The organism is Microcoleus sp. F4-D5 (genome assembly GCF_036704885.1).
Taxonomy (GTDB): domain Bacteria; phylum Cyanobacteriota; class Cyanobacteriia; order Cyanobacteriales; family Microcoleaceae; genus Microcoleus.
On record NZ_JAUBSX010000029.1, the window covers coordinates 1 to 83,112 of the forward strand.

An 83,112-nucleotide genomic window follows, 5' to 3' on the forward strand; every position below is an offset into this window, starting at 1 on the left:
AATGTCATTGGTTTTCTCACAGGATGGTCTTGGATCTTACATTCTTTATCTCTAGCACATCTTTAGAAAAATGGTATGAACCAAAATCCGTAAGTGCGTAAGTTTGGTGGGTTTTAAGGGCAGTTGGGGGTTCAAAAGCGTAAGCTCCGAAAGAGCAAGGGTCAGCGATCCGGATCGGGTGCGATCGCCTGCCCTTTTGAAAGCGGTGGTTGATGTCTTGGAGCGTGTTGACTGTACCGGGATGCTAGATCGCTACCCCCTTGGGTTGACCAGTAGAACCGGATGTGAAAATTACATAAGCTAAGTTATCCGGTGTCACCTCAGTGTATAGCGAGCGATACTTTCTATAGAGTCGGGAGTTTCAGATTTATCCATTTTTATTCTTTCCTTGCATTCGTTGCTTTTGGCGATTGATTGCTTCTTTTTGTTTATTGATGCGATCGCGATTTTTCCCAACAGAGGATTTTTCCTCTGGCTCCTCACTTAAATATTGTGCCAAAGAGCTGATGGTTGGATATTTAAACATCTCAATCATTGAAACATCTCTGTCCATAACTTCTCTCAGTTTACTATGAGCCTGAGCCATCAGTAATGAATGACCGCCTAAATCGAAGAAATTATCATCGACACCTACTTTTTCTAAGTGTAATACTTGTTGCCAAACGGTAGCGATCGCTTGCTCGATATCCGTCTGCGGTGCAACATAAGTTGTTTCTAACTCTATGTTAAAAGCATCTGGAAGTGGTAGCGCCAGAGAGTCTACTTTACCATTAGATATCAGCGGCAAAGCATTCAAGAACACAAAGCTCGAGGGCATCATATAGTTGGGCAGCTTCTGCTTGAGAACATTGCGTAAACTCCTCACCGCTGTGCGCTGCAAAACTTTCGAGAAACCCTGAGTTTCCAGAAGATACTCTATGCTGTGTTGAAAAATATCTTGTTCGATCGCACCTAGCACCAACTCAATCCCTGCTTGGTTTGTCCGACACCAAGCGACTCTTCCCGCCAACCAACGCTCTTCACCGGAACCGGGCATACGCAAGCGCAGGCGGACGGTTTGACCGGACCCACAAATATCTGGCACATCCGCTAAGCCGACGCCACCGATGGAAATGTCTTCCGTGCGAAGTTCCACCGCAGGATGACCGTCAAATTCTGCCAGACATTCACTCTTGAAGGGAATACGTTCTGGTGTGAGGTTGGAAACGATATAGGCTACGAGGCGCTGATTGCCGGAGGCATCTTCCCGCTTGATAACTAAAGACTCTCGTACATCCGGGTGTTGGCTCAATATCGCCTCGATCTCGCCCAGTTCGATGTCCAATAAATTATTATCGACACCTACTTTTTCTGGGTGCAATACTTGTTCCCAAGCTGTAGCGATCGCATCTTCGATCTCAGTCTGGGGTGGAATATAATCCAACTGTGGGTTAAAAGTATCTGGCTCTGGCAGGGCCTTGCGGTCTATTTTGCCGTTGGGTGTCAGCGGCAAAGCATTCAAAAACACAAAGTTGGAGGGCATCATATAGTTGGGCAGCTTCTGCTTGAGAACATTGCGTAAACTGCCGACTGCCGTGCGTTGCAAAACTTTCCAGAAACCCTGACTTTCCAGAAGATACTCGATGCTTTTTTGAAAAATATCTTGTTCGATCGCGCTCAAAGCCAGCTCAATCCCAGCTTGGTTTCTCCGACACCAAGCCACACTTCCCTCCAACCATAGCTCCCGATCTAATCCGGGCAGATGCAGGCGCAGGCGGACGGTTTGACCGGGCCCACAAGTATCTGGTACGCCCAGTATGCCGACGCCACCTAAAGAGATGTCTTCTGTACGAAGTTTCACTGCCGGATTCCCGTCAAATTCCGCCAGACATTCACTGTTGAAAGGAGTACGTTCTGGTCTGAGGTGGGAAACAATATAAGCTACCAGGCGCTGGTTGCCGGAGGCATCTTCCCGCTTGATAACTACAGACTCTCGTACATCGGGGTGTTGGCTCAATACCGCATCGATCTCTCCGAGTTCGATGCGGAAGCCGCGAATTTTCACCTGCTGGTCGATGCGACCGAGGAATTCGATATTGCCGTCGGGTAGGTAGCGGGCTAAGTCACCTGTTTTGTAGAGGCGATCGCCTTGTTCGTGGCTAAAAGGGTTGAGGATAAAGCGATCGGCAGTTAGTTCGGGTCGGTTGAGGTAGCCCCGCGCTAAACCAGCACCGCCAATATACAATTCTCCCGGAATGCCGATCGGGACAGGTTGTTTTTGGGCATCTAGAATATAGACCTGCGTATTGGCAATAGGCCGACCGATGGGCGGTGGCTCGCTGCTATCGGTACATTCGGCAATGGTGGCACAGACGGTGGATTCGGTCGGCCCATAAGCATTAAAGAACCGACGCCCTGATGACCATTTGGCTATGAGGTCGGGGGAGCAGGCTTCTCCCCCAACAATGATTGTCCCCAAGGTAGGAAGCTCTTCAAAGCGAAGAACTGCCAAGACTGCTGCTGGCAATTCAATGTGGGTAATAGCTCGATCGCGCAACACCTCAGTCAGACCAGAACCTGCCAAAACAGCATCATTCGTTGGGATACACAGAGTTGCTCCCGAACACAATGCAATCACCAAATCGGAAGTTGCAACATCAAAGCTCAACGAAGCAAACTGGAGGACACGGCTGTTTGGTTGCACATTGAATATCTTAATCTGTGCTGCAGCCAGGTTGCATAGTCCTCGGTGCCCCACCAGTACGCCTTTTGGTCTGCCTGTAGACCCCGAAGTGTAAATCAAATAAGCCAGGTTCTCAGGGGTTAAGCTGCATCCAGGGTTTTCCTCACTCTGTCGCTCTATGACTTCCCAGTCTGTGTCTAGGCAAACGATACGCGCTTGATTTTGGGGAAGAGATTCAACTAACCGCGCCTGAGTCAGCAGCACTGGTACAGAGGCATCTTCTAGCATGAAAGCTAAACGGTCTGGGGGATAAGCTGGGTCTAGCGGCACATAAGCCCCCCCAGCTTTGAGAATGCCTAGCAGTCCTACTACCATTTCTAAAGAACGCTCTACACAGATACCCACCAATACCTCTGGCCCTACACCCAAATTGCGGAGATGATGTGCTAACTGATTCGATCGTTGGTTCAGCTCTTGATAAGTAAGTTGCTCATCTTCAAAGATTAATGCGATCGCATCTGGCGCGAGCTCTACCTGCTGTTCAAATAACTGGTGTATGCACGCATCTTTGGGGTCATCGGTTTCGGTATCATTCCACGCCGCCAACTGCTGCCGCTCAAATTCAGTTAAAAGAGGCAACTCCAAGATTTTCTGCTCTGGATTGGCAACGATTCCTTCCAGCAGAGTTTGGAAATGTCCGATCGTTCGGGAAATCGTGCTAGCTTCAAACAAATCCGTGTTGTACTCAATACGACCAATGATGCCCTCCGGCCTTTCCTCTACATCCAAAATCAGATCGAACTTCGCCGTATCGGTCTGGATATCCAGATAACTCACATTCCAACCCTCACTCAAAGATGGTATTAGAGGTTGAGGAGCAAACGCCACTTGGAACAAGGGGTTTTGGCTGAAGTTTCGGTCTGGTTGCAGTGTTTCTACCAGTTGTTCAAACGGCACATCTTCATGAGCATAAGCTGCCAAAGTTACTTCCCGCACCCTGGATAGTAGGTCTTGGAAACTAGGGTTTCCCGACAGATCGGTACGCAACACTAGAGTATTAATAAAAAATCCGATTAACTTGTCTATCTCCGGTCTGTTGCGACCTGCACTGAAAGTTCCCAGCACGATATCTTCTTGTCCAGAGTAGCGATAGAGCAAGGTCTTGAATGCCGCCAGCAGAGTCATGTAGAGCGTGACTCCCTCCTGTCGAGAAAGAGCCTTGAGTGCTTCTGTCACGTTTTTGGATAGGCTAAAACGTTGCCTTCTACCTTGGAAGGTGGGAATAGCGGGTCGGGGGTGATCTAATGGCAGTTGTAGGATGGGTAAATCGGCTAGCTGTTGCTTCCAGTAGTCTAACTGACTTGCCAGAATTTCTCCTGTAAACGACTGCCGCTGCCAAACAGCAAAATCGGCATATTGTAAGGCTAATTCTGGCAATACTAGCGTTTTGTCATTACCAAAAGCTTCGTAGAGTGCCGCTAGTTCGGGAAGAAATACATTATATATAGAAACACCGTCCATGACGATGTGATGGAATGTCAGGAATAACCTGTATTCTTCATCTGATAGCTGCATCAAAGTAGCCCGCAGCAATGGGGCCGAAGTTAAATCAAATGGTTGTTTTGTCTCTCTAGTTGCTAACCGCAAAGCTTCTGCTTCCCGTTGGCTGACAGGTAATTGCCTCAAATCTACAAACGCTAGATTGAAAGTATCGGCAGGTGGATCTATAACTTGAATCGGCTGTCCATCGACTGTAATAAAGCGCGTTCTCAAACTTTCGTGACGTTTGATAATTTCGGTGAGAGCTTTTGAAAGGACATTTACGTCAATAGCACCGGGAAAACGAATCGTGCAGGGTTCGTTATAAACAGGGGTATCGGATGCCAATTGTGTGAGGAACCACAATTGTTGCTGGTTCCATGAAAGAGGTAAGTTTTGGTTTCTAGAAACTGCTTGGATGGGAGTAGCTTGCAAGTGAACTTTTTCTGAATCGCTTTCTGAAATGCGCTGCGCTAGTGAGGCTATGGTGGGAGATGCAAACAAGCTGCCCACAGGCAATTCTACTTTTAATGTTTTGCGTAATCGGCTGTCGATCTGGATCGCCAGTAAGGAATGTCCGCCCAACTCCAAAAAATTGTCGTAAATGCCAACTCGTTCTATTCCCAGCACTTCAGCCCAAATCCCTGCTATCATTTCTTCGATCGGGGTGCGAGGTGCTACATAATTTTCTTGCAAATCGGGTCTGGAAGTGTCTGGTGCAGGTAGAGAACGGCGATCGATTTTGCCGTTGGGGGTCAGCGGTAGTGACTCCAACATGACAAAGCGATCGGGCATCATATAATCTGGCAGTTTTTCTTGCAGGAAATTGCGGAGATGCGGTATCAACTTTTGGGCAATATTTCTCTGTAACGGGCGATTGGCGTAGTGATGCCAAGGTTTGACGTTAATAGTATTTTTTTCGGTAAATACAATCTCTTGACTTTCTGCTACTTCTGTTGTGGAACGGTGTCGAAAAATTACGTCATAACTACCAGAATCACTTGCTTCTAACCAGCTAATGTCGATTTGATAAGGTAATTCTTGAGCTAATAACCAAAGTTCTTCTGGATCTATTCCAAGTGGGGATTGTTTTTGTAAACTCTCACGCCATTCTCTGACAGTTTCTAGCCCTGAGTTAGTGTTGAGCCATTGGATAGTTTTAATTTCTGTGTCTAGACGTGCGTTGGGGACTTGTCGCCAGCCGAGTATTTCTGGGGAAGTTGTTTGCAGCAATTGGCGGATGGATGCGATTGTCCAATCGGCTTGCCAGTCTAACCATTTGATATATTTGCTAGAAAAAACTCCTTCTCCTATATGCAGAATTACATCGTAGCGAAATCGAGTTAATTCATTGTGTTGAATGCCACGCTTGGGCAGAATTTCGACATAACCGATTTGTGGTAGATGTTCTTTTAAAGCGGTGAAGAAAGCTGGATCGATGACTAATTCTTCTTCTTGTGCCATTAGCGATCGCACTGTGGAAAGTAATTGCGTTCGCTCCATTTCTGGGGAGGCCCGATATAATTGCACGGAGGCATGATAAGCTTCCAGGAGCGGCAGACTCCGCAGATCTCCTAAGAAAATGTTGCCGCCATTACGGACTGCATTCACTGCGCCTTCTAGGACTTTCAACAAATACTCTATGCTGGGGAAATGCTGAATTACTGAGTTGATTACGATCGTATCGAGGCTGTCTGCTTCTATACCTTCAAAGTTGTCTGCCGTCCTTTCTAAAAGTGTGACATTCTCTAATCCCGGCACCGACATCTTCATCTGTTCGATATAGCGCAGTGCTTGTGGGGACAAGTCCGCAGCCCGGTATTGAGTGCAGTGAGGAGCAATTCGAGATAGTAATAAACCTGTTCCGCAACCGATTTCTAGAACGGATTGGGGTTGCAACTGGAGAATGCGAGCGACTGTATGCTCTACCCAGGAGCGCATCTCGTTTTCTGGGATAGGTTCGCCTGTGTAGCTACTGTTCCAACCGATAATATTAAAGGTTTGGTTTTGATGGGTAGGGGTTTGGCTGTAGGTATTGTCGTATAGCGATCGCCACTGCGAAATGAGTTCGGTATAGCTGTCTAACTCTGGCTCAGACGATGAAGAATCTTGTGGCTTTCCAACCACATAAGCCACGAGGCGTTTGTTACCAGGTACATCTTCTCTGACTGTGACAACAGCATCTCCCACTTCAGGATTTTGCCTCAGTGCCGCTTCAATCTCGCCCAGTTCGATGCGGAAGCCGCGAATTTTTACTTGGTTGTCGATGCGACCGATAAACTCGATGTTTCCATCGGGCAGATAGCGACCGAGATCGCCAGTACAGTATAGGCGATCGCCTGTATGAGGATGAGTAATGAAGCGCTGGCTAGTTTTTTCGGGATCTCGCCAATAGCACCTAGCTAAACCGATACCTCCGATGTAGAGTTGCCCCAGTTCCCCCTCCTGACATGACTCCATTGCTTCGTTCAGCACGTAGAAATGCTGGTTGGTCATGGCCCGACCGTAAGGAATGCTTTTCCATTCCGGGTCAACCTTGGCGATCGGATATAGGATAGACCAGATGGAAGCCTCGGTTGCACCTCCTAAGCTGATGACAGCAGGGGTTGAAGGTTGGTCTATAGTTTTATTTTCTTGTAGGGGCAATTCCCCTGCGATCGCCCCGTCAGGGTTTGGGGCAAGCACGGGGGCGCTGCCCCTACAGATGACCAAATCTTTGATTCGATCTGGCAAAGTCGGAGGTATCCAATCGCCGCTGAGAAGGACTAATCGCAGAGATGATGGAAGGGTTTTGCTATTACCAGCAGCATAATCCACAAGCATCTGCATCAATGGCGGTGCTGAGTCCCAGAGGGTGACTCGTTCTTGCATCATCAGATCGAGCCAGTCAGACGGGTCTGGCGTTGCGGTCGCTTTGGGGATAACAACAGTTCCTCCCGCAGCAAATAGACCGAAAATGTCATATACTGACAGGTCGAAGCTGAGGGAAGATACTGCTAAGACGCGATCGACTGCTTTGACTTCAAAACGTTGGTTAATATCGAGAAGCGTGTTGACGGCACCGCGATGCTCGATCGCTACTCCCTTAGGTTGACCAGTAGAGCCGGATGTGTAAATTACATAAGCTAAATTATCCGGTGTCACTACTGTTTCAGGGTTTTCTTCGCTGAAGCGATCTAATGTTTCTGAATTGCCATCCAAACAGATGATCTGCGCTTGATGTTCGGGAAGAGACTCGACTAAATGCCGTTGTGTTAGTAATACTGGCGTTTGGGAATGTTCCAACATAAATGCCAGTCTATTTTGGGGATAATTCGGATCTAGTGGTACATAAGCTCCCCCTGCTTTGAGAATACCTAATAGACCCACAACCATTTCTAGCGATCGCTCCACACAGGCTGCGACCAATACCTCTGGCCCGACACCGAGAGTCTTCAGATAATTCGCCAATTGGTTAGCTTGGGAGTTTAACTCCTGATAAGTTAGCTGCTTCCCTTCAAAAATTACTGCAATAGCGTCAGGCGATCGCTTTACTTGAAACTCAAATAGCTGGTGGATGCACGTATCTTTAAAATTACCTAGCATTTTATTCTTCCTTCAAGCAAGCAATACTGAGTTTTTTGCTCCGTGCCCATAAGCGTTGCGGAGTTAAGAGCGAACCATAGCCAAAAGACTTAAATTATTTCAGTAAGTTTGCCCTCATCTTGGGGTGATAGTGGCAAACAACGACCCAATAAAGCTAGCTTCGGTAGACTTTTGCTGCGATCGCCTAATCATCTTATTTTATATCTTAAGGCGGCTACTTTTGTGATCTAGGTCACTATTTCATCTACATTTTGAAGCGAGGGATAAAAATCTTTACCCTCCACCCCATCGCTTTTCTAATGGCACAAGCCAAGTAAATTCCTAACAGCAAGCACAAGCTAAATCAATCTCACTTTTGCTGAGTTCCCTGTTTGAGAGGAATCTGAATCACGAACTCTGCTCCCTGTCCAGGAGCGGAAATACAAGTCAGCATACCATTATGTTTTTCTACTACAATTTGGTAGCTAATAGCCAAACCCAAACCAGTGCCAGAGCCGACACGTTTTGTAGTAAAGAAAGGGTCAAAAATCTTCTGCCTTACTTCTTCTGTCATCCCGGCTCCATTGTCGGCAATCCGAATCTCTACTTGGTTACTATTTATAACACTGGTACGAATACGAACTTGTGATTTTTTATTAGCCCTTGATTCTATAGGAGAAGTCGCTAATGATTCCTCTATAGCATCAATTGCATTGCTGAGTATATTCATAAATGCTTGGTTCAGGAAGCCGGCGTAACATTCTATTTCAGATATCTGACCGTACTCTTTAATAATTTCAATTCCAGGATGGTCGGGCTTACCTTTTAGCTGATTTTGCAACAATAGCAGAGTGCTATCTAGCCCTTCATGGATATCTACTCGTTTCATTCCCGCCTCATCCAATCGCGAGAAATTCCGCAGCGACAAGACAATCTGGCGGATGCGTTCTGCCCCTTGCTGCATCGACTCAAGCAGCCTAGGAAAATCGGAAATTAAGAATTCCAGATCGATACTTTCTGCAAAATTCAGAATTTCAGGAGTTGCATTAGGCAATTGATCCTGATAGAGATTCAGCAACCCCAGCAAGTCATGAAAATAGTCCTTAGCAGGGGTAAGATTGCCGTATATAAAGTTAATTGGGTTGTTAATTTCGTGAGCGATACCAGCAACCATTTGCCCCAGACTTGACATTTTTTCAGTTTGAATTAGCTGAGTCTGTGTCGCTTGCAATTCTTTTAGGGTAAGTTCAAGTTGAATTGCTTGTTCTCTCAGCAGGCTATTTTTTTGTTTTAACTGCTGAGTCCTCTCTTCTACTTTTTGTTCGAGCGTTTGGTTGTAATCCTCTAATTGTTCATTAGCTGTTTTCAAGTTTTGAGTAGCGGTTTCCAATCTCCCATAGAGCATCGCATTTTTAAGGGATATAGCTATCTGTGAAGAAAGTATTTTTAATAATTCCAGCCTCTCCATTGTAAAGGCACCAGTTGTTATGTTATTTTCCAAATAAAGAATACCTATCAGCTTGCCTTGATTAATAATAGGCATAGATAATATTGACTTGGGTTTTGTTTTTAGGAGGTAAGGATCGTTTATGAATCTTTGTGACACTGAGGCATCATTTAAAACCACATTTGCTTTAGTTATGCCTACATAATTAATTATGGTGAGCGGCAGATTCTCACTGTTTTCGACTGCTAATTCTGAACACAATACAACCACATCTCTATCCACAACACCTGTAGCTTCTATCACTAATTTCCCATCTTTTTCTAAGATCAAGCACCCTGTTGTAGCTCCAGCATTTTCCATCACAATTTTAAGTAACTTATCTAGCAACTTATCAAGAACTATTTCTTCAGCCAAGGCTAGATATGCTTTGTTCACAGTGGACAAATCCAAAACCGCCGAACTTCCTCCCGTGGTCAATGTTGTTGTTCTATTAATCTCTATGCCTGTGGATTCTCGCATCAGCATCTCGGAAAATACCAAAGGATATCTAGACTCTAAATCTTTAACTTTAGTTTTAGCTCCCCAACGAATATACCCGTAGTAAGCTTGTGTTAGATAAATTTGAGCAAACTTGTTTCTGCCGAGGGAGAAATAAAACTGTGCTGCTAGTTCCGATGCTAGTGCTTCTTCCTGAATATATCCTTGTTCTTTTGCTCCCGTTATAGCTAGGTCATAATATTCCATTGCTTCTGCAATTTGCCCTAAAACACGAGATTTTTCTGCCTCCACAAGCTCGTACTTATGCTTGAAGTTTGATGGAGCATCAAATGCCCATTTATGCATTTTTTGTTGATTTTTATCTACAATCACCAGATATTCTTGTTGCTCCGAGCTTGAAACTTGGGGATAGTGTAAAAGGAGAGCCAGCGAATAGTAGAAGTTGTGAGCAGCAGAAACTAGCATACCCATGACACTGACTGCGTGTTCTGCGGCTAAACTGGCGCTGGCAACAGCTTGCTGAGGTTCTTTAAACAAATAAAATAGCATCGTCTTGGCGAAATAGGTAAGAAACAACAAAATTCGATTATTAGTTTCTATAAAAATAGGTAATATTTGTGTTTCCTTAAAACTATCGCCAATCAATTGACATTTATCTTCAGTTTGTTTTTGAAGATTTAACGTCAGTTGGTGAAATATTTTAATGTAATAGATAGAATAGTCTTGTTTGAGTTTCAGTGCTAAATCAAGATATTGCCTTTGTTGCTGCTCTACAATGTCTAATTGCTCCCCAGTCAAAAACACGCTAGTGCAATAAATACTAGCATTATAGCTAACAAATTCTATATCTCCGGTTTCCAGCCCACTTTGCAGCCCCTCTCGTAGAGATACTAATGTTTCCTTAACATGAACTTTCCAAGGTTTTATCACACCATGAAATAAATTGCATACTTTACATTGAAGTTCTCTAGCGTTAAATTTATCCAAGAGCTTTAAAGCTAGCTCACCTGCATGATATCCGGCATCTATATCTCCGGTTATCGAATAAATGAAATTGCCATAAAAAACATACACAAAAGCCGCCATTGCTGAATGACCGTGTTCAACACAGAGCTTAGTTTGGGTAAGGACAAGCAGGGGCACAATATCTGGCTTCACTGTGTAAGCAGGAGAAATAACGCTCATCATTATCCGCAAGGCTGCTAATTGATATGGATCTGTCATTTCTGGGATGTTTTCCAAATTCTCAAGAGAAGGCAACTCAACGACAAAACCACCCTCACCCGCTTCATTTGACAAGGACACACCCAGCATGTCCAGCACTTGCAGCCCAGTATCAATGGCTTTTAACATCTGATTTTGAGCCATATAAAACTGGATTTGTAGCTCGTATACTTTCACTCTTTCGAGCAGAGTGTTAGCTTGTTGCAGAACTACTTCAGCAAGAGTTGCCGAGCTTTCGTAGTTGGTATTGAGGTATTCAGCCTCCACCGCTTCTACATAGAGTCCGAGCGTCAGGTCATAGTTACTCTGCCAACTGTTTTCTGGTAAAAGTTCTAAGCCTACTTTTAATAGCGTGACAGCAGCTTCATAAGCTGTTGCTGCTTTGGCTTTTCGACCAGCTATTAAATTTAATTGAGCAAGCTGGTATTTTTCTTCTTGCTTTGTAATGAATTCTACTCCCACATTGAGCTGGTTAACAATATCAAAGACATTTTCTTCTAGATCGTCTTGATTTGTATTGTGCAACAGTAGTTGGCCGATTTTCAGGTGGGTAGTTTTTTGCTGTTCGGTAGGAATCAGAGAATAAGCCGCTTGCTGCACGCGATCGTGCAAAAATTTGTAGGATACTTTGTAAGTATTAATTTCTGATTGGGTTCCTTGACCACTATCCATTACCAATGACTCATCAATATTGAAGAGTAAAGGAAGTTTATAGGCACTTTCCCCGATGGGTAAAATTAGGGCTTCCTGAAGCCCCTCCCACAAAGCAGATGCCGTTTCAGATATAGACTTTTCACTTACTATTGCTAAAACTTCTAAATTAAATCGGTTGCCAATGCAAGCTGCTAACTTTAAAACTTTCTGGGTATCTGGAGGCAGTTTTTGAATGTTTCTGGCTATGAGTTCAACGACATTAGAATCTGCGATCTCAACACTTTGAATTTGCCCCATATCCCACTGCCATCTGCCAATGCTGAAGTCAAATGTTAACAGTTTTTCTGCGTAAAGAGAGGTAAGAAATTGAGTTATAAAAAACGGATTACCTTGAGTTTTATTGTAAACTAACTCAGCTAATAACTTGCACTTTTCTATTTCATGGTTATTGTTTTTAGCAAGCAAACTTTCTCGATCAATTTCTCCGTGTTGCTCGGAAAAACAAGTAACAGGGGGGGCTGGTGATGAGCAGTTGTCACCCAACGTGTCAGCAACTAATTGATTTACTGTACTAAGTGTCAAAGGTTGGAGGACGATCTTATTTATTATTGCTCCGCATGAATAAATACTATCTAAAGTCTGCATTAAAGGATGAGTTGGGCTGACTTCGTTATCTCGATAGGCTCCAATTACCAATAAATATTGGCTATCTCGGTCAGTTAGCAGCACATGAAGCAATTTCAAAGAAGCAGAATCTGCCCACTGCAAATCATCTAAAAATAAAACTAGCGGATGTGCTTTTTCGGTAAAAATATGAATAAATTGTTTAAAGGCCAGATTGAAACGATTTTGTGATTCACTTGCTCCTAATTTAGAAACTTCAGGTTGCTCACCAACGATCAATTCCAATTCGGGAATAACGTCAATTATAACTCTAGTATTTTTGCCTAAATCATTTAAAATCTTCTGTTTCCAAAAGTGGATTTTTTCCGGGCTTTCTGTTAATACTTGGCGAATGAGCTCTTCAAAAGCTTCAATTAAGGCTCCATAGGGAATATTTCGTTTAAATTGGTCAAACTTACCTGCGATAAAATAACCCCTTGCTCCGACAATGGGTTTGTGAATTTCATAAACTAAGCAAGATTTACCTATTCCTGAGTAACCGGAAACTAGAACGATTTCGGCTGTTCCAGCGCTAACTCTGTCAAAAGCATCCATTAGATTGGCTACTTGTGTTTCTCGTCCGTACAATTTTTGTGGGATCAGAAATTGACCGGACTTATCACGCTCACCCGGAATGAAGTTAGAATTTTGGCCAGTTTGTTGTAATTTATTTAGACATTGTTCTAGATCGGCTTTGAGACCATAACCACTTTGATATCTATCCTCAGCAGTCTTGGCTAATAATTTCATCACTATGTAAGAAATTGCTTTGATAATCTTATCATTTTGAAGTTTAGATGTGGGATTATCGCTTGTAGTTTCAAGTGTGATGTTTGGCTTTTTTGCCATAATTTCCCAGAGGGGTATCGGCTGTTTCGCGATGTGGCAGTGAACTAATTCCATCGGATCTGTAGCCTTAAATGGTAATTCACCGCACAGCATTTCATAGAATGTGATACCTAAAGAGTAGAAGTCTGTCCGATAGTCAATTGAGCGATTCATCCGCCCTGTTTGCTCTGGCGAGATATAGGCGATTGTGCCTTCTAGTAAAGTGGGATGGCTGAGTGTTTGGGTTTCTCTAGACAAGCGCGTGGCAATGCTAAAGTCAGTAATTTTTACTTCTAGCGTAGCAGGAGTGATGATGATATTTGTCGGCTTAATATCTTTATGAATAATTTTGCGATCGTGCAACTTACCCAGAGTATCTGCTAACTGAATAGCAATTTTTAAAAACTTTTTTAGTTCGAGTTGGCGACCATTCAAAAACTTTTTGAGGGCTTCTCCTCTTGAATCTTCCAATATCAGTGCTAGACCATGATGATGATTTTCCAATCCATAGGGCTTGACAATACCTTCTATATTGAGATGTCGGGATATTTCATATTCATGTCTCAATTGCATAATCTCTTCGAGAGTAGGATAGTCTGCGATCAGGGCTTTGATAATCACAGCAGTCTGATCTTCCCTCCTCTCTGCGCGATAAACTACTGTCTTTGAACCCTCATTAATTTTTTCTATTAGTTTATAATTTGCCTTGATATTCATAAATATGGAACCTATCTTAACAATATAGTATTTGACGCTGTGCGAAAGTAAATTGTTGGGGTAGTTTCGCTAAAACTATCATTCTTTGTTTAAGATTTAACCAGGATTTTTTTAATTTTCGTTATTTAGATAAAAACTACCAGAATTACTCTAAAATATATGACCACTTTTATCTAAGTTTTATATTTTTGATGATACCACACCCTGCGGCTAATTAGATAGGCGCAAAAAAAATATAAATGTACCAACTTCGCTGTTGCGGTACAGGAGTTTGGCAATAAAATATGAGTCTTCGTCCCCGTATACTTGCAGCGGGTACTCTGACGCCTAGCAATGGCGAACAATCATCCGATCGCTGTTTTTCGATGAACTGTCCAACGTCATTGATTTTTAGAGTACCCGATCACAATTGCCCCTCACCGAATCGGTAGTCCTGAATAGTCAAAACTACCTATTATAATTTACTTATTCAATCTACTTTAAATTTTAGCTGATGAAATCTCCCAGGTGCAACTCTCAATATATTGTCAAAATTTGACTCTCGGATCGATGTTTTTCTATCTATCCCTGGAGTTGGTTCATATTTTCTGATGGTAAAATTACATGATAATTTAACCGATCGCCCTAAATTATTTATTTTTGAAAAAAGTCTATTATGAGCATGGAAAGTTAATGAAGTTATGAATTTATTTAAACACCTGAAAAAAAATCAAATATTTTGCAATTATTTAGAACCAGAAGCCAATATTTGACTACCAATACTATTAAGAAAAATCCCTTATTTCACTCTTCTGAAACTGTTAATCAACGCTAAAAGGATTGGGATCTGCTGGGTAAAACTATCGCGATCTCAGTGCAATCAGGAGTCTTTAATCTATGCTTTCACTACTTCGGTGTGCCGAGCTCACAGGTCAAATTTCTACTTGATTTATTTGCCAAACAGGGATGGCGCAAGGGATATTCATTTATTCTGAAATACAGAACATTCTGGCGAGAGTAACCTTGACAATTTTCGCTATTAGATTGCTCATATGGACGCCGATCTAAACAAAAATTGTACTCGCTTCACCACAGAAGGTACACTAATATTCAGGCGTTGTTTTGATGTTTTTCGCACTCGATTTTTGTAACTTCGTGGCGATAGCGAAACATATCTGTTAACCGCATTTCTACCCACCAACCTAACAGCAAATCGACAATCGGGCCGCCCGGAATCGAAAATGCGATCGCATCTGTCAATCTAGTCTTGCCATTTTCTGAGGTAAACTCGTGTCGGTGACTCCAACTTGCCATCGGCCCCTCCGTTTGTTCGTCAACAAACAAGCGATATTGTTCGCACTCAGTGTGAGTCGCCACCCATTTTACAGGAATCGGCCCCAATAACAGACGAAATTCTGATACAGCACCCACATCGAGTCCCCCTTCGCGGCGAATGATTTTCACCGGTTGCCAAGGCGGAGTCAAAAGTTGCAGAATGTCGGGCCTTTCGTGAAAGTTCCAGACTGCTTCTACGGTGGCATTAATCAGGGATGAATATCGAAACTTAGGCATTTTCTAGATTAAGTTAAACAGTTATTTCCGATCGCGTTTCAGCATTTGCAGTATTATCCTCTGTATCAGTACAAACAGCAACAGTTAGTTTCAATCCCAAAGCCTTCAGCCAAGTTCCCAGATTATAAATCACATCACTTCCTTGCTGCGACAGGAATTCATCCAGTTTTTTTAAGTGTACTTCATATTGTTCAGGAGTCATTTTTGGTTGACCTAGAGCTTCTGCTACATTGTTAAGTACCATTTTTAGCAGTTCTGCCTCGGGTTTTTCTTCTTCAAAAAAAGCCTCTAGATACATAGCAGAATCTATTGGTTTTTTGAGAAATTGTATTAGTGAGGGATGGTAAGGTAAACTTTTAGGCATTATCTTCACTCCTGTAATCAGTCCAGTATTTGATAGCTTGCTGTATGTCTCGGTCTTGAGTGCTTTTATCCCCGCCTATTAAAAGCAGGATAATAGTTGTGCCGACTTGTCCGAAATAGATTCGGTATCCAGGGCCATAATCTATTTTTAATTTATAGACTCCTTCTCCAACAAATCGATAATCTCCGAGATTGCCGAGTTGAACTCTGTCTAATCTCAACCTAATTCTAGCTTTAGCTTTGCCATCTCGGAGAACATTAAACCATTCCTCGAAAGGCACTCTGTTGTCTGGCGTAGTATAACGCTGAATTTATTTCGGTTGGACTTCGGGCATAATTGTATTATAGTACGTCGCTCCTTATTTCATCTTGTTAAGTTAGCTTTCGAGCTACTTACTTCCAAAGATGCGATCGCACTTTCGCCTCCCGTCATTTCCTAACTCGTCAACTGCAAATCCTCCATCTTAAAATAACTCCTAGCCTCAGCCAAATGCTTCTTTAAAGTCGCTTCCGGTAGCGGCCCTTTTAAATGACTCCAAGGCAAAACCTGCTCCAATTCCCACTCTTGAAAAACATAAAAATCCATCTCCGGCAACTGTCCCCGCAACTCCTTAAACGCCCGCCGATAACTGCCCAAAGTATCGCCGTAATGCCGCACTAATTCCAACAGCCGAGACAACCGCCGATCGCCCCTGGAGAGCAAGCCCTGAATCACCGACCAGTTATAGCTTTCAGGTCTAAATTCTAAACCCAGCTTACGCAATTCTTTATCTAAAAACTTCAGCCTCTTCTCCGCATCTTTATTCACTCCAAACCACTGAAAAGGAGTGTGAGATTTCGGGACAAAAGTGCTGCATCCCAGAGTCAACCGCAAACCGGGAACAGCTTTTTTAATCGCCCGCATCATCGCCACCGTCTCTTCTAAATCCTCTATTTCTTCGCCGGGAATTCCCGCCATGCCGTAAAGTTTAATTCCCTTTAAGCCGCCAGCTTTAGCATTGCTCGCAGCTTGGATAATCTCGTCATTGGTAAGTTTTTTATTGACTATTTTGCGGAGGCGATCGCTCCCGCTTTCCACCGCAATCGTCACAGATTTGCTGTCTCTGTTTGTCAATATTTCTGCCAATTTAACTGTCACCGTATTCGTCCGTACCGAAGAAAGACTCAACCGCACGCCGTCGTACTTCGGATAATTCAAACGATCCAGCAACTCTTCAAATTCCGGGTGCTGAGTGACAGAAGCACCCAACAAACCCAAACGATTAGTCACAGCTAAACCGCGATCGATCGCCGGAATTAGCGAACCCTCCAAACTCGCAGTTCTAAACGGCAAAGTCAGATAACTTGCCAAACAAAAACGGCACATTTCTGGACAACTCCGAACCACTTCCACCATGTAAATATTTTCCCAAGCCGCTTTTTCTGTCACCACAGTGGAAGCAGATAAAGTATTGCCGCGATAAGTCTGTTTTTCAACCATACTGGGAATTCCCGCATCGACAGGCTGAATCGATTTAATCCCCTCAGTCGCATCCAGATAAGTTACTTCGTACAAACTGGGGACATAAACTCCCGGAACTCGGGCTAAATGCCGCAATTTAGTTTGTCTGTCGGCGGTACGGACTTGTTTACAAGCATCAATAAAATTGTCTATGAGATGTTCGCCATCTCCCAGCAAAATCACATCAAAAAAATCGGCAAAAGGTTCTGGATTAGCAGTAAAAACCGGGCCGCCGCCGAAGACGATCGGATGATTATCAGTTCGTTTTGACGCCCAAATCGGAATTTCTAGAGATTCCAATAAATTGAGAATATTTACATAGTCTAGTTCCCAAGAAAGCGAAAATCCCAGTAATTCTGGATGTCGGGGAAGTTGTTCGCGGATATCAGTAAATAAACGGCCCACTTCAATATCCGATCGCACAGCCAAAGTTGCCCACACTATCTGATAGCCGAGACTGGTAATACCAACAGTGTACTCGTTGGGAAAAGCAAAAATAGTCGGGATAGCATCAGCATCGGGGGTTGCTGGGGCAAATAGTAAGCGTTCTCGAGCAAAGGGATTAGGAGTCATCCGATTTTAGATTTTAGATTTTAGATTTTAGATTTTAGATTATGGAATTTATCCCATAGATAAATCCGGGGGTTTGTGACCAAATTGCTTTCGATCGCGCGCAAGTTTAGCCTTAGCAATAAAGAATCTAATTATAGCTCATAAATGACTCTAATCTTAAGTTGACACCTAGATATTCAGGTAACAGATAACTGACAAATGACCGAAAGTAGTGGGTTGCCAGGCCGCCGGATTCATCAGCGGATAAGCAAAAAAAGCTCCGCATCCGATAAACCTGAGAACGGTACAGCCCGTGGGTGGTTAATCTCAAATCTCAAATCGCAAATCTCAAATTTCAAATCTCAAATCGATTGAACGGTACAGCCCGTGGGTGGTTAATCTCAAATCTCAAATCTCAAATCTCAAATCTCAAATCGATTGATTTATTAAAAGTTACTCTGAAATAGAATTGCGATCGTCCTGATTTTTCGGAGTCGGCGGTGCACTGTGAAAAGTTGCAATCAGCAAACAGACAATCCCAGCATTAATAAACACATCGGCCAGATTAAACACCGGGAACCGAATCAGCCGAAAATCGATAAAATCTACAACATGGCCCGAAATAAATCGATCGATCCCGTTCCCCAGTGCTCCCCCCAAAATCAAACCGTAGCCAGCTTGTTCCCAGCGGTTAATTCGCGGCCCGAACCAAGCCAGCACTATCAATCCGACACTAACGCCCAAAGACAGCCAGCGCAACCAAATCGCCCCGCCATTGCTGAACAAACTAAAAGCCGCACCGGTATTAACAACATAAGTGAAGTGAAACACTCCGGGTAACAGCGGCTGCGTCTGCGGAGGAACCGTCAAGTCAAAATTTTGCACCACCCAAAACTTAGCCAGGTGGTCTAAAACTAAACTGATAACAGCAGCCACCCAGAACAAGGGATTTCTTTTAAAACGCATGAATTAAGCAATAGAAAATGGGGCATCGGGCATGGGATAATTTACTCAAATTTCGCTGGTGATTGCCAGCAGAATGCCGTGCAGCAAAGCAATCCCAGCCGCAGCGAGATGACTCTCCCGTTGGGCAATGACAGTATAACCTTATTTTGCACAATTACCACTTACCTCTTCCTTCCTTCTTCCTCCTTCCTTCTTCCTCCTTCCTCCTTCCTCCTTCCTTCTTCCTTCTTCCTTCTTCCTTCGCACTTAATAAAACATCAAGCGGCGTAAAGTAAATGACAGCACTGCGATCGCACAAACTACCGCCAATTGTCCCGGCAGAGGATAAACCGAATATTTAAGAATCTCATCGAATAAAGGTGTTTTTTTTGCCGGAGGCAGCCAGTAAGTAAAAATCAGATAAATTAAGCCGATCGCGTGTACTGTGAACAAACCGCACAAACAGCTAAAAGCCATAGATTCCAGCCGCGAAGCCACCTTAAAAGCCACCCAGCCGCACACCCAAGCACCGGGGACAAAACCCAGCAAATACCCAAAACTCGCTTCTTTCAGATAGCCGATGCCGCCGCCTTGAGAAAAAACTGGCCACAAAGTTAATCCTAATGCCAAATAGGCAATTTGCGAGAGAGCCGCAGCATTTTTTCCCCCCATGCAGCCTACTAGCAAAACGGCTCCAATTTGATAGGTAACACCTAAAGAGTACGCCTGAAGTCCTCGATCGTCCCACAACCCAATCGGAATTGTGACAGATGCAGGCAAAAAAGTGCCTCCTATCGTCAGGAGCAAACCAATAAAAGCCCAGATTAATTCAATAGGAGCAGGCATTATCATCAAACGGCATTCGTCAAAAGGTTGAAGGCAGAAGGGATTCGTCAGATGCAAGCTTGAATGCCTGCGGCTTTTAAATTCTTAATACTAGCACTACTGTCAAAACAACCACCATTGTATGGTTTTCTGGTTTTTAAACCAGCATATTGTGATAATTTAATGGGGAATTTTGCGCGATCGGGCGATCGACTGCTGGTTTCCTTACAAATCTATCCCCCCTATACCTTATAAAGTCACTACTGTCAAGCTCATAAATCACATTAATAATATTAATTAATATTAAATTGCGATTGAGTGTAAAGATTCTTAACCTAACCTTTACTTTTGCGCGCTATGCTGATGCGGGACACCCATATAACGATCGCAGATTTTTTATACCTATGCTTTTTCGTCTCAACTTGATTAATCCAAACCGTCTGACTACAGCAATTTCCGCTATGGCGATCGCCCTGAGTTTAGCAGCTTGCGGCAGCGGCAGCACAACCACAAGCAGCCCCAGCCCCGGCGGCGACACCGCAGCATCCCCCGGCGCTTCCCCTGTTGCAGCCACTGGCACAGCAGCAAACACCAAACTCGCCCTAGCCTCAGACGTAGCCCTGACGGGGGCCGGCGCGTCATTCCCAGCACCCCTGTACCAGCGCTGGTTTCAAGATTTCAACACAGCCAATCCCAAATTACAGATCAACTATCAGTCAGTGGGCAGCGGTGCCGGAGTCGAACAGTTTACCAAAGGTACGGTAGACTTTGGAGCCAGCGACACCGCAATGAAAGACGAGGAAATTGGGAAGGTGCCAGCCGACAAAGGCGTGCTCTTGCTGCCGATGTCGGCTGGTAGCATCGTGCTCGCCTACAACCTGCCTGACGTACCCGAACTGAAGTTGCCAAGAGACGTTTACACAAATATCTTCTTGGGGAACATCACCAAGTGGAACGACCCCAAAATTGTTGCTGCTAACCCGGGCGCTAAACTGCCAGACCAAAATATCACAGTTGTACACCGTTCTGACGGCAGCGGTACGACAGACGTATTCACAAAACACCTCAGCGCCATCAGTCCAGAATGGAAAGAAAAAGTAGGGGAAGGCAAGACAGTAGAGTGGCCTTCTGCCGGTAAGGTTGGCGGCAAGGGGAATGAAGGTGTCACGGCTTCTATTCAACAAACCGTTGGCGCTATAGGCTACATTGAGTACGGCTACGCCAAGAACAACAATATCAAGTTTGCTGCCCTGGAGAATAAAGCCGGCAATTTTGTAGTGTACACCGACGCAGTGGGGGCAAAAACCCTTGAAGCAGTGGTACTACCGGAAAATCTCCGGGCGTTCATTCCCGATCCCGAAGGGGCAGAGTCCTATCCTATTGTTAGCTACACTTGGATGCTCGTCCCCAAAACAGTTGCTGAACCCAACAAAGCCAAAGCAATCGAGGCCATGATTGAATACGGCTTGAATGAAGGTCAAAAGGTCAGCCCTGAATTGGGCTACGTTCCTCTGCCCCAAAACGTTAAAGAAAAAGTAGCCGCAGCCGCTGACGGCATCAGCCCAGACTACAAGATTGAGGTTGCCAAATAGTAATTGTTGACTGTTGACTGTTGACTGTTGTCCGTTGTCAGAGGGAAAAAAACCCTTCGGCATTGGGCGTGCGGGTAAAAATCGCGAAGAACGAAGAGAGATATTTCTGTGGGGCGGGTTTTACCAGAAATATTTGTTAAAAAGTCAGGGGATTAATCAATCCGCCCCTCTTCTATGTAACAATCGGTGCATCTGTGTAGGGGCGGGTTTCACAAACCATAATTGCCTAAAATCAATAATCCGATAAACCCGCCCCACCCAACGGTAAATCGCCTTCTACCTCTTTCAAAATACAACGGGCGGGTTTTACCAGAAATATTTGTTGAAAAGTCAGGGGATTAATCAACCCGCCCCTCTGTGATTTTATTTATCGTCTTTCTTTCTGCTTCCTTCTAGCTTTTTCCGAAACAGGCTATTTTCCGCTACTATATATTTGGTTTTTTTTTCTATGATTTCAGATACTAACAGCGCTCAATCACAGAGCCGATCGCGCTCTGGGGCAGAAAAATCCTTAGACCAAGGCTTTATCTGGCTCACGCGGATTTTGGGCATAGGAGTTGGTGTAATTTTGCTGGTAATCGCCCTCACCGTTGCTTACAGGGCTGTACCGGCGATTCAACAGTACGGTTTGGGCTTTCTATTTGGCAGTAGCTGGAATCCGGTTAAAGAAGAGTACGGTGCGCTGCCGATGATTTACGGGACGATCGTCAGTTCGGCGATCGCGCTCCTAATTGCAGTACCATTAGGAGTAGGGACTGCAATCTTCTTGAGCGAAGATTTTTTGCCGCTGCCAGTCCGCACAGCTTTGGTTTTTTTAGTAGAACTTTTAGCTGCCATTCCCAGCGTAGTCTACGGTTTGTGGGGAATTGCTGTACTGATTCCCCTGATTACCACTCTCGGCAAGTTTCTCAACGGCACTTTCGGATGGCTGCCGATTTTTAGCACTCCGCCAGTCGGCCCGGGAATGTTGCCAGCCGGAGTAATTTTGGGAATCATGACTTTGCCCATTATTACTGCTATCTCCCGCGACTCTTTGGCAAGTCTCCCGCCCGAATTGCGGCAAGCATCTCTCGGTTTGGGAGCAACTCGCTGGACAACAATTTTTAGAGTGCTCGTACCGGCGGCTTTTTCCGGCATTGTCGGCGGAATTATGCTCGGGCTCGGTCGCGCTATGGGAGAAACAATGGCTGCAACTCTGTTAATTGGCAATTCCAATCAGTTAAGTCTTTCTGTGCTAGCTCCTGCAAATACTATTGCTTCTCTGATGGCAAATCAGTTTGCGGAAGCATCGGGGTTGCAAGTAGCAGCTCTGATGTACACTGGGCTGATTCTGTTTATTCTGACGCTGATTGTTAATATTTTGGCAGAGTGGATTGTTTCTCAAGTAAGAGCAAAATACAACTAGAAGTTTGCCGCCATTTCCTACACAGTTTTAGTTTATGTCAAATAGCGTCTCCGACGAGAATCCTTTGGTATCGAAAACAGGCAGTTTGAAAAAGGTTAAAAACAGCCCGCAAGCGCTGTTTAATCTGGCGATGACTGTACTGGCTGGAGCTAGTCTGGCAATCACTCTGCTGCCTTTGTTTGCAGTGCTTTCCTACGTCACGGTACAAGGTTTCAATCGCCTGAATTTAGACTTGTTTACCAAGCTGCCACCGCCGCCCGGACTGTCGGGAGGCGGGATTGCTAATGCAATTCTCGGTACATTGATGACGGTGGGAATAGCTTCTTTAATTGCTGTTCCTTTTGGTGTATTGGCCGCCGTTTATTTGTCGGAGTTCAGCAGCGGCGAAGTAGCTCGCTGGGTGCGCTTTGCTACTAATGTCCTCAGCGGCGTTCCTTCGATCATTGCTGGGGTATTTGCCTACGGTTTGTTCGTGGTAAATATGGGAGGTTTTTCGGCAATTGCAGGGGGTGCGGCGCTGGCGGTGCTGATGTTGCCCACGATTGTGCGGACTACTGACGAAGCTCTACAAATCGTCCCGCAAGATATTAGATGGGCGTCGGTTGGTGTGGGTGCTTCTAATTATCAGACTGTGTTGCAGGTGGTTTTGCCTGCGGCAATTCCGGCTATTTTAACGGGTGTGACCCTGGCAATTGCTCGCGCTGCTGGAGAAACTGCTCCTTTGATTTTCACGGCGCTGAATTCGCCTTTTTGGCCGGCAGGATTTGATAAGCCAACTCCGAGTCTTTCGGTTTTGGTGTACAACTTTGCAACGGTTCCTTTTAAGGCACAGAAAGAATTGGCTTGGGCTGCATCTTTGATTTTGGTGTTTATGGTTTTGCTGACGAGTATTCTTTCTCGCTGGGCTACTAACAAAAAAGTGTATTAAAGGGTGAGTTTTAAAAAGACATTCATGCACTTATGGTGAAGGTCGAATGTAACCCAGGTTTTGAGTAAAAATTCAGAGGATTGTTACCTGTATGATGATGGATTTAGACAAGCAAACGGAAACTGTTTTGCGGACTGAGAATATCAATATTTTTTACGGCGCTTTTCACGCAGTTAAAAATGTTTGTATGGAGATTCCTAAAAATCGGATTACTGCCTTGATCGGGCCGTCTGGCTGCGGTAAAAGTACAATTCTGCGATGTTTTAACCGCCTCAACGATTTAGTTAGCGGTTTTCGTTTAGAGGGTAGAATTGATTACTACGGTCAAAATCTTTACGATCCTGATGTTGATGCTGTGGAGGTGCGCCGCAAGATTGGGATGGTGTTTCAAAAGCCGAATCCTTTCCCGAAGTCGATTTATGACAATATTGCTTACGGTGCGAGGGTGAACAATTACAAGGGGGATATGGATGAGCTGGTGGAAAAGTCGCTCCGCCAAGCTTATTTGTGGGATGAGGTGAAGGATAAGCTGAAGCAAAGCGGTTTTTCTCTTTCGGGCGGCCAGCAGCAGCGTTTGTGTATTGCTAGGGCGATCGCGATTAATCCTGATGTAGTGTTAATGGATGAACCTTGCGCTTCTCTTGACCCGATTTCTACGATTAAGATTGAGGAGTTGATGCGGGAACTCAAGGAGAAGTATACGATCGTGATCGTTACTCACAATATGCAGCAGGCTTCTCGGGTTTCTGACCTAACTGCTTTTTTCAATGCTAAACTTTCTGACGATGGGAAGCGGTTTGGCTATCTTGTGGAGTGTGACAAGACTGAGGTAATTTTCCAAAGTCCGAAGGAAGAGTCTACTTTAGATTATGTCAGCGGCCGTTTTGGTTGATGCCCCGACAGCTTGAAACAATCGCGCTACACAAACTGTCGTCCCTCTCTAAAGACTAAAAACATTTAATTTGCTGAGTATGGTAGCGACAAAAAAAACTGCGTAAAACTTTTCTGAATTGAGAATCCCGTTTTCTTGGAGAAAGCGGGATTCTGGATTTTATGATTAAAAGCTCGATCGTACTTTTTGCAGATACAAGCCACTGATTTTTGTCAAGAAATGCTGAAGAGTTCACATATTCTTCATCCAATGTTTTAACAGGTTTTCTTTGACCATGTTTTGCCGCATAACTTCGAGCAAGTATTCCTGAGCTTGGTCTTGGCTTAAGCTTTTGACTTGTTCGCGTAGCACTTGCAGTTTGAACTGCTGCTCCATACTGAGACTGGTTGTAGGCATATCCATAATAGCTCCTCCAGTTTGCTGATATCGATGCGAGACGGATCGGGATGACGTTTTGCAGGATTTGTTGTGTCTCCTACATTGTAAACTATCATAACATTCGCTTGACAATATGTCCAAAGTAGACATTTTGAGACTAATTTGTGTAGCAAAAGTACATCTAAGTGGGGGGAGCTCTATCATAAAAAGGCGTAAAGACCGCGAAGCCTAAGCCAAAGGAGATAGTTTGTATGGATGCAATGGAGTTTTTTCAGAGCAGTGCTGGGGAGTGGCGATCGCAGCGCAGCACTCACCACCTGGCTTTTCGTCAAGCGGAGATTGGGGATTCAAATATTCAGGTAACGGCGCTGGGTGCGGATGACGCGCGCATCGCCGAGATTTGCCAGATGCACGAAGTCGATCCGAGCCGGGCTGCTGGGGGGGCTTTTGTGACTTGGCACGGCTCGATGGCGTGGGATAAGGATGATGAGAATCACAAGGGCTCTACGGTGTTCGCGATCGTCCCCGATCCTGAAAATCCGCGGCAGGGTTTAATGTTGCGGGAACGCGGCTATGCGGAAATTGTGCCGGTAGCTGGCCGTTTTGAGATGGATGACGAGGATGGGCTGCTGCTGATTACCGAATACGAGACGATGAGTTCGATCGAGCGTTTTTGGTTTGCTAATCCGAACGTGCGGATGCGCACAAGTACGGTAAAGCGCTTTGGGGGTTTCAGCACTTCGACTTTTTGCACCGAAATTCGCGTCAAACCAGACTCAGATGCAGCAAAGCAAGCACCAGAGGATCAGGCCGTCTCCACCGAGTTTTACTCAGCTTTGGGTTGGTAATTTGGCAGTTGGCAGTCAGCGCTTGGCAGATATTGCCGTGTTCCCTCTTCTTGCTTGTGATGGGACTTACGCACGATTGTTGAGAAACCGGGTTTTTTTACGAAAAGACGGGTTGTAGACCGCACGCGGGCGTAAAAAACCCGGTTTCGCACCGGCCCAGACGCGCAAGTCCTGTTGTTACCTGCTTGCGAAGCCGAAGAGCCCTTTACTTGCTTCGCTCTACCCGCTCAGCTTCGCCGCTGTAGCCTTCTTCCTTTTCCAAAATCAACAAATGTTACAGATTGTTGCAAAAATTCAGGAAAATCAGATTTAGATTGCGGGAATCCCCTAATCTGTATGTTGGTTAGTTGTATCATCACGCTGACCGATCGCAGTGTCAACTATTTCTGAAATTTGAGATAACGGAGATTTTAACGTGGCGCTACCTTTGATAAACTACGCCCCCAAGAGCCAAAACCAGCGCGTAGCTGGTTATGAAGTGGGGAGCGACGAGCAAGCTAGAATTTTCACAACTGAAAATGTGCTCTCGTCCGGGGACATGGAAAATTTGATTTGGGCTGGATATCGCCAGATTTACAGCGAACACCAAATCCTCAAGAGTAACCGCCAAAAGTTTTTGGAGTCGCAACTAAAGTTCGGCCAAATTACGGTGCGGGATTTTATTCGCGGTTTGGCGACTTCGGCTCCTTTCTTGGAGCGGAATTACCAAACTAACAGCAACTACCGATTTGTGGAAATGTGCGTGCAGCGCATTTTGGGTCGGGATGTTTATAGCGAGCGCGAAAAGATTGCTTGGTCGATCGTAGTAGCCACTAAGGGGCCTCAAGGCTTTATTGACGAGTTGCTCAATAGCGATGAGTACCTGGAAAAGTTCGGCTACGATACAGTGCCTTACCAGCAGCGGCGGGTGTTGCCTCAGCGAGTTGGAGGCGAAACGCCTTTCAACTTGAAGACACCTCGCTACGGTGAGTACCACCGCTCGCAGCTAGGCTTCCCTCAAATGATTTGGCAGACAACCGTGCGCCGTTTTGTTCCTCAAGAGCAGCAAGCGAAGGCTGGCGATCCGGCAAATTATCTGGGTATGGCGCGCAATATATCTACGCCTGCTACTCCGCCGCAGCGCGTGCCTTTGGCAAATATCAACATTGAGACGATGGTTCCTTACCGCCGCCGGTAATTGATTCTGTCCTGACACGATTATTTGTGTCGGGCGATCGACTGAATCGATCGGCTTTTAGGCTGAGAGAGTTTTGAGTCTTGAGTTTTGAGGTTTGAGTTTTTTGCTAAACTTGGAATCCAAAACTTAGGACTCATACTTTTTGGAAAAGAAGTTCGGCAACGAGCAATGTACCGGATTTAACGGGTAAATACTAGACTTGAATGGAAGCCCTTGTTCGCTCTCCTATCTTTAAATGTATCTGCGTTCATCTGCGTTGCTCTGCTTTCATCTGCGGTTTCCCTCTTGCATCAAAGATTTAGGCAAGAAGTTGAATGAAGAAAAAAGGAAGGGCAAAAAATTTTTATAGAAATAACTTTAGTGACTAAAAATGTACAGGATCTGGTTCTGACGGTAACAGACTTACACCCGTAAAAGCTGATTTGAGTGTATCAAAAATGTATTCATAAGCTTCTTCAAAGTGTCTGAGTTCATCGACGAGAATCTTGAAGTCGTGACCCCAAGGATAAACAGTCACAATGAAATTGTCAATAACTTTGTTAAGGCTCAAATATATTGTGACTGTTTCGCGCTCGCCCTTTTCGGGATTTTCGGGATTTTCACAGATATTTATAATACCATTAAAATGCAGTACGCCATCTCCGTCAAACTTCTGATTTTGTTTTTCAATTTGGCATTCCAAATAATCGCTCATTTGCTTGATAAAAATTTCACTAAAATCCTGACAAGCTTCGCAGGATTCGCGGTATGCTTGCCGGGATGCGGCATAAGCTTTGCAAAGTTCCTCAAATTTCGACATAGAAATTACCAGTGTTAACTGCCCAAAATATCAAATATTAGCTCGCAACCGCAATATTTTTAGCAGCGTGTTGAATTGATCGGGTAAAGGTGCGATCGCCTCTATTAATTCTCCTGTTACGGGATGCTGCAATGTCAGCCGCCATGCGTGGAGGGCTTGTCCGGTTAAATTGACGCCGATGGAACGGTTGGAACTGTACATCGGGTCGCCGACAATGGGATGTTTTATTTCCGCTGTATGCACGCGAATTTGATGGGTGCGGCCGGTTTCTAATTGATAGTGCATTAAGCAATAGTTGCCGATTCTTTCTTTGATTGTCCAGTGAGTAACTGCGGGGCGGCCGCCTTTTTCTACTGGTACTACCGCCATTTTTTTGCGGTCTGTGGGATGCCGCCCGATGGGTAGGTCTATGGTGCCTGTTTCGGTGCTGGGAGTGCCGTAAACTACGCCTAAATACTCCCGGCGGGCGGTTTTGGTTTTGAGTTGGGCTTGCAGGTGTTGGTGGGCAATGTCGGTTTTGGCGATCGCGATCGCACCCGTTGTATCTTTGTCTAATCTGTGCACGATTCCCGGCCGCTGAACTCCGCCTATTTCTGCTAGAGGACAGTGGGCTAAGAGGGCGTTGACTAATGTACCGTCTGCGTGGCCGGCGGCTGGGTGGACGACTAATCCGGCTGGTTTGTTGATGATAATTAGGCTGTCGTCTTCGTAGAGAATGTCGAGGGGAATTGCTTCGGGCTGCAACTTTGTGGGCTGGGCTTCCGGTAAAGTGAGGTGGATGCGATCGCCCGTTTTTACTGATATTTTTTTCGAGGTGCAGGTTTCGTCGTTGACTTTGACATTGCCTTGTGATATGAGAGTTTGGATGCGCGATCGGGATAAGTCCGGTATCTGGTTTGACAGCCAAATATCTAATCGCTGATTGACATTACTGCTATCTAATTCCTCTGTATTTTCTACTGTGTAAATCTGTGCCGCACTGTCTGTTTCTATCATTTACTTTTTACTATTTTTTGCCAATTCTGTAAAGCAAATATCTTAATCATAACATCTGTGAGTTAGTTCGCGATCGCACGGGTAGCGAGAAACCGGGTTGTTTCACAGCAATACTTAGTTTGGGGCCGCACACTCGGTAAAAAACCCGGTTTTTTGGGTCGGAGTGCTTAAGTCGTTTGAGTATACTGGTCAATTCTATCGACAGTTGTCACAGTGACCGCACCGCATTGATGTAGCTTCCTTGGTAAAGCCAAAAGCTTGCAGCAAAAATTGCCACCTACACTCGCGATGTTTGATATATTTTGCCATTTCTGCCGCTGCGGTAAAATTTGATTTTTCGCCTTTTTGCTGTGCGGATTTATCGATCGCATAATTAAAAGGATCTTGCCATGTTAATTGTCCGCTGCTGTGGAGAATCGAAAGGGCGATCGCGCTTTCGGGAAATTCGCGGGAAACTGCTTCTATATCCCCTTTAACTGGCAGTTTTTTGGCTAATTGCTGAGCTTCTCGGTATTGCGATCGCAATTTATCTTGAAAAAATTGTGCTCTTTGTTTATCTTCGGGATAAAGAAAACCCGTCGGTTCGCTAATCAATGTCAGGGCGATCGCCGATTTGCCGTCGCGTCCGCCTCTACCAATTTCCTGAATGTATTCCGATAATAGCAAAGGTGCTTGAAAGTGAACAACCCACCGGACATCTGGCTTGTTAATTCCCATCCCGAATGCTGAGGTACAAGTCACAAATTTAAGGTCATTGTTGAGCCAAGCTGTTTCTATTTTTCTTCGTAATTCTGGACTTAAACCTGCATGATATGCTGCTGTTTCATAACCTGCTGCTTTCAACAAATCCGCCAAGCTTTCGCTATCTTTTCTCGTGCGGACATAGACTAAACCTGCTTGTTTTGGTCGAGCTTTGATAAAATTCAATAACTGCTGTTTGCGTCCTCTCAGCGTCCAGACTGTTTGCACTTGCAGGTGCAGGTTAGAACGGTACGGACTTAGCAGAAATGCTTCTGGCTTGTGCAGTTGCAACACATTTTTGATTGTCTGCTGTGCTTCGGGGTTGGCGGTAGCGGTGAAAGCGGCGATCGCAATTTTACTGTTTGCTGGTTTAGCTTTCAACAAAGCAGGTCGCACTGTTCCCAAACGGCGGTAAGCTGGTCGGAATGTATCGCCCCACTGCACTAAACAGTGAGCTTCATCTAATATTAAACCGTTGATTTGGATGTGGGGCTGAGTGATAATTTCCCAAACAGGTTTGCTGAGTAATGTTTCGGGAGACAGGTACAGCAATCTTAATTTGTTTTGTTGCAGCGATTGCATAGTTTGTCGGCGCTGCTGTGTTGGCAATTGACTGTGGAGTAGGGAAGCGGGCAGATTGCGATCGCGCAATTCTTGCACTTGATTTTCCATCAGTGCGACTAGCGGCGAAACCACTAAAGTTAAGCCTGTTTGCAACAAGGCTGGCAGTTGAAAGCAGATAGATTTGCCACCACCTGTCGGCATAATTATAATTGTATCTTTTCCTGCTAATAAACTGCTAACTATTTCTCCTTGCGGTGGTCGAAAATCCTCGTATCCCCAGATTTTTTGGAAGGCGGCGCGGGCTTGATTTAATGAGGTTAGTTCTGGTTGGTATTTCATTTGATTTATCCCCAAACTAGAAGTAATGCGAGCAGTGCTTGCCTTAGATAATTAAATTTTGTGTAAGTTCTGATGTACCAATAAGCCGGGTGACTGGTTTCATGGTATGCAAGTATCGAGCAGAATAAGTGTTAATTTAATAACAGTTAATAATTTTACTTTTTGAATTATGAACGCCAGCACGTTAAGCGAATTTTTCAGCTATCGGCAAAAGACTTGCGATCTTTTCGATACCGCAGGTCTAGCAGAAGCAGTGCATGAAGATGGTTTTGCGCTGATTCCTGGTGTACTGAGTCCGTCGGAAGTGGCGCAAACCAAGGAAGCACTCGATCGCCTGCAACCCTTCGGACTCGACGGCAGCAGTTGGAGTGAATTAAACCATCATTTTAAATGCGTTTTTAATCGGGATCGGCTGTGGCTTTCCTATGCCGATCGACCGGGTATCATTGAATTAGCCGAAGCATTAATGGGCAGCGATTGCCATATTATTGGCATGACTGCGTGGAAAAGCGAGCCCGGTTATGACGGTTGGCGGATTCATGCCGATCGCGTATTTGTACCTTTGCCCGAAAGCGTGTTTGCCGATCCGACTTTTCAACTCCCGGTATTGATTTGCACGGCGCATTTTTACTTCAGCGATGTCACAGAAGACCTCTGTCCTACCTATATTATTCCCGGCAGTCACAAGTCTGGTCGCAAACCAGATCGCGGGGAAGAAACTTGGAACGGACACTCCGCAGAACCAGTATTGTGCAACGCTGGAGATGTGCTATTTTTTCGCAGTGAAATTTGGCATTCCGGCGGCAGAAATACGACAACCGATCGCACTCGTTATATGCTGCAAGTCCATTATTCCCACCGCGACATCGCGCAGAAATTTTCGCCTTGGCCGTGGCAGTTCAATCCCGAAATTCTCGGTACCGCTACTGAACGACAACTGCGACTTTTGGGTAAACATCCTGAGTCAGCTTACGGTTAAAATACATTGCTAATTTTGTTTGAGGCGCGATCGATAAATAAACGGGAAATGTCATATTTATTTGAGAGTTGGAGTTTTGGATTTGAGATGACTAGCAATTCTAGAGGCTGGCAAATCTCCGAATATTTTGAGCAATCCCAAATCCCAAATCCCAAATCCCAAATCTAAAATCGCTTAAGATTGACCGTCTCGGCGGCCGAGCTCGTACACGCCGCCGCCAATACAGGCGATCGTACCCATCGATACCGCCCAACCAGTGCCCAGAGACAATTCGACGCCCCAATTGCACAATCCGCCGACAATCAAAAAGGGCAGAATGCTTAACAGCGAAGCGTAAAAAGCATTTTGAGCTTCTCTGGCTTGGCGGGTTCTTTCAAACTCGGCTTCCGAGGTGTAGAGGGATCTTTCCGCAAAATTCATCCAGCGGTTGAGTTGCAGAATTACCCATTCAGTGAGGGGCGACAGGCCCCAGTACAGGGCTAAAGACCACAAGGACGCACCCGCGATCGCAGTTGCATCTATGGCAAAACTAAAGGGAAAAATTTCAGTAAGCATTGCTTGATGTGGAATAAATTTACATATTTACGTTATTTTAAGCCCCTCATCCCTCTTTTTCTAGACACTTTCTAGCGGAACAAGGTATTTACATCCTTTCAGGTGTTGAGCTAGCTTACTTTGGCGATCGGCAAATTCTAGAAATTTTCCAGGGACACCACACCGTATACGCCCTCGACCCTAGGGGACGCAGATTCTCATTCCGTTACATCTGAGACCTTGCACCATTCTCAATTAGCCATACTGCCAACCACTAACAGTGATGTCAAAACCCTGCCCAGGATCTAAACTCTGGGTGCGATCGATATTAATTAACAGCCCCAAAACTACTAGAGATGCAAACAAAGTTTCTCTCGCCAGTAGCGCCGCGTCTCCCCAATCTGGCAAGGTAGTTTTTCCCGATGCTAGATACGCCCAGAAGGCGAGAAAGTAGGCAATAAAAGATAATACTAGCCACCGATCAACTCCCAATAAAGTGCTTTGTCCTTTCCCGATGCAAACCAAACCGATGTTTCACAGTCTTAAAGAATCCTTCAATCTGCCAACGTCTTCTACCGAGTCGAGTAATGTAGACAGCAGATCGAGGTTTTGTCGAAATTACAAAGCATTTTTCGAGACTGCCATCATCCCGTTTGAGCCAATACCAAGATAGGGTGACTGGAAAGTTTAGTCCTTGCAGCACTACTTGCTGACCCCTTTGCAGTCCTTGGTTTACCTGCCGCGCACCTGCCAACCTCCGATCGCTCCTCATCCCAAAAATACCACTTGTACGTGGTTGTTTTTTCACCCATTTTAGCATTTCTATACTGCCAAATTTGCTATCACCTAATACTCTAATTTCATAATGTGCTGTTAAGGTTTTTGGCAGAGTTTTTAGCAATCTTTGACCGAGTTTTATCGGTGCCAACTCTCTCTTGCCCCGATCGACTCGGAACCCCAAGGTACTCGACTTATTCCCACAAGTATGTAGAGGACTAACAGGTGCAATCCTCGTTTACCATTATAGACTCTAATTAGTTTCCATAACCCTGAGAACTTACCAGTTTTTTCGAGGGTGTCATCTCCAAAATTACCGTCAGAATTGGTCGCCTCCCAAGTCCTTTTTCGGCTTTGACTTGCCTGATTATATCTGCCCGCACAACTCGAATTACTGCGCGGAATGACCATTGGTAATGATTGAGGAAGCGACTAACCGCGCTGGCACTTACTGTTTGAGAGAGAAACGGTAAACTTTGTCCTGTTGCTTCCAGAAATAGACCTGAGCTTTGCTCGCCGACTTTTTTGTTGATATTTGCTTGGCATTAAATCCATCAAGGTATAGACTAACGATCGAGCGTAATTAAGGATGGTTAACATTAACTTATCACCTTGTTGATACGTCATTTTTTTCACATTTTGGCACAAAATGCAAGGGCTAATTGAGAATGGTGCAAGCTCTCAGTTATTACCAATCTGGCAACGTCACCTTGCATAATGCGTTTTAGTAGTTTTTGCAGTCCTTTTTTTTGGTAGTTCAAACCACTACCTAAGTCTTGAATTGTTTCAAACTGCCAGCCATTAGCACTGCTAAACGCCTCTAAAACTTGAGCCTGTCGAACAAGGTCTTGTTTTTGGTCGTGGCTGCTGACGCGGGCATAGTTGATAGTGATGCGATCGTCGAGTCGATCTAGTTCTCGCGGTGTGATACGTTTGATGTCAGCTAAGAAGAATCTTCTCTGACCAGTGGGCGACCGCTCTGATTTAATCTTGCCTGAGTCCGCCCAACGTCTTAAGGTTTTGGTAGAGACACCTAACTGATACATTTACGCGACAGTTACCCGGCTATTACCGGACAAAGTAACGATAGCACTATCATCCTCATAGGAGATAGAGGCGGTATCCCGCAAAGCTTTCAGTAAAATACCAAAAGCGCCATTATAATCCCGTGGGATTGAGTAGCCACAGTCAGGGCAAGTAAAGACTTTAGAACCACCTAACTTTTGATGCACGTGACCACAATGGGTACAAGTTTTAGACGTGTATTCTTCAGTTACATCAATCACGCTGGCGTTTCTGATATTTGCCTGATGTTTGATGGTTTGTTTGAATCTGTAATGCGCCCAAGTCAACATCGCTCTAGCAGTTTTTGAACGAATCTTTCTTCGTGATTTGGCTACCATTTGGGAAGACTCAAAAGTAGGAATAAATATGACCCGATAGTTGCTAGTTAAATAGCAAGCGGTTTGTTTTTGGCATTCGTATACTAAATTACGAATGCGTATTGTCATGCGATGAGCCGCTTGTATCATCCGTTTTCTGCGCCGTTTCCCGGCTTGAGATATTCGGCTCATTAAGTTATCTAAGTGTTGGCACAGACGAGCTATTCGTCCCATGTCACCACCTCCCAACTCAATGAATTTATTGCCATCAAATCCGGTCATAAATGTTCTTACACCCGGATCTAATGCAATAATTCCTGTTGCTACCGTAGGCTGCACAGTCACTGGCACAGGAAACACTGCAAACCCAGGGTAAACGCATCTAAATTAATTTGACAAAAAAGTGAATTTGTGCATGACTAAATAACTCAAAAAACCTTCTTAAAATTCTTAACTTTAACCCCACTTGAGCAGATCAAACCAGAGCCTTAAGATTTTCTGAACTTCTTAAAGCCGGATAATTTTTCTTCTTAGATTGGTATTAGATTTCGAGTGTTAACTGGCAGAGTTTAAAATTTGAACTAAATAATTATTGTCCATTGCCGCTCGATACCGTTTCATTTTTAGACTTGGTGCCGGAATTTTTTTCTTGTTTCAGTAAATTTATAGCTAGTCGGCGTAGAAGTGCAAAATTTTCGGGAGAGTTCTGTTTCCGAATCCGGCTTTTATCTTCACAGAATGTAACATCAAGCGTCCAATGTAAGCTATTTTCAATGCCCCAGTGACTGCGGATAGCCCCAGCAATTCTCTCAGCATTACTGCTTAAACTACTTAAGTAAAAACGAGCTGAGCGTGGTGGTTTTATTCCACAATCGTCGTTCACTAACTATCATGACAACTGTTTTTAATCCACTCCATAATTCTTGATTATGTAGAGGTGGTAACTCAGATACATCAACAGTCCATACTTGGATTTTTTCCACTCGATGATATCCAGCTTCTACTTGTTCATAATAATTGTACTTTTTGCCTAAATAATCTGTTTTTTGAGCCACTTCAAACCAGTTTTTTACCTCTTCGTGTAGGAGTTTTTGATTCCCTTTTAAAGCTAAAATGTAATCTCCTTTTTTCTTGACAATCAGAGATGTTATGTCTTTTTGACAGCCCATAGCATCTATGGTTATTACACTTCCGGCAATTTCTAACATTTCTATTAGTTCCGGGATTGCTGTCAGCTCGTTAGACTTTTTATGGACTTTTTTTTGTCCTAAAACCAATTGATGAGATGAAGACCAGGCACTAACTATATGTAGAGCTTTTTGCTGGTCATTTCGGTCATAAGATTGTTTCATTGTTTTGCCATCAATGGCAATTACATCTAGTTTTAATTCCCCGACTATCGAATTTACCCAACTCAAAAAACATTCTTGAAACTGTTGCGGTTCAATGAGGGCAAATACTCTACTAAATGTGTCATGAGATGGTATTCCATTCGGTAATTCTAGGAAGCTTTTTAACCATTCATATTTGGCATTACCATAGCCTTCTATTGCCACCCATCCGTCCGCACCGAGTCTAGACAGCTAGAATCGCAATCGCGATAATATCTTTAAGTAAGTGTTCTTTACTTCTTTCTATTCTTGGGTCTTTCAAGTTGGTAAAATGCTTGAAAAAACTGGTATTTAAAATATTCATTGAAGGCAATGAGTCTTTTTGTTTTTGTTGGGAAGTTACACCTTTACTAAAACCTCTTGCCATTGATATCACCAATAAACTACAACAAACTACATGAAAAATTAGTCGTATTTAACTGTAGCATATTTTGGGTTCAAGTTAAGATGCGTTTACCCTGACTGCAAACCAACGACCCTTGCAGTAGACTAACTGAGTACCTCGAACGCAATCAGGAATTACCTCAGAAGCTTTGAAGGTCAATCCTTTGGTTAAGGAAGGATACCAACTGCCTTGTTTGAAATTTGAATCGTTAAACTTGATGGTTTGAGAGTAATCTCTGATGCTACGAAACTTGGCGTCTGAACTTGCCTTAAATACTCTCTCGGCATCAAAAATAGCATTTTGCCTGATGTGACAAGGTGTTTCTTTTACCCATTCTGGTAAATCACTTCACATAACTTCGTTACGCAACAGCAACTTACTTAAGCGCTTTTTTCGCTGCATTGCTATTGCTTGGTTGAAACAATAACGACAGGCTGCTAGCCATTGACGCCAGACTTTATTTAATTCCTGACTGGGTAAATCCTGAGCTTCAGAGATTTGAGTTTTATACTTTCGCCAGAAGTACAATCTACTACTGAAGAAGTGGAGGACTGTAAGCACGTCTTCAACGATTTCTTGTTCTGGACTAAGGTTTGTTTCGCTCAGTACCACGAGTTTACACCAGTTTTGCTCGCTGTTCCATTTGTATTGGTCAAAGCCGAATCTTGCCAATCGGTTTTTGTGGGCAACGACAACCATTCGGACATCTCATGAGAAGATTCGTTCCAATAGGGCAAGAAGCTTTTGGATTTTTCACGGGCTTTCTTCCCAACGTCGGAGAGTTCTTTCGTTGACTCCAATGATGGACGATGATGATGAGAGTGGGAGGTACTTGACAATAGTTTTTTCCTCAACTCTTGTTTGATTGTATCAGATTGTCCGGCGATGCCTGGGTAATCTTTGATTTAGTTAGTCCTCTTTTGCGGCATCTCCAATACTAACTGTCACGAACGGTGTGTTTTCGATATCAACTCAATTGATAGAGACTACGCCACTATATTTGCTCAACAATCCGGGAAGAATGTCAATAGATGTCCAACAATTTAGTTACAGCTTCCAGCCCTTTGTAGATCGCTTCCTTCCACCACAGTCTGTTGTACCCGTCCGGCACGAAAGTGCCATAGCGCATATTATCGAGCTTGTAAGCGCTAAACCCGCGCTCTATCATATCCTTCCTCGTAAGCACCTGCGTCCAGTAAGGCGGTTTTGGTTCTGTTGCTGTGACCCCGATCGCTTCATTCGCACTATGCACCTTTTGTGGCCCTGGCTTTTTTGCTTCTGAACGGGCGATGGGATTGAGCATACCGTCGTGTTGAACGCAGCCCTGCTTAATTAACTCAATGAACTTATTTACCGCTTCGCTCATGTTTCCAGTCATCCGAAGAAGCTTGACCGTTTCTGGTTTGAGGGGTGAAAGAGTTTTTGCATTCGGGATGGTCGAGGTCGGCTTCCAGTGCGATTGCAAGTTGGGTAGCTCGCCTCCAGTCGTCTCGGTTGTCCTTGTAGCCGTACTTGCCTATTCCCAGACACTTAGGCTTACCGTTAAGCGATTTAGCATCTAGTTGCTCCCAGAGGGCGTTGTGGCGCTTGGGGAAGCGCAAGGCAAGGGAGCCTTTGTCGGAATGTACGGTTACATCACACGGTTGGGGACGCTTGTCAGCTCTCATGGTGTTTTCATCCAAAGAGTTGATTTGTCAAGGTTTTAAATTTTATCGACTTTTTCTATATTATTGCTTGGTTCTCTATTTCTGGAAGTAGGCGCCTATCTTAGCCGGCTATTGTTTCAGACAGTATGGCTCAAATTGTTTTAGATAAGTAACTATCTTTGACAACGGAAATGGACTACAGCGATCCCGTATATCAAGGGACTGGTACGGTGAAGCTCGAACCGAGACAAAAAGGGAATTTCCTGCATTGTACGCCGCTCGACCTTTCGGATGCACAGCAGTGGGAGTTTGATGACGGTATATTTCAGTTTTGTTCTGACAATGTAGTTATCGGTGCTAAAAAACTGAAATTGCGACAAGTGGCTGCTTCTAATGACGGTAGGTGGAGAATTGCTATTACAGCTTTGCGCGAGCAAAAAGCTACTGTTGTAGCAGCTACAAGTTCACCGGCTAAGGTTGTCGAACTCAAACAAAGTGAAACTTTGATAGCTGATTGCGATTTGGTTAAAGGATTTACCAAGGGGATTGAAGAAGATTATCGAAAATTAGGTCATTTTGGCAAAGGCGGCGGGGAGGGTTGTGTTTGGTTTTATCAGGGGAAAGGTAAATTATTAGTATGTGAAAATGATGCTATGAGTTTGGGTTGAGTTATTGACAGCGACACGAGATGCGATCGGTCGAAAGGAATGGATTTGACAAATTAGTTTGATTGTTGCAAAACCTGGAAAAACAGGTCATCGATTACACTTTCGCACATCAGGCACACGGCAGTGCCGTGTCCGTACCTGTATTTTAAGCAACAGTCCGATCGCCCAAATCCCTCTCAGCATCAGCTAGCAGCCCGTATTTTCCCTGTATTCCCAATGGCCGACTTGCTTATCTGCCTAGAAATCATATACTTTGTCAAGTTAAGAAAATATTTTTTTGATTCATCCAGGAGCGAGAACAAAAATGTACATTGTACAAATTGCCTCGGAGTGCGCCCCCGTCATCAAAGCAGGGGGTTTGGGCGACGTAGTTTACGGTTTGAGTCGGGAGTTGCAGAATTCCGGTCACTGCGTCGAGATTATTCTACCCAAGTACGACTGCATGAGGTACGACCACATTTGGGGACTTCACGAGGCCTACCGGGATCTGGCGGTGCCCTGGTACCGTGGCGAAATCCTCTGCGATGTCTTGTGCGGCTGGGTGCACGGGCAGTTGTGTTTTTTCATCGAACCTCGCTCTCAAGATAACTTTTTCAACCGTGGCTGTTATTACGGCTGCGATGACGACAATATGCGGTTTGCATTTTTCAGCAAAGCCGCTTTGGAATTTTTGCTCAGAAGCAACAAGCGTCCCGATGTGATTCACTGTCACGATTGGCAAACTGGTTTAGTGCCAGTCTTGCTTTTTGAAATATACAAATACAATTGGATGGAATATCAGCGAGTCTGCTATACCATTCACAATTTTAAACATCAAGGCATGGGAGGTAGCGATATTTTGCAAGCAACGGGTTTGAATCGAGAGGATTATTATTTTGAGTACGATCGCCTCCGAGATAACTTTAACCCTTTTGCCATCAACTTTATGAAAGGTGGCATTGTGTACTCTAATTTTGTCACCACAGTTTCGCCGCACCACGCTTGGGAAGCTCACCACGGCGAGTTTGGCTACGGTTTGGGCCACACTTTGCATTTATATCAAGATAAGTTTCGCGGGGTGCTCAACGGCATTGATTATGATGTGTGGAATCCCGAGAGCGATCGCTATCTTCCGGCTCATTACACTCAGGAGGATTTGGCAGGAAAAGCCAAAACTAAAAAAGCTTTGCGCGATCGGCTGTTACTGCGCGATGCTGACAAGCCTATTATTACCTTTATCGGTCGTTTGGACGACCAAAAAGGCGTTCATCTCGTCCACCATGCAATTTATTACTCTCTGAGTAAGGGAGCGCAATTCGTGCTTTTGGGTTCCGCGACGGAAGCGGGAATTAACGCGCATTTCCAGCACGAAAGATACTTTTTAAATGATAATCCAGACTGCCATTTAGAACTAGGTTTTAATGAGGAACTGTCGCACTTAATTTACGCGGGTGGAGATATCATTGTGGTTCCCAGCAATTACGAACCCTGCGGGCTGACTCAGATGATCGGGTTGAGGTACGGTACTGTTCCTGTGGTGCGGGGAGTTGGCGGTTTGGTGAATACTGTGTTCGATCGAGATTACGACACCCGCCACCTCCCGGAAGAACGCAACGGTTACGTATTTTTCCAAAGCGACTACTACGCTTTAGAGTCGGCGCTCGAGCGCGCGATCGGATTGTGGTATGACTATCATGATGAATTTGAAAAACTCATGCTTCAAGGCATGAGTTACGATAATTCGTGGAAATATCCAGCTAAAGACTATGTGGAAATTTACGAGCTAATTCGACACAAATAATCAGTAAGGGCGGGTATTCCCAGAGATATTTTCTCTACCTTTAGGAAGAGATAAACCCGCCCTTTTCTAACCAGACAGAGATAATGTTTTGAGTAAAAGTGTGGGGGTGGAAAGTACGAATGCAGATTGTAGGGTTTCCTGGCCTGTCATTCCCAAGCGCGATCGCCGAAGATAAGGGTATACAAATTAAACGGTTGGTTTTCACCCGCCCTTACACAAAATGAACTCACAACTAGAACAAAAAGTAACGATTCTACAAGACGAAACAGCAGCAGCCGGAAATTCAGCCAACCCAACAGTTGAAACTCCTTTATTCGCTTCAGAATTTGCAGCAGAGGAAAAAGTCAGAGTGGAAGAATTTAAGATTAGCGGCGAAAGTGTAATTGGTAAAGTCAAAGAGTTAATTGAGCAAGGAAAACTCCGCCGCCTCGTCATCAAAAACTCGCAAGGGCGGACTTTGGCAGACATTCCGCTGATGGCGGGATTGGTAGGCGGCGTTGCAGGATCGGTAGTCTTTCCAATTGCTGCTGTACTTGCTACAGTTGGGGCAGTTGCGGCTCATTTGACTGTAGCCATCGAGCGCAAAGAATAGTAGTTTGATTTGTCTAAAGCTAGGAAAGCGAAGCAATCTCAGAGTCTGGGATTGCTTTGCTTTCGCTTTTTATGTATTAAAGATAATTGCGATCGCCACCTTATATATAAGCCTGTGCTAAACTGATGTCAAAATTTGATAAAACAATCCCCATGTCTATTCAACCAAGAGAATACGACGCCGTGCTTGGCTCTAACAATACAGCAGCACTTACAGATGCTGTTTTAGGCGGAATAGAAGGAGTCAAGCGCCGACTTGCCACTGGAGACATTGAATCTAGAATCATTGCTCTTTCTCAAGCATTAAATTATGGAGAATCGGGTTTAGATGTAGTTATTCAAGCGCTTCAAGATCGATCCAAACAAATCCAATGGTCGGCTTATGAATTACTTGCTCGAAAAACCGAAACCAAAGTAGAACAAGCACTCCAATCTTTTTCATTAATTTCTGAGGCGGGAATAGATTACAGCTCGTTACAATATTTACTGGCAAGTCAAGAATTGGAAAAAGCAGACGAACACACTCGCAAGCTGGTGCTGCAAGCTGCTAATCGCTCGGACAACTGGTTGAGAAACGAAGATATTCAATCTTTAGCTTGTGAAGATTTATTTATTATCGATCGACTTTGGACAATATACAGTCAGGGTCGTTTTGGCTTTAGCGTACAAAAACGCATTTGGGAAAGTTTGGGTGCGGAAAAATCGGATAGAAGCAGAGGCCAAGAGTTTAGCGATCGCGTAGGATGGCACAAGGCACAAACTGAAACCGATAGTTACTACGATATCCTCAAACTATATACAATCAAAAGACGCGATGATATTCCTTGCGGCTTGAATGCTCCTGAAGGAAATTTACCCAGTATTTGTGAGTTTGGTGGAGGTGAGCTTTTGTCGTGGTATGACCCCCCCGATACTGAATCTACTATGGGTTTTTACTGGACTGGTGGCTATAGATATAAATGGTCAAATGACTCGTTTTTTGGGGCAGACATGGTTGCTTGTTTTCTCAAACGCATCCAAGCTTGTCCGGAAATTCCTTAAGCCATAACTAAGGAATGAGAATTAAATAACTTACACAAGGAAAGTGGGGTGGGCTCTTATAGCCCGCCCTTTTTGGACGGGCTATAAGAGCCCATCCCACCATAACAATTAAAATTGTAAGTTATTTAATTCGCGATCCTAATTAGTTTATTGGAGGCAGAGCCTCCTGACATTTATTCCCAGGCAAAGCCTGGGAACGAGTCCAACGAGTCCAACGAGTCCACGAGTCCCATACTCTCATTACCAGGCTCTGCCTGGTAACGCAGATCCAGAGGCTGTGCCTCGCGGCTTGTAACGAGTCAATCTTAAAGTCTCCGATTGCTTAGCTTTAATTCGATGCTTTTGCTGACTCTCGATCTAAATAATTGTAAACAATCCGCGAAATTCGACGGACAAACTCTCTCACAATCGGGTCATTGTAAGGACGTTTGACAAAAATTGCCGCTAAATAACGCTTCCCATTCGGCATATCAATAATTCCAGCATCGCCAACTACAAAGCCGATATCTCCGGTTTTGTCAGCAATAACTGCGCCGGGGCCTAAACCGGAAGGCAAAAGCGTTCTAGTCGTAGTATGGCGCAGTAATTCTAAAGCTTGTTCCCGGCTGGATTCAGAGACTAATTTATCGCCAGACAGCATTGCCAGCAACTTTACCATATCCACAGAACTGGTTGTATTTGTTCCTTGAAAATCTCCCAACCAATTGCGAATTCTGGTATCAGTTAATCCCCAACTGCGAAAACGCTCGTTGAGTTTAGCAATTCCCCCCAAACGTTCAATAATCATGTTGGTGGCTGTATTGTCGCTGATGGTAATCATTTTATCTACGGTTTCTCTGATGCTAAACCGAGTGCCATCTGGTTCGTCTTGCATAGTTCCAGAACCGCTGGCAACCAACTCGGACTTCATAACTAATGTTTCGTCTAGGCTAACTTTGCCTGCATCTACATCTTGATAAAAAGCAATCAGAATTGGTAACTTGATGGTACTCGCGGCCGGAAATATGCGATCGCCCTTGATATCCAAATAGTTTCCTGTATCTAAATCCAGAAAAAACATTCCGGCGCTAAGGGATCTATACTGTTCGATCGCACTTTCGATTTGAGGCTTGATGGCTGTCATTTCCAAGCCTGTTGACATCCCCAAATCAGCGGAATAGTTTCTATGATTTCCGGGAGCAACAGTGGGCGTAATTTGACCTGTTGTTTGTTCTATCCGGGTAATCGCTGTAGGTAGAACAGACTCGTTGCCCGCTATTTGCTCGGGATTTGGCAACTGAAACGACCAGCGAGTGGCAGATTCTCTAATGACTCGGATTTTTTGCGGGTCTAACTTATAACCGGGAGTTAATTGTACCACTAACCTGGTAGTTTCGGTGTCAAATTGCCCGACTCTAATTTGTTGAATAGCTGAGTTGTAGCTTTGAGGAGTTTCGGGATATTCCAAGACTATTCCCGGCAAATCAATTACTAAGCGGGTGGGGTTTGCGATTAGTTTGACTTCCGGCTGAACTCCTGAATCCGTGGTTAAATTGAGTTGGTTTTCCCTGGGATCGAAGTGCCAAGAGGTTAGTGTATCAGCTTTTGCAGGGAGGGCGATCGAGAACAGGCTAAGGGCGGCCGGCAACAGCCATCGCAGTTTTAAAGTCATGTTTGAAGAGAAAGAGTTTAACGGCTGCAACGAGAAAGCGGCTGAAAAAACGTTATCAACCGCTTTCGAGACGAAGCACCTAGCATCATACAGTCAACTCTTGCCCGCAGCCGTAATTTTTTTATTTTCTTTGAGAGTATTCCATTTCCGGGACTCCCATCAAATCCGGTTCTATTACCCCTTTTTTTTCTAGTCTCGCGCAGGCGGACGAAAGTTTGTACTGTCGCGAATTATCTTGGCAGAATCTTGTTGTGTCGGCGCAAATTTTATTCGCCTTAGATAAATTCAAGTTATGCTATCTCCTGATTTCTAGCATCTTCGAGCGAGTCGATCGCGGCTTTGAGAAACACTTTTCCTTTAGCAACCAATCGGCGATCGCTCAAAGGATCGTAAGCTTCCCAATTACCGCTAACTTCGCGATCGCGCCACAAAAACCAGCAGCGGTAGATTTCCCCGCTATCTATATCATCGCACAAAGCCAGCCAATCATCCCCCGTGAGAGCGCTGGCATCTAATGCTACCAATTCAACCCACGCAAGTGCAGTGCATGCATCGATAGCGTCAGCATCAACCGAGTCAGCAGATTTTGTAGCTGTAGGTTGTGGCGAGCAAAGTGTAGACTTCATAATTTCTCCTTAATTAAATTAAATCACTCAGTCAATGAATTTCCCTATTTATGGAACTGACCCGGTACGCCTAGTGGAAAAACTGTGTTTTGATAAATTTCTGGTTCGTCAAATTTACCAGCGGCTGATGCTTCTGTTAAATTATTAAGTGTATTAATTGTAAAAATGGCGGCAGTTCCGAAAGCGGCCATTGCCAGTCTGTGTAAGATTTTGCTCATTTGGCTGCTCCTTTTTTGCTTGGTGTATCTACTCTAAAAATTTCAGTGGTCATTAGGGGCGGAGATTGGGGAGTTAAGAAAAACTTTTTATACTAAAATATATTCAACTGTTGAATCCGTTATCAGGACAGAGTTTGAGGAGTCGATCGCCCAAAAAACCTCCCCAAGTAAAATTCCTTAAATTCCGGCTGGCTGATTATCTTCCTTAAAATCGCCTAAAATAGGAACTTAAGGCGTTAAACTTTCTAAATTCGTTCCCCTTTCACTGCAAGCGAAGTGCTCAAGTCAAAACGCGATCGCGGTCGCATTCTCACTGCCTCTGGCTTAAAGAAACTTAACGAGGCGCTCCAAGAATGGTCTGACCGAAATAACATTAGAGGTACTCTCACTGAAATCGAGGCCGAGTCTGGCGTCGGTGCCGATACAGTCAGCAAAATTAAGCAGGGTAGAGAAGGTGCGGATTTGAGTAAAATTCGGCAGTTGTTTGCGGCTTTTGAAATGACTCTGGCGAATGGCGACCACCGATCGGCTAAACTTGAGGAACCGGAAAATTTAGACGAGCTGGACAATTTGCAGGCGGGGGAAACAGCCAGCAGCAGAATTGTCAAAGTATTTGTCAGTTATCGCAGCGCCGAACCAGATCGCGAGTTAGGAAAACAGTTGGAAACGGCCTTAAGCGCGATCGGTCATACAGTTTTCACAGCCGAAAATAACATTAGATTGGGAGATAATTGGTTCGATCGCATTAATTTATTCATCCAAGAATGCGATTATTTGCTGCTACTGTTGCCGCCAACGGAAAACCAAAGCGAACTACTAACATATCAAGTTCAGCAAGCAAAAGAACTGCAAGACTCCCGCCCAGACAGAAAACCAATAATTCTCCCGATCCGCGTCGGTTTTCCCCTGAACGCGCCTCTAAATCACGATTTGCGCGGCTATCTGTACCGGATCGAACAGAGGGAATGGAAAACTACAGCAGACACTCCAATTATTATCGAAGAAGTTCTGAATTTACTAGCAGAAGAACCCGCACCAGTTACCGAAGAAACGGAAAATATAACACAAAAACAGCTATTAGAAATTAGCAGTGACGAAATACCTCTACCCGCCGCCGAACCCGAATTACCGGGAGGACAAGTAGATGTCGCTTCTCAATTTTATGTAGAACGCCCGCCCATCGAAGAACGCTGCTATCAAACTATTGTGCAGCCCAGCGCCTTAATTAGAATCAAAGCACCGCGACAAATGGGCAAAACTTCGTTGATGGCAAGAATTTTGCATCACGGAGCCCGTCAAGGCTATTGCACCGTCCCGCTAACTTTTCAGTTAGTGGATAAAGGCGTATTTGCCAACTTAGATAAATTCTTAAAGTGGTTTTGCGCTTACGTGGGTCGCGAGTTGCACTTACCCAATCAATTAGAAGATTATTGGGACGAGATTTTTGGCAGCAAAGTCAACTGCAAAGATTACTTTGAAAAATACATTTTACCGCAAATCGACAGTCCTTTAATTTTAGGATTAGACGAGATCGATCGCGTTTTTCAATATCCCGACATTGCCGAAGACTTCTTAGGACTGCTGCGGGCGTGGCACGAAGAATCGAAGCGGCGCGACATCTGGAAAAAACTGCGATTAATTGTCGTTCACTCCACCGAAGTTTACATCCCGATGAACATCAATCAATCGCCTTTCAACGTCGGACTGCCAGTAGATTTGCCAGAATTCAACCATCAGCAAGTACAAGAGTTAGCAGCGAGGCACAACTTGAACTGGTCGGATGCAGAAGTTGAGGAATTGATGGCAATTGTCGGCGGACATCCGTATTTAGTTCGAGTTGCATTATATCACATTTCGCGATCGGGTTTGACACTCGATGAATTAAAAGAAACTGCGATCGCAGATGCGGGAATTTACAGCGACCATTTGCGCCGGCAGTTGTGGAATTTGGAAGAATATCCAGAGTTGGCGCAGGGGATGAGAGAGATTGCCGCGGCGGATTCTCCGGTGCCGTTAAAGGCGATGCAGGCGTTTAAATTAGACAGTTTGGGGTTGGTGAAGTTGCAGGGGAACGAGTGCGTGCCGAGGTGCGAACTGTACCGACAATATTTTAAAACTAATTGGGGAGTTAATTAATTGTAGATTTTAGCTCGTTAACGACGTAAAATCAGCCGTAGGGAGAAACAGCAGCACAAATATTGCAAAAGAGCGATCGGGCTGTCCCCTGTGCAGTATCAACGTAAAATAGGGGCCATGACTGAAGAAACCGTGACTCTGAGAAAGTCTCTTGACTTAGATAAATTAATTCCACTTCTGCCACAAGCAGAAGATATTAACTACTGGCGCAAGATCAACCCCAATTCAACTATTTCCGATCGACCATTTGAAGGCTTTTCAGAATTTTCGGGAATCCAAAAAGCAGAAATTGACGAGTACAGGCTGCAACTGCGAGAAGAAGGCTATTTCCAAACACCTAGCGTCATACCTGCTGCTACTATTCACCAGATGCGCGACTGTATAGAAAATGTCCGAAAAGCAGGGTTTCCGACAATGTTTGCCCTCGTCTACGATGTCTTCTATCAAGTATTTGGTTGCTTTAACTCAACCTTGACAGGAATTTTGGGAAACGGCTACAAGCTAGTTCCAAATTTTTGGGTTTATTACATAGAAACTTCTGACAGCGGCAAAGGATTTGAGCCTCACCGCGACGCCGAGTACGAAAATACTATAGACTCCAACGGTATGCCGACAGTGCTTACTCTCTGGGTGACAATTACTGAGGCTAATCCCCTCAATTCATGTATGTACATGATTCCGGCAAACCGCGATCCAGAGTATGCTGAAGCTATCAAAAATCTCAAGACGAAAGCTACTAAATTTGCCTTGGAAGATATCCGGGCTTTACCTACACAAGCTGGTACTCTATCGTGCTGGGATCAATACGTTTTTCACTGGGGAAGCCGCAGCAGCAGTCGGGCTAAATCGCCTCGAATTAGCTATGCCGTATATTGTCAGCGAGGGGATATTCCACCAGTTGATGATGTAATTGTCGATATCCCATCAGTGCTTGATTTCCCAACCAGGTTATCTCTGATTTGCAGAGGTTTGTATCGCTATTCTTACGCCAGTTTACAGCCATCCCCGGAGGCGGAAGCACTGTTAGATTTCTTGACGAAGCATACGGCAACTCTGAAAAAAACTTAATATAAGTTTCCCAAAAAGCCAGTCATGTCTATTCCGGTTGCATCGGAATTATTTTTTAACCGCAGAGGACGCAGAGTACGCAGAGGAAGAGAAGAGAGAGATGGGGATAAGTAACCTGGATTTGGTATAATTTTTGTAAGTAATAATCAGGTGAATGATACCCATGAACGATATTTTTTTGATAACTTCCGATAATTGGCTAGATTGGATAACCGTGTTTGGTTATCTAGGTTTTACTGCTTTCATTGCATGGCGCGTATTCACCACAAAGTAGATATATGTTAAAATTAGGTAAAATCATAACTAAATTAACTCCCGCATACTGTTATGTTGCCTGTTGAAAGTGTCGCAGCAATTCCGAACGATCTGATTTTGCGCTTGAGCATAGAGCAGTATCATGCGATAATTCAAGCTGGCATTCTCACGGATGATGACTCTGTAGAATTGCTGGAAGGTTGGCTGGTTTTCAAAATGCCCAAAAATCCACCGCATCGAGCAACAACTCGTCTTGTAAGAACAGCTTTAGAGAATATTTTACCTCCGGGGTGGTATGTTGATTCCCAAGAACCGATAACGCTATCTAACAGCGAACCAGAACCCGATCTAGTGGTTGTTCGAGGGGATACGCGACAATATCTCGATCGCCATCCTGGTGCTGAAGATATTGCGCTTATTATTGAAGTATCCGATACAACGCTTCAGCGCGATCGCACTGTCAAAAAACGGATTTATGCCCGCGCTGGAATTGCGATTTATTGGATTGTGAATCTTGTGGAAGGACTGGTTGAGGTGTACTCTCAACCTCTTGTTGAAGCTGAGAAGTCAGATTACAGTCAAAGATTAGATTTTGGGCGATCGGCTGTTATACCGATTATTATTGAAGGGAGAGAAATGGGGGCGATCGCTGTGAATTCTCTTTTACCTTGAGATAAAATGAGTAATATCGTTTACGGTTGTTTTTGAATGATTGAACCGCAGAGGCCGCAGAGGGCGCAGAGGAAGAGAAGAGAGAGATGAATAATAAGGAAACGGGACAACAAATTTGGTTAGGGATGAAGCCAGCCAGTTGAATTAGTCAAAATAATTGGGAGTGATAAATTGAAAGAAGGCATTGCTGAAAATCGAGATGATGTGGAACGAAGTTCCAAGCATCTAGTCCTATTTTCATCCCAGGAATTAGCAACGCCTTCATCTGTGCATTACTCAGCACTTTGCTATAGCATGAGGAATTTACCAAGACTTTAGAAAATTCCAATCTTCTGTATCGTCTGGGTATAATAATGGTGGCGGTTGATTGGGTTGTTCGAGTAAGGTTTTATAGTCTCCTGAATCGACCCATTTTAGGAGTTCCGCAGCGCGCATCACGACCCAAGATTCTCTGGAATCGTTGAAACTGAGTAACTTAGTAAGTGTATCTTGAGACTCTACACTGTTGTCGCTAAATTCGCGCACTTGAACGAGGAAATCAGCGATCGCTTCCGGTGTTACATAGCAACTGGGTAAACCGCCAAGTTTCATCAACGCGGTAATCGCTACATCCACATCCTGACAAGCCAGCAACCCCGCCCGATCCGCTGTAAACCTTGCCATCATTAACCAATTCCAGAACGCCAGTTCTACCCCATTAGCCGCCAAACCGCCAAATCCTAATGTCGCTGCATTCACCCAATTCTTTAAAAGCGGCATCACCATCGCTATTTGATGATACAGCAAATGCTGACTCTTAATGTGGGCGACTTCATGCCCCAATACATAAATCAGTTCCTGGCTAGAAAGCCATTCGTAGGCTTCTAAATTCACCGTTACAATTGGACTTTCAATACCAATCGTAACGGTAATAATATGCCCCCAACCGCGAAACAAATATAAATCTGGACAGGGATATAAATCGAGAATTTCACAAGTTTCTTCCAACGCCTCAGACAACCCCGGAAAATTGTTGGGAGTCACGCGAAAATCACTGCCCAAACATTGCAAACGGAGTAGGCGATCGATACCGTACTCATTCACTTTTTTCAGCAATAAAGAAACTCCAGGCATCTTTTCTAGAGACGCTAAAGCTTTGCGATCGAAAGGATGTTCGTAAGTCTCTGACTTCAATCCTAATAAGACTTTTTTCATCCTAAATAGACCTCCTCTAGAAAATCTGCCTGTTCCAGATCGTGCTTAGCCATTAATCTCTCGATTCAGCAATGCCTGAAAGAACTAAATCTAAACTTGCTCTCTCAACTTTCGCAAAATCGGAATTTGTTCCAACTGTTCCGGCCGTATACTATCCCAGTTTAACCCAATTGGACGCGGATAACTTGTATTAGTTTCAATTACCTCCCGGGCAGTAACAATCCAATTCAGCGCCCAATCGTGAGCTTGCATTGGTAAACGCGAATCTTCGACTATTTGCAAAGGATGCACTGTTGTTACAATTGGCGTATCGATTTTTACTAACCCGAATTCTGTGAGCATAGCCAATTCCAAATCGGCAAATCCTGCACCTTTCCCGGTTCTTCCACCGTTGGGCCCTGCGGCTACGCAGCCGACTATTACTAAATCAATCGGCTCCATTTCTGCAAAACTTACCAATTTTCCGCAATCGAGAGCTTTGCGGGCGATCCTCTTCGAGGGCTTCGCTAACGCACTTTCGGCAATTGATATATTTTGCCTCTGCAAATCCTCAAGCGTTAACTCAACAAAACAGCAATCGTCTGTCAATCGCGGAACTGCCATATACAAGCGTTTTCCATCTTGCAAAGCTTGCATCCGCACCGGAATTTGCGCCGAATCGGGATTGCACTTAATCGTTTTTGCTTGTTGCCATATTGGTAAACTTGCCAATCTTTGGGCCGCCAACTGGGCACCGACAAAGTTGGGAATATGGCCAAACGGATCGCCAATAGATGCGCCTTTCTGCTTCAGCAAAGACCAAATTTCGGTTCTTAACTTATCTTTTTCGCGGTGATATCCAATCCAATCAGTTTTCATGTTGTATTGTGGTACAATGTATCATACAAAAGTTATTTTTAATACGCCTCATTTCTTCAGTCTCGCGTTGCGCGGACTTGGTGTGACAAGGAGCGGTTTCAACCGCCGAATGACCCCAAGATATTTTTTGAGTTTTACTATTTTATCCTATGAATTTTACCACAAAACCCAGTTACTATCAAGTCGGTGGGAGTTTGACAAATAACGCTCCCAATTATGTGAAGCGGCAAGCAGACGACGACCTTTATAACGGATTGAAAGCAGGAGAATTTTGCTATGTTTTGAATTCCCGGCAAATGGGCAAATCTAGCTTGCAGGTGCGGACAATTCAGCGTCTGAGAAATGAAGGAATTGCTTGTGCTGCGATCGACATTTCCGAAATTGGCAACCGCGGCGTCACTCCCGAACAGTGGTATGCTGGTTTGCTACGCATTCTCGAAAATAACTTTAACCTGTCGGATCTTGTCAACGTGCGGACTTGGTGGCGCGATCGCAATTTTTTAACCCCGGTTCAAAGATTGAGCGAATTCATCGAAACCGTACTGTTACCCAACATTTCCAGCAATATTGTCATTTTTATTGACGAAATCGACAGCATTCTCGCCCTAGATTTTCCCGCAGACGATTTTTTAGCCTTAATTCGATCGTGCTACAACAAGCGCGCCAACAATTCAGAGTTCGATCGCCTAACTTGGGCCCTTTTAGGCGTAGCATCGCCGACGGATTTGTGCCGCGAGCAAAATGCCAGCAGCAATACCCCTTTTAATATTGGCAAGGCGATCGAATTAACTGGTTTTGACGAAACAGAAGCTCAACCGCTAGCAGCCGGGTTGGCAGAGCTTACAGACAGCCCTAATCAAGTTTTGAGAGAGGTTTTGTATTGGACGGGCGGGCAGCCTTTTTTGACTCAAAAGCTGTGCAAACTATTGTTGGAAAATGCCACATTAATCCCGAATTTACCCCCGCCAGCCCCCCCTTGCCAAGGGGAGGAGAAAGATAAAATTAACACTTCTAAAGAGTGGGTGGAGAAAGTAGTGCGCTTGAAAATCGTGGAGAATTGGGAAACTCAAGATGTGCCCGAACATTTGTCCACAATTCGCGATCGGCTTTTCAAAGAAAACCAGCGGATTGTGAGGAGACTCGGATTGTATCAGCAAATTTTAGAACAAGCTGAAATTGTCCCCGATGGCAGTGGCGAACAAATGGAATTGCGATTAAGCGGATTAATCGTCAAGCGCGGGGAAAAATTAACAATTTCTAATCCTATTTATCAAGCTGTATTTAACAAAGACTTAATAGAACAAAAATTAGAAAAAGTCTCGCCTTACTCCGAAGCGATCAAACTCTGGTTAAATTCTAGCTGTGAAGATAATTCCCAACTGTTGCGAGGGGATGATTTGCAGTCAGCATTAGTTTGGGCGGCCGGAAAAAGTTTGAGAAACGAAGATTTTCAATTTTTGACTGCCAGCCAGAAAGTTATTTTGAGCGACCAAAATCAACTGCTGCGTTCAGCTACACTAGAGACCAAAAAAGCTGTGTGCGATGCCAAAAAAGCTTTGAGTGAAGCTGACTCAGCCAAACAAAAAGCCAAACAGTGGATCGGCATCGGTTCTGCGGTACTGGCAGCATCGTTACTGGCGGCGATCGGCTTTTCAACTCTCGCTTACCAGCGGTTTAAACTAGCACAAGCAAGTATTGAAATCGAACAAAATGGCAGCGATGCTTTATTGTTGGCGGTATCTCAAAAGACAGAAAACACCGAAGCTTTATCAGAAGCTTTGCTGAGGGCGATCGCCTCTGGAGAAAAATTAAAAAAATTGGTTAAAAACCAACCGCGCCTAGAACAATATCCCGCAACTATACCGCTGTTAGCCTTACAAGTAATTCTCGATCGAATTAGCGAAAAACAGCCGATAAACCACTCATCGCTTTCACAAAGAAAGATGAATTGGCAAGCTCATACTGGTGCAGTTACCAGCGTCAATTTTAGTCCAAACAGAAAAGTTTTAGTGACCGCAGGCATAGACGATAGAGTTCGGATTTGGAATTTAGTTGGGCAAAAAGTTATTGAATGGAAAGCTTTGCAGCAGTCAGTTAATATGGTGCAATTTAGCCCCAACGGTAATGTTTTGGCGACGGCAGGAAGAAACAGCACAGTTAAACTATGGAATTTATCAGGAAAAAATATTTCTACATTCAAAGAGATTCAAGGCTCAGTTACCAGCATCAGTTTTAGTCCCGAAGGAAAGTTATTGGCGGCCGCAGGAATAGATAGCAATGCTGCAATTTGGAAATTGTCAAAACTGCCCAAATCAATATCATCTAGCGTGAAACTCCCCGGTCACAACGGCTTAGTGAGAAGTGTAAATTTTAGCCCGAGTGGCAATTTTATAACAACGTTAGATGGCAACTCTACAGTGCGAATTTGGAATTTGTCGGGACAACTGAAAAAAACCCTTCCCCTTCAGGCAATTGGGATCAGTTTCAGTCCGGCTCAACACCAGCATCGCTTTGCTACAGTAACATTGAATGGCAAAGTCGGGCTGTGGAATCTGTCAGGGGAAGAATTAGTTAATGAATTTCAAACATTGCATTTAGATGCGAAATCAATTAGTTTTAGTCCCGACGGAGAACGGCTTGCTACAGTCGGAATTGACAAGACAGTGCGGCTGTGGAATTTAGCAGGGCGGCAGGTTGCTCAATTTGAGTTTGAGGAGAATGTGGTTAGTGTCAGTTGGAGGCGAGATGGAAAGCAAATTGCTGTAGCTGGAAGCAACGGTACTGTCTGGCTGAGGCAGGTTGAAGGGTTAGAAGAATTGCTGGAGCAAAGCTGCAATTTTTTCACTACTCAACCGAAGTATTTTAGAAGAGTTTCAACTCTCTGCAAGTAGGGACAAAGGCTTTCGCCGTGTCCTCTCAATAATCTGCAAGTACGACACGGCAATGCCGTGTCCCTACCCGTAGCTAATGACTTATGACTATCAATTTACCTTAACCGGCGAAACACTTACATTAGGATTTTTGACTTTTCTTAAGAGTTCTTGTCGGGCTTGTTCGGGATTTTGCCCTTTGGGTACTTGATATAATAATCTACAGGAACCGTCTTGAGAATTAGCTGCACAAATTATTAGTTGACCGCTGGGAGATGCACCTGATGTGATAATATTCTCCCAGTTACCTTGCGGTTGCGAGTTGTTGAGAATTCCCGAGACTCGGGTGCACCGAGTAATCGCGTCTTCTCCGGATTCATTGAAATAGTTATCAGCTAGCCACAGAATAACGGGAATATTTTTGCCTTGTTGGACGGCAATTGTAGCTGGGCGGCCGCCCGCAGCACCGCAGAAGAATGAAGGCGTTTGGGCAAAGGCGCGACTGTTTCCTAAAATTGGAGCAGCAAGGGCAATAATTGACGCGCTAAAAGCTGACTTTAAGAGCCGAAATTTCATGAGCAGTAATAAGCTTGTTCATTTAAGGTTACTAATAGTCTAAAAAGTTAGACTGTTTGTTGCCGGGAAGATTAGGCATTTAGGGAAAAAAATAAAATTAATTCTGCAAATTTTTGCGATCGCATATACTGACCTCATCTAGGCTAAGACTCAGGGAAAAAAGCTCGCTGAAAAAGACGGACGGGAGAAAATAGGTGCAGCCGCAGGGGGCGCAAGCCCGCAGGAATATGGTAAAGGTGTGGTTTTTCACCGTTTTTTGCTGAGCCTCGCTCTTCCTGAGACTGTCCCACCTAAAGTAGAACCTGTGTTAACATCGGTAAAAATATTCTCTTTAATAATCAACAATGGGCAATGTTCTGGTGCTGAACGCCTCCTACGAACCCCTTAACATCACCAATTGGCGAAGGGCGGTAGTTTTGCTGCTGAAAGGAAAAGCAGAACAGGTAGAACACAACGGGAAATTTATTGCGCCAAACTTCCCGCTACCAACTGTGATCCGACTGCGGCATTACGTCCGAGTTCCTTATAAAGATATTCCGCTGACCCGCCGGAACATCTTGCACCGGGACGCACACTCTTGTCAATACTGTAGTTATACGGGGGACGATTTAACCCTCGATCATGTGATTCCCCGATCGCGCGGAGGAGGCGACAGTTGGGAAAACCTCGTCACCGCCTGCGTGCGCTGCAATGTCAATAAAGGCAGCCGCACGCCGAAAGAAGCGGGAATGCCGCTGCGCTATCCGCCTAGGAAACCTCACAGCGGTCTTTATTTTGAAGTCACTAAACACGTTAAGAGCGGTATGCACAAAGAATGGCAAAAATATGTAATAGGCCTTTAAAACCCCTGTCAGCGCAAGCGCGGGGGTTTTTTGCGGAAGGTTTGAGTTCTAAGCTTGCTTAGTTCTTCGCAATGCACGCGGGGTGCACGAGTTAAAAAGTTAAAGAGTTAAAGAGAGAATTTACGTTCTTAAATCCGGTTTCTAGTAAGAAGTATTGGCTTTGACAACCAGGCATCTACAAAGAAACGGGGTTTAAGATCGAATGTCGCGCAAATCCTGAAATAGTTAAATTGTTAATTTTCAACGATGAAAGACGATTCCCCTAACAATTCCGATGATACATCCGGCAACCGCGAAGGTGAACTTGATGCCAGCAGCGAGGTTGTACCCGAAGTGAGTGCGCCCGGGAAACGGCGCAGCAAAGCCGAAGTTGCTTCCCAAGAGAATCGCGGCCGTCTCCGCGAGGAATTGCACGATCGCAAAGTCGAACAATTGCGCCAGATGTTCGATCGCCACAAAGGCACTCGCCAGTTAATCTTACTGCAAGATTTTCCCGACCCCGACGCACTTTCAAGCGCTTGGACTTACAAATTAATTGCCGAACAGTACGATATCCAATGCGAGATTATCTACGCCGGCACCCTCAGCCATCAAGAAAATATTGCCTTAGTTAAATTGACAGGGTTGCCGTTGCAGCGGTGGACGCTGGAAACAGTAAAAAATAAGGATTTGTCGGTGTTTCAGGGCTGCGCTTTCATCGACAACCAAGGGACTACTTGTAACTTAACCGAGTATATTTTAGCCGCCGGAGTTCCGATCGCCGCCGTCATCGACCACCACAATTTGCAGGGGGAAATGAAGGCAGAATTTACCGATTTGCGCCCCCAAATCCGCGCTACAGCGACGATTTTTGCCGAGTATTTACAGGCAGGACTCCTAACTCTCGACGGCAGCGTCAGCCTGCACATCAAGTGCGCTACAGCTTTGATGCACGGTTTGCGATCGGATACGAACGCCCTCAGACAAGCTCAGGAGGAGGATTTTTTGGCTGCGGCTTATTTGAGCCGGTTTTACGACCCGCAGTTGCTGAATGCGGTGTTGCAGTCGTCTCGTTCTAAGTGGGTGATGGACGCGATCGAGCGATCGCTCAAACACCGCACCGTTCAGAACAATTTTTCGATCGCCGGCATCGGCTACCTCCGCTATGACGATCGGGATTCTATTCCCCAAGCTGCGGACTTTTTAGTAACAGAGGAGAACGTACATACAGCCGTTGTTTACGGAATTGTTCACGACAAAGATGAAGAAATTGAATTAGTAATTGGGTCGCTGCGAACGACTAAACTCACTCTCGACCCCGACGAATTTATTAAAGAAGCTTTCGGTCAAGATGCTCAAGGCCGCTTTTTTGGAGGTGGTAGAAGTCAAGCCGGAGGTTTTGAAATTCCGGTAGGATTTCTTTCCGGCGGCAATGAGAATAGCGATTATGTAAGACTGAAATGGGAAGTATTTGATGCTCATATCAAGCAAAAATTGCTGCATTTAATTAGTCCGACAAACAACCCGGTTTATCATAATTAGATTGACTAATTTTTGGCAAGTAAATTGAATATTTCACAGAACTTATATCGTTCTTAACGCAGTGAGGTTAGCTCCCTGCAGGCTTAAAGAAGTCGGGGATCGAGGTATTTGGTTTTTTTAAGTAGTCTTACTTACCGAGTCAGAACAGCTCAGCTAACGGCTCAAGACTATAGCGGTTCTCAAGCGTGGTTAGGTATGCCGGCGGAGCCCTATGCCCTATGCCCACGGAGCCGTATGCACACGGAGTCCTATGCCCTATGCAAGTCGGGTACCTCATGTTACTGAGAAAGGCTATATATGAAAATCTTAAATACAGCAAAAACACCTAAAAGCCACAAAGTCATGTTCCTATTCAGTGGCTGCAAACCATAAATTACTGTACCGATCCCAAGCAGGTTAGACTGGTATAAAAAGGGTTGATAAAAGGAAAGGAACATGGAGATGTCTACACCACAGGCTTTCTCTTGCTCGTCAGAGAAACTTATAGAAAAATTTTTCAAAATAGCACTTCAAATCAACGATTTCACGAATTGGGAGATGTTTTTGCAATTGGCGGTTGCAGAAACCAGGGTGTTGCTGCAAACCGATCGCGTAATTATTTATGGCTTCCTACCACAGGGAAATGGTGTAGTATTAGCTGAAGCCGTCGATCCCTTGCGGCCGCGAATCCAGGGACAAGTGATTGATGACCCTTGGTTTGAAGCAACCTGGATAGAGCGTTACAGCCAAGGAGAAACGAGTGCCATTTCAGATATTCACGCTGGTGATGTTCCAGCTTGTTATGTGGAATTTTTCGATCGCCTCCAGGTTCGAGCACATTTAGTCGTGCCAATCTTGTGCCAGAATAATTTGTGGGGATTGCTGATTGCCCATCACTGTAGAAGCCCTCGGAAATGGCAATCCCCCGAAGTGCAATTATTGCAACAAATGGCACTCCAACTCGGCAGCGCGATCGTCGAGACAGAGGAACGGCATCAACAACTTCACCAATCAGAAGTAAAGCTAGAACCCGAAACCCTTGAACTTCAAGCAACAGAAACGGAGATCGCAGAGAAAAAGCCAGCAGGCATCACTCCGCCAGAGAGCGAACAGCAATATTCTACAATTGACCATCCAGCAAATGAATCTGAGCGATTAGAAAGTTTACGGCGCTACCAGATTTTGGATACTCCACCTGATGCAGCCTTCGATCGCATCACGGCAATTGCGGCGCGTTTTTTTCGAGTGCCTATCGCCCTTGTCACCTTGGTGGATCGCGATCGAATTTGGTTCAAATCTCGTTACGGGTTGGATATCCAGCAAATAGATCGGGAACCCGGACTCTGTGCCTCCGCGATTTGGGAAGATGATGTGTACGAAATTAAGAATGCTCTTGAAGATCCGCGGACGATCCTAAATCCCCTAGTGTTGGGAGCATTTGGTTTGAGATTCTTTGCAGCAGCACCACTCAAAACCGATGATGGATATAACTTAGGAACCCTTTGCATAATTGATAAGCACCCCCGTCACCTTTCAGCAGAAGAAAAAGCCACCTTGCGAGATCTAGCCGCGATCGTTATGGATGAGATGGAACTGCGTCTATCTGCTCGCAAGCCGATCGAAAAAACTGAAGCACAGCGTGAGAGCGAAGAACGCTGGCAACTAGCACTGCGAGGAAATAACGACGGCATTTGGGACTGGAATGTGAAAACCAACGAAGTCTTTTTTTCCAGTCGATGGAAAGAGATGTTGGGATTTGAAGAACACGAAATTTCTAACCATCTGGATGAATGGTCAAAACGCTTGCACCCCGATGACCTCGATTTGGTAACGCAACTAATTTTTGACCATTTTGCCAAGAAAACACCGTTTTACATCTCAGAGCATCGGCTTTTGTGCAAAGACGGCAGCTATAAGTGGATTCTCGATCGCGGTCAAGCCCTTTGGGATAAAGGAGGCAATGTCATTCGGATGTCAGGCTCTCACACCGATATTAGCGAGCGCAAACAGGCGGAGTTTGACCGAAGAGAATTGATGATTGCCTTAGAAAATGCAGTTTCTGGTATCTCTCAACTGGATACTCAAGGACGATATATATTTGTCAATCAATCCTACGCCAATACAGTTGGATATCAACCAGAAGAAATGATCGGAATGTTCTGGAACAAAACTGTACATCCCGATGATTTAGAAAAGTTAATTGCGGCTTATCAACAAATGCAGCTAGACGGCAAAGTAGAGGTAGAAGCCAGAGGGCTTCGCAGAGACGGCTCTAGCTTCTACAAACAAGTGGTGATGATCTCGATTTACGACGATCGACAGCAGTTCATCGGGCATCACTGCTTTATGAAGGATATCAGCGATCGCAAGCAAGCAGAAACATCATTAAAACAAGATTTCGAGCGTCTGAGTAAAGTGATTGCTACCCAACAGGAAATCGCCATCCGCAATCCCAATCTTGATGCAGTCATGGCGGTGATTGCAGACAGCACTCAAGATTTGACCCGCGCCGACGGATCGGTGATTGAAATGGTTGAAGGGGATGAATTGGTGTATCGGGCTGCCAGCGGTATCGCCAGCGCCTATGTTGGATTGCGGGTCAAAATAGCGACAAGTTTATCGGGAAAATGTATTACGACCGGCTCCATCCTGCTGTGCCACGATTCAGAAACCGATGCACGGGTGGATCGGGCTGCCTGTCAGCGCATTGGTGTCCGGTCAATGGTGGTTGTTCCCTTGTTTTATCAACAAGAACGGGTTGGTGTCTTAAAAGTTATTTCAGCGACACCCTCTAGCTTTACAGAATCAGACATCCAGACTTTACAACTGATGGCTGGGTTTTTGGCTGGTAGCGTGCATCTGGCTTCAGAGTTTGATGCCAAAAACATTCTCCTGAGTCAATTAGGGGAAAGTGAGGAACGGTATCGTTCTGTGATTGCGACCATGACAGAAGGCGTCGTACTTCAGCTAGCAGACGGAGAAATTATTGCCTGTAATGCCAGTGCCGAAAGGATTATCGGGCTGACCTCCCAACAAATGATGGGGCGTACATCAGTAGATTTAGACTGGCGAACTGTTCGGGAAGATGGCTCTCCCTTCCCCGGCGAACAGCATCCGGCAACGATCACCCTACAGACGGGAAAACCGCTATCAAATGTGGTGATGGGCATTCACAAGGCCGATGGAACACTGACTTGGATTTCGATTAATTCGCAACCGCTGTTCCAGAGGAATGAGTGTCATCCGTATGCAGTAGTGACGACTTTTGCTGATATTACAGAACGGAAGCAGGCAGAGGAGATAGTCAGAAATCAGGCTCGGGGAGACAGATTAATGGCAGCGACAGATGGGTTAACACAAGTAGCAAACCGTCGCTGCTTTGATGAGCGATTGCAGTCGGAATGGCACCGACTGATGCAGGCAAAACAACAGCTTTCGTTGATTATGTTGGATGTAGATTATTTCAAGCGATATAACGATTGCTACGGACACCTTGCTGGGGATACTTGTTTGGTGAAAGTCGCCAAAGCCGCAGCAGCAGCAGTTAAACGTTCCGCCGATTTGTTTGTGCGCTACGGGGGCGAAGAATTTGCTGCTATCCTGCCGAATACGGATGCTGCAGGGGCGATCGCAGTTGCTGAGTCGATGCGACAGGCAATCCGAGATTTGGCAATCCCTCACGAACAATCTGATGTGAGCGCGATCGTGACCGCTAGCATGGGAATTGCTAGCATGGTTCCCCGCAGCGGCAAATCGCCGGATGAACTGATAGCCCTCGCCGATCGAGCATTGTACGATGCGAAACGACAAGGGCGCGATCGCTACGCCTCTAGCGCCAACCAGATGACGGCGGCAGATTTCAATACAGTTGTAGAATAGGCAAAAGATGTAGATCGCGCCCAACTTCACCCATAAGTTCGCAGGCGTAAGCCGGGGCGCAGCCATCGCGCAGCTATCAAAAGGACAGGGACATTGCATTTATATCTGATCCGTCACGGTATCGCGGCCGCACCCGAAGAATACGATACAGACTCAGAACGCCCGCTGACTAAAGAGGGTGCGAGCAAAACCCGGAAAATCGCCCAGCGGCTGTACGAACTCGAAATTCAGTTTGACCTGATTCTCACCAGTCCCCTACTGCGGGCGCAGCAAACCGCCCAAATCCTGCAAACAGTCGGTTTGAGTTCCAAAATAGAAGAATCCCGCGCCCTCGCACCTTCAGGAGACATCGGGAACTGGCTGAACTGGTACAAGCAGTGGCAGGAAACAGGCAGCAGCAACTTGGCCCTGGTGGGCCACCAACCAGACTTGGGCAACTGGGCAGAAACTTTGCTTTGGGGTCGATCGCAAGATGCCCTCATCCTCAAAAAAGCAGGTATCATCGGCTTAATCCTCCCCGAAATAGGCGCCCCGGTAGGCCGCAGCCAAATGTTCTGGCTGACTCCACCCAAGTTTTTGCTCCCCTAGAAACAGCGAACCGCGACATTAACAGGACGGGCCAGGCTTCTTGAACCCGCATTCAAAGGACGCAGAAACCGGGTTGGAGGGGCGAAAATACTCATGGGCGCGATCGGGATCTCTGTTGAAAAACCCGGTTTCTGAACCCCAATTAAATGATTATTTGTCAAGACTGTGACACTATCTTGGTTTCTGGTAATGTACTTTTAGTAGATTGAACTCACACAAAACGGTATCGCAATGGTCGTCGGCGAATTCAAACCAGGTTTAGAAGGTGTTCCCGCCACCTTGTCCAGCATTAGCTACGTCGATGGACAAAAAGGGTTGCTGGAATATCGCGGGATTAGCATCGAGGAACTGGCACTGAAAAGTTCTTTTCTCGAAACTTCATATTTATTAATCTGGGGGGTACTTCCGACAAAGGAAGAACTAGAAGCTTTCGAGCATGAAATTCGCTATCACCGCCGGATCAAATATCGCATCCGGGACATGATGAAATGCTTTCCCGAAAGAGGACATCCAATGGACGCCCTGCAAGCTTCAGCGGCGGCCCTGGGCTTGTTCTACTCGCGCCGAGCTCTCCCCAACCAGGGATACATTCGAGAAGCTGTAGTGCGGCTGCTAGCGAAAATTCCGACAATGGTGGCGGCGTTCCAGCAAATGCGACGGGGAAATGACCCGGTGCGGCCGAGGGATGACTTGAACTACTCGGCTAACTTTCTTTATATGCTCAACGAGCAAGAACCCGACCCGCTGTTAGCTACCATTTTTGATACTTGTCTGACTCTCCACGCCGAACATACAATTAATGCCTCTACATTTTCGGCAATGGTAACAGCTTCGACGCTGACAGACCCTTACGGGGTGATTGCTTCAGCAGTTGGCACTTTGGCGGGGCCCCTGCACGGGGGAGCTAATGAAGAAGTGATTGATATGTTGCAGCAAATTGGTTCGGTAGAAAACGTGCGGCCTTTTGTCGAGAAGTGCGTTGCCAACAAGGACAAAATTATGGGATTCGGTCACCGCGTGTACAAGGTGAAAGATCCGAGAGCAACTATTCTTCAGGGGTTAGCGGAACAGTTATTTGAGAGCTTCGGCCACGATGATTATTACGACATTGCTATCAAGTTGGAAGAAGTGGTTGAGGAGAACTTGGGTCACAAAGGAATTTATGCAAATGTAGATTTCTATTCTGGTCTGGTTTACCGAAAAATGGGAATTCCCATCGACTTGTTTACGCCGGTTTTTGCGATCGCCCGTGTTGCCGGTTGGCTGGCCCACTGGAAGGAACAGCTAGAGGCAAACCGCATTTACCGCCCGACTCAAATATATACGGGGACTCACGGTGCTCCTTATATTGCGCTCGATGACAGACACTCTCCTAAGGCATAATTATCAACCCAGACTGGTCAAGGGGGAGAGGAATTGTTTTACCAATTGAAGTGTTCAGTTAAAAACTCTTTAACTCAAAATTGACAACTCAAAATTTCTCTGTTTGTCTGGCAAAAGCTGCCGTGGTGGGTTGCACCCCTCTTGTCGGTTCTGGTATTAGTTGGCGACAATAATAAGAAGTGACGATTTTCAGGAACTCCGGTCCTCAGGCTTGCAGGTCTGAGGTTTTTTATTGCACAAAGTTGCAGCCGATGTTGGGGCGGGTTCACCAAAATTTGTAAAAAAGCGCGAAAGAACCAGTAAACCAGCCCCAGCCACGCTCGGATTTAGGAATAGTTTTCTATAGGGTGCGATCGCACACATCGTTTAATCGTTTATTACCCTCAGTATTTCACAGCAATGCCTTTTTCCATTTTTAACTCTTTAGATTCAAATCTTCACCCCCAGGCAACTGCGACAAATATTCATCGATCGCATCCTCGAATTCACCTCTAGAATAAGTGTAGTCAGAGATAGCAGCCCAGTTGCGATCGCCATAATTTGTTCTCTGTCCGCTCTTTGATTGAGTTGACCGCAGCTTAATTTTCCTTCCAGGACTTCCCTGCTAGCCTCACGAATTGCGGCTTCTAGTTCATCTTCTATAAAAGGCTCCCACTCCGAGGAATTGATATAGTAGGATGTTGTATTATCTTTGAGATTGAGCTTTTTAATACCTCGGACCTAATTAGCAATAGAAGCTGCCCAAGAATTTGTTAAACGCTGCTCAACTTGGTTTTTAATTAGGTGGATGAGTATAATCAGTAAAAAAGAGCCTATATTCCGCAGAGTTGCTTGTTTGGTAATGCTCTCTAATTCATCGACAATTGCTAGAGCATCTTTATTCCTGCCTTCCAAAATACAATTTCTCAGGTCTATTAATTCCTGTACCATTGCTTTTGCTCTCAAGATTTATAACGATTTCGTAAGGTGCGCGCTGCGCACCCTACGGGCTTTATTCTTCAGTCGGCAAAGGCGGACTTCGTTTGACAAGACGCGGTTTCAACCGCCGATTCCGCGCTACATCTAAACAGATTGAGTTACATGATGGCGGCTGGTCAACTTATCCAATTGATTCACCAACAAACTGAGAAACAATCCCACATCGGTAACAACTCCAGTAGACTCGATCGAACCCCGATCGCTCAATTTAGTCACCACCGCCGGATTAATGTCCACACAGACCATCTTCACACCCGCCGGCGTCATATTTCCCACACCAATTGAGTGCAGCATAGACGACAGCATTAACACCATATCCGCACCTCGTAACAGCTCAGTATATTCTTCTTGAGCCTTAACTAAATCCATTTGCGTGTCGGGAAGCGGCCCGTCATCGCGGATCGAACCTGCTAGGGAAAACGGGATATTATGCTTCACGCACTCGTACATGACACCGTTAGTAACCAGCCCGGCTTCAACAGCTTTTGCAATACTCCCGTAACGGCGCACACAGTTAATTATTTTCAAGTGATGGCGGTGTCCGCCGCGCACAGCTACGCCGCGTTTCATGTCAACTCCTAAAGAAGTTCCCATGCTTGATTGTTCCATGTCGTGAACTGCGATCGCATTTCCGCCCAACAACGCTTGTACGTAACCTTCGCGAATTAATCGCGCTAAATGTTCGCCACCCCCAGTATGGATGACCACCGGCCCTGCGGTAACTACAACTTTACCACCCCGATCGCGGATCTGGCGCAATTCCCAAGCTACTTGTTCCACTACCAATTCTACGCGGCGCTCGCTAGAAACGCTGCCGGACATAAAGCTGAATTCTTGAGAATTCCGCTGTTCCCGCGATTCTGTTTTGCGGATGGTGCGGATGCCAACCACATCAACAACTACTTTTTCTCCTACTTTTAAATCGCGCAATAATTTGCATTTAGCCACTGGGCCATCAGCAGTTTCAGTAATAGCAACAGCACCGTCCATCCGCTGATTTTGCGCTTTCACCCAATGACCGTTTACCCGCACTTCCGTGGGATAAATCGTACTCACGTAAAAGTCGTCCGGGGCAACGCCATCTTGCACCACAGGCTCTAAAATAGCATCGCAAATCTCTTGCGGCGGGGGCACTGCACCCAAATCAATCAGCAGTCCCATGATTTCTTCCATCACATCGTGGGAAGGAGCCGAAACTTTAACGTCTGCAGATGATGTGCTTTGCCGCTGCTCTCCTAAATTGAAGTTGAGCACTTGGAAACTGCCGCCGTTTTCGATAATTAAGTCTAAAGCGCGGCTGATTAAACCGGCATCGAGCAAGTGACCTTCCATGCGAATTGTGCGGCTTTCTACCATCACGTTTGCCGATCGATCTTCTTGGACCGGTTCTGTGACCCGCAGGGTCAAGCACTTAGCAGCACCGCCAGCTTTCAGAAATTCGCTCAAGGGAGTTTCAATTACTTTAAACCCTGCATTAGCGAGGCGCGTTTTTAAGCTTTCGCTGGCCTTATTCATGACCACAATTTTGTCAATATTGACGGCATTGCAGGCAAAGTTCGCAGCATCTGGTTCTTCAATGGCAATCCGTTTTTCCGGCGCAACTCGCATTTCAATTAAGCGGTTTGAGTAGGAATCAAATGCTGCTGGATAGTAGAGCAAATAGCCGCCTGTCAGGGGACAAAAACAGGTGTCTAGATGATAGAAACGTTCGTCAACTAAACGCAGCGACAGCACTTCTATATTGAGCCATTTTGCTAGTAACGGGTGCGAGTCGAGCTCGGAACGAAAGCCGTATCCCGCCCACAACCAGCGGCCTTCGCGATCGAGCAAAGCATCGCCTGCACCCTCAAACGGCAAGTCTTTCGGCAGTTCGTGAACGGTGAAACCTTTGCTTTCAAACCATGCTTTGAAATAGGGTTCTTCGCCTTGGCGTTCTTTGTGATAGAAACGGCTGAGAACGAAGGTATTGCCTAAAAGCAAGCCTGCGTTGGCGGTGAAAACCATATCCGGCCAGCCTTTTTCTGGCGGTACGAGGTCTACCACGGCGTTGTCTTTGAGGACGTGGTAGAGTTTTTTCCACTGTTCGACGGCGCGATCGCGCGATGATTTGTGTACGTTGCCCTCCATCCAAGGGTTAATTACGTAATCCACATCGTAGTGGTCGGGAGCACACATGAGGAAGCGAATTGAGTCAGTCATAATTCAGTTAAAATGTGGTAGATGCTACAGCAGACGTATGTTGACAGAGTTTGTATAATAGCAACTGTAATATCCACTACTAATTTTAGCAGGGGAACGTCTGGGGTTCAAAAGAGCAATTTTTTATTATATCACCGTTGGGATAAGCTTAAACTAAATCACAGACTCTTGGCAGGAAATACAGCATAAAATCTCAGATTATGACGTACCCTACAATAGGTTCTGGTAGACGATTAATATGATGTTGGTTGAATTGCCCCTAATCAGAGCGGTGTGGGGGCGTTTACGCTAGTCTCTGGCTTATATTGTAGATTGTTGGTGAACCCGCTCCCACAATAATTATGGTTAATTTACCGGACATGATATGACAGTTTCTCCTAACTTTTAAGTTTCAACTTTTGCGAAATCGGTAGTTCGATCGCGAATTCTGTTCCGCGGCCAACTTCTGAATGACACTCCAGCTTGCCGCCGTGGGTGTCTTTAACAATTTGGTAACTAATCGACAATCCCAAACCCGTGCCGCGGCCGATCGGTTTAGTAGTAAAAAACGGGTCAAACATCCTTGACTGAACCTCGGGACAGATACCGGGCCCGCTGTCAGCAATCCTGACGCAGATTTGATTTTTGCTGCTGACTTCAGTAACAATGCGAATCTGGTTAACTTTGCAACTACAGTTTGCTGATGACTCTTCCACAGCGTCGATCGCATTCAACAGCAAATTCATAAATACCTGGTTTAATTGAGCCGGATAACACTCGACTTTTGGCAGTTTGCCGTAATTTTTAATCACTTGAATTTCATGACGTTTTGGCTGTGACTGCAATCGGTGCTGCAAAATCACCAAAGTGCTCTCTATCCCTTCATGAATGTCGATTATTTTGCGTTCTTTTTCGTCGAGTCTCGAAAAGTTTCGCAAAGACAGCACTATCTCCTTAATTCGGTTAGCACCTTCTTGCATTGAAGCCATGATTTTCGGGAAATCGTCAGCGATAAAATCCACCTCTACTTCTGCCAATTCTCGGGCAATTTCTTGAACTGGTTCGGGATAGTGTTGCTGGTAGAGTTCGATCAATTTTAGTAAATCGCGAGCGTACTGTGCGGCGGGAATAATATTGCCGTAGATAAAGTTGACGGGGTTATTAATTTCGTGGGCAACCCCCGCTACCATTTGCCCGATACTTGACATTTTTTCGGCTTGAATGAGCTGGGCTTGAGCATTTTTTAAGTATTCCAGAGTTTGTTCTAACTGTTGCGCTTTTTCTCGTTCTCGCTGTTCGCTAAGAAGCAAAGCTGCTTCGGATTCTTTGCGATCGCTCATATCGATGTGCGTGCCCGTCATCCGCAGAGGATATCCCGAATCATCGCGTTCCATCACCTTCGCTTGACTCAAAATCCACTTCCACTCGCCGGATTTTGTCAGCATCCGAAATTCCACTTCGTAGATAGAAGTTTTTCCTTGAAAGTGAGCTTCGATCGCTGCTTGAGCCTGTGGCAGATCCTCTGGATGCAACAGTCTTTCCCAGGATTGAAAACTATCTTCTATCTCCTCCACTTCATACCCCAACATCGTCTTCCACCGGGAACTAAAATATACTTCTCCCGTCTGCACATTCCAATCCCACAATCCCATAGCACAGCCTTCAAATGCCAGATAAAAACGTTCTTCGCTAATTCGTAAAGCTGCTTCTGCTTGTTTGCGTTCAGTAATATCCATTACTGTTCCCAACAGTTGGATTACTTCTCCACTTTCGCTATACATAGTTTCACCCCTGATCTCCACATATCGGATATGACCGCTGGCAGGCAAAATTCGCAATTCAATTTTGTAGGGAATTCCTTGTGAGATAGCTAGGTTTATACTTTGGTCAAAAAGCTCTCTGTCGTCGGGATGATACATTTCCAAAAGTTGGAAGTATGTCGGTTCAGGGATAGCTGGATCGAGATTAAAAAGGCGAAAAACTTCTGATGACCAGGTAAATTTATTCAAGATTACATCAAATTCCCAACTGCCGATATGGGCAATTTTCTGGGCTGCTGCTAGACTAGCTTCGCTCTGTTGAAGTTTAAGTCGCTGCTGCTTATCTTGTTCGAGAAGATTGGCTTGAGCGATCGCAATTCCCATTTGTGCCGCCACAGCTTTCAATAATCCGATCTCATCTTCCGTCCAGTGGCGGGGGCGATCGTACTGGTGCAAACACATCATGCCGTTGGCTTTTCCCTGGTAGGAAGTGCGAACGGATACCATCGACTTCAAACCTATTTGGAAGCACAAATCTCTGACATCTTTTAGCAGCGGATCGGCAAAAACATCGTCAGAAACTACAGCATTATCTTGCGACAATACAAACTGAGCGTGAGGATTGCCATTCACAGGAATTTCTACATCGAAAAGCGATGCTGCTCCTGATTTTGTATACTGACCAACACAAGAAATATGGGGAGTAGGGTGTTCGGCGTAGGTGTGAATCAAGCAGCAATCAGCATTAAAAATTCTCCCTATTTGAGCAGTCGCTGTTTGAAAAACTTGCTCCTGATTTAAGCTGTACCGAATTTCCAGAGTAATTGTTTCTAGTAAAAATCTTTGCTTTATTTGTCGCTCCAAAGCAGTTAAAGCTGTTTTAAGTTCGAGTTCTGCTTGTTTGCGATCGCTAATTTCAGTAGCAGTTCCCAGAATTTTCCAAGGTTTGCCGTCCGCTGTTCGGGCAAACACGGTATCCCTGCTCAAAAACCAGCGATATTCACCGTTTTTGTGCTGAATTCTGCACTCCAACTCAAAGTTTTCACCGTCTTTTGCTGTCTCGATTCTGCTGATATGTTCTGAGAATGCAGGCAAATCGTCAGCGTGTATTAAATTGGGAATAAATGCTCCTGCCATCTGCTGTATTTCTTCAATTGTGTAGCCGATCTCGCTATATATTTCGCGGTTAAAATAGAGATTTCGCTGTTCTATCACATCGTAAACGTACAAAAGATTAGGATTTGTTTGAATTACTGCCGACAGCCAGCGTTGGCTGTCTCGGAGTTCTGCTTCGATCCGCTTGCGTTCTTCTATTTCTGTTTCCAGCCGCGCCGTTTGTGCTATAATTTGCTTAGAAAGCCGACTGAGCAGCAGTTGATTTTCGACGCGAGCCACCACTTCTTCTATTTGAAACGGTTTAGTAATGTAGTCTACCGCCCCCAGCGAAAAAGCTTTAACTTTATCAAATACTTCATTTAAAGAGCTGATAAAAATCACAGGAATATCTTTAGTTTCGGGACAAGCTTTTAACTGTTCGCAAACTTGATATCCATCCATACCGGGCATCACGATGTCCAGCAAAATTAAATCCGGTGTACTCGATAAAGCTAAGTTGAAAGTCTGTTTGCCCTCCCGTGTCGCCCGCACTTTATATCCCCGCTTAGACAAAAGCTGAGATAAAAGGCGTAAGCTTTCTGGGTTGTCGTCTACCATTAAAATATTTTGTTTTAAGGTATCGCTTTCAGATGCCAGTGTTTGTATTTTAGCGTGTTTTTTGTCAGATTCATTCACAACATACCCCCTCAAAGTATTATTTTTTAATATCCTCAAAATTCATTAAAACCCCAACCGTTGGTAGTATAACTATTAGCTTGTCGCAGCAATAGTATTAGGTAGAGGTTAATTTATTGCCGGGATGTGAACAACACAAGTTTCAACCAGATCCGCATCCTGTTTTTGGATGCCAGGCGCTCCATGAGCGACTGTATGCGATACTTTTATCAGCTATGGCAGGATAAATTAGACAGTCAGCCTCCTTTCAAGCTATGGCAGCGTAACCCTCCCATCGCCAAGATAGCGCATCCATTATATGTGTATTAACTGTATCAGAAATTTTTAATTGGTTGTTGTTTTTTTTCAGAGTAAATTGTCGCAGCCAATGAAGAAAACAGCCGATCTTCCTCAAGTCACCGACTCAGCAGCCAAGTTTTATTAAACGTAAAACTTTTATAGTGTTTAGAACCCGGTTTGGCCTGCATTTACCGGGTTGCTCGGTGTTCTGTTTTTTCAGTAGATATACTTACTCTAAACGGCAAATAAACTCACTCTGACAAGATCGTACAATATCTTATCTTTTGTTGGCGCGATCGGGCGGATCTATGGCATTTTTGTATCAGCCTGCAATTCACCGCAAGCGGCGTACACGGCTTTCACATTATACCAATTCAGAAAAATGCGAGCTATTTCTAAAGCTAACTGCGGCTTGCCTTTGTCAATCAACCACTGCAACAAAGGTGTCATCGTCCGCTCGTTCAGTATCCCGCCCAAAGATAAAACTCCCCACAGTATTTGGTGCAGAACAGTCATTTGAATCATCATCCGCACTTCCCAAGTCGGGTGTTTTTTATAAAACAAAACTCCCATTCTCCCGCGCTGAATTTCTCGGTCAATCATGCCCGGAATTTGATCTAAACTAAAAGGTGGATGCCAGTGATAGCCGACTGCAGCCGGACATTTAATCAGTTTCAAACCTAAATTTTTCAACCTGACACCCAATTCTAAATCTTCCCATCCGTAGAGTTGAAAGCGAGTGTCAAACAGTCCAGCAGCGAGCAGCCAGTGGCGGGCGATCGCCACATTTCCCGTAGCAAAATAAGCAGCCGAAAAATCCGTTATTTTGTAAGGTTCTGAAGTAGGATTATCGAAATTACAAGTATTAATTACGCTTCCGTAAGTAAAAACCGCATTAGTATCTTTGTAACCCTGTAGCAAAGCATCTGCGTGTGCTTGCAAAAAATGCTCCGTAACGACCAAATCGCTGTCAATAAAAATAATCGTATCGCCCTTAGCATTTTCAACGCCCAAATTCCTGGCAGCGGCGGGGCCTTGATGACATTGGGCGATCGCGCGCACGTGAGGCAAAAAGTCGGCATCTGCCGCCAACCACTCCAGCGTCCCGTCAGTCGAGCCGTCGTCCACGACAATTACTTCATACTCTGTGACAATCTCACCGAACTGCTGATTTTCCAAAGCCAGTAGACATTTTGTCAAAATCGGTTTACGATTGTACGTCGGAATCACAACACTAAAAAACACGACTTTTCCCCATCGCCACAGTTACCGTATCCCACGGTAACAGATTTTTCGCAACAACTCCCCCGCAAAATACCAAAGTTTAGCAAAAAAAGAATATATAAATCTGTACTATTTCTGACAAGAATCGATCTCAATTAGGTGCATAATGAAAAGTCGGTTAAATATCACATCTTGCACCATTCTCCAGAACAGGCAAGATGCCTGTTCCACAAAAATGACATTTTATTGTGAAACAGGCATCTTACACCATTCTCGCTTAACAGGCTTTCCGGCCCGTTCCACAAAAATTAAATTTTATTGTGGGTGGGCCGAAGAGCCCGCCCTAAAAAGCTTGGTGACAATAGTGCAAGATGTCAGTTAAATTCAGGATGTAAATAGCAATGAGTCGCGCTAAAAAAGTTGTGCTAGCATATTCGGGCGGAGTCGATACCTCCGTCTGCATTCCTTACCTCAAAAACGAGTGGGGTGTGGAAGAGGTAATTACTCTGGCTGCGGATTTGGGACAGGGAGACGAATTAGAACCGATCCGCAAAAAAGCTTTGGCATCCGGTGCTTCGGAATCGCTGGTGATCGACGCTACCGAGGATTTTGTCAAAAACTATGCGTTTCCAGCAATTCAAGCTAACGCACTTTACGAAAATCGCTATCCCCTTTCTACGGCGCTGGCTCGCCCGCTAATTGCTAAATTGTTAGTAGAAGCTGCCCAAAAATACGGTGCAGATGGGATCGCCCACGGGTGTACGGGTAAAGGAAACGATCAGGTGCGGTTCGATGTGTCGATCGGCGCGCTCAATCCCAAGATTAAAATTTTAGCACCGGCGCGGGAGTGGAAAATGAGCCGCGAAGAAACGATCGCATACGGCGAGAAATTCGGCATTCCGTCGCCCGTGAAAAAATCTTCTCCTTACAGCATCGATCGCAACTTGTTGGGAATGGCAATAGAAGCCGGAATCCTCGAAGATCCCTGGGCGGAACCGCCGGAAGAAGTCTATTTGATGACAAAGGCGATCGAGCAAACTCCCGACTCACCCGAATACATAGAAATCGGTTTCGAGTGCGGAAATCCTGTCAGTTTGAACGGCAAAGACTTATCACCAGTCGCCTTAATTTCCCAACTCAACGAAATAGTTGGAAATCACGGAGTCGGGCGCATCGACATGATTGAAAACCGCTTAGTCGGGATTAAATCGCGGGAAATTTACGAAACACCAGCGATTTTAGTGTTAATGCACGCGCACCGAGACTTAGAAAGTTTGACCCTGACAGCAGATGTCACGCGATACAAGCGCGGCATCGAAGAAACCTACAGCCAAATGATTTACAACGGTCTTTGGTACAATCCTTTGAAAACAGCTTTAGACGCATTTATTCAGGACACGCAAAAGCGAGTAACTGGAACCGTGCGGCTCAAACTGTTCAAAGGAAATGCCACAATTGTCGGCCGCAAATCCGAAAATTCCCTGTACAGTTTCGATTTAGCAACCTACGGCGCTGAAGATGAATTCGACCACAAAGCGGCCGAAGGATTTGTCTACGTTTGGGGACTGCCAACCCGCATTTGGTCGGAGAAGAATAGGGGTTAGAAATTAGTAGGGTGCATAAGTCCGCCAGGGGTTTAAACCCACGGGGCTTTTAGCTAAAGTCCTCTAAAAGAGGACTGAATAATTCATGAGTTCTCGAATTAACCCGATTCGATCTAAGTTTTTCAGTCGTCTTGAGACGACTTTAGCTGTGAGGCGGGGGTTTAAACCCCCGGCGGACTGTGCAGCTAGCTAATTGACAATTGGCAGTGCAGCTAGGTGGTTTGCTCAAGAAATTGCTAGCTTGAAAACAGAGTGAGCGTGGTATAATAGAAATGGTGATAATTTACAATAGTCGTAAAAACTGAATTGCAAATATGCCAAAATATTTGACAATAACAGAAGCGCAACAACAACTGCCAAAGTGGCCCGATGATTTAGCAGCAGAGCCAGCTATCCTTACTAAGGATGGGAAACCGGCGATCGTTGCGCTCAGTTTTAAACAATTTGAATCTCTATTAGAAACCATAGAATTCTCTCCGATCGCGAATTTATGGCTAATTTGCGATCGGGCATTCAACAAGCCTAGAGGGGAGAAACTATACACTTGCAACAGTTAAAAGCAGATTTAAAACTTTGACTCCACTGAAAATGGAGCCTGTAGAATATTAAGTTATTGTGGCTGCACAAGCGCAGCAATTATTTGCTGAAATCAAAGATCGGCGGGAGCAACAATTACTTTTAGCAAGATTCGAGAAACAACTTAAGTACGAGCCAGAAAAGCAAGGGAAAGCTTTATCATATATGAAACGCCTCAGTTGTTGGAGATAAGACTTCCACTTTATATTATGATGTTATGTTAGTTACTAATAAAACTGCTTGGAAGTAAGGAATTTAGTCTTTATTGACTAATATTTTTCCTGTTCAGGATAGAACCTAACTAACAACTTGATTATTTATACGGTCAAAGTTATCGCTACAAATTTGATGAGTTTGATACAGAAGTCCTGACTTATTAATAGGCGATCGCCAATCATTAGACTTTTTGCAAAAATAGATAATATCTGCCTTCATTTGCCTTCATCTGCGGTTAAAAACAGAAAATCCAGAACTCTTGCAAAAAGTCTAACCACTAATCTTACTTAGTCTTGTCCAAACTCCGCGCCTCCAACCAAATAGGAATTGCAATCCAAGCAACTGCTAACAGCAAAGCCAATACCGCAAATTGAGCAGCCCAAGCTACCAATTTCTCTAAAGACACAACTTGTCCCAAGAAATAGGATAAACTTACCATTACAGATGCCCAACTGGCAGCACCCAGAATGTTGAACAGCGAAAATTTCCAAAAAGGCATTTCTGCAATACCCGCTAGGGGGCTGGCAAAAATTCGCAGCAGTGCGATGAAACGGCCCAAAAATACGGCTTTAGCTGCATTTTTGCTAAACTGTTCTTTTAAGTCAAACAGTTGTTCTTCTCGAAAGCGGAAAAATTGTCCCAGCTTCAGCAGCAGCGGCCAGCCGCCGTACCTGCCGATCGCATAACCAAGGTTTCCGCCCACAGTCGCACCAGCGATCGCACTGCCGAGCACAAACCAGTAATTCAGTTCCCCGCTGCCAGCTAAAAACCCGCCAGCAATCGTAATTGTCTCGCCTGGAAGGGGAACCCCCAGATTTTCCAGCAAAATTCCCAGAAATACTGCCCAGTAGCCGTAATCGCGCGCAAACTGCTGAATAGTCTCTAACGATAAAAACTCAAAAGACATTCGATACTGCCTTCGTAAACTTTTGCAAAGCTCAATACATCTATATATTGGCTCGATTCAGCCAATAGTGCAATCTTTCGCTGTGATGAGGAACACACTCTTGTCGCGATCGCTAATCCACCTAAAAATTAGCGTTCTAGGCATACTAGATTAATACAGAATTGTTGCGGTTGCGTTCCGCGCGATCGCTAGCCAGTTTTGCTACTAAATTTATCACCACGGCGATCGCCACCGATTCCCCAGCCAGAGCGCGCATTCTAAAACCTTAGCTGAAATCCCCTGAGTCTTTCAACAGAGTCAGCAAATCAACTCACTTATTCATACTTTACGATCGTAGGATAACTGCTATGGAATTTGCCAACTTCAACGAACACATCGTCCTTCAACCTCACAACTGCCTCGACTCCCAAGCAGGCAGCATCCTCCAGCAACAGCTAGCCGAGATTGTACCCGAGCGCCACAAACTCTGGGTAATAGACATGGCAGCCGTAGATTTCATCGACAGTTCCGGGCTGTGTGCCTTAGTCGGCGGACTCAACGCTGCCCGCCACCGGGGATGCCGCCTCGTCATCTGCAACCTCTCAGCCACAGTCAAGCTAATTTTTGAAATTACTCAACTCGACCAACTCTTTGAAATCTTCGACAGTTTCGAGCAAGTTATCTCCACTGAAACTCCGGCTTTAGTTGCTTGATTCAAATGAGAGCCCGAGTTTAAATCTCAAGTTTCCAAGAGGCTTCAAGCAACCGCAGAGCTAGTTTCTATATCATAAATAGGTTTATTTGTCAAGCAATACCAATGACAAACAAATAAATCCGGCACTTGAACGCCGACTGAAGCGATCGCAGGTGCAGCCGGAAAAGGCCAAAGTCGATCGAAACAAATCCTTTCCCCTACAAACCCGAACTGCATCAAATAAGTCGCCGGCGGCGCATTTAAAAGATTCAGCAAGCGGTAAGCCAACTCGTACAACTGCTGCCGCCAAACATCCGACAAATGCACCGGTTGAGAGTAACTCCACTCGCCAGACTGCTTGTCAGGTTCCCCACCGATCGCCTCAGCATACAGTGGCCCCTTTGCCGTCAACACCACAGGCAGCCAAAAATTGCCCTCGCCCACGGGTACTTGCAACTCCTGGGACACTCGATCGCGCGCCGCCGAAACATTGCGGCAAAATCGATACAAGTCCCGACCCGGAAAAACCAGATGGGACGGCACATCCAGCGTCAAAGGACAAACTATCGCCCCACCCGGAGCGAGCACACCAGAATTGAGTTCAGAAACCCCACAGATATCGACTTCAGTTAAAGGATGAGATTGAGCGATCGCCGCCTTGAGAATTGCGGCCGGGCCTTTCTCGCCACCCGCCACAATCAAAACCTTAGACATTGCCAAAGCTCGGCATTTGAATGCCGCGATCGTCCGTTTCATCGACGCTCGGCAGATCCAGACCCTTAGCCTTACGGCTCCGCACAGCGAGACGGTAAGTTACGCTTTGCAACTCTGTGTGCAACTGGCGATTTTCCTTTTGCAGTTGATCCAACTTTTCCTTAATCGGCTCGATCCGCTCGGCAAACTTCTGGCGGTAAACCCCAGGCAATTCCTGAACCACCTGTTCCAGCATCCGAGAGCGATCCGTCAATTCCTGCACTGACTGCCGCAGTTGGTAAACCTCAGCATCCCGCTCTGCAATTTGTTCTTGATAAAAACCCACCTGTTCTTCAACAGCTTGCAGTTGTTCCCGCATCGCCTGCATTTGAGCTTGGTGGCGATCTGAAACTTCCGGTGCCGGCACAAAACTCGAATTTCCCTTCACCAGCCTGAAAAGTTCTTGAGACAACTGCTGCACCAATTGGTCGCGCATTTGCAGCTCTTCGGTGAGACGAGATACCTCTGATTGCAGTTCTTTTGAGCTTACAAGTTTAGTTTGATTCACGATGACTCTCAGCTTTTGCTATATAGTTTGTTTCTCTTTAAAATATCTTTCCCTTACCGCAGAGGCAAGAGGCACTTTAAAAGTTGGGAACCCGTGAGGCTAGATCGATCGCTCGATCGGCTAAATATCAACGGTAAAGCTCAGTTTAACTCACATCAGGCACCCACGCCATCACTTTAGTTTCTTGCCGCAGACCCACCTAAAATCCTAGATTTTTTGTCAATCAACCAGATTTCTCAGCTTTTTGGAGATTAATGCAAGAGCTCAGGTTTAACCATCGCAGCCGAAAGCACTTTGCCAGCTTCGTCCAAGGTGCTGCCAAAACAGATAATTCCGTCCTCGTGACCTGCCATCGCCAGAATTTTGCGCTCTGCCAAATTCTCCTCCTCAAAAAGTCTAAACATTTCTAAGGCCATCTGGGGAGTGCCGTAAGGTATTTCTTTTCTAGTAGTAGGAATCTTAAACAGCAGTTGCTGCCATAGTTTAGGGTTGTGGACGTGAATTATTCCGCCCACATCGTCTCTGTGAAGGTACAGAGCAGCGTGAGTCAGGGACTCCGACGAAGCTTTTACGGGGCCCCGGCAACCGAGGAGATTTTGTTCTAAGTTAAATTCTGTAACAGTACAGTAGGATTCTGGGCCTAAACATCTCAAGTGTGCGGTCTGGGTTCCCGAAATCACGAATTGGCAGGAATTGCCGAGCCTGACGCTGACGTTCCCAAACCCGATGCCATTTTCGTAGACGCCAATTAATCCCCAAGAGTGGAGCCGATCGCGCCAGTCCATCAAATCTGCTATGTTCCCGGCAGCTACAGGGTCTGCCTCTTCCCAGTCACAGCGGTACTTAACGACTCCTTCATCCATTAATTTTCCTGCCAGAGCGGCCGCGACAGACACAGCCCGGGCTGAGAGTTAGTTAATCTAAGTTGTCAAACTGCTTTTTTTTGCTGCTGCCTTATGTCTCGGTGCATAAGTGCCTTAACAGGTCTACATTCCTGTGTCGCCGTAATTAGCGATCGACATTAGCACAAAGTAAGCTACGAAAGAAGAACAAATTATTCCAAACGTCATGGTCTTGCCTCTAGGTGATTACAAAAGTTCAAAATGGAAACGCAGGCTTTCTGTAGGGGAGTTTGATTTCAGGCTCTTGCCTCCTGAAGTTTCTCGTGTGAAACTACATAACTTCCCTCAACAAGTTATGGATCAAGACTAAAGCATTTATACGGAGGTTACACACATCCTAAGAGATATTTAACCACAAGTTAGCGCTCGATCGGGTAAGGCAGGTAAAAAACAACCGTAAATTTACTGATTTTTTATAATTATACATGTATTTAAGCGAGGGCAACACAAAAATAAAATCTTGTTTGGACAGTCTTGGACGCAACTGGCAGAATCTTCGGGCGGTCTGGGGTCGTCAACACCTTTGTCTATCGAGCAATTTTGCACCCTGACGCACCCTACAAGCTCATCAACATGGTTTCTGAGCGTAATCTCATGCCCGGTAAAATCACCGCAATGAAGCTCGCGTCGGCGGGTTCACCAAAATCTCCAGTATAAGTTGCAGAGCCAGCAAACCCGCGCCGACCGAGAGGGGATGGTCTAACCGGACTTGAGATAAGTCTTATTAGCAAAAAGGCAAGCCGATCGAGCAGTGATGCCCCGATCGGCTAAAGTCTTCTGTGGAGTGCGATCGCCCGCAGCCCTTTAAATGTGGAAGTGATACAAGATGCTGCCGTCGTCTTTAATTTCGCAATTGGCATTAAAGACTTCAGCTTGTTGGTTCAAAAAACGCTGAGCCACATCCGGCGACAGCCGCGTTTCCATCGCAAACCGCACCAGAGTGATTTCGCCGCGGCCTTCTTTGATCAGTCGGTACAAAGCACTTTGGAGCCTTTCGCTCTCTTCTCGCTGAAAAGCTGCTTTGTACCTCCAATCGGCCACCGAAGGAATCAAACCCCGGCTGACCAAAATCGCCAACAGCAAGCCAATTCCCAAAATCAGAGGCACAGTCGGATCGCTCGTGGGCGTCGCCACAATTTGCGGCACTGTAGCGGCGGCCAAACTGCTGACCATTTCCTTTTCCGACGCTTGCGTATCCGCCATTGCAAGCTGAGTTTTGTTATAAACGTCTTGCTGAAGCTTCATTTGCTGCAACAGGCGAGCGCGCTCTCTTTCGTATTGGTCTAGTTTTTGCTGAGCTTGTTTCAGGTCTTGAGTGACTTGTGCCAAGCGTTGGTTGAGCGACTGATTGACTGATTGCCACCGATATCTGTTAATCAGGCGGCTTTTTTCAACCATGCCCTTCATCAACATATCTGCCGTTTGAATTGCTTGGTCCCGATCGAGCGAGCGATACCCAACAACAATCTCTAGGGGTTGTTCCGGCTTAGAAATCTTGACACTAGCATTTTGTCGAACTTGAGAAGGGGACAGCTTAACTGCATCGGCCACTGCTTTGACAACATTATCTGCAAGCAGAACCTCAGGGGTCAGTTGCTCTCCCTGCTTGAGAATGGTCGTGCCCGTGCTCGAAAATTTGACTGGCGGATTATTAGAGGTGAGAGTGCCTTGAGCCATGAATCCGGGGGGCGGGGCGAGGCGGTAGGCCAGGGCACCTGAAATACCCATAATTACAGCAAAACTGCCTAAGGCAATCCATCTGTATTGATGTGCTGAAGATCTAAAACGTAAATTTCCCATTTTGATAGTCAAGTCATAACATTCGCTTGCCGCAGCTACTGCCAAACCCAAGAGCGATCGTTTCTTTCTGGTTAGTTAAATTGACTGCTGAAAGTTTTTTCAGTTTGTACCTAAAAGCTATTAGCTTTTGACAGTTGTCAATCTTCACGATCCGAAAAAACCGATCGAGCTTTACTCGATCAGAGCTATAACTTCAGTTTTTGTCCTTAATAATTAATCTGTAACAAGGCTTCTGGAAGTCTACTGGCATCAGACTAGCACTCAGGCGTGCGATTTCCTCGCCTCGCCGTGTTTGTTGACATTCAAAACTGTCTCCTTTTCACCCTTGGGAATCCTCCAATTATCTTACGTCTTGGCGTCTGGCGGACGCGGTTGAACAATAAAAAAACCCTTAAATACTTTGCCTAAAAACTTAACAAGCAAAAATTATACCATGCAGTTAAGAGTTTGCTGCATATTATAAAAAAATGTGGCTTTGGGCGCGAGACCAGAGCCACATATTCACATAACAATTAGGGTGCGATCGGTTGATGGTTCGATCGACCGTCAGAGGCGAATGTTCACAAGCCGATCGGCAAAACAAGACCCTCGCGGGCCATGACAGCCTTGGGAAAAGCGATTTGCACATCTTCGGCGATGCGATCGAGAAAATCGTCTGTGTGAGCCGGATCGTGGTGAAAGATTACCACTCGTTTCACCCGGGCCTCCTTAGCCATTCTCACCGCTTCCTGCCAAGTCGAGTGTCCCCAACCCACCTTCGGAGACTTGGGGTTGTGATATTCCTCGTCTGTATACATCGCATCGTAAATCAGCACATCAGCGTCGAGGGCTAAATTGTAAACATTCTCATCTAGCCGATCGGGAAAATGTTCAGTATCCGAACAATAAACAACAGATCGTCCCTGCCAAGTCACCCGATATCCCATAGCAGTATTCGGGTGATTCAGAGAACCCGTCCTAATCTCAATATCGTCCAGCATCATCGTCTGGTTGTGATTGAGTTCGTAAAAATTCAAATCTGCCTGCAAACCCATCAGCGGCACCGGCGAATTCGAGTGGAGCACCCGTTCTACGAAGTGCCTTTTCATGCAATCTCCATCCGGCGGAGTCGCCCCGTAAATATCAAACCTATTGCCGCGGATGAAAGCTGGGGCGAACAGCGGGAAACCTTGAATGTGATCCCAGTGATAGTGAGTAAAAAACATATAAGCTTGCACGGGCATTTCTTGCACCAACTGGTCTCCCAGCATCCGCAAGCCTGTTCCGCCGTCAAAAATCAAGCGTTTGCCAGCGACTCTCATTTCCAAACAAGAAGTATTGCCGCCGTAGCGAACAGTTTCCTGTCCTGGTGTCGGAACACTGCCCCGCACGCCCCAGAACTGTACTACAAAATCATCTATACCTTTTATTGATTCGGAGGGTTGAGGGCAATCAACGGGAGTTGCCGCTACAGAGGACAAGCTGATTTCCATTTTAAAATTCAGGCTTTAAGGTTCCACATTGTCCGTGATGGCGCAGCAGATGGTCGCATAACACTAAAGCTACCATTGCTTCGACCATTGGCACAGCTCTTGGCAAAACGCAAGGGTCATGCCGTCCTTTGGCAGCCAGCAGGGTTTCTTCGCCCTCTCGGGTAACGGTGCGCTGCTGCTGGCGAATTGTCGCCGTTGGCTTGAAGGCCGCCCGCAAAATGATATTTTCGCCGTTAGCAATCCCACCCTGAATTCCGCCAGAGCGATTCGTCACTGTACGAATTACACCCTTATCATCAGTATAGTATTCATCATTATGTTCGCTGCCCTTGAGCAGAGTTCCCGCAAAGCCCGAACCAATTTCAAAGCCTTTGCTGGCGGGCAAGGACATGATGGCTTTGGCCAAGTCGGCTTCGAGTTTGTCGAATACGGGCATTCCCAAACCTTTGGGTACGTTGCGGGCGACACATTCGACTACACCGCCGATCGAATCTCCGCTATCGCGAATTTTTTCGATCAGTTCAATCATTCTTTCGGCGCATTCAGCATCTGGACAGCGGACGATATTGCTTTCTATTTGTTCTAAGGTAACAGTGTCAGGGTCGGCGACACATTCTAAGTCTTTGATGCGTTTGACGTAGCCGACTATTTCGACTCCGGCTGCTTGAGAGAGAATTTTTTTAGCGATCGCGCCTGCTGCTACTCTACCAATTGTCTCTCTCGCCGAACTGCGACCTCCGCCTTGCCAGTTACGAATTCCGTACTTGGCATCGTAGGTAGCATCAGCGTGGGAAGGGCGGTAGGTTGTCGCCATTTCGCCGTAATCTTGGGGGCGAGTGTCTTGATTGCGGACTAAAATTGCGATCGGCGTTCCCAAAGTTTTGCCTTCAAACACCCCCGACAGAATTTCGCAGGTATCTGCTTCTTTGCGGGGCGTGGTAATTTTGCTTTGGCCGGGGCGGCGGCGATCGAGTTCGGCTTGAATTAACGATGCGTCGATCGACACCAGGGGAGGGCAACCGTCAATTACTACTCCGACACCGCCGCCGTGAGATTCCCCAAATGTCGAGATCCGAAATAAATGCCCAAATGTGTTCCCCATGATGCTTTAGCCTGACACCTAATAATTTTTAGCTTAAATGGAATAGAGATTTACTGTATTTCTGAAAAATATACCATTTGACGAGTAGGCGACAGGCGATCGCTCCACAGCATCACTTCTTTCCGACTATAAAAATATCTCCGAGCCCGAGAGAGAGAGGGGGATGGGGAGAGACAGAGAGGGGATGGGGAGAGGGAGAAAACCTTCCTTCTTGCTGACCTCCGTTACATCCCGTACATTACTCGTTGCCGAACTTCCTTCTTCTTTAGTCTTCGTGTTCTTCAAAAGGATCTCTCAATGCCTTAGAAGGGGGACCGAAAGCGGTGTAGATCGAGAATCCGGTGATTGCCACCAGACACACGCCCAGTGAAATGCCTAGAACTGCTGCGGGTTCCATATTTTTGATCGATTATTGAGTGCTCCCCTCCATAATATTACAAAAAATAACAATCCGTATGAAAGTCTAGTGATTTCAGGCGCAGTACGGTATGGCAGCCAACCCCCACTCCCCCTTCTCCCAGTCCCCCATGCCGCATTTCTGAGAAATTGCGATCGCAATTAGCGGTGAAAATATGTCAAACTTCTCTGTAGAGATTCATTGCAGGTGACTTATGGCACAACGGACTTGGTTAGGAGATATACTCAAACCCCTTAACTCGGAATACGGCAAGGTAGCCCCCGGCTGGGGAACCACGCTGTTGATGAGCGTGTTCATGGGACTGTTTTTCGTGTTCTTGTTGATTATTTTGCAAATCTACAACTCTTCTCTGATTCTGGAGAGTGTGGATATGGATTGGTCGAGTCTCGGCCGCTAAAAATTGAGCGCAAAACAGTAAGGCTAAAAGTAAAAGCTGAGGGTTGAGGAGAAAGGGTAAAAGCTAAGTTTCCCCTTTTTTCCTTACCCTTTCCGATTACTTTTGGCATAAATAAACAAGAAGTAACTAAAGAAATTGCAGGAGAAAAACCATGAATATTTTTGGCATTGGTTTGCCGGAAATGGCCGTTATTTTTACGATCGCACTATTGGTATTCGGCCCGAAAAAATTACCCGAAATCGGCCGGAGTATGGGGAAGGCAATTCGGGGATTTCAAGATGCTTCGCGGGATTTTGAGTCGGAGTTCACGCGGGAAGCCAAGCAGTTAGAAGAAGCAGTAGCAACTAGCAGCAAACCGGAAACTGAAAAACTCGCGGCGGCTAAGCCCAAGGAAGATAGCACAGACAGTTAAATGAACAACACTCAGAAGTCGGAAACACCAGCGGAGTTAGTGATTCCCCAGCTAATAGTTGGGTTGGGAAATCCCGAACCTAAATACGATCGCACCCGACACAACATAGGCTTTAATGCTGTCGATGCCTTGGCTAAATCTTGGCAGATTTCGCTGTCGGAAAATCGCAAATTTCAAGGCATATTTGGCGAGGGAAACCGGCCGCGGGGACAGAAAATCCGCCTGCTGAAACCTCTAACTTACATGAATCTGTCCGGCCAAGCGATTCGGGCGGCGGCGGATTGGTACAAAATACCTGCGGAGTCGGTATTAATAGTATACGACGATATGGATTTGCCGATCGGGAAATTGAGAATGCGTCTTGCCGGTTCTGCAGGCGGGCACAACGGGATGAAATCGACAATTTCTCATCTGGGCACAGACAAATTTCCCCGCTTGCGGATTGGCATCGGCAAACCTCAAAACGATGCGGCTAAAAATGAGAAAGATACGATTTCCTTCGTGTTAGGAAAATTTTCCTCAGAGGAAAGTCAGTTAGTAGAGAAAGTGCTTAAACTGGTTGTAGAAGCTGTGGAACTAAGTCTGCACCAAGGAGTAGAAAAAGCCATGAGCCTTTACAATAGTCGCACAATTGCAGAAACAAGCGCGGAAACAAAAAGGTGAGTTCGAGACGTTTGCCTGAAACAACTGCATATGTCCGAGTTACTGGCCAATCTTGGCAAAAAGGCACGATTGAGGGTGAAGTAAGTGCCGGCAATTTTGAATGGCAGTTTCAGTGGCGTTTCACGGCAGAAAAAACACTGATACTTGAGCCTTCTCAGGGTAGGGCATTGATTCAGGAACCGCTGCACCGTTTCCTGGAAAAGTGGGATTATCAATTAGAACCAGGTGGGGATTATTCGTTTACGGTTCGGGCTCAGTTTTAAAATCTTGGGAATGAGAAATGGGGAAAAGGCAATCGGGAATGCAAACTTTCTCTCGTCAGATATCCCGATTCCACTAATTCTTTAATTAATCAGGGGGAATCGCTGTAATGGGAAATTGGGAAAAGGTAATGGGGGAGGCCAAGTTTCTCTAGTAGTATCTCCCGATTCCAGTAATTCTTTAATTAAAGCAGGTGGCGTCGCTTCTCGGTAAGCCCCGCAATAATACATTGTCAAAACAGCTTTGTAAGCCCAGTGATCGGAAGGTACATCCGTAAAAGGATTGGGCAGAGTTTCAGCCTGATTCTGCACGCAAGCATTGAGAATTTGTTCTCGCGCTGGCTGCAATTGTGGAGTATTTTCTGCTTTAGCCGGAGCTAAAAAGCCTGTATAAATTAACAGTGTAGCAGTGGCAAATATGCTGAGTTTCATACGTTTATAAATTTCTGAATAAGTTGGTTGGTAGTGAGGACTTTATTCCAATGGCACTGAAAAAGGCTTAATCACCCCCGCAGTTTAGCTTTCAAGACAGAGCGAGGTTCCTGCATTCGAGGATA

Annotated in this window: 65 protein-coding genes and 6 pseudogenes; 27 read left to right on the forward strand and 44 right to left on the reverse strand. The window is 45.3% G+C overall.

The features are described from left to right. Positions 1-244 precede the first annotated feature (244 nt). From QUA80_RS33805 to QUA80_RS15345, 10 genes and pseudogenes are all read right to left on the reverse strand, one after another. Positions 245-319, reverse strand: coding sequence for an AMP-binding protein (locus tag QUA80_RS33805; protein WP_445302241.1), 75 nt, complete (start codon positions 317-319; stop codon positions 245-247). 48 nt (positions 320-367) lie between these two features. Beyond that, positions 368-1,210 (reverse strand): phosphopantetheine-binding protein, encoded by an 843-nt coding sequence (locus QUA80_RS33810; protein WP_445302242.1) that lies wholly within the window; start codon positions 1,208-1,210, stop codon positions 368-370. Then, positions 1,199-7,786, reverse strand: a pseudogene (locus tag QUA80_RS15310) (amino acid adenylation domain-containing protein); the annotation flags it as partial. The gene QUA80_RS33810 and the pseudogene QUA80_RS15310, both read right to left, overlap by 12 nt. A gap of 349 nt (positions 7,787-8,135) precedes the next feature. After that, the gene (locus tag QUA80_RS15315; RefSeq protein ID WP_333425831.1) at positions 8,136-13,796 is read right to left on the reverse strand and encodes an AAA family ATPase; all 5,661 of its coding nucleotides are present in this window, start codon (positions 13,794-13,796) and stop codon (positions 8,136-8,138) included. 1,089 nt (positions 13,797-14,885) lie between these two features. Next, the gene (locus QUA80_RS15320; protein ID WP_333425833.1) at positions 14,886-15,347 is read right to left on the reverse strand and encodes an SRPBCC family protein; all 462 of its coding nucleotides are present in this window, start codon (positions 15,345-15,347) and stop codon (positions 14,886-14,888) included. A 13-nt stretch (positions 15,348-15,360) separates the two neighbouring features. Next, positions 15,361-15,711, reverse strand: a complete 351-nt coding sequence (locus QUA80_RS15325) for a transcriptional regulator (RefSeq protein ID WP_333425835.1) — start codon at positions 15,709-15,711, stop codon at positions 15,361-15,363. Beyond that, entirely contained in the window at positions 15,704-16,021 is a 318-nt protein-coding gene (locus QUA80_RS15330; protein ID WP_333425930.1) for a type II toxin-antitoxin system RelE/ParE family toxin, read from the reverse strand. The genes QUA80_RS15325 and QUA80_RS15330 overlap by 8 nt, the downstream gene beginning before the upstream one ends. Before the next feature lie 125 nt (positions 16,022-16,146). Continuing rightward, positions 16,147-17,784 carry a radical SAM protein gene (locus QUA80_RS15335; RefSeq protein WP_333425837.1) on the reverse strand — a complete coding sequence of 546 codons (1,638 nt, stop codon included), beginning with the start codon at positions 17,782-17,784 and terminating at the stop codon, positions 16,147-16,149. 432 nt (positions 17,785-18,216) lie between these two features. Beyond that, complete coding sequence (lspA, locus tag QUA80_RS15340) at positions 18,217-18,729, reverse strand: signal peptidase II (RefSeq protein ID WP_333425839.1); 513 nt, start codon at positions 18,727-18,729, stop codon at positions 18,217-18,219. A gap of 246 nt (positions 18,730-18,975) precedes the next feature. Beyond that, complete coding sequence (locus QUA80_RS15345; protein ID WP_333239852.1) at positions 18,976-19,554, reverse strand: biotin transporter BioY; 579 nt, start codon at positions 19,552-19,554, stop codon at positions 18,976-18,978. Positions 19,555-19,937: 383 nt separating this feature from the next. Between QUA80_RS15345 and pstS the strand changes: the two genes are divergently transcribed. The 4 genes from pstS (at position 19,938) to pstB (ending at position 24,350) form a co-directional block, all read left to right on the forward strand. Then, positions 19,938-21,125 (forward strand): phosphate ABC transporter substrate-binding protein PstS, encoded by a 1,188-nt coding sequence (gene pstS / locus QUA80_RS15350; RefSeq protein ID WP_333425841.1) that lies wholly within the window; start codon positions 19,938-19,940, stop codon positions 21,123-21,125. A gap of 448 nt (positions 21,126-21,573) precedes the next feature. After that, positions 21,574-22,530 (forward strand): phosphate ABC transporter permease subunit PstC, encoded by a 957-nt coding sequence (gene pstC / locus QUA80_RS15355; protein ID WP_333425843.1) that lies wholly within the window; start codon positions 21,574-21,576, stop codon positions 22,528-22,530. Between the two features lie 34 nt (positions 22,531-22,564). Beyond that, positions 22,565-23,458 carry a phosphate ABC transporter permease PstA gene (gene pstA, locus QUA80_RS15360; protein WP_333425845.1) on the forward strand — a complete coding sequence of 298 codons (894 nt, stop codon included), beginning with the start codon at positions 22,565-22,567 and terminating at the stop codon, positions 23,456-23,458. 91 nt (positions 23,459-23,549) lie between these two features. Beyond that, positions 23,550-24,350, forward strand: coding sequence for a phosphate ABC transporter ATP-binding protein PstB (gene pstB, locus QUA80_RS15365; RefSeq protein ID WP_333425847.1), 801 nt, complete (start codon positions 23,550-23,552; stop codon positions 24,348-24,350). A 231-nt stretch (positions 24,351-24,581) separates the two neighbouring features. On the opposite strand, the gene QUA80_RS15370 is transcribed toward pstB, so the two are convergent. Further along, positions 24,582-24,752, reverse strand: a complete 171-nt coding sequence (locus QUA80_RS15370) for an NblA/ycf18 family protein (RefSeq protein WP_015176817.1) — start codon at positions 24,750-24,752, stop codon at positions 24,582-24,584. Between the two features lie 227 nt (positions 24,753-24,979). Between QUA80_RS15370 and QUA80_RS15375 the strand changes: the two genes are divergently transcribed. Both QUA80_RS15375 and QUA80_RS15380 read left to right on the forward strand, forming a co-directional pair. Further along, a complete protein-coding gene (locus QUA80_RS15375; protein WP_333425849.1) occupies positions 24,980-25,576 on the forward strand; it encodes a phycobiliprotein lyase in 597 nt (198 codons plus the stop codon). 415 nt (positions 25,577-25,991) lie between these two features. Beyond that, positions 25,992-26,753 carry a phycobilisome rod-core linker polypeptide gene (locus QUA80_RS15380; RefSeq protein ID WP_333425851.1) on the forward strand — a complete coding sequence of 254 codons (762 nt, stop codon included), beginning with the start codon at positions 25,992-25,994 and terminating at the stop codon, positions 26,751-26,753. A gap of 364 nt (positions 26,754-27,117) precedes the next feature. Here QUA80_RS15380 and QUA80_RS15385 read toward each other — a convergent pair whose 3' ends face one another. From QUA80_RS15385 to QUA80_RS15395, 3 genes are all read right to left on the reverse strand, one after another. Continuing rightward, positions 27,118-27,552 (reverse strand): hypothetical protein, encoded by a 435-nt coding sequence (locus tag QUA80_RS15385; protein ID WP_333425853.1) that lies wholly within the window; start codon positions 27,550-27,552, stop codon positions 27,118-27,120. 30 nt (positions 27,553-27,582) lie between these two features. Continuing rightward, positions 27,583-28,548: an RluA family pseudouridine synthase gene (locus QUA80_RS15390; protein WP_333425855.1), complete on the reverse strand. Its 966-nt coding sequence runs from the start codon at positions 28,546-28,548 to the stop codon at positions 27,583-27,585. Positions 28,549-28,743: 195 nt separating this feature from the next. Continuing rightward, positions 28,744-30,192 carry a RecQ family ATP-dependent DNA helicase gene (locus QUA80_RS15395; RefSeq protein ID WP_333425857.1) on the reverse strand — a complete coding sequence of 483 codons (1,449 nt, stop codon included), beginning with the start codon at positions 30,190-30,192 and terminating at the stop codon, positions 28,744-28,746. A gap of 169 nt (positions 30,193-30,361) precedes the next feature. Here QUA80_RS15395 and QUA80_RS15400 point away from each other — a divergent pair, with 169 nt between their 5' ends. Then, complete coding sequence (locus QUA80_RS15400) at positions 30,362-31,171, forward strand: phytanoyl-CoA dioxygenase family protein (RefSeq protein ID WP_333425859.1); 810 nt, start codon at positions 30,362-30,364, stop codon at positions 31,169-31,171. A 174-nt stretch (positions 31,172-31,345) separates the two neighbouring features. On the opposite strand, the gene QUA80_RS15405 is transcribed toward QUA80_RS15400, so the two are convergent. The 11 genes and pseudogenes from QUA80_RS15405 to QUA80_RS15450 form a co-directional block, all read right to left on the reverse strand. Then, on the reverse strand, positions 31,346-31,726 hold the full coding sequence (locus QUA80_RS15405) for a hypothetical protein (RefSeq protein ID WP_333046563.1): 381 nt from the start codon (positions 31,724-31,726) through the stop codon (positions 31,346-31,348). Between the two features lie 234 nt (positions 31,727-31,960). Beyond that, positions 31,961-32,197 carry a hypothetical protein gene (locus tag QUA80_RS15410; RefSeq protein ID WP_333425861.1) on the reverse strand — a complete coding sequence of 79 codons (237 nt, stop codon included), beginning with the start codon at positions 32,195-32,197 and terminating at the stop codon, positions 31,961-31,963. Next, on the reverse strand, positions 32,187-32,633 hold the full coding sequence (locus QUA80_RS15415) for a transposase (protein ID WP_333425863.1): 447 nt from the start codon (positions 32,631-32,633) through the stop codon (positions 32,187-32,189). Before QUA80_RS15415 ends, QUA80_RS15410 begins: the two co-directional genes overlap by 11 nt. Before the next feature lie 297 nt (positions 32,634-32,930). After that, a complete protein-coding gene (locus QUA80_RS33815) occupies positions 32,931-33,056 on the reverse strand; it encodes a terminase gpP N-terminus-related DNA-binding protein (RefSeq protein ID WP_445302243.1) in 126 nt (41 codons plus the stop codon). A gap of 70 nt (positions 33,057-33,126) precedes the next feature. Then, positions 33,127-33,528 (reverse strand): annotated as a pseudogene (locus tag QUA80_RS15420) (IS607 family transposase); the annotation flags it as partial. After that, positions 33,529-34,230, reverse strand: a pseudogene (locus tag QUA80_RS15425) (RNA-guided endonuclease InsQ/TnpB family protein); the annotation flags it as partial. Between the two features lie 189 nt (positions 34,231-34,419). Next, positions 34,420-35,622: pseudogene (locus QUA80_RS15430) on the reverse strand (ISAs1 family transposase). 93 nt (positions 35,623-35,715) lie between these two features. Then, positions 35,716-36,209: pseudogene (locus QUA80_RS15435) on the reverse strand (helix-turn-helix domain-containing protein); the annotation flags it as partial. Beyond that, a pseudogene (locus tag QUA80_RS15440) lies at positions 36,115-36,393 on the reverse strand (IS607 family transposase); the annotation flags it as partial. The pseudogenes QUA80_RS15440 and QUA80_RS15435, both read right to left, overlap by 95 nt. Before the next feature lie 271 nt (positions 36,394-36,664). Then, a complete protein-coding gene (locus tag QUA80_RS15445; protein ID WP_333425866.1) occupies positions 36,665-37,006 on the reverse strand; it encodes a hypothetical protein in 342 nt (113 codons plus the stop codon). Further along, positions 36,987-37,307 (reverse strand): hypothetical protein, encoded by a 321-nt coding sequence (locus QUA80_RS15450; RefSeq protein ID WP_333425868.1) that lies wholly within the window; start codon positions 37,305-37,307, stop codon positions 36,987-36,989. The genes QUA80_RS15445 and QUA80_RS15450 overlap by 20 nt, the downstream gene beginning before the upstream one ends. Positions 37,308-37,477: 170 nt before the next feature. Here QUA80_RS15450 and QUA80_RS15455 point away from each other — a divergent pair, with 170 nt between their 5' ends. The 4 genes from QUA80_RS15455 (at position 37,478) to QUA80_RS15470 (ending at position 41,366) form a co-directional block, all read left to right on the forward strand. After that, on the forward strand, positions 37,478-37,954 hold the full coding sequence (locus QUA80_RS15455) for an AIM24 family protein (protein ID WP_333425870.1): 477 nt from the start codon (positions 37,478-37,480) through the stop codon (positions 37,952-37,954). A 304-nt stretch (positions 37,955-38,258) separates the two neighbouring features. Next, positions 38,259-39,734, forward strand: a complete 1,476-nt coding sequence (gene glgA / locus QUA80_RS15460; protein WP_333425871.1) for a glycogen synthase GlgA — start codon at positions 38,259-38,261, stop codon at positions 39,732-39,734. A 220-nt stretch (positions 39,735-39,954) separates the two neighbouring features. Then, complete coding sequence (locus QUA80_RS15465) at positions 39,955-40,326, forward strand: DUF4342 domain-containing protein (RefSeq protein ID WP_333425873.1); 372 nt, start codon at positions 39,955-39,957, stop codon at positions 40,324-40,326. Positions 40,327-40,478: 152 nt separating this feature from the next. Further along, positions 40,479-41,366, forward strand: coding sequence for a GUN4 domain-containing protein (locus tag QUA80_RS15470; protein WP_333425875.1), 888 nt, complete (start codon positions 40,479-40,481; stop codon positions 41,364-41,366). A 328-nt stretch (positions 41,367-41,694) separates the two neighbouring features. Here QUA80_RS15470 and QUA80_RS15475 read toward each other — a convergent pair whose 3' ends face one another. From QUA80_RS15475 to QUA80_RS15485, 3 genes are all read right to left on the reverse strand, one after another. Further along, positions 41,695-43,017 carry a serine hydrolase gene (locus QUA80_RS15475; protein ID WP_333425877.1) on the reverse strand — a complete coding sequence of 441 codons (1,323 nt, stop codon included), beginning with the start codon at positions 43,015-43,017 and terminating at the stop codon, positions 41,695-41,697. Positions 43,018-43,307: 290 nt separating this feature from the next. Next, positions 43,308-43,643: a hypothetical protein gene (locus QUA80_RS15480; RefSeq protein WP_333425878.1), complete on the reverse strand. Its 336-nt coding sequence runs from the start codon at positions 43,641-43,643 to the stop codon at positions 43,308-43,310. A 44-nt stretch (positions 43,644-43,687) separates the two neighbouring features. Then, a complete protein-coding gene (locus QUA80_RS15485) occupies positions 43,688-43,861 on the reverse strand; it encodes a hypothetical protein (protein WP_333425880.1) in 174 nt (57 codons plus the stop codon). Positions 43,862-44,137: 276 nt separating this feature from the next. Between QUA80_RS15485 and QUA80_RS15490 the strand changes: the two genes are divergently transcribed. From QUA80_RS15490 to QUA80_RS15500, 3 genes are all read left to right on the forward strand, one after another. Next, entirely contained in the window at positions 44,138-45,997 is a 1,860-nt protein-coding gene (locus tag QUA80_RS15490; protein ID WP_333425882.1) for an AAA-like domain-containing protein, read from the forward strand. A gap of 117 nt (positions 45,998-46,114) precedes the next feature. Beyond that, entirely contained in the window at positions 46,115-47,065 is a 951-nt protein-coding gene (locus QUA80_RS15495; protein WP_333425884.1) for a phytanoyl-CoA dioxygenase family protein, read from the forward strand. 327 nt (positions 47,066-47,392) lie between these two features. Further along, positions 47,393-47,992, forward strand: a complete 600-nt coding sequence (locus QUA80_RS15500; RefSeq protein ID WP_333425885.1) for a Uma2 family endonuclease — start codon at positions 47,393-47,395, stop codon at positions 47,990-47,992. Between the two features lie 303 nt (positions 47,993-48,295). On the opposite strand, the gene QUA80_RS15505 is transcribed toward QUA80_RS15500, so the two are convergent. Together QUA80_RS15505 and QUA80_RS15510 are read right to left on the reverse strand one after the other, a co-directional pair. Continuing rightward, positions 48,296-49,186, reverse strand: a complete 891-nt coding sequence (locus tag QUA80_RS15505) for a M48 family metallopeptidase (protein ID WP_333425887.1) — start codon at positions 49,184-49,186, stop codon at positions 48,296-48,298. Between the two features lie 90 nt (positions 49,187-49,276). Next, positions 49,277-50,044: a 5-formyltetrahydrofolate cyclo-ligase gene (locus tag QUA80_RS15510; RefSeq protein WP_333425889.1), complete on the reverse strand. Its 768-nt coding sequence runs from the start codon at positions 50,042-50,044 to the stop codon at positions 49,277-49,279. Positions 50,045-50,193: 149 nt separating this feature from the next. On the opposite strand from QUA80_RS15510, the gene QUA80_RS15515 reads away from it, so the two are divergent. After that, positions 50,194-52,935, forward strand: coding sequence for an AAA-like domain-containing protein (locus tag QUA80_RS15515; protein WP_333425891.1), 2,742 nt, complete (start codon positions 50,194-50,196; stop codon positions 52,933-52,935). A 90-nt stretch (positions 52,936-53,025) separates the two neighbouring features. On the opposite strand, the gene QUA80_RS15520 is transcribed toward QUA80_RS15515, so the two are convergent. Beyond that, complete coding sequence (locus QUA80_RS15520; protein WP_333425893.1) at positions 53,026-53,490, reverse strand: COP23 domain-containing protein; 465 nt, start codon at positions 53,488-53,490, stop codon at positions 53,026-53,028. A gap of 344 nt (positions 53,491-53,834) precedes the next feature. Between QUA80_RS15520 and QUA80_RS15525 the strand changes: the two genes are divergently transcribed. The 5 genes from QUA80_RS15525 to QUA80_RS15545 all read left to right on the forward strand — a co-directional run bounded on the left by QUA80_RS15525 (position 53,835) and on the right by QUA80_RS15545 (position 61,682). Then, positions 53,835-54,332, forward strand: a complete 498-nt coding sequence (locus QUA80_RS15525) for an HNH endonuclease (RefSeq protein ID WP_190659271.1) — start codon at positions 53,835-53,837, stop codon at positions 54,330-54,332. 246 nt (positions 54,333-54,578) lie between these two features. Next, positions 54,579-55,853 carry a bifunctional oligoribonuclease/PAP phosphatase NrnA gene (locus QUA80_RS15530; protein ID WP_333425895.1) on the forward strand — a complete coding sequence of 425 codons (1,275 nt, stop codon included), beginning with the start codon at positions 54,579-54,581 and terminating at the stop codon, positions 55,851-55,853. 441 nt (positions 55,854-56,294) lie between these two features. Continuing rightward, positions 56,295-59,711 (forward strand): diguanylate cyclase domain-containing protein, encoded by a 3,417-nt coding sequence (locus QUA80_RS15535; RefSeq protein WP_333425897.1) that lies wholly within the window; start codon positions 56,295-56,297, stop codon positions 59,709-59,711. Positions 59,712-59,804: 93 nt separating this feature from the next. Beyond that, a complete protein-coding gene (gene sixA / locus QUA80_RS15540) occupies positions 59,805-60,299 on the forward strand; it encodes a phosphohistidine phosphatase SixA (protein WP_333425899.1) in 495 nt (164 codons plus the stop codon). 231 nt (positions 60,300-60,530) lie between these two features. Further along, a complete protein-coding gene (locus QUA80_RS15545; protein WP_333425901.1) occupies positions 60,531-61,682 on the forward strand; it encodes a citrate synthase in 1,152 nt (383 codons plus the stop codon). A 720-nt stretch (positions 61,683-62,402) separates the two neighbouring features. Here the strand turns inward: QUA80_RS15545 and QUA80_RS33820 are convergent. The 4 genes from QUA80_RS33820 to QUA80_RS15565 form a co-directional block, all read right to left on the reverse strand. Beyond that, positions 62,403-62,612, reverse strand: coding sequence for a hypothetical protein (locus QUA80_RS33820; RefSeq protein WP_445302240.1), 210 nt, complete (start codon positions 62,610-62,612; stop codon positions 62,403-62,405). 132 nt (positions 62,613-62,744) lie between these two features. Next, a complete protein-coding gene (argZ, locus tag QUA80_RS15555; protein WP_333425903.1) occupies positions 62,745-64,859 on the reverse strand; it encodes a bifunctional arginine dihydrolase/ornithine cyclodeaminase in 2,115 nt (704 codons plus the stop codon). A gap of 377 nt (positions 64,860-65,236) precedes the next feature. Then, complete coding sequence (locus QUA80_RS15560; protein ID WP_333425905.1) at positions 65,237-68,389, reverse strand: PAS domain-containing protein; 3,153 nt, start codon at positions 68,387-68,389, stop codon at positions 65,237-65,239. Between the two features lie 585 nt (positions 68,390-68,974). Beyond that, the gene (locus tag QUA80_RS15565) at positions 68,975-69,913 is read right to left on the reverse strand and encodes a glycosyltransferase (protein WP_333425907.1); all 939 of its coding nucleotides are present in this window, start codon (positions 69,911-69,913) and stop codon (positions 68,975-68,977) included. A 380-nt stretch (positions 69,914-70,293) separates the two neighbouring features. Here QUA80_RS15565 and QUA80_RS15570 point away from each other — a divergent pair, with 380 nt between their 5' ends. Next, a complete protein-coding gene (locus QUA80_RS15570; RefSeq protein WP_333425909.1) occupies positions 70,294-71,496 on the forward strand; it encodes an argininosuccinate synthase in 1,203 nt (400 codons plus the stop codon). A 314-nt stretch (positions 71,497-71,810) separates the two neighbouring features. Further along, positions 71,811-72,053 (forward strand): type II toxin-antitoxin system Phd/YefM family antitoxin, encoded by a 243-nt coding sequence (locus tag QUA80_RS15575; RefSeq protein ID WP_333425911.1) that lies wholly within the window; start codon positions 71,811-71,813, stop codon positions 72,051-72,053. 518 nt (positions 72,054-72,571) lie between these two features. On the opposite strand, the gene QUA80_RS15580 is transcribed toward QUA80_RS15575, so the two are convergent. Then, a complete protein-coding gene (locus QUA80_RS15580) occupies positions 72,572-73,195 on the reverse strand; it encodes a DedA family protein (RefSeq protein ID WP_333425913.1) in 624 nt (207 codons plus the stop codon). Positions 73,196-73,542: 347 nt separating this feature from the next. On the opposite strand from QUA80_RS15580, the gene QUA80_RS15585 reads away from it, so the two are divergent. Then, positions 73,543-73,887, forward strand: a complete 345-nt coding sequence (locus tag QUA80_RS15585; RefSeq protein ID WP_333425915.1) for an STAS domain-containing protein — start codon at positions 73,543-73,545, stop codon at positions 73,885-73,887. Positions 73,888-73,931: 44 nt separating this feature from the next. Here QUA80_RS15585 and QUA80_RS15590 read toward each other — a convergent pair whose 3' ends face one another. From QUA80_RS15590 to psbN, 7 genes are all read right to left on the reverse strand, one after another. Next, the gene (locus QUA80_RS15590; RefSeq protein ID WP_333425916.1) at positions 73,932-74,582 is read right to left on the reverse strand and encodes a hypothetical protein; all 651 of its coding nucleotides are present in this window, start codon (positions 74,580-74,582) and stop codon (positions 73,932-73,934) included. Beyond that, positions 74,575-75,129: an Npun_F5560 family protein gene (locus QUA80_RS15595; RefSeq protein WP_333032327.1), complete on the reverse strand. Its 555-nt coding sequence runs from the start codon at positions 75,127-75,129 to the stop codon at positions 74,575-74,577. Before QUA80_RS15595 ends, QUA80_RS15590 begins: the two co-directional genes overlap by 8 nt. Before the next feature lie 251 nt (positions 75,130-75,380). Next, a complete protein-coding gene (locus QUA80_RS15600) occupies positions 75,381-75,992 on the reverse strand; it encodes a class II aldolase/adducin family protein (RefSeq protein WP_333425932.1) in 612 nt (203 codons plus the stop codon). An 843-nt stretch (positions 75,993-76,835) separates the two neighbouring features. Beyond that, positions 76,836-77,759 carry a hypothetical protein gene (locus QUA80_RS15605; RefSeq protein ID WP_333425918.1) on the reverse strand — a complete coding sequence of 308 codons (924 nt, stop codon included), beginning with the start codon at positions 77,757-77,759 and terminating at the stop codon, positions 76,836-76,838. 632 nt (positions 77,760-78,391) lie between these two features. Beyond that, complete coding sequence (locus QUA80_RS15610) at positions 78,392-79,303, reverse strand: MBL fold metallo-hydrolase (protein WP_333425920.1); 912 nt, start codon at positions 79,301-79,303, stop codon at positions 78,392-78,394. A gap of 1 nt (position 79,304) precedes the next feature. Beyond that, on the reverse strand, positions 79,305-80,405 hold the full coding sequence (gene aroC / locus QUA80_RS15615; RefSeq protein ID WP_333425922.1) for a chorismate synthase: 1,101 nt from the start codon (positions 80,403-80,405) through the stop codon (positions 79,305-79,307). A gap of 265 nt (positions 80,406-80,670) precedes the next feature. After that, positions 80,671-80,802 carry a photosystem II reaction center protein PsbN gene (psbN, locus tag QUA80_RS15620; protein ID WP_333238719.1) on the reverse strand — a complete coding sequence of 44 codons (132 nt, stop codon included), beginning with the start codon at positions 80,800-80,802 and terminating at the stop codon, positions 80,671-80,673. A gap of 214 nt (positions 80,803-81,016) precedes the next feature. Between psbN and psbH the strand changes: the two genes are divergently transcribed. From psbH to QUA80_RS15640, 4 genes are all read left to right on the forward strand, one after another. Continuing rightward, positions 81,017-81,220: a photosystem II reaction center phosphoprotein PsbH gene (gene psbH, locus QUA80_RS15625; RefSeq protein WP_333425923.1), complete on the forward strand. Its 204-nt coding sequence runs from the start codon at positions 81,017-81,019 to the stop codon at positions 81,218-81,220. A 151-nt stretch (positions 81,221-81,371) separates the two neighbouring features. Next, positions 81,372-81,632 carry a TatA/E family twin arginine-targeting protein translocase gene (locus tag QUA80_RS15630; RefSeq protein WP_333096244.1) on the forward strand — a complete coding sequence of 87 codons (261 nt, stop codon included), beginning with the start codon at positions 81,372-81,374 and terminating at the stop codon, positions 81,630-81,632. After that, positions 81,633-82,295, forward strand: a complete 663-nt coding sequence (pth, locus tag QUA80_RS15635) for an aminoacyl-tRNA hydrolase (RefSeq protein ID WP_333425925.1) — start codon at positions 81,633-81,635, stop codon at positions 82,293-82,295. Then, positions 82,292-82,558 carry a DUF3146 family protein gene (locus QUA80_RS15640; protein ID WP_333425927.1) on the forward strand — a complete coding sequence of 89 codons (267 nt, stop codon included), beginning with the start codon at positions 82,292-82,294 and terminating at the stop codon, positions 82,556-82,558. Before pth ends, QUA80_RS15640 begins: the two co-directional genes overlap by 4 nt. Before the next feature lie 81 nt (positions 82,559-82,639). Here QUA80_RS15640 and QUA80_RS15645 read toward each other — a convergent pair whose 3' ends face one another. Continuing rightward, positions 82,640-82,987 (reverse strand): S-layer protein, encoded by a 348-nt coding sequence (locus QUA80_RS15645; RefSeq protein WP_333425928.1) that lies wholly within the window; start codon positions 82,985-82,987, stop codon positions 82,640-82,642. Positions 82,988-83,112: the final 125 nt, after the last annotated feature.

Coding starts and splice junctions, on each gene's coding strand:
- psbN (WP_333238719.1), bottom strand. CDS start 80,802: ATGGAACCCGCAGCAGTTCTAGGCATTTCACTGGGCGTGTGTCTGGTG.
- QUA80_RS33820 (WP_445302240.1), bottom strand. CDS start 62,612: ATGGTACAGGAATTAATAGACCTGAGAAATTGTATTTTGGAAGGCAGG.
- QUA80_RS15325 (WP_333425835.1), bottom strand. CDS start 15,711: ATGCCTAAAAGTTTACCTTACCATCCCTCACTAATACAATTTCTCAAA.
- QUA80_RS15405 (WP_333046563.1), bottom strand. CDS start 31,726: ATGCTTACTGAAATTTTTCCCTTTAGTTTTGCCATAGATGCAACTGCG.
- QUA80_RS15510 (WP_333425889.1), bottom strand. CDS start 50,044: ATGAAAACTGATTGGATTGGATATCACCGCGAAAAAGATAAGTTAAGA.
- QUA80_RS15450 (WP_333425868.1), bottom strand. CDS start 37,307: ATGAGAGCTGACAAGCGTCCCCAACCGTGTGATGTAACCGTACATTCC.
- QUA80_RS15395 (WP_333425857.1), bottom strand. CDS start 30,192: ATGAAATACCAACCAGAACTAACCTCATTAAATCAAGCCCGCGCCGCC.
- QUA80_RS15525 (WP_190659271.1), top strand. CDS start 53,835: ATGGGCAATGTTCTGGTGCTGAACGCCTCCTACGAACCCCTTAACATC.
- QUA80_RS15480 (WP_333425878.1), bottom strand. CDS start 43,643: ATGAAGTCTACACTTTGCTCGCCACAACCTACAGCTACAAAATCTGCT.
- QUA80_RS15485 (WP_333425880.1), bottom strand. CDS start 43,861: ATGAGCAAAATCTTACACAGACTGGCAATGGCCGCTTTCGGAACTGCC.
- QUA80_RS15505 (WP_333425887.1), bottom strand. CDS start 49,186: ATGAAAAAAGTCTTATTAGGATTGAAGTCAGAGACTTACGAACATCCT.
- glgA (WP_333425871.1), top strand. CDS start 38,259: ATGTACATTGTACAAATTGCCTCGGAGTGCGCCCCCGTCATCAAAGCA.
- pth (WP_333425925.1), top strand. CDS start 81,633: ATGAACAACACTCAGAAGTCGGAAACACCAGCGGAGTTAGTGATTCCC.
- QUA80_RS15400 (WP_333425859.1), top strand. CDS start 30,362: ATGAACGCCAGCACGTTAAGCGAATTTTTCAGCTATCGGCAAAAGACT.
- QUA80_RS15575 (WP_333425911.1), top strand. CDS start 71,811: ATGCCAAAATATTTGACAATAACAGAAGCGCAACAACAACTGCCAAAG.
- QUA80_RS15385 (WP_333425853.1), bottom strand. CDS start 27,552: ATGTCGAAATTTGAGGAACTTTGCAAAGCTTATGCCGCATCCCGGCAA.
- pstS (WP_333425841.1), top strand. CDS start 19,938: ATGCTTTTTCGTCTCAACTTGATTAATCCAAACCGTCTGACTACAGCA.
- QUA80_RS15570 (WP_333425909.1), top strand. CDS start 70,294: ATGAGTCGCGCTAAAAAAGTTGTGCTAGCATATTCGGGCGGAGTCGAT.
- QUA80_RS15455 (WP_333425870.1), top strand. CDS start 37,478: ATGGACTACAGCGATCCCGTATATCAAGGGACTGGTACGGTGAAGCTC.
- QUA80_RS15585 (WP_333425915.1), top strand. CDS start 73,543: ATGGAATTTGCCAACTTCAACGAACACATCGTCCTTCAACCTCACAAC.
- QUA80_RS15445 (WP_333425866.1), bottom strand. CDS start 37,006: ATGAGCGAAGCGGTAAATAAGTTCATTGAGTTAATTAAGCAGGGCTGC.
- pstA (WP_333425845.1), top strand. CDS start 22,565: ATGTCAAATAGCGTCTCCGACGAGAATCCTTTGGTATCGAAAACAGGC.
- QUA80_RS15370 (WP_015176817.1), bottom strand. CDS start 24,752: ATGGATATGCCTACAACCAGTCTCAGTATGGAGCAGCAGTTCAAACTG.
- QUA80_RS15545 (WP_333425901.1), top strand. CDS start 60,531: ATGGTCGTCGGCGAATTCAAACCAGGTTTAGAAGGTGTTCCCGCCACC.
- QUA80_RS15315 (WP_333425831.1), bottom strand. CDS start 13,796: ATGAATATCAAGGCAAATTATAAACTAATAGAAAAAATTAATGAGGGT.
- QUA80_RS15535 (WP_333425897.1), top strand. CDS start 56,295: ATGTCTACACCACAGGCTTTCTCTTGCTCGTCAGAGAAACTTATAGAA.
- pstC (WP_333425843.1), top strand. CDS start 21,574: ATGATTTCAGATACTAACAGCGCTCAATCACAGAGCCGATCGCGCTCT.
- QUA80_RS15495 (WP_333425884.1), top strand. CDS start 46,115: ATGACTGAAGAAACCGTGACTCTGAGAAAGTCTCTTGACTTAGATAAA.
- QUA80_RS15320 (WP_333425833.1), bottom strand. CDS start 15,347: ATGCCTAAGTTTCGATATTCATCCCTGATTAATGCCACCGTAGAAGCA.
- QUA80_RS15605 (WP_333425918.1), bottom strand. CDS start 77,759: ATGGGTATTTCAGGTGCCCTGGCCTACCGCCTCGCCCCGCCCCCCGGA.
- QUA80_RS15520 (WP_333425893.1), bottom strand. CDS start 53,490: ATGAAATTTCGGCTCTTAAAGTCAGCTTTTAGCGCGTCAATTATTGCC.
- QUA80_RS15500 (WP_333425885.1), top strand. CDS start 47,393: ATGTTGCCTGTTGAAAGTGTCGCAGCAATTCCGAACGATCTGATTTTG.
- QUA80_RS15375 (WP_333425849.1), top strand. CDS start 24,980: ATGGATGCAATGGAGTTTTTTCAGAGCAGTGCTGGGGAGTGGCGATCG.
- QUA80_RS15610 (WP_333425920.1), bottom strand. CDS start 79,303: ATGGAAATCAGCTTGTCCTCTGTAGCGGCAACTCCCGTTGATTGCCCT.
- QUA80_RS15390 (WP_333425855.1), bottom strand. CDS start 28,548: ATGATAGAAACAGACAGTGCGGCACAGATTTACACAGTAGAAAATACA.
- QUA80_RS15530 (WP_333425895.1), top strand. CDS start 54,579: ATGAAAGACGATTCCCCTAACAATTCCGATGATACATCCGGCAACCGC.
- QUA80_RS15465 (WP_333425873.1), top strand. CDS start 39,955: ATGAACTCACAACTAGAACAAAAAGTAACGATTCTACAAGACGAAACA.
- QUA80_RS15580 (WP_333425913.1), bottom strand. CDS start 73,195: ATGTCTTTTGAGTTTTTATCGTTAGAGACTATTCAGCAGTTTGCGCGC.
- QUA80_RS15600 (WP_333425932.1), bottom strand. CDS start 75,992: ATGGATGAAGGAGTCGTTAAGTACCGCTGTGACTGGGAAGAGGCAGAC.
- QUA80_RS15475 (WP_333425877.1), bottom strand. CDS start 43,017: ATGACTTTAAAACTGCGATGGCTGTTGCCGGCCGCCCTTAGCCTGTTC.
- QUA80_RS15470 (WP_333425875.1), top strand. CDS start 40,479: ATGTCTATTCAACCAAGAGAATACGACGCCGTGCTTGGCTCTAACAAT.
- argZ (WP_333425903.1), bottom strand. CDS start 64,859: ATGACTGACTCAATTCGCTTCCTCATGTGTGCTCCCGACCACTACGAT.
- aroC (WP_333425922.1), bottom strand. CDS start 80,405: ATGGGGAACACATTTGGGCATTTATTTCGGATCTCGACATTTGGGGAA.
- QUA80_RS15630 (WP_333096244.1), top strand. CDS start 81,372: ATGAATATTTTTGGCATTGGTTTGCCGGAAATGGCCGTTATTTTTACG.
- QUA80_RS15645 (WP_333425928.1), bottom strand. CDS start 82,987: ATGAAACTCAGCATATTTGCCACTGCTACACTGTTAATTTATACAGGC.
- QUA80_RS15515 (WP_333425891.1), top strand. CDS start 50,194: ATGAATTTTACCACAAAACCCAGTTACTATCAAGTCGGTGGGAGTTTG.
- lspA (WP_333425839.1), bottom strand. CDS start 18,729: ATGCGTTTTAAAAGAAATCCCTTGTTCTGGGTGGCTGCTGTTATCAGT.
- QUA80_RS15335 (WP_333425837.1), bottom strand. CDS start 17,784: ATGACTCCTAATCCCTTTGCTCGAGAACGCTTACTATTTGCCCCAGCA.
- psbH (WP_333425923.1), top strand. CDS start 81,017: ATGGCACAACGGACTTGGTTAGGAGATATACTCAAACCCCTTAACTCG.
- QUA80_RS15345 (WP_333239852.1), bottom strand. CDS start 19,554: ATGCCTGCTCCTATTGAATTAATCTGGGCTTTTATTGGTTTGCTCCTG.
- pstB (WP_333425847.1), top strand. CDS start 23,550: ATGATGATGGATTTAGACAAGCAAACGGAAACTGTTTTGCGGACTGAG.
- QUA80_RS15590 (WP_333425916.1), bottom strand. CDS start 74,582: ATGTCTAAGGTTTTGATTGTGGCGGGTGGCGAGAAAGGCCCGGCCGCA.